Below are 115,343 nucleotides of genomic sequence, written 5' to 3' on the forward strand. Positions count from 1 at the left end.
GAATTCAAATCCGTTTCATTCTAAAGGACTGCTTAAAAGACTGTATTTCAATAATTTCAAAGACCGATTAGCTAACTTTTATTGGACAGTAGTGAATTATAAAAGAAAATAAATGTCATAATATGTATTTGATAAGAATAAAATTAAATACAATAATGAAGATTAGGAATATCACATTAACAGAACTTTCGGAGAAAACAGGGCTAACTATCTCTAATCTTTCCAATATAAAGAATAATCGTATAGCCTCTATCAGATTTTCTACACTTGAAAAATTATGTAAGGTTTTAGACTGCCAACCTTGTGATATTTTAGTATATGAAGTAAAGATAACGTATTGATAACATAAACTCTTTCACTTTGCGCATACCTTTGCAGCATAAGTATAATGTAATATTTATAGCCTATGAAGAAAAGTTCTTATAAATATGGTCGTATATTTTATTATGGATTAGTGGTGGGTGCTGTAATTGGAATACTTATAATGTCGTATTTCCTTATATGCTATAATACATCATTATAAAGATTCACGATGGTTATGAAAATGAAGTTTATAATTTCAGGCATTCTGATTGTCGCTATCGGACTGGTACTGTCGCACACATATCGTCCGTATGTATATGAGAACCATATCAATGATTATCATCTGGCAGATGTGATAGGCAGTATCGTTTGCGTACCGGCTGCGGTATTATGCGTCTATGGCATTGAGAACAGATATTCGATAAAGCAATATACAATAGGGACTGCAATAGTCTATATTACATACGAGTTTCTCGGACTTTTCCATATACATAGCACTTTTGATATATATGATATTATTGCCATAATAATAAGCAGCCTTGTTTTTTACCGATTGTGTCTGTTATTTGGAGTTTCAAGCGGCAGATAGATGGTAAATTCTGTAAATTCTCCTTCTGTGCTGTTTACGAATATTCTTCCCTCATGCGCCTTTATCACCTGGTCAACAAAGTTCAGACCGAGTCCGAAGCCTGAAGCTCCGTTTCTGCGGCTGCGCTTTGCCGCCGCTGCACGTTCGTATTTCTGGAAAATGATTCTCTGGTCGGCTTCGGATATGCCCAGCCCATTGTCACGTACTTTCAGGATGGTGTAGCGTTCGCTCTCTTCAGTCGTGATGTGTATTTCCACACTCTCCTTTGAGTACTTGATGGCATTGTCAATCAGATTGCTTAATGCTTCATCCAGATAATCTTTGTCGGCATAAGCTGTTTTGGCCTGTAAGCTGATGGTAAAGTTTACAGGCTTCTGAGCCTTGGCTTTGAATTTATCAGTCAATGTCTCTATTATAGGAGTAAGCTCGACTTCTGTCTTGTTCATCTCCAGTTTATGGTTCTCCAGTTTGGAGATGGTCAGTATCTTGTTGGTGAGTGTTAACAGATGGTCAGTTTCGCTTTTTGCTATGTTCATGAATTTTTTCTTTATCTCCGGCTTAGAATCAATCCTTCCGCTTTCCAGCATATCTTGTACCATCATAATTGTGCTGAGGGGTGTTTTCATATCGTGTATCATAGCGTATGAGAAGTCTTCACGGATTTGGGAGATCTTATTTAATTTGAAGATAAGTTTAATTTGATAGACAGTGCAAACTATTGTTAGAGAAGTCATTATGATTGTTGTTATGAATATAATCCACATTTTATTAAATATATTCCAATATGGATTTGTCAAAACTAACTGCATGCCAATGGATTTATCTAATTTTATGGGAATAACTTCAGTCTTGATGATTCCTATTTGAGGGATTGTTATTCTTTTACTCGTTTGTATAACTTTATTAGAATCAACAATGCAGACAATAAATTCAGACTTAATATTTTTTTTACTTAGTTGCAAATTGGTAAGGGAATCTATTTCAGATAAAGAATATTTATAGCCTAATTTACTGATTCCGTCATATATATAAGTAGTTATTGAGATAGAATCGTTTGGTGCTCCTCCGCCTATGACAGTTCCATCTGGGACACTCTTCGATATTATATTAGCCTCTTTATACAATGCTTGGTCAAATAAATCTGTACATTCTTTTTTAATTTCTTCTTTTATAAAAAGATATGTATTGCAAAGCCATAAGCTTTGCAGTGAGAAGATGGAAATTAACCCTATAATTGTGATTAAGTGAATGTATTTTTGCTTAGACATTTTTATTGCAAAGTTAATAAGATTAAGCATATATGTCACTAAAGCTTTTGTAGAAAGCTTCTTAACCTAAAGATAACGTAGCGATAACATAAACTCTTGTGCTTTGCGCCTACCTTTGCCGCATAAGAAACAACGAAATAACATTAAAATATCAATTATGAGAAGAATAATGAGACTGGCTTTTGTAGCCATTGCAGGATTTGCCTGCTTGCCGGTTGCTGTCAGGGCACAGCAGATGCCTCCGGTACCGGTTGATAAGGAAGTGAGAATAGGTAAACTGGATAACGGACTTACATACTATATCCGTCATAATGAATATCCGAAGAATCAGGTGGACTTCTATATAGCCCAGAAGGTGGGTAGTATCCTGGAAGAGGACGACCAGCGCGGATTGGCGCATTTCCTTGAACACATGTGTTTCAACGGAACAAAAAACTTTCCGGGCAGCTCTATGATCAAATGGCTTGAGTCAGTAGGTGTGAAGTTCGGTTATAACCTGAATGCCTATACGAGTATTGATGAAACTGTATATCGTATCTCCAGCGTACCTACAGAACGTATCGGGGTGCAGGACTCCTGTCTGATGATTCTGTCCGACTGGGCTGACGGCCTGTTGCTGAATGGCAAGGACATTGACGAGGAAAGGGCTGTTATCCATGAGGAATGGAGAAGCCAGCTGCCTCCAAATATGAGAATCTTGGAGAAACTGCTTCCGGAGCTTTATCCGGACAGCAGATACGGACACCGTCTTCCTATAGGAACCATGGAAGTGGTGGACCATTTTCCGCATCAGGCTTTGCGCGACTATTATGAAAAGTGGTACCGCCCGGACCTTCAGGGAATAGTCGTAGTGGGTGACATTGATGTGGACCGCATAGAAGGCAAGATCAAGGAACTGTTCTCAAAGATTGAGAAGCCTGTCAATCCGGCAGAGAGGGTTTACTATCCTGTGGCCGACAATGAAAAGCCGATTGTAGCTTTCGGCTCGGATAAGGAGCAGGATAAATATGTGGCTCAGATTATGTTCAAGTATGATGCCTTGCCCGATTCATTGAAGGGCACAATGGCGGATGTTACAACCGCTTATCTGCTCGATATGGCCCAGATGATGCTTCAGATAAGACTGAACGAACTGGGACAGAAAGCTGATGCTCCGTTTGCGGCGGCTTCTGCATTTTACGGTGAGTTTATTATGGCAAAGACGAAACAGGCTTTCCAATTTGCTATGCTTCCAAAAGGTAACAGTTTCGACGAAGGACTGAAAGCGGTCTATCGTGAGGCTCTCCGTGCCAAAAGGGGAGGATTTACCGCCACTGAATATGCGCGTTGCCGCACGGAATATCTGTCTCAGCTTGAAAAGGCATACAATAACCGCAACCAGCAGGAAAACAAGACGCTGGCAGAATCGTATGTGCGTAATTTCATCGACAAGAAGCCGATACCGGGTATTGAGACGGAATATCAGATGATGAGCATGATTGTGAACCAGATTCCTGTGGAAGCTGTCAATCAGGTGTTTTCGCAGATTGTTTCGGACAAGAATCTGGTGGTTCTCGGTATGATGCCTGCACGCGAAGGTGAGGCCTGTCCTAAGGATGAAGATATCCTCGCATTGCTTTCTCAGGTGGAAGCCGAAAACATTGCTCCTTACGTGGACAATGTGAAGGATGAACCTCTGGTAAGCGAGTTGCCGGCAGCCGGGAAGGTGGTGAAGGAAAACATGCTTTCTGATTTCGGGGCCAAGGAATGGATTCTTTCAAACGGTGCCAAGGTGATATTGAAGAAGACCGACTTCAAGGCGGATGAAATCAGTATGATGGCCGTGGCAAAAGGCGGTACTTCGGTTTATGGGAACGACAAGGCTGCGGACTTGATGTTTATGCCTGCTGTATTGGAACAGCACGGTCTGGGCAGTTTCACCAATTCGGAGCTGACCAAGCTGATGGCCGGCAAGCAGGTTTCGCTCAAAGTAAGTCTGGATGATTATGTACGCAGACTGTCGGGAAATACGACTCCTAAGGACCTGAAGACTTACATGGAGATGATTTACATGACTTTCACCGGACTGACAGTAACACCGGATGAATTTATCGCCATGCAGAATCTTTATAAAGGAGTTATTCAGAATCAGGCACAGAATCCGAACTTCGTATTCCAGAAGAAGGTGCAGGAATTCCTTTATTCTTCGCCCACCAAGCAGGTGTTTGGTGTGAGTGACATTGAGAAGGCAAACCGTGAGGATATCCTTTCCATCATCCGTGAGCAGCTTGCCAACGCAGCCGAGTTTACCTTCGTATTCAGTGGAAACTTTGATGAAGCGGAATTAAAGGCACTGGTTGAGCAGTACATTGCCACCTTGCCGTCGGTGAAGGGAAAGAAACAGGAATTGAAGCATAACCCTGCGGTTGAAATCAAGTCGGGCAACGAGGAAAAGGAATTTTCCCTGAAGATGGAAGTGCCTCAGGGTAGTGCGGCGGTTATCATTAGCGGAAAGATGCCTTACTCGTTCAAGAACAGGCTAATGGCTTCCATGTCGGCACAGATTATCTCTGCCCGTCTTTTGAGTGAAGTCCGTGAGAAAGAGGGAGCTGTTTACAGTATATATACGCAGGGCTCTCAGGATCGGTTGTCTGAAGTGTCTGTTGTCTATCAGACCATATTCCAGGTGAAGCCTGAAAAGAAAGACCGTGCGCTTGAAATCATTCGCAGCGAGTTTGAGAATTTGGCAAAGGAAACGCCCGTGGAAGAACTTGACAAGGTGAAGGAGTTTATGGTGAAGCAAATTACTGGAGACGAACAAACCAACAGCTACTGGTGCTCCATGATGGCCGGCAACGAGCTTCTGCCTTCTGAAGTCTGTGTGAAGGCGGAACAGGTCATCCAGTCCATCGCCCCGAAAGAAATCTCCGGCTATGTGAATGAAGTAATGAAGCAGAATAACTATAGGGTTCTGGTAATGGTGCCTGAGAGTAAGTAGGATATTTTTTCAAAGGAAGCACATATTCTATTTTTATTCTGCCTAAAACAAAACCGTCTGCATGCCTTGAAGGAAATCTTCACGATGCATGCAGACGGTTGTTATTTGTAGACCGGGGAGAATCAGTCTCTATAATCTCCGTTTGCCTTAATCAGTTCAATCAGTTTTTCCACGGCCTGTTCTTCCGGAATGTTCTTTTCAATGCATTCCTTCTTTTTGTACAGGCTGATTTTGCCTCTTCCGGCACCTACATAGCCATAGTCGGCATCGGCCATTTCACCCGGGCCGTTGACGATACAGCCCATGATACCGATTTTCAGTCCCTTGAAATGGGAAGTGGCTGCCTTGATACGGGCGATGGTCGATTCCAGGTCGTACAGGGTACGTCCGCAGCCCGGACAAGAGATGTATTCGGTCTTGGAAGTACGGATACGTCCTGCCTGCAGGATACCGAAGGCGGTTTCGTCCACTTTCAGGTTGCTGATTTGGTTGCCGTGGTTGTAGAGCAGGATACCGTCGCACAGCCCGTCGATAATCAGGGCGCCCATGTCGGCGGCCGACTTGATTTGCAGGTCTTCCGTTTCACTTTCCTGATAAAGCTGGAAGAATACCAGCGGGTTTTTCAGTCCTTGGTTCATCAGCTGATGGGCCAATGCACGGAACTCACCGAGACGGTTGTAATGGTTGCTTTGGGCCACGATAACTACTTCCGGATGCAGGCGCAGACACGCCATCACTTCTTCGTTCAATCCGAGGTAGGAAGTGAAGAGGAATTTCATCTTGGCCGGATGGTGATGCAGTTCGATGAGCTGCTGGTAGTTGAAAGCCGGATAGGTATGTTCGCTGCCGTCCCAGGCACAGGCATCCACGATGTAGCCGATGTCGGCTCTCCGGTTTTCCGGCAAGCGCTGTCCGCAGTATAGGTAGTCGGGTTTGAACTGTTCGCTCACTTCCAGGTCGTTGTTCAGACGGGCGGAGATGACCACGGGAAGCTGGTCGCCTCCGATGTTACCTACGGCTACGGTTTGTCTGCGGCTGGGATGCGTGTAGTTGAACTCCGGAGCTTCGGTGGCCGGAATGTAAGGGTGTCCTTCGCGTTTCAATACGTAATCCACCAGCTTGCGGGCCACCGGAATTTCGGCTTCGGGGGCTTCACTCAGGGATACGCGGATGGTGTCGCCCAGTCCGTCGCACAGCAGGGCGCCGATGCCCAGGGCCGATTTGATGCGTCCGTCTTCTCCGTCACCGGCTTCTGTTACTCCCAGGTGGAGCGGGAAGGCCATGCCCTCTTTTTCCATCTGTTCCACCAGCAGGCGGACGGTACGTACCATGATGACCGTGTTCGAGGCCTTGATGGAGATGACCACGTTCGTGAAATTCTGTTCCACGCAGATGCGCAGGAACTCCATGCACGATTCTACCATGCCTTCCGGGGTGTCTCCGTAGCGCGACATGATGCGGTCGGACAACGAACCGTGGTTCACACCGATACGGATGGCCGTGTGGTTCTCCTTGCAGATGTTCAGGAAGGGAATGAAGCGGTCGCGTATCTTCTGGATTTCTTTTGCATACTCTTCGTCCGTATATTCCAGTTGCTTGAAGGTGCGGGCAGCATCTACATAGTTACCCGGATTGATGCGTACCTTTTCGGCATACAGGGCCGCTACCTCAGCCACTTTCGGGTTGAAATGCACGTCGGCAATCAGCGGGGTCTGGTATCCCTGGGCACGCAGGGCGGCGTTGATGTTCTTCAGGTTTTCCGCCTCACGCACGCCTTGTGTGGTGAGTCGCACGTATTCACCTCCCGCCTCGATGATACGCTTGGCCTGCTCCACGCATGCTTCGGTATCCATGGTGACGGTGTTCGTCATACTCTGTATACGGATAGGATAAGCGCCACCCATAGGAGTGGCGCCCACATATACCTCGTTCGCCTGTCGGCGAGAATAGTTGAAGTAATTCATTCAGTTAGTTGGTCTTATAAGCGTATTTGACTTCTTTCAGCTCTTCGTTGGCTTTTACGATTTTGTTTTTCAAACCTTCCTTGTAAGCTGCAAACTTCTGGGCCAGTTCCGCATCGCTCAGGGCCAGCATCTGTACGGCCAGGATAGCCGCATTCATGGCACCGTTGATGGCGACTGTAGCCACGGGGATTCCGGGAGGCATCTGGATGATGGAGTAGAGTGCGTCTACGCCGTCGAGTACAGAACCTTTTACGGGAACTCCGATGACCGGAAGGGTGGTGTTGGCTGCAATGACTCCCGGCAGTGCGGCAGCCATTCCGGCAGCTGCAATGATGACTTTGAGGCCGCGTCCGGCAGCTTCTTTCGCAAATTTCTCCACTTCAGCCGGAGTGCGGTGAGCCGACAGGGCGTTCATTTCAAACGGGACTTGCATTTCATCGAGCAGTTTGGCGGCCTTTTCCATGACGGGAAGGTCGGAAGTACTGCCCATAATGATACTTACAATTGGTTTCATTCGTTGTTTTTATTTTAGTTATTCGTTAATAATCTCTTTGTAGGCTGCGGCATCCAGCAGTTCGTCCATTTCGCCGGCATCCGTCGGTTTCAGTTTGATAATCCAGCCTTCGCCGTAGGGGTCCTGATTCACCAGTTCCGGGTGTTCTTCCAGCTGTGGGTTGACTTCCAGAATCTCGCCTCCGATGGGGAGGAACAAATCGGAAACAGTCTTTACCACTTCGACCGTACCGAACACTTCACCTTTGTCCAAAGTCTCACCTTCGGTGGTCACGTCGATGAATACGATGTCGCCCAGCTGCTGCTGTGCATAGTCTGTGATACCTACGTAGGCAGTGTCGCCTTCCAATCGAATCCATTCGTGTTCGTTGGTGTACTTGATGTTAGTTGGGAATTCCATATTGAATAAATTTAAAGTTTAAGATAATCAGTCTTCAAATAAACAAAATTCCGATGATACCACAAAATAAACCGACCAAAAACCCGCCGCCCACTTCTTTTAAAGTATGTTGTTTGACGATAATCCGTGCCGAACCGAGCATGCCGGACAGCAGGATGAACACGCAGAGCCATTCCACCGCATTGAACTGGAAGATGAAGCTGTAGGACAGCAGGCCGCCTACCATCAGTCCTCCGCTGGCCATGTGGGTGCTGATTTTGACCCGGGTGTTGATGACGGTGCAGATGACCATGCAAATCAGGGTGGCCACGATGATGCCGCTCATGTAGCGGGGCAGGTGGATGTGGTACATGGTGAGCAGGCAGGCCATGTAGCTCAGGATGGTCATGCCATAGGGGATGAAGCGTTTTTCCCGGTGCCCCAGTTCGCGGAGGGTCCATCCGTTGATTTTCTGGAACAGGTAAATGCCGAGCATAGGCATCAGGATGGTAAAGCAATACACGAGCCCCAGTATGGTGAGCTTGTATTGGAGTGGCATGATGCTCAGGTAAGTAAAGAAAAAGAGCAGACAGAATGCCACAAAGGGTACCATGAACGGAGTAAAGACCATCGAAATGATGCGGGCTGTGGTGAACAGGGCATCCTTCGGCTTTTCTGGGCTACGGGGAACCGGGTCATGGTAAGTCAGTTCATCAGGGATGCTGGTTTCTTCCATATAAATCAGTTATCTTCTTAATCGTGCTACGGGAATGTTCAGTTGCTGACGGTACTTGGCTACGGTACGCCGGGCAATGGGGTAGCCTTTTTCTTTCAGCATGTCGGCCAGTTCGTCGTCGGTGTAGGGCTTTTCCTTGTTTTCGCTGTCCACACATTCTTTCAGGATGCGCTTGATTTCGCGGACGGAAAGCTCTTCCCCGTTCTCGGTGGTATAGCCGTCGCTGAAGAAGAATTTCAGCGGATAGATGCCGTAGTTGGTCTGCACGTACTTGCTGTTGCTCACACGTGAAATTGTGGAGATGTCCAGCTTGGTACGTTCGGCCACGTCTTTCAGAATCATCGGGCGGAGCAAGGATTCGTCGCCTTCCTCAAAGAATGGACGTTGCAGGTCGATGATGGCTTGCATGGTGCTGAGTAAGGTTTGCTGGCGTTGCTTCACCGCGTTGATGAATCCCTGTGCGGCGTCTACTTTCTGCTTGAGGAACATCAGAGCATCTTTCGATTCCTTGCTCTGGTTCTGCTTGTTGCGGGTATGTTCGTCGAGCAGTTCCGTAAATTCCCGGCTCAGCCGCAGTTCCGGCACGTTCCGGTTGTTGAGGCTCAGGTGGATGGTGCCGTCGTCTTCCGTCTCCACCAGGAAGTCGGGGATAATCTGTTGCAGGTTTTTCCCGATGGCTTCTCCCATGGAGCTGCCCGGACGCGGGTTCAGCTTGGTTAGTTCAGCCGTAGCCGCATTATATTGTTCTTCAGTAATATTCAGTTTCTGAATGATTTTCTCTTTGTTCTTGCGTGTGAAGTCGTCACAGCATTTTCCGATGATGTCCAGCTCAATCTGTTTCAGGGGGGAGTCTTCTTTCCGGCGAATCTGGATGAGCAGGCATTCCTGCAGGCTTCTGGCGCCGATGCCGGCGGGGTCGAAGTCTTGGATGATGGAAAGCACGTGCTCCAGTTGCTCGGCAGTGGTGTAGATGCCCTGGTAGATGGCCAGTTCATCGAGCAAGGTGTCGGTCGATTTGCGGAGCAGACCATCGTCATCGAGCGAGCCGATGAGGTATTCTCCCAGCTGTTTCTCTTCCGGCGTGAGGTGCTGCATGTCGAGCTGCTCTTTCAACGTTTCGTAGAAAGACACGTTGTCCGAAAACGGAATGTCTTCTGCCTGGTCTTCTTTCGAGCGGTTGTTTTCCTGCAGTTTATAGTCAGGGATATCGTCTTCCGTGCGGTAATCGCCCAGCGAGATATCCTCTCCCGTGTCGGTATTCGGTTCTCCGTCCTCGTCGGTGGTGTTGTAATCCTCGTTGAGGTCATCGGAAGTGTCGGGCGTTTCTTTCCCTTCTTCCAGTGCCGGATTGTCCAGCAACTCTGCGTGAATCCGTTCTTCCAACTCCAGCGTAGGGAGTTCCAACAACTTGACAGCCAGTATCTGTTGCGGAGACAGGGTCTGTACCTGCTGTTGCGCTTGTGTTTGTACTTGACGTGAACTTTGTACCATTTTTCTATTTAAATCTAATGAACTGCGTGCAAAAATAATAATTTAAATGAACAACACAGCAAAAGGAAAATTTTTTAATACTGGAAGCTGCTGCCTCCCAGGAACTCTCTCAACAGGGAAGTGGGCGGAAGTTCCTTATCCTGTACCGATACGAAATAGTTCAGGAACCGTAGCAGGCGGTAGGCTTCGGAGTATTCCGGACAGCGGTTAGGCACCTTCCGTAAGACAGGTTCCACATAGTCTTTCAGTACGGCCAGTTCGAAAAGCAGGGCCGAGTTGAACATGGCGTCGGCATTTTCCTGATAGGGGAATATCCATTTCTCTTCTCCGGCTCTTACACTTGGCCAGCGGGCGATGGTCTCTTCTGCCGAGTAGTTACGGTACTTGTAGTCGCGGATGATGCGCCGCAGCAACCGGTTGTCGGTGGTCGGAATGTAGTTGTGGTTGTCGAGCAGGATGGTGGTCAGGGCCGATACGTAGATTTTGTATTTATTCTCTGCCGGAATGTGCGAGGTCAGGGCCGGGTTCAAGGCATGAATACCTTCAATCACCAGAATGGTATGTTCGTCTATCCGGAGCTTCTTGCCGCTCATCTCCCGTTTGCCGGTCGTGAAGTTGTAACGGGGCAATTCCACCTCCTCTTCGTGGAGCAAGGCGGTGAGCTGTTTCTCAAAGAAAGGCAGGTCTACGGCATGGAGGGATTCAAAGTCGTGCTTCCCGTTCTCGTCCAGCGGAGTATCTTCACGGTTCACAAAATAGTCGTCCAGTGAGATGGGGTAGGGCTTGAGGCTGTTGGTCATGAGCTGAATGCTCAACCGCTTACTGAAGGTAGTCTTCCCGGAAGAGGATGGTCCGGAAATCAATACCAGTTTCACCCGTTTGCCGTCTTGGTTGCGGTGGGTGATTTCATCGGCTATCTGTGCGATTTTCTTTTCCTGCAAAGCTTCCGACACGTTAATCAGGTCGGTGGCATGCCCCTCGTTGCAAGCCACGTTTAAATCACCTACCGTACTGATGCCTAAAATCTGGTTCCAGCGGTGATATTCCTGAAAGACTTCCAGCATCTTTTCCTGTTTCACCACCTCTTCCAGCTTGGTCGGGTTGGCACGATTGGGAATTCGCAGCAGCAGTCCGTCATAGTATTTCACGATGTCGAACAGCCGGATGTATCCGGTGCTGGGGACCAGACTGCTGTAGTAACAATCCACGGTATCCCCCAGACGGTAGTAGTAAGAGTAGAGCTGCCCGTAGGTGTCGAGCAGACGGGCTTTGTCTCCCATGCCCCGTTCTTCAAACAGGCGGACCACTTCGTCGGTGTGACTTTCCGTACGTACGTAGGGAATGTCGGCCGCAATGATTTCCTGCATCTTCTGCTTGATGCGCTGCACGTCGTCCAGTCCGATGGTGCGGTCGATGTGGAGCTTGCAGAAATAGCCTTTCGAAATGGGGTGCTCCAAGGAAATACTTCCCTGAGGATAAAGTTCTTCCACTGCTTTGACCAGGATGAAAAACAGCGAACGGACGTAGGTCCGCATGCCCGACGGATTGGTGATGTCCAGAAATTCCACGTCTTTGTTGTAGTACACCCGGAAGTCGAGACTTTCTACTTTGTTGTTGACTTTGGCACTGACCGGACCGTAAGGCATGGACAGATTAAAACCGTTATAAATATCCAAAAGTGAGCATCCCTCAGGGAAATCTTTTGTTAAATTATTATTTTTGCAATATATTTGTAGCATAAATGTAATATGTGTTACTAACCTTGTGAATAGGCAGTTAATTTACTCATTAAACAATTAAAAGCCTCTTTCCTATTTAACTAATTACAAATGGAATATTCTTTTTATGATTTTTTAGCGCTTCTCGGCTCGTTGGCGCTCTTCCTTTATGGAATGAAAATCATGAGTGAGGGACTTCAGAAGTTTGCGGGCGACCGACTTCGTAGTATTTTAACCGCAATGACTACGAACCGTGTCACTGGAGTTCTGACCGGAATGCTGATCACTGCCTTGATTCAGTCGTCGTCTGCCACTACCGTGATGGTGGTCAGTTTCGTAAACGCCGGTTTGTTGACACTCTCTCAGTCTATCGGGGTGATTATGGGAGCCAATATCGGAACCACCGTGACAGCGTGGATTATTTCGGCTCTCGGCTTTAAGGTAGACATTTCCGCTTTCTCCCTGCCGCTTCTGGCCATCGGTATTCCTTTACTTTTTTCGCAGAAAAGTACCCGCAAATCTATCGGGGAATTTATCTTCGGTTTCGCTTTCTTGTTCATGGGCTTGAACTTGCTGAAGACCAATGCACCCGACTTGAGTCAGAATCCGGACATGCTGGCCTTTGTGCAGAACTATACGGATATGGGATTCCTTTCCGTGCTGTTGTTTGTCTTCATCGGTACGATATTGACCATGATTGTGCAGGCTTCGGCGGCTACGATGGCGATTACGTTGATTATGTGTGCCAACGGCTGGATTAGTTTTGAGCTGGGAGCGGCCTTGGTGCTGGGTGAAAACATCGGAACCACGATTACGGCCAACCTGGCGGCCCTGACGGCCAATACGCAGGCGCGGCGGGCGGCTATGGCGCACTTGATGTTCAACGTGTTTGGGGTTATCTGGGTATTGATTTTGTTCAAGCCTTTCCTGGCGATGGTAGACTGGATTATTTCCGATTTCATGAATGTGAGTGAGGCGGACGGAGTGGCTGTTTCCTTCAAACTCTCGGCTTTCCATACTTGTTTCAATGTGTGCAACGTCTTGATTCTGATATGGTTCGTACACTTCATTGAAAAGACGGTGTGCAAGATTATCCCGCAGAAGGAACAGGAGGAAGAATATCGCTTGCAGTTCATCACCGGCGGTATGCTTTCTACGGCAGAATTGTCCATCTTGCAGGCCCGGAAAGAAATCAACTTGTTTGCCGAACGTATCCAGCGCATGTTCCGCATGGTGCGCGATTTGCTTCATACCGAGAATGAGAATGATTTCAACAAGCTGTTCAGCCGGGTGGAGAAATACGAAAACATCAGTGACAACATGGAACTGGAGATAGCCAACTACCTGACACAAGTGTCCGAAGGCCGTTTGAGTTCGGAAAGTAAACTGCAAATCCGGGGAATGCTCCGTGAGGTGACAGAGATAGAAAGCATCGGTGACAGCTGTTACAACTTGGCCCGCACGATTAACCGGAAGCGCCGGGGGAACGAAGATTTCACGAAAGCACAATATGAGCACATCGCGCAGATGTTCCAGCTGACGGACAATGCCTTGATACAGATGCTGGATTTGGTGAGAGATACCCATCAGCAGGTGGATGTGAACAAGTCGTTCAACATTGAGACGGAAATCAATAACTATCGGAACCAGTTGAAGAACCAGAATGTGATTGATGTCAACGAAAAGAAATACGATTACCAGATGGGGGTACACTATATGGATATTATTGCCGAATGTGAGAAACTGGGCGACTATGTGGTGAATGTGGTAGAGGCCCATCGGGACGTGAAGGAAAAGAAGGCTTGAGAAAGAAGCCCGGATATATAAGAATCTCATCCCCGCTACAGACGGTATACGTCGGTGGCGGGGATGAGGCTTTTTAGGGGGTTATTCGGCAATTTCCACCCGGTTTACTTTCTCCAACAGGAAGCGGTTCTGGTTCCAGTGGAAAGGCTTGTAGTCGGTATTGGTGTGGATACGGTTGCGTTTGAAGACCAGTCCGTCTACCGACTTGGCATAGAGAATGGGCAGGTCGAAGGTCTCAAATTCGTTGTCCGTAATCTGGATGGCTCCCGGTTTTCCTCCGTGGAAATACTTCACCTGATGTGCCAAATCGGGGATTTCCGGATAAATGGAAATCACGGCATTGGTAAACTGGAACATGTTGGTCAGGGCGTTCACAAACCGGTTGTGACGGATAATTACTTCGCGGCAGGCTCCTGTCTCATACCAGCCGTTGCAATCGCCGCACAGCAGGATCGCGGTTCCAGAGCTATGGTCAAATAGATTGTGTTCCACCACAGTCTTTCGGGGCGTGCTGAACAGAGAACCTCTGGCACGGTTGTTCCGGATGGTGTTGTGGGCAAAATACACTTCGGGTGTCCAGGTCAGGTTCTCAATGCCAAAGGCTTCCTGGTCGTTCAGTTCCTCGGGCAATGGTTGCTGGAAACGGATACGGAACTCCTTGGCGCCATGAGCGGTCGGCTGGTCCTGCGCCGTGATACTTTCGATGCGGTTGGTTCCGTCCAGCAGTTCCATGGTTTGTGAACGGATGAACTGTACTTCGTCGCCGGCAAATCCCCAGTCGAATCCCCAGGCTTGTTCGTGCATATAGCGTGCCAGAAGCGTGTGGTCGTCCACTCGTTTTGTCACTTTCAGGTAAGTGCCATGCACGTTGATGGCATCGTCCATCATCCCTTCATATACTCCGTTCACCGATACGATTTCGCCTTTGCATTGCGAGAAATGAGTAGCGTCGGCCTGTGTCGTAAAATAGCGCGGGTCATTGTCCCCTTTCAGACAGACACTGAAACCGTCCATGTAGATACTGTCGCAAAGCTGTGCCAGCAGCCCCATGCCCTGTGCGTAGTGCACCTGGATATTTTTCAGGGTGGTGTGCGTGTTATGCGACAAGAAGATGCCCGGAGTAGGGCGGTCCCAGGAACGCATGGCTACCACCGTACCTTCGGGAAGTCGCTTGTCCTTCCATCGGGGCGCATACACCAGTCCCTCGCCCGCCTTGACGCAACCTTTGGTGGGGCAGCCTATGTCGCTGGTATTATATACAATGTGGTGGTTTTTCGCTTCAAAGGCGATGCCCGACATCGGGCGCAAGGTCCATCCGTCACCGTAAGTCTCAAAGATGGAGTCTTTGGTTAGGCGGTATTTCACCCACGAAGCGGGGCGGAAGGTGATGCCTTTGTCGCCTTCATTTTTCACAATCTGTACCTGGGCAATGTGCGGGTTTTCAAAATCGATGCTGAAGTCTTTCAACGTACAGTTTGTGCTGCGTAGCAAGGAAAGCGGAATCATCTGTCCGTGGAAGATAAATTTTGCTCCGTTTCCTTCCAGTGTGACGGATTGCAGGTCTTCCAGTGCCAGGCCCACCTTCTTGGGGTTGGTTTGGTCGTGGTTGGAAATATAATATGTGCGTTCTGCCGCTTCTTCTGGATAGAAGTGATACGTTCCACTTTGGAAGCGTAATATCAGTGTCTCGCCTTTCTTGGCCTCTTTTTTGATTTTTGCCAACGCTCTTTCCATGCGGGCCGCCATGTTGCTTTTCTTCCCGGGAGTAATGCCGAACCGGGCCATGTTATACACTTGCTGGGCAGATAGGGGCAGGCAGAGGGCCGTGGCCAGCAGCAGGCATCCTAGTTTTATTCTCATAGTCGTAATGATTTTAAGGTAAGATTTGTTTTTATAGGAAGTCTTTTATAAGAAATCCCCCGCTTCATCTCATTGTAAGACAAAGCGAGGGATTCAGATTCAGTATATCTTTTTGAGATTATTTCTCGATGTCTACCAGTTCAACTTCGAAAATCAGGGTAGAGAACGGTTTGATCTTGCCAGCTTCCTGTGCACCGTATCCCAGTTCCTGCGGAATGTACAATTCCCATTTAGAACCTACCGGCATCATTTTCAGTGCTTCTGTCCATCCTGGAATGACACGGTTAACAGCCAATGTGATAGGTTCTTTAGAACTATCGAACTCAGTACCGTCAATCATGGTTCCTTTGTAATTCACTTTTACGCGTGAAGTATCGGCTGGAATGGCACCTGTACCTTTGGTGATAATTTTATACTGCAAACCGCTGGCTGTAGTCTGAATACCTTCTTTTGTTTTGTTCTTAGCCAGGAATTCTTCGTTCTGTTTTTTGTAGTCTGCATATTTAGCTTCCAAAGCTTTTGATTTGATCAATTCAGCTTTCAGACGTACGTATGTAGCAGCAGAATCTACAGGAACCAAGCCTTGTTTCTTTACGGTAGCAATAAATCCAGCCAGGAAATTTTCCTTGCTCAGTGACTGGGTAGAGTCCTGTCCGAAAATCTGACGGTTATTGTAGTCAAACATGTCACCGCTGATTTGCTGGCCAATCTGCATACCTGCCAGGTAAGCTTTCTGTTTGGCATCAGTTTCCTTGCAGCCTTGTTCCAGACCTTTGATGAAGTCGGCTACGTATGCTGAGTCAACACCCAGACGACCTTGTACATATTCCATTAAACCCTGAGTGTTGGTTACACCCATCATATAAGACAAAGAATCTACGTCGCTCTTCAGGTTTGCTTTCGGGCCCTGTGCTGTACATGATGCCAGGCTGGCTGCAGCGGCAAGCATCATAAAAAATGTACCTTTTTTCATTTGCTTCGTTATTTATAATACTTCAATTAATTCTACTTCAAAAATCAGGGTGCTGTGAGGCGGAATCATTTCGCCGGCTCCTTGTGCACCGTAAGCCAGTTCCGACGGGATATAGAGTTTCCACTTGGCACCTTCCGACATTAGCTGCAATGCTTCTACCCAACCTTTGATGACCTGGTTTACACCGAATACGGCCGGTTCACCACGTTTGATGGAGCTGTCGAACAGCGTTCCGTCAATCAGCGTACCTTCGTAGTGACAGCGTACGCGGTCGGTAGCTTTCGGCTTCTTGCCGTTGCCTTCCTTGATTACTTCATACTGCAATCCGCTAGGCAGGGTGACTACATTCGGGTTTTTCTTGTTTTCTTCCAGGAATGCTTTTCCTTTTGCTATGTTTTCTGCGTTGGTCTTCTCTTCCAGTTCCATGAAGAATTTGTTCACGATTTCACGTGCTTCTGTATGAGAGATAGCAGTCTGATTTCCTTCCAATACGTCTTTGATAGCCTGTGCGAAGTCATTTACATCGATGGAGCGAGCGCCCATGCTGAACAGGTTTTGGCCAATCCCCAGACCAATGGCGTAACTAAATTTATCCATAAATAAATCTTGTATTAAAATGTGAATTAACGGGGAGCAAAGGTATCTTTTTTCTGTGAATATGAGGAATTTTGATTGATAAATTTTCTTATTTTTGGCGAGTGAACACGTTTCTAAATCATGTATCTAAAAAAGGAGGAGAAGAATATGAAGAATCTGGTTGTATTGACAGGGGCCGGCATGAGTGCGGAAAGCGGCATCAGTACGTTCCGCGATGCAGGAGGATTGTGGGACCAGTATCCAGTGGAACAGGTAGCCACTCCAGAAGGGTATGCGGCTAATCCGGAACTGGTTATCAATTTCTATAATGAACGCCGTAAGCAGTTGCTGGAAGTGAAGCCGAACCGAGGTCATGAATTACTGGCTGAACTGGAGAAAAATTTTCATGTGACCATCATTACGCAGAATGTGGACAATTTGCACGAGCGGGCCGGTAGTCATGAGGTGATTCACCTGCACGGCGAGCTGACTAAGGTGACTTCCAGTTACCAGCCCAACAATCCGCGTTATATCAAGGAACTTCGTCCGGAAGAATACGAAGTGAAGATGGGCGATAAGGCAGCCGACGGTTCTCAGTTACGGCCTTTCATCGTTTGGTTCGGTGAGGCAGTACCTATGATTGAAACGGCTGTTGAGTATGTGGAAAAGGCTGATATCTTTGTCATTATCGGGACTTCCCTGAATGTATATCCAGCGGCAGGTCTGCTGAATTACGTGCGCGATGGAGTGCCGGTTTATTTGATTGATCCCAAAGAAGTGCGCATCGTTTCCGGACGTCCGGTACATGTCATCCGCAAGGGAGCTTCCGAAGGAATGGAAGAATTAAAAAAAATGTTATTGAAAGAAGCGGAGTAAACAAATTCTTTCTATATTTGTTATCATTTTAAACTAAGAACAAATACTAACTAATTAAGAATTGACAGATTATGAAAAAGTACATTTGCACAGTATGTGATTGGGTTTACGATCCGGAAGTGGGTGATCCAGACGGAGGTATTGCTCCGGGTACTGCTTTTGAAGATCTTCCAGAAGACTGGGTTTGCCCGGTTTGTGGAGTAGGAAAAGAAGATTTCCAGGTAGTAGAAGATTAATAAACTTTTCTTGATAAGGACGGCCTTCTAAAAAGTATGCCATATACTTTTGGAAGGCCGTTTTCTTTTTGCCTCATTCCGGCAGGGTAATGCCCATCTTCCGCATCAGGAAGCAGGCATTCATGTTTTGTGCCACTCCTTCCCGCAGTTGGTAGGAGAAGGTGAGCTCGTTGTCCTTGATGTCGGCTTCGAAGCAGTAGTTCCGGATTTCATCGGGGAACTGCTCAATGAGGTTGCCCAGCAGGAGGTCGTGAGTGGCGATGATACCGTTGGCTTTCAGGCGCATGAACTGGCGAATCAGTTCGAAGGAACCTTTCTGCTTGTCCAGCGAGTTGGTACCTTTTAGAATCTCATCCAGGATGATAAAGAGCCGTTGCCCTTCGTTTAGCAGGTCGATGATGCGTTTCAGCCGTTTCAGTTCGGCAAAGAAATACGACTCGTTGTCGGACAGCGAGTCGGACGTGCGGAGGCTGGTAATCAGTTGATGAGGGTAGAGTACCAGCTTGTCGCAACACACAGGAGCGCCGATACAGGCCAGCAGGTAGTTTACTCCGATAGTACGTAAGTAGGTGCTCTTTCCAGCCATGTTGGCACCGGTGATGATGAGGAAGAAGGGGCGCGACGGGAGAGTGGCGTCGTTTTTCACACATTGGGCAGGGGGCATGAGCGGATGTCCCATCCGGGTAGCCAGGAAACAGAACGATTTCTCGGCCAGTTCGGGATAGGTATAAGCGGGATGATTATAGGCAAAGGTGCCCAGTGAGCAGAGGGCATCCAGCTCTCCGATGGCTTCCAGCCAGCCGGTGATGTGCTGTCCGTAGCGGGCTTTCCAGCGTTCAATGCGGACAATTTCCTGTAGCTGGAAGAAAAGGCTTCCCTCCAGCAATACATATAAAAACTGGTTGTTGCGTAAGTCAAGCCGGTCGAGTTCCTTGGAGAGCTGTTGCAAGGCGTCAACGGGTGATTTGCCGTCCATGTCCAACCGGTTCATCAGTTGTTGCAGGGCGGGGGCTTCCCACTGTTCCTTCTTGGCCAGTGCGATGAGTTGTGCATATCCGTTCAGGCTTTTCAATTGTTTGCCGTAGGTTTCCTGTACGTAGGTGGCCCGTTTGACAATGCCGAAACTGAGAATCAGAAAAAGCCCGAACGAGAGTCCCAGCCAGGTGAAGGAGGTCCATCCGGCCAGCGAAGTTATTAGGAGTAGTCCGTTGATAAGAGGAACTCCCCGCGTAAAGGCTTTTACCCATCCGGCGTGCAGGTATTGTGATGGGCTTTGACTCCACGCACGTAGTTTTTCTCCATCGGACGCCGTGCCCTGATGTACAAGGCCCGTTACCCGAAACTGTTCCCGGAACAAGGGGCGTTGGCTCAGGTCCTGTACCATTTGCTGGCGTGCCCGGATGGCAGCAGGCTCACAAAGATGGTGTTGCAGCCAGTGAGCCAGACAATCTTTTCCGAAAATGGTGCAGGTGCGGTTCATGGCCTGAAACAGAGAGTGGTGTCCGAACACGTCGAGGTCAAAGGTATAAGGATGTGACGGATTGATGTAGGCCTTTCCGTCATCGAAGCTGCTGTAGTCGCCGGAAAGAGCCTGTAACTCTTCTTCTTGGACACATATTTGTGTTTCCAGCCATTTCTTGCGGTGAAACAGTCGACCGTGCAGTTTCACGAGGATGAAAAACGGAAGGAAGGTAAGACAGATACTGACTGTCAGTAGCACGTGTTGATGGAAAAAATAGTAGATTCCGACAAGTCCGGTCAGAAACAGTAGTACGCGTAGGACACTGATGCGCGAGATTTGCCGTTTGACCGTGTTTAACAGGTTTTCTGCCAAAAGAAGTTTTTCTGTGTAGTAGTTTTCTGGTTTCATACATCTGTATTTGCGTAAATGGCACAAAGGAACGAAAAAGTGTAAATTTTGGTCTAAAAAATCTGTTAAAAGGTTGAATCTGTTTGTGCTTTTCATGAATAAATCCCTTCTTTGCAAACAAATCAAGATGTTTTTTATAGAAGTGTGCGCGGTAACGCGTTTTCTTTTTATGTAAATGCGTGCTCGCACACACTATTTGGGGGAGAACCTTTTTAAGTCTATGCAGAAGAACAAAAACATACGACTGACTGACATCGCGCGTCTGGCGAATGTGTCGGTAGGTACAGTCGATCGGGTCATCCATAACCGAGGGCGTGTATCGGAAGAGAATGTCCGTAGGGTCAAGGAAATCATGAAACAGGTGAATTACAAGCCTAATCTGATTGCTCGTTCACTGGCTGTAAAGAAACCTTGCCATTTGATAGCTTTAATACCGGAATTTTGTACAGGAAATTACTGGAGTGCCATGGAATACGGCATTCGTCGCGCGGAAGAGGAACTGGAAAGTTTTGGAGTGAAGGTTACAATACTGACTTTTGATCAGTATAGCAGAACCAGTTTCGAACAAACGGCATCCCATCTGCTGGATATGCCAGATACCATAGACGGGGTGATTGTTGGCACACTCTTTAAAGAATCTGTCATTCGTCTTTCCAGTGCATTGGATGAACGCGCACTTCCGTATGTATATGTTGATTCGGATATTGAGGAACAAGGTCGGTTGGCTTATTATGGTACAGATTCCGTAGCTGGAGGTGAAATCGGAGCTCGGATGTTGTTGGCTTCCATGGCTTTCAAAGGTGACATTCTGGTGGCGCGTATTCAACATGAAAAAGGATGTTTGTCTACACAAGGAGAGAAACGTCATTCCGGTTTCCGTCGGTATCTGGAACAGCAGAACTGTGACATGCAGCTGGTGGAAATAGAGTTATGGATAGGTGATGAGGCGCACAACGAACAGGTGCTCGACGAGGTTTTCCGGAATTATCCGGGTATTCGTGGGGCTGTGGCATTTAATTCTTCCTGCTACATTCTGGGTGAATACTTGGAAAAGCATCATAGAAAAGATATTCGGCTGGTGGGTTATGACTTGATAGAGCCCAATGTACGGTTACTGAATGAAGGATATGTACAGGCTCTGATAGCTCAGCGTCCCGAATTGCAGGGATATAATGGTGTGAAGGCTTTGAGCCGTTTTCTGTTGTTTGATGAAAGGCCGCCAGTGGTAAATCTGCTGCCAATAGACATTTTGTTGAAAGAGAATTATCAATTTTATAATAAAGTATCGAATTTATTGCTAATCTAATTATTATGGCAAACGAATTATTTAATGTAGACGGCAAGGTAGTCGTCATGACCGGGGGAGCCGGTGTGTTGGGAAAAGGTATTTCCAAGTATTTGGCTGCACAAGGTGCAAAGATGGTCATTCTTGACCGTAGTGAAGAAGCGGGAAAAGCGTTGGTTGCAGAAATTGTGGCACAGGGTCACGAAGCTACTTTCTGGTATACCGATGTAATGCAGAAGGAAGTGCTGGAACAGAACAAGAAAGACATCCTGGAAAAATATGGCCGCATTGATGTGTTGTTGAATGCAGCCGGTGGAAACATGGCAGGTGCCACCATCGCTCCGGACAAGACTTTCTTCGACTTGCAGATTGATGCGTTCAAGAAGGTAGTCGACCTGAACCTCTTCGGTACGGTATTGCCGACCATGGTTTTTGCCGATGTTATGGTAAAACAGAAAAAAGGAGCTATCGTAAACTTCTGTTCTGAATCTGCCCTCCGTCCGTTGACTCGTGTGGTAGGTTACGGGGCTGCCAAGGCTGCCATTGCCAACTTCACGAAATACATGGCCGGTGAATTGGCCATCAAGTTCGGCGACGGCTTGCGCGTGAACGCCATTGCTCCGGGCTTCTTCCTGACCGAACAGAACCGTACGTTGTTGACCAATCCGGACGGTTCACTGACCGATCGTTCCAGAACAATTCTGGCTCACACTCCGTTCGGACGTTTCGGTGAACCGGAAGACCTGTATGGTACCATCCACTACCTCATCAGCGATGCATCCAGCTTTGTGACGGGTACGGTAGCCGTCATCGATGGTGGTTTTGATGCTTTCTCTATTTAATCGAGTACGAACCTTAAAAAAAGAAACGTTATGTATTTATGTGAACAAACCTGGCGCTGGTATGGTCCGAACGACCCGGTGTCTTTGTGGGACATCAAGCAGGCCGGTGCCACGGGTATCGTCAATGCATTGCATCACATTCCGAACGGTGAAGTGTGGACGGTAGAGGAAATCATGAAACGCAAGCAGATGATTGAGGAAGTCGGCTTGAAGTGGAGTGTGGTAGAAAGTGTGCCGGTACACGAACATATCAAGACGCAGACCGGCGATTTCATGAAATATATCGAGAACTACAAGGAAAGTCTGCGCAATCTGGCGAAGTGTGGCATTTACATTGTGACCTACAACTTCATGCCGGTACTCGACTGGACTCGCACGGATTTGGCTTATACCATGCCCGACGGTTCCAAGGCTTTGCGCTTTGAACGGGCGGCCTTCGTGGCTTTCGACCTCTTTATCCTGAAACGTCCGGGAGCAGAGAAGGATTATACGGAAGAAGAAAAGGCCAAGGCCAAGGCGCGTTATGAGCAGATGGATGAAGAAGAAATCCACCGCTTGACCCGCAACATGATTGCCGGACTGCCGGGGTCGGAAGAGAGCTTCACACTGGAACAGTTCCAGCATGAACTGGACCGCTACAAGGACATCGACGCCGAAAAGCTGCGCTCCAACCTGATTTTCTTCTTGAAACAAATCTGTCCGGTGGCCGATGAGGTAGGGGTGAAACTGGTCATCCATCCGGACGACCCGCCACAGACGATTCTGGGCTTGCCGCGTATTATGAGTACGGAAGAGGATTTCCGCAAGTTGGTGGAAGCTGTACCAAACGAATCCAACGGCTTGTGCCTTTGCACGGGTTCGCTGGGCGTCAGTGCCAAGAACGACCTGGCAGGCATGATGGAGCGCTGGGGCGACCGCATCAATTTCGTACACTTGCGCAGCACACAGCGTGATGCCGAAGGCAACTTCTTCGAAGCCAACCACCTGGAGGGTGATGTGGACATGTATCACGTGATGAAGAACTTCCTGCTCATGCAACAGCGTCGCAAGGTCTCAATCCCGATGCGTCCGGACCACGGCCATCAGATGATCGACGACCTGAAGAAGAAAACCAATCCGGGCTACTCTTGCCTGGGTCGTCTGAGAGGACTGGCTGAGTTGAGAGGTCTGGAAATGGGTATTGCCAAGTCGATGGAAGAACAGAAGTGAACGGTCAGTTGATTAACTGATGTGTTTATACGAAAAAATGGTTCATGAAGGAGGAAATCCATTCATGGACCATTTTGTTTTGAGGTATATATCCCCAAATTACTTCTCTTAAGTGCATGTAAAGACTATGTAATCTGCATTTATGTACATTATGCTTATAGTAATTGTTGTTAGCCTACCAGAGTTCAATTACAGGTTGTATTTGCAGATAGTCCGGCATACACATTCCTATCGTAGCTCCAATATAGGTTGGGTCTGAAATATAATATTTTTTCCCTTTATATGAATAGTTGACACCTTTTATGGGATATGAAAATTCAACGGCTGTACATTCATGTCCCGGGAAGTTTATCAAGTGGCAGTCAATGTTCAATACATTCCTTACTAAATACGCAAAGAATATGGAACGGTCTTCACAATCACATGCTGGATAATATAAAATTTCTTCAAGAAAGAAGGGCTTTTCATAACCAAATTGCTGTTTATCGGTTGCATAGCGGAAAGCATATTGAACGAAATGGAGTAATGCATTTAATGCTTCCAATTTTTCGAGTCCGGCTAATTGTGTTTTTAGTTGTTCTACGATGTGTTGTCGTACATCATCTAGTAATGTGGACGTTGCATAAGTAGGTATCGGCATTTGAGGATAATGTGTTAACATGCTGATTAAGGCTTTTGATATTGTTCCGTTAACAGATAAATTGCCGTCTGTCAATTGGAATTCGATGGGTTGAATATTGGGAAGAGCAAGAGGAGTCTGAAATGACAAATCTATGCTTTTCCTGGTAGAAAATCGTTCTGGAAGATTACAAGTAGAGATGGAAGGAAGTTTTTTTTCTTCTGCTTTTGAATCGTAAAATATATAATATTTATTTCCTCCTAATTGAAGATATGTTCGTGCATATACAGTTTGTTCAAAAGGTATCATTAGCACGAGTTGTTTTTCTTTTGTAAGTCCTAATCTGATGTTATATCCCATGTATGTGAGTATAAAATGACGAAAAATGATGCGTGTATTCGGAGTGGAAGAAGCTAACCATTGATCTATATAACAGCGAATCAGTTCAGTTCTCAACCAGTCATTTAAGACAAGCTGGTCAGCTATGTATTTCAGTTCTGAAATTAAATATTTGTAGTCGTTTTCTTTTAGAAGTTTATCCCAGTAATCACTGATTGCTTCTGGTGTATAGGAGGTAAGTGAAAAAGGTTTGTTGGGTTCTGGCAATTGAAGGGGAATCCCATAGAAGGATAATTCGAAATATTTCTGAGAATCATCATGCTTAGGTTTCCTTGGTTGGGATATAGGAAGTGTAGGTTGCTTGTCTGGATTGGGTATTTGAAAGGAGACAGGATCCAATTGTATTGGAACGGATGGTTGTGCTTTGGGGGAGAACTGGGGCTGTCTGTTAGGCTTGGGACAAGAATCCGAGGTGATACCACGAAAACTTTGATATTCCTGCCATACTCCTTTCAAGTATTTAGCATATTCGTTGAGAACGTGGGTGCGGTGGGCTGAATAACGTCCTAATACACCTTCGCGAAATTCCTGAAATGAGTTATTGGGGGTTTGTGCAAAGAGTTCTCCTATAAAACATAACATGATAAATATCCCTATATATTTCTTCTGCTTCATTTTTATGATATTAAAAAAGCGTCGAGATGTATGATTGTTCTAAGAAAAACGTTTCAATACCTCCCGACGCATAAATTAAATTTATAACCTGTAGGATTATTCCCCGTTTACTCCTTCTTTTATAAATTCACTGATTTTTCCTGCATATTTCTGTGCTGCGGCCGATTCTTTCATTGCATTTTCGTAAGCGCGGATACGGGCTTTAGTAGCGGCGCTTTCGCTTGCAATAAAATAGCTTTGCATTTCAAATGTACCATTTCCATTGTCACGTATGACAGAAAAACTGGGTTCAAGTTCTCCTTTGATTTCTTTCTCTACTTCCCGTTCGTAGGCAGCATAAAAATGTTCAAATTCGCTTTCTGCATTGGTTCCGTCTCCTGAGATGTCGGATACCACACGTCCTTTTACCTGGCTGCCCGCACGTTGTGCATACGTTACGACTGCATTATTGTATGCCATCTGTATACCTACATTTTTTGATTTAAAATTGGAGGCTACTCCTACAACCTCCACCGCATCCTCTCCCATGTTGGAAAGTTTGTCAAAATGCTTTAGTAAAATAACGTCCTCACTGCGTGATGTACCGTAGATTTTCCATCCACCTTTTTTGAATTCTTTTTGTTTGGCTTTGAACTCTTTTTTCAACGCTTTCTCCAGTGCCTTGTTCTGAGCCTGAACCTCAGCTGCTGGTACCATTAATAACAATGCCAGCAGAAATGTAATCAGATTTTTCATATTTTTATTATTTATCTTGTACTGGACGGATAATTGTTTCCTTGTTTTTTGTAGAATAAGAACTTACTAACGAAACATCTTTTTCATTAAAACCTAATGCATACATGGCTCCACTACCATCATGAATAGCATGGCACATACCAGACATGTAAGCTGTATCCTCAAAATCACGGAATTGCCAGTTTCCCGATGAATAATCGAATTGGGGAAAGAAAATACTATTTCCATTGGGCCCTATTGCCTGAAATCCATCAATATTTTTATAGATTATACGTTGCCATATACATTTGGTAATTAGTTCTGTAATTTCATCACGTGTAGGAAGACGCCAGTCTCCTCCGAGTTTTGCATGTGCTAAATCATACTTAGTGTTGCAGATATTTTCAGTTAATGGATCTTCATTGAACATTTCATCCCATCTAGTCTCGGCCCCTTGTTCTTCTGGATATTGAGCTCCTAAATTATATCCTCGCCATAATACTTTTAGTCCTAAGTCTACAATTTCTTCCGTTGAAATTTTTGCTTCAGCGGAGGTAGTAAATTTATTTACTTTTCCGAAATAGACTTGATTGCCAGCTTTTGCATAAGTACAGAAATAATAGGTAGTATTAATCAAGAGTCCTTGTAGCTCTACATCTATTTGGTCTTGATTATCAGATGTACACATAGCTCCTTCTCTTCTTATATTGGGATACTCTTTTGTGCCATACCATACTCCCCATTCTGTGAGGTTGACATTTGAGGATTTTACATAGCCTTGTCGAATAGAAGCGGATGTGGCTGTGATATTGGTACTTCCTCCAGTAATACAAGACACCCGACTATCATATACTGGGCGAATTGAGCAACCCCACTCACGAGGGGAAGTATTGCTATAATATTCATCTTCAGTTAAAAGGAAGTGTCTGACGTAGTCACCCACTTGGGTTTGTGTGCCAATGCGGTAAAACCCTTGTGCTCCTACATATCCTATACCTCCGTCGGACATCAAACGGCATCCGGCGGCAGGAAGGAAAATACTGTTTCCATTAGGACCTGTCACTTTGTATCCATGTACATTCTTATAAACGACCCATTCCCATGAGCATTTAGATTTTAATGTATTCCATTCGTCTGCTGTTGGTATACGATAGTATTCACCTAACTGATACCAGGCTGCATCATATCCACTTCCGCTAATGCTGTCTAATTTTGGGTAATCATCTCTATTCATGGACGAAATGCCATGAGGGTCTCCCCATCCATAATACTTTCCTGCTTCTTCAGGTGTATTACTGCCTAGATTACAGCTGGCCCATTTTACATCGAGGCCTAAATCAATAATATCTCCTTCCGTGATTTCTATGTCTTGTGTACGGAAAGTGTTAATTTCGCTTAGATATCGTTTCCCTGCATAGACAAAACAAGCTGCATAGTAATAATTGGTCCCAGGTTTCAGCCCGTCTACAACTGTAGAGAAAGAACCGTCTGAGTTTATTTCTAGACAAGGGTATAAGTCGATAGTTTCTAGGTTTGCATCTGTTTCTGATACGACAAAACCCAGCATATCTTGAGTGGCTTTAATTTCCTCTGAACGGAAGCTCCCGTATAAATCCACGACATACTGATTGCGTGCTACTGCATTTTCGGTTGTTAGGGTGAATTCTGCTGATGCTGTAGTTACATTCAGTTCTTGCTCTATGATTGGATCTTCGGAACCATTGGCCCATATACGGATTGCCACTTTATATTGTGTATTTGCTGTTAATCCACCGAATTCGAGGAGATATGTATCAGAGGTACCATCTACTAAAGACGGAGCTCTTTCATCTTCAACTTTCCAGTTACCTCCTTCGTTTTTATACAAGACAAAATAGATGTTATCTATTTGGGCTCCTCTAATATCTAATTTCGCTTGTACTCGAATCATGTCATATCTTACTATAGGAGATGAAATTTCTTTGATGGCTACGGTCGTTTTTCCTCCGCTCCAGTCATAAGGGTCTTGAGAGCACCCGTAATACAACGTTGATACTAGAATCAACATTAATAATTTAAAATAGGCTTTCATAAGTTTTATTTTTATTCGTTTTTCCATAATTGCATGAACAAATCCTTTTGGAAACTATTTTGGGTCGATTCACTTTCTGATAAAGTGTGGCATAATGTATTGAGACATTCGTCTTTTCTAAGTTGTAAGGTTATACAGACCGTGTATTTCCCTTTTTGTTCACTTATGACAGACTCATCAGTTATCTTGGCTCCTTTTAATAGCATTTTGACTGCCATTTGAGTTTCTGTAATAAATTCATCTGCCGACTCACCTGTGTTGGTTTGGTTTCTGATATAACTTTCTGATACATTTTTAATTTTTCCATTAATCATTGTAGCCAAAAGATTTCGGGCATGAAGCATTGCTTTTTGCCTGGCTACAGTTACAGAAGATGCACTTGCAGTCTGAGTAGCTACAAAATAATTCTTGTCATTATCGGCTCCCCATACTGTAAAACTTTGCAGGAGGTATAACAGTAGAAAGATCAGGCTACTTTTTTTCATGTGCTATTTCTTTTAAGTTATCAATAATCAAATCGACAATACTCATCTGTAAGTCTGTTTTACGTACTCGGTTTTGTTGTAACCAACGGGCAAATTCAGCAGAAGTCACTGAAGGAAGTTCACTATAACCTTCCGGTAGTTTCTGATTTTCTCCTTTTATGTTAAAGAAGAAATCTTTTGTAAAAGGAGTTTCCGAGAAAAGGTAATAAATACGTATGACATCGTATTTTTGGTCGGTCATCAGTTCCAGCTCATCTACAGTTTGTCGGTCTTTATAGGGAACAGCAGAAAGGTCGAAAAATGAATACCATTGATTGGCTTCAATTTTTACATCATCATCTTTCTCAAAAGCAGCATAAGGCAACATTCGAAAAGCATTCTCTCCATTATCCATAAATAAGACAAGGTGCCCAGATTTTGTACTCCGAAAGCGGGTAATGAATAAATCTCCTTGATGGAAGACCGAATCATTCCCCACCGTCAGATGAGTTTCAGAGTCCTGAATTTTTTGTTCTGCAATGATTTGCTTATGTCCATTCAGTATCTGAAACTCAAATTGAGGTAGTATCTGATTAAGAGGTTGCGCATATCCTTTAACTCGGCAGGTCCATTCCGTTGCGGAAACTTTCTTTTTTAAACGTCCCCAACGATTCATTCGAAGAATTTCTGTTTCATGGGAAGTTAAACTGGGTTCTGCCAGATTTGCCTTCCAGATACCTTGTGGAAACTGGGAGGTTAAATCCAGATAATGTTCATAACTATCTAACTCACCTTCATAACTTTTCATAAAGTTTCCGTATGTGATAGAGGTACCGAATTTTTTCTCAATGGCTTCCTGTTGGGCCATATTGATTAAATCTGATTGCTTGAAATCTTCTCCGTCGGGAACTTTAATAGAAGTGGTACCTTCTACTACTACCCAGTCGGATGGAGGAGTACCTTGAAATACTTGGGCTTGTGTGTAATTGCTCCATACTGTTACACACACTGCCCAAAGTATTATTTTATTAGCTAATTGCCGCATATATATTGATTAGAAGGCATTTAAACTAGAATGTTTTTTTAAGAAACGACTTCCGTTGAACCAAAAGCCAATTGAAAGGCAGTGAGCGGATTTCAATCTATTACCATAATCACCATCCGTTAATGTCTTAGCTAAACTTAAGTTCTTATAACCGATACGGAAAAAACCAAATTCGAATCCAGCTCCAAATTGATAGCCTAAATGAGTGGATTTTATGAGGGAATCGCTGCTAAAGAAGTTGAATGAATCTTCACGTCCACTGTGTATTGCATAAAAAAATGTTCCACCTCCATTTAGATAAAAACGGATTTTGTTAGAAAGAAGATATTTAAATTCAATTTCAAAAGGTATGTCAATTCCATATGCTCTAGTGAAGGTATTTCCTGTTTCTGTATTAAAACTACTACAATCTTCTGCCCACATAAATCCAGCACCAGTGCGCAGCGAAAGTGTTAGCCAATTGGGAGTCCATTGGCGTGGCAATAAATAATCTCCCATGATGTTAGCTTGATGTACCCAACGTCCTGTGTTATCTTTTCCCATAAAGAAACCCTCCGGATCATATAAATATGCGGGATGTACTCCACTTCCTCCTTCAATTCCAAAACGCCATTGTGCATTGGCATTCAAAGAAAAAGCCCATATCATACACAATATACATACGATTTTTATATATATTTTCTTCATTGTTTTCAAACTTATTTTTGTTGAACTTAATATTTTACAAATACATCATTTTTACGTGCACTGACTTGAATGACAGGATCTTGACGAACTTGATCACCTTCCAGTTCTTTTACTAGATAAGGTACGCCAGAACTTTGAGTATCAGATAAGTATTTATATAGCTCATCGAAAGAAAGCACTCCATCACCATTTAAGTCTGATTTTGCTTTATCTTGCATTGCTTTGAACAAGACGTAAGAGAACAAACCATGTTTCTTTTCCTTGTACCAATTGGCATATTGGTCTTCACCTGACGCTGAAAGTATCACGAATTTAGCCAATTTATCAGGTTTGGGACGGCGTACGAATTCAGTGGCAGATGCTTCCATGGAAATTTCCTGTCCAGAGAAACAAGCATCTGTAATGACATTTACTTTATCTATTGGTAGTGCACTCAATATACGGTAGATGCTCTGTAATGAGGTGGCTTGTTCTTTACAACTTTTCGGATTGGAACGAACTCCCAATAAATAGGGTTCTCCCATGAAAGGATATCCATGTCCGGAATAATAGAAATATACTTCTTTACTTCCTGTGGATGCAACTAATTTAGCCAATTCACCTTCTTGATTGTCTGTTCCGAAAATATCATCAAAATCTTTTTTATCAGCATTGGTTTTAAATAGAATATTTTTCTCGTCTAATCCGAGGGTTTTAACCAAATAATCTCGCATGGTAGTCGCATCATTCACTGCATATTTTACAGGACCAACTTTCGTGCTGCCTTGCTTTCCTGTTGCTACCTGATAATCGGTATTACCGATTACTACAGCTACTGCGTTTGATTTAGCTGTTGTTTCAGGAATGTTTGTATCTACCTCTGATGTTCGTTCATATACATTTTCTTTATATGATGCGATTTCCGGATAGTCTTTTTGGAATGCATTATGGATGGTTACTTCTACAGCTACACGGCGATATTTAGCTCCTACTTTGTCTGCTACTTCTGCGAAATGCTCATAATGTACATTTGCTACACGGAATGCACCAATATGTTTTTGCATAAAATTCTTGATATCCAGTGTACGTAGATAAGCTAATTGTTCATTACTGCTGATTCCGTCTTTGGTATTGACTGATACATAGCCGAATGAACCGTTTACAAAATACTCAGCATCTTGAATATCTCCAAATGCTCCGTCATAAGCAACTGCGTTACGGAATGGGCTGGCATCTGTACTTCCAATAATCTTTACTGTTACTTCTGTTCCAGGTGCGATATATTGTTCCAGTTTGGATTCAATTGTACTCTTAATAATACCTGCTGTTTGAAGGGCTGCTTGGGAATCTTTCAGCCGATATTTCCCTGATGGCCAGTCTTCTGTGCCTTCATCGATTCTCAGTTTCTTTAAATGTTCAGAAAGGACCTGAACATCATAACGAACCTTCATGTTATATTCTACCTGTCCATCTTTTTTTACTTCAGGCATTACTTCCGCATTGACATCTACTTGTGTGTTTTCTGTCAATTTCTTCTGTGCACGTAACTCTGAAATCATGGTTGCTAAAAGCTCTTTTAAGTCTCCTTTGATTTCATTGGTTACATCTTCTGCTTTCTTGACAGCTTTTTCAACAATTGCTATTTCTTTCTTTGGCTCTTCTTTCTTCTTGACGTCCATCCATAAAGGATAATAGGGAACCAAAGCTAATTCTTGGGTACGTCCGTAGGCACGTCCACCTAATTCGAAACGATGTTTGTCATTTCCAATTGTGACATAAAGAGTGGCTGTGCGATTCTTTTTTAATGATTTCCTGAGTGGTATATTGATTTCTCCTTTCAGAATGCCATCTTTTGTTAAGGTTAAAGTTTTTGATGGTAGGGCTTTATAGGTTTTTCCTTTAATTTCCAATACGATGTTCTGTTCTGCATTGAATGTGATGTTATTTCCTTTTTGTAGTTTTACCTCAAGTAAGAATGTCATCATTCCTCGATTGGGTTTTCTTCCAAAATCAGAAATCACACAGTAACTTTCCGGTAAAACGGAAATTAAATCTTTTTGTTTCAGATTGGCAGTGACTTTGGGCCAGCTAGGATTGTTCATATCAAAGGAGGTTTCTTTGTCTGACTGGATATCCCGCCAACCTACATTGGGAAGGACTGAGGTTTTTATCGGATTTATGGAAGAAGATTTCTGTCCATATACAGTCATTCCACACATGAGCATAGAAGCGCAACATATCGTTGGAATCATGCTAGTTTTTTTCTTACCTTTACATTTCATTATTTAATATATTTAGCTTGTTGGAAGAATTGAATTAGCGCAGATTTAATTTTTCCATTAGGGTTCATTCCTGTTTGTTTATTATAGAATTTCAGTGCGCTTATTTTTTATTCTGAATTCTGTTTTCATATTTCACCTTTGTATACCAATAAACTTGATTATGCAATAACAGGATAGGGACTCTATTCATGATAGGAAAAGAATGGAGTTCTGCCTTATTGTATTCACAAAAGTAAACAACAGAAAATAAATGTAAAATAGTGAAAAATAAAGAAACCGATTAAATGCGTAATTGAGGCATTCAATCGGTTGAAAAAGGAGTTTAACTGGTTATAATTTTACAGCAATTTTAAGGCTTCTTTTATTTTGCTGTAATGACGTCGGCTGGCAATTAATTCCAGATTATTGAAAGGAGCATATAAGATGCATCGCAGCGTGCTGTTTTCAATGGAAGACAGATAGTCAATGTTAAGGATGCAATCTGTGTTGATGCGGATGAAGGAAGGATGTAAATTTAGGATGTCGCGTGCTTTGGTACTTAGTCGCAGGCGATGCTGTTTCATGTTTGTGAGTGTCATGTTCCAGCAACGGTTTTCGTTGGAGTACTGGAAATAGAGTATTTCGGAATCACGGAGCAGCAGCAGATTGTTGACCGTTTGCACGGCGAATTTGCAATCTTTATTGAGTAGCTGGTGCATGGCCTGTTCAAAATTAATCGGATTGTTGCCTTTTTCATGCTTTACGCGTTCTACAATCTGGAGCAGTTCTTCCGATTGGTAAGGTTTTAACAGATAGTCAAAGGCAGAGGCACGCAATGCGTCAATCATGTATTTGTCGAATGCGGTATAGAATACCACATGCATATTGTTGTACATATAAGGTCTGATTTCCTGCAATAATTCGATTCCGTTGGTTGTGGGAAACTCAATGTCGAGAAATAATAAATCGGGTTGATATTGGATGATACTCTTTTTGGCCTTTTGTGGAGAAGTCTGAGTGTCCAGAATATTTATTTCTGGATAAACGGCCAGGTCATCCGCCAAATTACGGATGGAATTGGGTTCATCGTCAACGATAATAGTCGTAATGCTTGTAGTCATTTGTTTAAAGTTTGAATTGATAGTTGAATGGAACGTAAAGGCTTACCAGTGTGCCTTTTTGGCCTTGGTTGGAAAGATTTTCGATATGGAATTCCATAGCTTCCGTATTTTTTCCGTTGAGCAGCTCTATGGTGCGGAATAACATTTTTAGTCCATTGCCTGTTCCTCTTTCTGAGTGGTCGCCGTGTCCGGGGTCGTATCCGCAGCCGTTATCGCGGATGTGGATTAATATTCCTTTTTCGGTTACGTCAATTTGTACCAGCAGGCAAGCATCTGCTGAGGGCTCACCGTCGAATGCGTATTTGAGTGCATTTTCTACGGGTATCTGTATACTCATTGAAGGTATGAGCATTTGCATGGGGACTGCAGGATTTATTTCCCATTTGGTAGTCGGCGTGTGGGGAGTGGTTTCCTGGCGTAGGGCGACATAGTTCTTTACCAGTTCTATTTCATCCTGTAAGGTGACAGTGATTTGGTCGAAGACCAACAGATTTCCGCGTAGTACCTGGATAAAAAGCTTTAGTAAGTGAGACAGGTCGGGATATTGTTTGAAAATCGGCATCACGGTGTTGAGTACGTTAAACACATAGTGTGGGGATATGCGGTTCTTTACGTTCTCCATACGTAGTCTTGACACAAGTGCCAGTTGCTGGTTGAATTTACGCTCGTTTTTACGGTTGATATGCACAATGATGAGTGCTGCACCCAAGATGGAGATAACCAGTAATGACAACACGAGTATCAGTGTGTTGCGTTGGGCAGAGAGCTGTTCACGGTTGTGGGCTATCATTACATCGCGTTTTAACAGGGTGGTATCCTGGCGGTAGCGGTAGTCTATTTCTGTGATGTTGTTGATATGGCGCAGGTTACGCATGGAATCATCATATTGGTTCATGGCTGCCCGATAATGGTAAGCATGGGCAAAATCACCTTTCCGGGCATAATATTCCATAAAGCGTTTATTGTGCAGATACATGTAAAGCGGACCTATTTTCAAGGCGTCGTATGGCTTGGACAGATAGTAGTTCACGCTGTCCAGTCGGTTTTCGTTTAATGCCAGTGCGGCTTGCAGACTATTGAGATAAAACATGACTTCTTCACTGGTAGTGGAATCGTTTTGAAAGTAGGCATAGGATTTATTCAAATAATAGTGTGCAGAATCGTTGCGGTTCATGAGTGTATAGATTTCTCCAATGTTGGCTTCAATCAGCGCATCATACGAGGGTTGGTTAAATTGCCGACACACTTCATAAGCTCGTTTGAAACATTGCAAGGCTTCGGGGTATTTCTCTTCAAAGTAATAACAGTTTCCTTTTGAATTGTAATAGATGTAGTTCTCGTAGCTGAGGCGTGGTTCCGGATTTTGTTCAGCCATGTCAAAATAGTGATGGGCTTGTCGGAAGTTATGCAAGTCGGCATACACTTGTGCCAGTCCTGTATAAATACTGAACCGGATACGTTCTGATCCCAATGAATCAACCAGCCATAAGGCGCGTCGATAATAGCGGGAGGCATTGGCTAATTCTCCCTTTTGTCTGTATTGGTCTGCCAGGTTGATGCAGATGTTTTCCAGTTCTGAACGGTCGTCCGATAACATCAGGGCGTCATACGCGTGATGCAGGCAGGCGATAGCCGAATCTCTTTGGGATAGTGCCTGAAGGATAGCGAAGCGATGGTTCCAGCATTGGGCAGCTAGCGCATTGCTATGAGGATGTGTCAGACAATAGTTTTCCACTCGCCGGTTCATCCATAAAGCACTGTCTGCATAACCTTGGAGAAAAAGGCAGTAGCTGGAGAATAATTCCAACTTGTAATAGGATGTGCTATCCGTTAACCCTGTTTGAGCTGTACGGAAGCGTTGTTCCATGAGTGTTGGATATGTATAAATGGAATCGTAGCGATTGATAAGGAAGGTGTCTATTGCATTCCGCTGTGTGTGGTAGGTGTTCTGTTTGGGTGTGCATGAGATAAACATGTATAGCAGCAGACCACATAAAATATACGCAGGGTGGTTATAGAAATGTTTGATATTCTTTTTCATATATCGATATATTTTACATAGAATAAATTCTTTATGATATAGATTATAACATGCCTTTTCTTATGCAAATATAAAATTTTTCAGAATCCTTAACAATGGCAGAGAACCGTTTTCCTATATAAATTAAGCTTACTTGGTAAAAAAATAAGTGTATATGGTCATTTATTAGGTTTAGAGTAGGATGTAAAATTTGATTGAGGTAAAACAAGTCTGCCATGGCTTAAATGGGTGATATTGAGATTTGTAGAAACGATGAAGACCTTTGTCGCAAACGGTTGTCTATTTTTTAGGGTTTCCTTGTGCAAAACGTAGGTTTCCCTTTGCGGAGATATATGGCTTCCGACACGTAGACGTATGTTTCCGCGTAGGAAGACATAAACAGTGACAAGAGGTTCTTCCTTTATCTTTTGGGCGTTTTTATGTTTGGAATAAGGAAACTGTTGTGAGGGAGCAGTTGGCAGATAAAACGAACGCCCCGGCTTGTGGAGGCCGAGGCGTTGCAGTTATTCGTATGTATGCTTTTATTTTATTCGCATGCAATGTAGCCTTTCACCGGAGTCATGATGAAAGTAAATTCATAGTCTCCGTAAGGCAACATGTATTGGGCTTCCGGCAGGGCACCCCAGCTGTTGACACAACCCAGACCCATCTGTGCCTTGTCAATCAGCAGGTTGGTCAGGTCGGCTTCTTCTACTTCGAAGGAGTGGCTCTGTTTCTTTTCCGTGCCGTCGTCCAAAGAAGCGATGGTGTAGTGGAGGGCAGAAGCGGAGAACGGTGCTTCAGCCACGAACATCAGTCCGTTGCCAGCCATGTTCAACTGTCTCCACCAGCGGATATCGGTCTTGGTTCCGGTTTCCTGCGGACGGATGTACGGATAGAACTGGTCGCTTACGTTCTGGTTGTAGATGCCCAGGTCGGTGCAGTGGTTGCGGTCGCTGTAGTTTTCTATCGGGCCGCGGCCATAGTAGGAAATCTTTTCAAAGGATTTCGGCATGACCATCTGCATACCGAAGCGGAACATCGGCGATACCTTGGCGTTCTTGTCGGCCACCATCTTCTGAGTTACCTTCACGGCACCTTCGTTGTTAATCTGGTAGGTGAGATACAGTTTGGCCGATACCTCTGTGAGGTCGTAAGTGGAATTTACCACTGCCAGTCCGTTTTCTACCTTGTAGTTGAAGTCGGTGAGCTTGATGCCCGGGTTCTTCCAAGCCGCATACTTGTTTTGCAGGCCGGCACCGAAGTCGTTGTCGGTCGGGGCACGCCAGAAGTTCGGTGTCAGGGCTTCCCCTTCTTTGAGCATGCTTACTCCATTTACATCATATTTGTCCAGATATCCGTTGCGTTTGCTGAATTCCATGTAGAATCCGTCGCCTTTCACGGCGATGTAGTCCGGATAGTTCGGGTTGATTTGCGGTTCAACCACCTGCTGGTTGGTAGCTGTTACGTTCTTCAGGTCCATGGCCGGAGCTTTGTACGGATTGAGTACCAGCTGGTCTTTAGCCACTACGGAGCCTGCCGGAAGCAAGCCTTCGCGGTTCTTCTGGATGTATTTCACATTGAGCAGCCATTCGCCGCACTGGCAGGTCTTGCCCAGGTCAAGTTTCACGGTGGCAGTCTGGTGAGGAGCCACGTTCAGGTTGTCCACACGTCCGCTACGGATGGCTTTTCCATCTTTCAGCACTTCCCATTCCAGTGCGTAGGCCGACAGGTCGCGGAAGAAGTTCTCGTTGTACACCTTGATTTCTCCCTTGGACAGATCACCCGCAGTGGTCCAGATGTTCTGGTAGAAGTATTGTACTTCGTAGGCGTGCGGGTTCGGTTTGCGGTCGGGGCTGATGAGGCCGTTGTCGCAGAAGTTCTTGTCGCCGGAATCGTCCATACGGTTGAAGTCGCCGGCATAGGCATAAATCATCTTACCGTTCTTGCCGGTCCAGCGGATAGACTGGTCGACGAAGTCCCAGATGAATCCTCCCTGGTATTTCGGATACTTGCGAATCAAATCCCAGTATTCCTTGAAGCCGCCTTCGGAGTTACCCATGGCATGTGCATATTCACACTGAATCAGCGGTTTCTGGTATTTGTCGTTCTTGCTATATTCTTCGCACCACTTGTAGTCGGCATACATCGGGCAGTAGATATCTGTCTTTCCGTCGATGCGGGCCTGTTCGTACTGTACGGCACGGCTTGGGTCTTCAGCCTTGACCCAGTCGTAAGCGGCTTCGAAGTTCGGACCGTAGCCGGCTTCGTTACCCAGTGACCAAAAGATGATGCTCGGGTGGTTGAAGCCACGCTGCACGTTGCGCTGGTTGCGCTCCAGGTGGGCTTTCTTGTAGCTGGGTTCTTTGGCCAGTGTCTCTTCGCCGTAACCCATTCCGTGGGATTCGATGTTGGCTTCGGCTACGACATAAATACCGTATTTGTCGCAGAGGTCATACCAGAAATTGTCGTCCGGATAGTGGCAGGTTCTCACCGCGTTGATGTTGAGCTGCTTCATAATCTGGATGTCCTGAATCATGCGGGCCCGTGAAACCACGTATCCGCCGTCGGGGTCCATTTCGTGGCGGTCGGCTCCTTTGAAGAGTACCGGCTGGCCGTTGACCAGAATCTGTGCGTTCTTGAGTTCAATTTTACGGAAACCGACTTTCACCGGTACCACTTCACTGGTCTTGCTGCCGTCTTTCAGGGTTGCACGCAAGGTGTACAGGTAAGGTGTTTCCGCACTCCATTTCTGCGGGTTTTCCACTTGCAGGGTGGCAGCCACCTTGCCGGAACCTTTCACTTCGGTAGAAGCCACGGTCTGGTTCTTTGCATCCAGCAGTTCCAGGCTGACATTGCCGTTTCCTTTCAGGTTCAGGGTGATGGCCAGTGAGCCGTTCTTGTATTCGCTGTCCAGGTCGGGAGTGACGCGGATGTCATCGATGCGTTTCTTGTTGCGGGTATAGAGGTAGCAGTCGCGTGCCACGCCGGTATAGCGGAAGAAGTCCTGGTCTTCCAGATACGAGCCGTCACACCAGCGGAACACCTGGAAGGCAATCAGGTTCTTCTGTCCCGGTTTCAGGTACGGGGTCAGGTTAAATTCTGCTTCCAGTTTGCTGTCTTCACTGTAGCCCACAAACTTGCCGTTCACCCACAGGTACATGTTGGAGCTGACAGCTCCGAAGTGAGCGATGATGTCTTTGCCGCTCCAGTCGGCCGGCACCATAATTTCCCGGCGGTAAGAGCCTACATGGTTTTGTTCGGTCGGTACGTAGGGAGGATTGTTTGCGAAGCGGCCACGCCATCCATAACCTACATTGACGTAGATTGGGTCGCCATATCCCTGCGTCTCCCATACGCCCGGTACTTGCAGGTTATCCCATCCCTTGTCGTTGAAGCCGACTTTCCAGAAGTCCGTGGGGCGGGCATCGGCGTTTCGTACCCAGAAGAACTTCCAAGTGCCGTTCAGGCTCATGAAGTTCTTGGAGTCTTCCTTGACTGCCTTGGCGGCCATTTCTGCGTTTTCATACGCAAAGAAGTTTGCGTGCATCGGTGCCCGGTTGATGGCATTAACCTCGGGGTCCTGCCATTCTTTGAACGTCTGTGCGCTGCCCGAGAGCACACAAGCACCTAAGATTCCTAACACTAATTGTTTTTTCATGGATTAATTATTTAATAAATAAATGATTGCTATGTGTTTTATTCAACCACCCAGGCTGGGTTATGTGGATAGATAACTCTTGGGTTGTAGTACATTTCTTCTTTATCGGGAATTCGAATGAGGTATTCCTTTCCGCTGTGGTTGGGAAGAGAACTCCCCCTTAACCACGGATTCATGCTCTTCAACAGACTGAAATTAATGCCTTGACTTTTGGCAAAGCGGGCAAGGTCGTCAATATCGTTGGTAACTTTGATTGTACGGTAAGGAATGGGGGGATACAAGTCGCTGGCTCGCAGACGGAATCCAAAGCGTTTGGGGTCGGTGAGCAGAAGTTTGGCTGCCAGGATGCGATATACATAGCGTGAAGTTTCCTCTACCAGATAGAGGTCAAGAGCATTGTCGGTATATTGTTTTTCCTGTTGCTGGCTGATTCTTCCCTGACCGGCATTGTAGGAGGCTGCCACGGTTTCCCAGTTGCCGAACTTGCGATAGGCTTGCTTCAGGTATTTGCAAGCCGCTACGGTTGATTTCTCCACATCGTAGCGTTCGTCTACGTGGTGGTTTACTTCCAGGTCGAAGTCGCGGGCGGTGCCGCTCATGAACTGCCACAGTCCGGCTGCTCCGGCTCCCGAACGAGCCAGCGGATTGACGTTGCTTTCGATGACCATCAGGTATTTGAAATCGTCGGGGACACCCTGTTCCCTTAAGATGGGTTCAACGATTGGAAAATAACGGTTGGCCCGCTTGATGATTTGCAGCGAAGTGCTGTGCATGTAAGTGAACGCCATCAACTCCCGATCCATCCGTTCCCGTCGGTCATAGCGCGTCAGGTCAATGTCGATGCCACAGAAATTAATGCTTTTGGGAACTTCTACGCAACTGTAGGTAGTGGATGAGGCTGTTTCTGTCTGTGCAGTGCAGGAGGTGGAAAACCCGGGTAACAAAAAACCGGTTACAAATAGAGCGGTTGTAAGTGATAAAGTGTATAAGCGTTTTGTCAATTTCATATTCAAGGTTTTCTTGTAACTGTCGGTCTTTTGTGAATCTGTGGCAAAAATAAGGATTTATTTATGTAAGTCAGGGGTATAATTTAGGCAAAAGTCAAGTAAAAATCGTTCAAAACAGGTTCGAGTTTACTTAATTCCCCGTTTGGCTATGCATATGTTGTGCTATTTTGAGCCTTTAAGGCACAAAAAAATCAACAGCTCTTTGTTTAAAAATCGCTCTAAAATACGAAATAAACTTTTGGGAAACGCTACCTTTTTAATTTATTTCACAAAATTGCAGTTCTCTGAAAGTTCATTCTTCCATGCTGAAACTTTTCAGGATAGTCTCTGGAATTTTGTCATTATCTTGGCGGTATACAATGGAAATATAGAAGCCGCAGCTTCCGTCTTTGGCCAGCAGGTAGCAATAGACGCATTTCTCTTCTTCGCAATTCCCTTTGAGCTGCACGCCGTGAAACTGTGGCAGCTCAAAAGGTTGCACGTCGCTTTGTGAGGTCACTTCATCGTCTGTGGCGATGGCTTTCAGTTCTTGTCCCAATTCTTCTTTTTTCATGCCTTCTCCTTCCAGCAATTGGATGGTGAGGTAGTAAGTATCGTTCCCGGCCAGATAGCCTTCGGAAGAATCATCTTCTACGGTAAGGTCGGACGGAGCCTTGAAGGATACTCCATACGAATCCCATCGGGTGGTTTTCAACTGTTGTGCGACTGCCGGAACGGCTACGGTAAAGAATGCAATCAGGATAAAGAATAACTGTTTCATGCTTTTCGTTCTGCTACTACTTTTCGTGCGTAAACTTCTTCTTCCTTATTAACCAGTACACAGACGTGTCCTCCCATATTGGCATAAGGAGAAGTGACAGCTGACAATGTTTCGTCTTTTAGCATGGCTTCTACACCGGCTGATCTCAACAAGCCCTTTACCAATTCAGCTTCCCAGAGGTCTCCTCTGAAAACTTCAATCAATGAATCGTAATCTTTCGCTTCCATAGTCTTTTGTTTTAAGGGTTAATAATTAGAAGTTCATTTCTCTTATATTCTATGTCAAAGATAACAAACTTTCGGAAATAAACATGCTTTCGGGCATATATTTCTTTGGCAGGGACGATTATTTCCTTTCGAAAGTTTTGAATGTCTGCCTGAAATTGTATTTTTGCGATAAACTGTAATCTGAAAATGGTGAAAATGAATCTGAATGAAATATTTCAATCCGTTCGGGCAGCATCCCGTAAACTGGCAATGTGGGATGTGGAAACGGTGAATGCACTTTTGTGTGCGGTGGCTGACAGGATAGAGGAGAAAACAGACAGTCTGCTGGAGGCCAATCGGGAGGACTTGCTGCGGATGGAAGTTTCCAATCCGAAGTATGACCGTTTGAAGTTGACAAAGGAACGGTTGTCGGGGATTGCGGCCGACATGCGTCAGGTGGCTGTGCTTCCTTCCCCGCTGGGGCGTGTCCTGGAGAGTTATACGGTGCCGAGCGGGCTGCGACTGAAAAAAGTGAGTGTGCCTTTCGGCGTAATTGGGGTGATTTATGAAGCCCGTCCGAATGTGAGTTTCGATGTGTTTGCGCTGTGCCTGAAAAGTGGGAACGCCGCTATCCTGAAAGGAGGGAGTGATGCGGATGCTTCCAACCGGGCTATCGTGCAGCTCATTCAGGAGGTGCTGGAGGAGTTCGGGGCCGACCCGCACGTGGTGGAGCTGCTTCCTTCGAGCCGGGAGGCTACGGCGGCGTTGTTGCATGCCGAAGGATGGGTGGACTTGATTATTCCCCGTGGAAGCAGTAACCTGATTCGCTATGTGCGTGAGGAAGCTACTGTGCCGGTCATTGAAACGGGGGCCGGTATCTGTCATACGTATTTTGACAAGGCGGGCGATCTGGTCAAGGGAGCGGCTATTGTCCACAATGCCAAGACGCGCCGGGTAAGTGTCTGCAATGCCCTCGACTGTCTGCTCGTACATCGGGCACGGCTGGCCGATTTGCCGGGCCTGTGCGCACCGTTGCAGGAAAGCCGGGTGGTATTCTATGCCGATGAGCCGGCTTATGAGGCCTTGTCGGGACGGTATCCGGTGGAACTGCTTCGTCCTGCCACGCCGGAGAGTTACGGTACAGAGTTCCTGGACTACAAGATGGCCATCAAGACGGTGGAGGATATTGCGGAAGCTGTATCGCATATTTATGCATACGGGTCCGGACACAGTGAATGCATTGTGACGGAGGATGCGGAAACGGCCAACTTCTTTACAAAGGCGGTGGATGCGGCCTGTGTGTATGTCAATGCACCCACTTCGTTTACCGATGGAGCTCAGTTTGGTCTGGGAGCAGAAATAGGAATCAGTACCCAGAAACTGCATGCCCGTGGCCCGATGGGATTACGGGAGATGACTACCTATAAATGGATTGTAGAAGGCGATGGGCAGGTTCGAAAAAAATGAATAAAAGAGAGATAGTATTGTATTTTTATAGTATATTTGCGAGGAAAAATAAATTTATATACACTTTTACGTATGAAGACTTATACCAATGTATTCGATTTGGGCGACTTGAAGACCGCCTTGGATGAAGCGTTCGAGATTAAGAAAGACCGTTATAAATACGAAGCGTTGGGCAAGCATAAAACTTGTCTGCTGATATTCTTTAATAATAGTTTGCGTACGCGATTGAGTACGCAGAAGGCAGCCCGCAACCTGGGCATGGATGTCATCGTGCTGGATGTGAATCAGGGTGCCTGGAAGCTGGAAACCGAGCGTGGCGTGGTGATGGATGGCGACAAGAGTGAGCATCTGCTGGAGGCAATTCCGGTGATGGCTTCTTATTGCGATATTATCGGCGTACGTTCGTTTGCTCGCTTTGAGAGTCGGGAGGACGACTATACCGAGAAGATTCTGAACCAGTTTATCCAGTATTCCGGCAAGCCGGTATTTTCCATGGAAGCGGCTACGGGACATCCCTTGCAGGCTTTTGCCGATTTGATCACGATTGAGGAATACAAGCGGACCGAACGTCCGAAGGTGGTACTGACATGGGCACCGCATCCGCGGGCTCTTCCGCAGGCTGTACCGAACTCTTTTGCGGACTTTATGAATGAGGCCAATGTGGATTTCGTGATTACACATCCTCACGGTTATGAACTCGACCCGAAGTTTGTGCGGGGCGCGAAGGTGGAATATGACCAAAAGAAGGCGTTCGAAGGAGCGGAGTTCATCTATGCGAAGAACTGGGCTTGTCCGGGGGTAACTTGTCCGGAGGATTACGGAAAGATTTTGAGTAAGGATATGAGCTGGACGGTAGATACGGAGCACATGTCGTGGACCAACAATGCATTCTTCATGCACTGTCTTCCGGTACGCCGTAACATGATTGTGTCGGATGACGTGATTGAGGCTCCGACTTCACTGGTCATTCCGGAAGCTGCCAACCGGGAGATTTCGGCTACGGTAGTGTTGAAGCGTATGCTCCAGAGTTTGTAATAATCAGCACTAAAATAAATGCCGTGACGGGCGGAGGGATATTCCCTCTTGTCGGTCACGGCATTCTTTTATCTTATCTGCTTTTTATCAGTGTGAATTGCTTGGGGTCTGTCTTATTGCTCAATATCCTTGCCCAGTTCTTTCCAGCCTTCAAACCCTTTGTCAAGATTATACACCTTGAAACCTTTCTTGACCAGTAGTTTGGCGGCATTCCGGCTGCGGCGGCCACTCTTGCAATAGACGGCTACCGGTTGTTCCGGATCCAGCAGTTCATCGGCGTTGGCCGAGAATTTCTCATCCAGCACGTTGATATTGATACTGCCCGGAATGTGACCTTCACTGTATTCAGCCACGGTCCGTACGTCTACCAGCTGCACTTGGTCGTCGCTGATGAAACGTTCAAACTCGTCGGTGGACAGGTTCTTGAAGTCATCGCCTGATTTTCCTTTGCATGCCACCATGGCTACGGCGAACATGCATATAAAGAACATGAAATAAATCGTCTTAATCATAAAGTTGAGTGTTAGTAAGTGAATTCGTAGCTTACAAAGCCTTTCTCGTATGTGTTGATGCGGAGAATCACCCGGTCTCCTTGTGCAAGCCGTCCTTCATAAGCCCATAAGGGTATGGAAAGATAACTCTTGCGGGTAAACGCTTCATAGTCACCGTTCTGGTTGTGATAGAGTGTCAGGTGAAGTGTCCGGCTGCCGTCCTCGTTGTCGGTGATTCCGTCTTCCATGAAATGGAAGATATGGCTCTTTTCTTTGGCCATAGGCAGCAGAATCAGGTTGAGGTAGTTACCTGATTTCCATACGCTCTGTATGTCTAGTGGATCGGTCTTGGCGATGCCGTCCGGTAGCTTGTCGACTGTTACCGGCTTTACAGCGATAATCAGTTGGCAGGAATACAGCAAAGCCGTCGCATTTCCCTGCGCATTCATTTCCTTGGGCTCATAGATGGATACCGTCCGGTAGGTTGAATCAGGCGTCAGTCCGTCTAAACCGTCCCGGTTGAGAATCTGCAACGTCTCTCCCTTATCGGTGATAAGGTCTTGAAGTGTTCCGTCCGCGTCTGTCGTTACGTCGATAAAGGTACTTATCACGTTGGGATAGACGTATTCATCCTCTTTGCATGCACCTAAAAAAAACAGGCAGAAGAACGCGCTTAAAAGGATACGGACCCGTTTCATGCTTCGGTGGCTTTCAGATAATTGATAGCCGGGTTGGCATACATTTGCAGGATACACCGACGGAGGAAAGCTTCGTCCTTATTGGGCAACTGAATCAAATCCAGTTTCTGTTGCAGATAAGTTTCGAAACGTTGCTTTTCTTCCAGTGTATATTTACCGGCGAAGGTATCGGTGTCGTTCAACAAATCACAGGCTACGTAGTTTCCCGGATACATCCGGTAGCTGCGATGGATGTGCCGATCGATCAGCGTAGCCAAGCGGTTGAAGATTTCCGTCTTAGGTAGTCCCCGCAGCGTTTCCAGTTCCTCGTTGAGGCACGGAGCCGTTTGGAAATGTACGCGTCCCTTGTAACCGAAAATACCTGTCTGCATGTTGGTCAGGTCATCGGCCTGGCTTTTCTTGAAATTCTCCGAGTCCCGTTTCTGCTGCATTTCCTTTGCCTTCAAGAAGTCACACGGGTCATACTCGTACGACAGGGCCACAGGCACGAGGTTTAGTTCTTTCAGTCGATCTACGATGTCGCCTTCTCCTCCCATGGCCAGCATTTTCAACACACTTTCCTGGGTACGGTCGTTGGAGTCCTTGGCTCTTCCTTCACGCTGGGCAATCCACACGTTTTCCTTTTTCTGGGTCACGGCAAAATGGATGTAGCGCGACATGCGGGCCGACGATTCCAGCATCTGCCGCATGCTTAGGGTACGTTGCACGATGAAGGCCTTGTTCACCCGGACCAGTTTCTTGATCCACGGATAAATCAGCAGGTTGTCGCCGATGGCAATTTCCACGGTATTGGGAAAACCGTTATCCAGCAGGCCGACAGATAGAAATCCCGGGTCGAGCACGATATCCCGATGATTGGAGATAAACGTATAACTCTTCTGTTTGTCGGGCAGGGAAGAGGCATCCAGGTCGAATCCGTCGCTATACTGCTGCATGATATCGTGGAGCAGTTTGTGAAAGAAAGCTTTCTGCACGTCCAGATTGGTCTTGCACTGACGTAGCTGTGCTGCAATCATCTCCATGGGGACACCCGGCATAACGGACTGAATAACAGTCTGAAAATCCTTGTCGGCCAGCAGCTCCTCACAGATTTGCGGTAACTCTTCAGGGGTGTACGGACGAATGTCGTTAAATTCAGCAGGTATGTTCATGATTTTGAATGTCTTGTTCTTTCCAAAGATACAAAATTAATTGAAATGGTCTTCAATAATGTCGGTCATTACGTCTTTTATATCCAGTCCGGCTGCACGCACTTGTTGGGGAATGAAACTGGTAGCCGTCATGCCCGGAGTGGTATTGATTTCGAGCATGTTGATTTTCTCACCTTCCGTGATGATGTAATCCACGCGGACGATACCCTTGCAACCCAGGATGTCATAGATGGCGGAAGTGAGCTGCTGTACGCGGCTGGTTAGTTCCGGACTGAGGCGTGCCGGGGTGATTTCTGTCACTTCTCCTTTGTATTTGGCGTTGTAGTCAAAGAATTCATTCTTGCTGACTACTTCGGTAATCGGGAAGACTACAGAGCTCTTCTTCGTCTTGTAGCATCCGTTGGCCAGTTCGATCCCGTCCATAAAGGCCTCAATCATCACATCGTCCGATTCCTTGAAGGCTTCTTGCAAGGCCGGTTGGATTTGCTCTTTGGTTTTTACCTTAGTCACTCCGAAGCTGGAACCGCTGGCATTGGGCTTGATGAAGCAAGGCAGGCCGATTTTGCTGATGACCTCCTCGTCGCTGATACCGTGGCGTTTGTTCACCAGCATGGATTCAGCTACTCGTACGCCGAAACCTTTCAGATACTGGTTCAGGGTGAACTTACTGAACGTCATGGCCGATACCAGCACGTCGCAGGTAGAGTAAGGGATGCCGATCAGTTCGAAATACCCCTGCAGGATACCGTTTTCTCCCGGTGTTCCGTGAATGGTAATATAGGCAAAGTCGGGGATGATTTTCTTTCCGTGGTCCATAAAGCTGAAGTCGTTCTTGTCCACCTTGGCACGGCTTCCGTCGGAAAGGATGGCTTCCCAGTGTGCTTTGGTCAGTTCCACAATATAAAGGGTATATTTTTCCTGGTCGATAAAAGAGTAGATACCCTCTGCACTTTTCATGGAGACTTCGTGTTCGGAAGAGTCTCCTCCTGCTACAATCGCAATTGTACGTTTCATAATTATTCTCTGTTACTGATATATGTTCTCCATCGTTCCAGCAGACAGGTCATGTCTTCAGGCAGTTCGGAAGTGAAAAACATTTCCTCTCCCGTGCGGGGATGTACAAACCCCAGTGTCTTGGCATGCAAGGCCTGACGGGGACAGATTTCGAAACAGTTGTTTACAAATTGTTTGTATTTGCTGAAATGAGTTCCTTTCAAGATTTCATGACCGCCATAGCGTTCGTCGTTGAACAGCGTGTGCCCGATATATTTCATGTGTACGCGAATCTGATGGGTGCGTCCGGTCTCAAGCACACATTTCACCAGCGTGACGTAGCCCAGCCGTTCCAGCACCTGATAGTGAGTGACGGCATGTTTTCCCTGAGTCGGGTCGGCCATGACGGCCATCTGCATCCGGTCGCGCGGGTTGCGTCCAATGTTGCCCACGATGGTGCCTTCATCCTGTTCCACGATGCCCCACACCAAGGCATTGTATTCACGCTTGGTGGTTTTGTGGTAGAACTGTAATCCCAGGCTGGTTTTGGCGTCCGGTGTCTTGGCTACGACGAGCAAGCCTGACGTATCCTTGTCGATGCGGTGCACCAGTCCCACTTGCGGGTCGTTCGGATTATAGGTCGGCACGTCGCGCAGATGCCAGGCGATGGCATTAACCAAGGTGCCGTGGTAATTGCCGCAGCCCGGATGCACCACCAATCCTGCTGGTTTGTTCACTACCATCAGGTCGTCGTCTTCATACACGATGTCCAAGGGAATATCTTCCGGAATGATGTCGTTCTCGTAGCGCGGACGGTCCATCATCACGGTCAGTACATCCAGCGGCTTTACTTTGTAACTGCTCTTCACCGGTTTTCCGTTGGCCATGACAAAACCGTTGTCGGCCGCTGTTTGAATACGGTTGCGTGACGCATTGACGATGCGTTCGAATAAATATTTGTCGATGCGGACAGGAGCCTGTCCTTTGTCTACCACCGTACGGAAATGTTCGTACAGTTCCGGTTCGCCTCCAATCGGCTCAATGTCGTCTGGCGTTTCGTCTTCCAGTTCGTAATCAATCAAATCTTCTGCCATTTTTAATTAGGGAGGTTAGAACCAAGAGTCATCCACCTCAGCCTCGCTGCTTTCAGATGCTCCTTCACTTATCATTACTTGTGTAGAATCCATGGCCAGTGAATCGCGGATGGCCGTGTTGCCCACGCACAAGGTCAGTATGGCCTCGTGTGGAATCTTGTCGCCGCTCATCAGGCTTCTGCCTCGGTATTTGATGCCGTAAATCCAGTCTTGTTCTCCTGAAACGTATTCTGGTTCCGTCAACCGGAAGCCCATGGCTTTCAGTTTGGCTTCCGCCTGTCGGAGGGAACTGTTGTCAATCAGGTCGGGCAACTTCACCAAGGGCACCTTCGAAGTGGTGACGGTCAAGTAAATCGTACGACCTTCCTTTACACGGGCTCCTCCTGCCGGGTTCTGGTCCAGTATCATGCCGTCGGGAAGTCCTTTCACATAGCTGGAATCCACCACCAGTCCCTCTAACTTTTGGTTATGAAGTGCCAGTTGGGCTTCTGCCAGTGACTTGTTCTTGACATTGGGTACCACATAGGCTTCTCCGTGGTGTGTATAGTGGTCAAGCCAGAGCAGGGTGCCCCAGCATGCACCGATAACGACCACAATCATGGCTATCAGGTTCAGCCAGAAAAAACGGTTCTGTTTGAATGAAAAGAATTCTTTCAGGGTTATCATGTTACGTCAAAGTCTATAATTGGGACAAAGATATAACATTTTGTTGGAATACGGGGGAGTAATCGGTGAAACCTATGTCTTTTTAACATGAAAACAGGCACTTGCCATAGAAAGGGTACGGGTGAAGGGCGTGAAAGATGTGGAGAGAAAATGCATGAGGAAGGAGGGCTTTTTCTTAATGCCTTTTAAAGCGGAGGTTGAAGTTCTTAATCTATGTTATAAAACATGTGTAAACGCACACAATACTTGCATAATCTCAGAAAGTCCGTACCTTTGCATCGTGTTTTTCATAGTATTAGATTTAAGGTTAACAAAGGTTGGAGTTCAGCGGAACTCCTTTTTTTTTGGAATGCTTTCATAATACACGTAGGATGTCCATCTTCGGTAAAGGCCCCAAGCGCATAAGTAGAAGGTTTGCATTCCGGTTCCCAATAGAATACCCCCTTGCAATATCCTTGGGTATTGTTTTGGGCTTCAGACAGGATGCGCCGGAGCAGTTTCTCTCCTTCTTCTGGTTGGGCCGATTCCATACCTGTTTCCACAATCATGACATCGCAGTTATATTTTTTGCCGACTCGCCGAATGTTTTCCATACATCCGTTGATAGCTTCGTCTGCGTTTGCTACTTTTTTGTATAAGACAGACCAGTAGGGGTAAAGCGACATGCCAATCATATCCCATTTCCCTCCGTATTGTTTCAAGCCATCGAAAATATAGTTATACAGGTTGTTGTCGAAACCGTTATCCAGATGTACGATGACAGTAGCTTCTGGAAAAATGGATTTTACAGCGTCGTATCCCGCTGTGGTGAGACCTGCGTATTGGGCCATCTGCGTACTGGCCCGGCCCATTTCCCATAAAAAGCCATCGCTGGTTTCATTGCCTACCTGTACCCATTTGGGAGTGATGTTGTGATTTTTCAGCAGTTGAAGTACTTCTTTGGTATGGGCAGCCAAGGCTTTTTTCATTTCCTCATACGACAAGCCTTTCCACGCTTGAGGTACATTTTGTTTGCCTGGGTCGGCCCACCAGTCGCTGTAATGGAAGTCTACCATCAACTCCATGTGGTTGGCCTTTACCCGCTTGGCCAGTTCCAGCATGTCTTCTTTGCTGCTCCATTTGTTTTTGGGGTTGACCCAGACACGCAACCGAATGGCGTTCATCCCCAGTTTTTTCATGAGTGAAGTACATTCTTGTTCATTGCCTTGGAAGTCATAGAAATGATGTCCTTCTGCTTCCAACTCTGTCGTCCAACTGATATCAGCTCCTTTGTAGAAAGTGGAAGTAGCAGTAGCTGTCTGTCCGTACAAGTGAATTATATTTCCCCATAAGAGGAGCATAAGTATGTTTCTTATTTTCATGGCTAATTATTTTTTTTGTACAGTGATAGATATCTTTCCACTTTTCAGGCCTTTTCCGTGTACCGACAGTTCAATTTGTCCAGGTTGCTCTCCTGATTCCAGAATGACGGTCAACATTCCTCCAAAGGCATGCATCTGAGGGAGATGAAAAGCATCCAGACAAGTGGGGTCTCCATTGGCTGAGGCTAGGAATCTTCCGGCTCCTTTTACCTTGAACTGGAGGAGACGGTTGTCGTTCGGACATAAATTTCCTTCTTTGTCTACCACCCGGAGTGTGACATAAGTCAAGTCTTTTCCATCCGCGTTTAATGTGGACCGAGATGCGGATAATTCAATGTGATGCGCTTTCCCTGCAGTATGTATTGTTTTTTCTGCTACTGCCTTCCCAGATTCGTTGTAAGCAACCACTTTGACTTCTCCAGGCTCATAGATGGCATGAGGCCACATCAAACGGAAACGGTTCTCCGGAGTTTCTCCGTGTTTGGTCTGTTTGCCGAAACTTTTCCCGTTTATGAATAACTCGGCAGAAGGATAGCTGGTGTATACAAACACAGGCACTTCGGTTCCTTCATGTCCTTCCCAGTTCCAATGGGGGAGAATATGTAAGGTCTCCGCGTTTTTGTTCCATACACTGCGATACAGATAATAGCGGTCTTTGGGAATAGATGCCAGGTCGATGATGCCGAACATGGAACTGTGGTTGGGCCATGCGTCAGTATCATACGGACTAGGTTCTCCCAGGTAATCAAATCCGGTCCATACAAATTGTCCCAGTGTCCAGTCGTGGTCTTCTGCCAGTGCCAGGTCAATATCGGGAATATTGGACCATGCACAATATTCCAAGTCGTAAGAAGAAGATTGATGGTCTTCATAGAGAGCATCGGCCTTGCGTACGGCCGGTAATTTGTAGACACCTCTGGAACTGACGGTGGAGGAGGTTTCGGAACCCAGTATCAGGTTCTGCGGAAGACGGTCGTAGGCTTCTTGATAGCGATGGGCACGGTAGTTCAATCCCGGGATGTCAATCATGGCGGCGAATCCGTTGTCCAGCACACAGCTCACTTGGTCCATTCCGCAGGTGACCGGCCGGGTAGGATCTTCTCTGTGGCATATATCCTGCAGGAACTTAGCCACCTGATACCCCTCAGGACTACATTGGGTGGGGACTTCGTTACCGATGCTCCACATGATCACGCTGGGATTGTTGCGGTAGTGCCGGAGCATATTGACCATGTCTTTTTCGGCCCATTCTTGGAAATAGCGGTGATAGCCGTTTTCACATTTGGCTATATCCCATTCGTCAAAAGGTTCAATCATCATCATGAAACCCATTTCATCGCACAGTTCCACCAGTTCCGGAGCAGGCATGTTATGGGCAGTCCGGATAGCGTCGCATCCCATATCCTTCAGGAGTGAAAGCTGGTGGCGGAGAGCTGATTTGTTGACTGCAGCTCCCAAGGGGCCCAGGTCATGATGATTGCATACTCCTTGAAACTTCCGGTGCTGTCCGTTCAGGTAAAAACCTTTATCGGCCACAAACTCGATGGAACGGATACCGAAGCGGGTTGTATAGGTATCCGTCAGTTTCCCTTCACAATAGATTTTGGATACGGCCTGATACAATGCCGGAGATTCAGGCGACCATAAAGACGGATTTGATACAAGGAAATTTTGTGTGAAAGGCTGCCCGTGGTTGATGTAGCCTTTATTTTCCTTGGATGCGACCACTTTCCCTTCCGGAGAAAGAATGTCTGTAACTACGGTCAGTTCTTTTGTGCCGGCTCCTTCAATCTGAGTGCGCAAGCATACAGAGGCAAAATCTTTGCCTACGTGGGGAGTCGTAATCTGCGTACCCCAAACAGGCACATGTATCTTGTCGGTGGATAGGACGTGCACGTTCCGGTACAGTCCGGCTCCCGGATACCAGCGTGAAGACTGGGGCTTGTTCTCCAGTCTTACGGCCAGCATGTTTTCCTTACCGTCTGCATAGACCACATCGGTCACATCACAGTAAAATGAGTTGTAACCGTAAGGCCAGAAGCAGACTTCTTTTCCATTGACATATACACGTGCTTCACTCATAGCCCCGTCGAAGACCAAGGTGGTATGCTTTCCTTGGGGAGTCTTGAATGTGGTCCGATACCAGCCGGTTCCCACATAAGGCAGCCCTCCGGTACGTCCGGTTTTTACGGAAGCTTCCGTCTCCAGGTTTTGTGTGACAGCTACGCGCTGCAGGTCATTGTTTCGGTCGAACGGTCCGTAAATAGCCCAGTCATGAGGTACTCTGACCTTCTCCCATTGGGTATCGTTGAATGTAGCCGATTGTGCATCGGCTACATCTCCTTTCATAAACTTCCAGTTCTTTTCCAACGTTTGTTCGCTACGTTGTCCGTAAGCCGATAGGAACGTCAGGAAGCATAAGCTGAAAGATAATAAGCTGTTCTTCATATATTTATGGTTTTGTGAATCAATCTCTTTTGAATGCATTGAATGAACTGGTGGGACGACCTTCATCGGTGAACATACCTTTGTGGTAACCTTCCCATCCTCCATAGCATTGAGGTTCCCAGGCAAAGACTCCCAGGCATCCTTCCACTTCTTTTGCTTTGGTGATGAAGTCTGTGTAGAACGCTTCGGCTTCTGCATAGTTCCAGTTGATACCGATTTCGCACATCATGACTTTTTTGTGATAACGTTCCACCAAATTTTTCATGTTGGCGATACAGTCGTTGTTCATAGTTCTCCAGTCTTTTTTGGTATCATCGTCTCCATCAGGTTCCGGATACAATGACATTCCGATTACATCCCATTTAGCTCCATCATTCTGCAATCCGTCGAACAGCCAGATATACCGGTTGGGATTGTTGCCTTCATCGATGTGAATGATGGTCAATGCGTCGGGATAGACACTTTTGGTTGCCTCATATCCGGCATTGATGAGCTCTGCAAAATTGCGAGTGTTTCCGCTGGAAGCTTTTCCGTCATCCCACAGCATGCCGGTACGCGTTTCATTGCCTATTTGTACCCATTCTACGTCGATGTTCAGCTCCTTGAGGGCATTGAGCACTTCAGTCGTATGGCTTGCCACGGCTGCTTTCAATTCTTCGAAGTTGTATCCGGCCCATGCGGCAGGCTTCTCCTGATGGGCTGGGTCTGCCCAAGTGTCACTGTAATGGAAGTCAATCATCAGCCGGTAGCCTAAGTTCTTGGCACGCCAGGCTTTTATCAATACATCGTCTTTATTGCACCAGCCGTCGGTAGGGTTTACCCATACGCGCAGGCGAATGGCATTCATGCCGAGTGTGCGGAGCAACTCCATACATTCGTGTGATTTTCCGTTTGCATCGTAAAACTTGCGCCCGAAACTTTCCATCTCGGTAAGCCAGCTTACATCTGCTCCACGGGCAAATCCAGTCATATCATAGGTCTCTGTCTGTTCCTCTGTGTCAGGGAAGGTGGGGGTATCATTGTCTGTGCAGGAAACAAAGGAAGTTCCTACGAACAGCATCAGGCCAATCCACCAGTTTTTTATTGTTTTCATAAAGGTTTATTCTTTTAGGGTTGATAGTAATTAATTGATTGGTTCAAAGCTCCAGGTCATGGTAGTTAAATCAACGATGATTTGTAGTTTTAGCACAGTTTCCTCGCTCCAGCTATAGCCTTGCAGCCAGAGTGTACCAGCCGAAGAGTCTTTGCTTAATTGGAATCCGCTTGTATTCTCTTCGCTCCAGTTGGTGCCGTAGGTAACAGAGTTGTTGTCAACAAATTTGAAATCATAATTGTATATGCCTTCAAAGATTCCTTGATAAATACCTTCACTTTTCTTCTCGAGGTCTAAAACTTTCTCTCCTAACGTCCAATTATTTTTATCAAAGATATACATGCTCATGGAAGTCGGGTATTCATCGGCATTGCTGTATTGCCAAGTTAATTCACTTAAGTTGACGGTAATAGTGACATTTACCGTATTTCCTCCGTCAAACCATAAGTTCCATTTATCGCCTGCGGTTGAAAGTTTGCTGTTGTCGTTCGGGTCGCAGCCATACCATTTCTGATTAGTCTGGTCGATAATCTGGAAGTTGTAGTTATCGCCGGTATATTGTCCGCTGTAGATACCTTTCTCACGGTCAATTAGAGTGAGAGTAGTCATCGTTACTTCTGATCCATCATCATTATAATGTACTACTTCCAGTTGGTCGGGATAAACCGTTGGCAGACTGCTTCCTCCGGCTGTGATGGAAATGCTGGCTGGCTTTTGTGGGTCATCCAGTGAAACCGTCACTGTACATGTACCTGTCTGTGGAATGGAAACGGTGATTTCTTCCGGTGTCTGTGCATCAGACAATTCGATGTTTTCACCATTGCTCCGGAAGTAAATCGGAGTACTGATACCGGCTCCGGAGTTTGTACCGGTAGACACATTCCATTGCTCTCCGTTACCACTCAGTGTGACAGTCGTATTTCCGGTTTGCTCTGCGTTAAAGGTACCTACCCAGCATTTGTTTTCTTTGTCGAATGTCAGTGAAATCGGTGAACTGCCTAGTCCTTCTACCGACAAGGTGGAGATGTGCAGCGCACTCCATTCTGTTGATATGGTATTCACAATTACATAATAGCATCCGTCATTTTCAGGGAACCACATGTTCTGGCGGTTGTTGGTTGCATCGTTGGTCAAATGGAAGGCTCCTTCATCGCCTGCTGTCCCCCACAGGTTGCCGTTTGCTTCTTTCAGGAAAATATGATACCATCCGTATGGAATGGATACGAATCCTTTGTAGACGCCGTCTGCGTCCGGAGAATAAAGTGTCATGTCCGTATCGCCGATGACTTGGTTACTGTTGTCTGATTCTACGACGATTCCCGTGTGCATGTCAATCTCATAAGGGGTGACCTGGATACGGATGACGTTGCTATAGGCTGCAGGAATATTGGTACCTGCGGCACTTGCCAGACGGAAATATAACGTGCTGGCAGTGCCTACTTGGGCACCCAGATTGACAGCAATTGTATTTAATTCAGCCCCTGTGAAGGCTTTGGACAATGAAGAGGTTTCTGTGCGGGAAATCGTACCGCTGAAGTCTTCTGTCAGTGCCGCTTCCAGATACGTGCTGACTGAAATGGCTGCGCCGGCATCGGGTACACTGGATGTGAGGGTCTGTTCGGTCCAGGCAAAGGAAAGTACAATTTCCTGAGAGTGTGCTGAAGAAAGAACGATTTCCTGGGTAGAGGCTATCAGCTCATTTCCCTCCAGGCTTTTCAGGTAGATTTTATCTCCATCCTTTTCACATGCGGTGAACGACAGCAGTGAAAAAAGAATGATAAAAGTATAGGTAATGAATTTCATGATTGTCTTAGGTTTATGAAGATTAATAGTTCTCGTTATATAGATTCGGGTTAGCCGACAGTTCGGTTGCAGGAATCGGATAGATGTTGTACTTGCTGTCTACAGAAGTACCTGCTTGACTGCCTCCTTTCCATTCCCACAGTTTGTCGGCGGTGGTAAAGCAATTGAAGCGTATCAGGTCGGTGCGGCGGCTGCATTCCCAGTACAATTCCCGCAGGCGTTCGTCCAGGAAGAAGATGCAGTTGTCTTTGGTCAGTTCAGTTTGGGGTACGTTGAAAGAGGTATTTCCAAAAGCTCTTTCCCGCAATGCGTTGACGTATCCTAAAGCTCGGTTCATGTCTCCCTTTCCACCTCGTGCAGTAGCTTCTGCATACATCAGGTATACATCGGCCAGTCGGAACAGTGGATAATCTGTGCTAACTCCGTTGAGGTCGGTGTTGGAGGCTTGCTGTCCGTCGTCTGTCAGGTTCGTCCATTTGGTAACCAGGTAACCCGTACTTTGGTCATCCATGGATGTGACGTCCTGTGTCTGTCCCTCTGTGAAAAAGCCTGCTCGTGTATCACTCTGCTGGAACAGGGAAGAGGCTGCTTGGCGGATTCGCATGGAACCCCATCCTTTGGTTGCTCCATAGTCTGCAGGTACCTGGAATTCTGAGGTCTGGCTGATGGCCCCACATACCATATACGTAGAGCTTCCCCATGAAACAGTAGTGTTGCCGTCTACCGGAAGGGTAAAGATGATTTCATTGGTACGCTTGTCGTTGTCGGCGTTAAACAGTTTCTTGTACTCGGGTTCGAGGGTGTAGCCTTCTTCGATAACGGCTTCACATGCCTGAATACATTCATCGTATTTGGTGGTGCCGATGTAGGTTGCGGCATTCAGGTACATTTTGGCAAGCAACGTATAGGCGGCTCCTTTGGAAGCTCTTCCGTACGGGCAAGAATTCTTGTCGAGCAAGTCACTGTCTTCTCCGGTCAGTTCTTTAAGCTCACTTTCAATGAAATTGAAAATCTGTTCTGCAGTGTAGCGGGGTGGGATGAAACTTCCTACCGGGTCGTTCTCCGTCACGAAAGGAATGTCGTGAAACAAGTCCATGGCATGATAGTAGAACAAGGCCCGCATGAAACGTGCTTCTGCGCGATACTGACGGATGACAGTTTGTTCGTCTTCATTGAAACCGCTGATTTTTTCGTCTGAAGCGTTCCGCAGGAATTCATTGCAAAGCGCGATGTTGTAATAAATACGGTAGTACATATCTGACACCCAAGAGTTGTTGGCATCCCATGACAGATTGCTGATATCCGTCAGGTTTTCTCCGCTCAGCCAGGTGTAGGCTACTTCATCTGTTCCGATTTCCTGCAGGTTGAAGTAACACAGCATGTAGTCTTGGCCGTTGTTGCTGGAGAGGTCGGCATTGCCTCCTCCTTTCTCCTGTCCGGTGGTGACCATGGCGGTGTAGATTTTGGCAAGCACTTTATAATAATTCTCCGCTGATGTATAGACATTTTCGGAGGTGGTTTCTAGATGTGGATATTGATTCAGGTCGTCCACACAGGAAGGAGTAAGTAATGAGGTGCAGCAGAATAAAGCTGCATATAGTATTTTCTTCATGATAGTATGCGGTTAGTGTTAGAAATTGAGTCCAAGATTCAGTGAATAAGTACGCGGGCGCGGATAGAATGAATTATCCATTCCATTGGGAACCTCCGGATCTGCTCCACTGTATTTGGTGATGCAGAATACGTTCTGTACCATAATGCTGGCATTCAGGCTGCAGCCTTTGAATATTTCACCGAAGTTGTACCCCAAATTCAGGTTGTCCATTTTCAGGAAAGAAGCATTCTCTACATAGTAATCCGACAGATACTGGCGTTGCTGGAAGCCTGTTTCCAGGTAGCTGGTCGACAGGTTGTTCAATTGGGAGGCGTTGTAGCTCATGGTTTCCAGGGCGCCTGTATTCATGGCCATTCCATTGTACACATAGTTGCCGATGTTGGCACGGAAGCTCATTCCCAGGGTCCATTGTTTCCAGCGGAGCGAAGTGCTTAATCCCATGATGTAATCTGGAGCAGGGGAGTGATAGCGGTAAAGGTCGCCGGAATCAATGACTCCGTCGTGGTTCAAATCGGCATAGGCTCCTTCTATCGGCTTGCCGGTTTTCTCGTCGTACAACTGTTTGTAGACATAGAACATATACGGTTCATATCCTTCGGTCAAGGTCTGGAACTGATAGCCGTCAATAGAGGGGCCCACAGGCATGTTGGTGGCTTCACTTCCCGGCACGATGGACAAGTTCTTGACTTTCATGGATTGCCAGGTCATGTTGAAACTGATGTCCCAGTTAAAATCCTTGGTTTGAATCGGTGTGGCGTTGAGTGAGAACTCAATACCTTTACTGTCTACATTGCCCACGTTGGTGGTGATGTTCTTATCGAAAGTAGAACCTGCAGCGGCCGGAACGGTGGCAATCAAATCTTTTGTTTTACGGGTATAATAATCCAGACTACCGGTCAGACGGTCTTTTAAAAAGCCGAAATCGAAACCGAAGTTCCAAGAGGTGGTAGTTTCCCATTTCAAGTCAGACACATAAGCTTCCGGGCGATACGTGTAGATAGGAGTGCCTCCTACTATACCTTGTGCGCCATCCTGGCTCAGTGTATAGACCGGTAGATAATTATAGTTGCCAATTCCATCCTGCTGTCCGGTAACTCCGTAGCTTGCTCTCAGCTTGAGGTTGCTGAGCACCTTCTGGTTTTTCATGAATCCTTCTTCGGTCAGACGCCATCCCAATGCAATAGAAGGGAAGGTTCCCCATCGCTGGTTGGCTGCAAAGCGGGATGTTGCATCCCGGCGTACAGTTGCGGTCAGCATGTAACGTGAGCCGTATGAATAATTTAAACGTCCATAATAAGAGAGTAATGTATGGCGTTCATCAGAAGCCTTGAATACCGTTTGAGTCTCTCCTGCCGCATTGCGTGAATAAGTTTCCGGGGTAGTCGATTTCCAATATTGGTAGTCATATCCTACTGTCACATCGAAATTGCTGTTCAGACTTTCCACCATTTTATTGTAGTTGGCATACAGGGTCAGTAGGCGGTTCTCGTTTTTCTGTGGACCGTAGGGATAGTAATATCCTCCGGTTGTGTAATATTCTGCGGCTTCCGAGCTGACATATTCAGAACCTTTTCCTTCTGCATAGTCATAACCGAATGTGGCATGTATCTTCAAATCTGGGAAGAAATGCAGACGATAATCTACGTCGAAGTTTCCGATGAAACGCGTCACCTTGCTGTGTGCATCTTTTTGTTCCAGCAATCCCAGTGGGTTTAATACGCCGCCGGTAACGGGGTTACCGTCGCTGCCGATAGCTTCGGTATATCCGCCGAATGCATCGCTGCCGGAGTAGACCGGAATGGTCGGATTCATGGTAGCGCCTCCCCAGATGGCGCTGGTGTTGGCAAACTGGTTTTTGTTCAGAGAACCTTTCAGGTTCAATGTCAGTTTCAAGTGGTCATCCAGTAAAGAGGGAGACAGTGACACGCTCCCTGTAAAACGTTCTGCATTGTCGGTTTTCAACAAACCGTCCTGGTTGTAATACCCCAAAGAAACACGCAAAGGCCAGTTCTTGGCAATTTTCCCAGACATGCTCAGGTTGTTGTCGGTTCCGAAGGCATTGTGGTAGATATAGTCGTTCCAGTTGGTGCGTGTAGTTCCCAGTAATGCTTTTTGTGCGTCACTTCCTTGTGTATTTACCACTTGGATAAACTGGTCACAATCCAGCATGTCGGCCAGTCTTGTGTGGGTCTGTATGGAGTTGGTCGTACTGAAGGTAAATTTCAGTTTGTCAGAGTTTCCTTTTTTGGTTGTAATGATGATGACGCCATTGGAGGCACGTGAACCATAGATGGCAGTAGAGGAAGCATCCTTCAGGATGGTCATGCTTTCAATATCGTTCGGGTTGATGAGGCTCAGGAAATTTCCGCTGTTTCCACTGATACCTCCTTGTTCCAAGGGCACTCCATCCAATACGATAAGCGGGTCGTTGCTGGCGTTCAGTGAGGCACCTCCACGGACACGAATGGTGCTTCCAGCCGTAGGAGAACCACTGTTGGACATAATCTGTACACCTGAAATCTTACCATTGATTAATTGTTCCGGAGAACTGACCAGACCGGTGTTGAAGTCTTCGCTGGACACATTTGTCACCGAGCCGGTTAAATCGCTTTTCCGTTGCGTTCCGTATCCGATGACCACGACGTCGCTCAGCATCTGCGTATCCGACTGAAGTTGTACGTTCAATGTCTTTCCGTGGATGGTCAGGGTTTGTGACAAATAGCCGATATAAGAAAATTGCAGTTGGTTTTTTCCGGAGGGTACTTCCAGTGAATAATTTCCGTCGAAATCGGTGATGGTTCCGATGGTTGTTCCCGTCACCACCACATTGACACCAATAAGTGGTTCCTTGTTTTCATCAATTACCTGTCCGGTTACAATTTTGCTTCCGCCTTGCCAGGCGAGCACAGGACTTGTATTCCCGATGCATGTGATACACAGCAATATGAGGAATACTTTCAATAGATTTAAGATTTTGTCTTTCATAAAAGTATTCTTTAAAGATTTGTTTGCTGCAAATGTACATAAGGCTCCCTGAGGGCAGGGAAACATATTGGACATATCAGGACAAAATTTGGACAGGTGCTGTAAAATGTTGATTTATAGCACTTAATCATATTGCTTTGGAGTGCATCCAAAGGTTGCTTGGAAACATTTGGAGAAGTAAGATGGGTTGGAATACCCCACCATATACATGACTTCAGCAATGGTAAATTTCTTTTGTTTAAGCAACATGGCGGCCTTTTTCATCCGGATGGACTTGATATATTCTACAGGGCTCATACCGGTAAGCTGTTTTACTTTTCGGTAGATTTGTTTGCTGCCACTGCCCGACAGGTTGCATAGGGTATTGACATTTAAGTCTGAATCTGAAATATGGTCTTCTATTAGTTGGGTGATGGTCATCAGGAACTTCTCGTCCTGTGACACCAGATTCTCTTCTTCTTTAGGAGTGGTGATGTGGCTGATTCGGGCCTGGCTCTCATAGAACGTCTTGCTGCGTAGCATTTGGGCGACCTTGTTGCGCAGCAATTCCGCTTCAAACGGTTTGGAGATAAAAGCGTCGATGTTCGATTTCAGGCTGCGGTTCTTGGTTTGCGGGTCGTCTTTTGCGGTAAGCATCAGGATGGGAATGGCAAAAGTAGACGCTTGTTTCTTTAAGAGCTTACTCATCTCCATACCGTCCATTACGGGCATCATGTAGTCAGAGATAATCAGGCTGGGACTGTATTTTTCGGCCAGATTCAAACCTTCCTTTCCGTTTGAAGCGGTCAGGAAACGGTAGCTTTCTCCTAGTATCTGCGGAATCAGTTCGTGCATGTCCAGGTTGTCGTCTACCACAAGGATAAGCGGGTGGTCTGTTCCCGGGGTGACGGAACTCGGAGAGGATGGTACATTTTGTATGTGTGTTTCATGCTGCAAGTTCTCATCTATCGGGAAAGTGAGGACAAACCGGGTACCTTTTCCTTCTTGTGAGGTCACATTGATGGTGCCATGGTGTACCTCCGTATAGTTTTTTACGAGGTAAAGTCCGATGCCGGTTCCTTCGTGTGTCTTTTGTGTACGTGGAGACTGGAAAAAACGTTGGAAAATGTAGGGCAATTCATTCGAGGGAATACCGATACCTGTATCTTCGAAAGTGATGCATACCTCTTTCGTAGAGGAGGAATAAGTAAGATCGAGCTGGATTTTTCCTCCTTCTGGCGTATATTTGACTGCGTTGGACAGTAAATTCCGAAAAATGGAATCCATCTTTATGGCGTCTACGTCCATATATAATGATTCCATATTGCTGTGGAATTCCCATTGATGGGTATGTGCCAGGTCTGCGTCCTGAAAGTAAGAATAGATTTTGCGCAGCAAGGATACCAGTTCCACTCGTGATAAGATGAAGAGAGTGTTCTGTGCGTTGTCTATTCGGTTGAACTCAAGCAACTTGTGAATCATCTCGTTCAGTAGGAGGGCATTCCGGTAGGCGATGTCTATCATGGACTTTTGGGGGCCTTCGTGTGTATCTATCCGCAGTTTGCTCAGAGGAGACACAATCATGCTGACAGGCGTTTTCAGGTCGTGCGAAATGTTGGACAGGAAATTCATCTTCTGCTGCGACTGTTTCAAAATCTGTTCCTTTTCCATTTTTTCCAACCGTAAACGGCTTTTGACGCGGAAGAAGTTGATAATCCACAGAATAAGGGCAAGCGTGAGGATGAGGTAACAGAGTTTGGCGTAGATGGTATAGTACCATGGCGGAAGAATGGTCAGTGTGAACAAAGGCTGTGCATTGTTCGTATCTTCTGCTTTGCAGATGAAAAGCTGGTAAGTGCCGTGCTCCAGGTTGTTGTAGGTAATTTGGTTACTGTGAGCGGGCAGGTTGTGCCATGTCTCATCTACCCCTTCCAGTTTGTAGACAAAAGAAGTTTGTCCGCTCCGGGTATAGGGGAAATCGGAAAAGGAGAATACAAAGTTGTTTTGTGTGTGCGTAACCTCCGCTTTCTTGCAGTAGCGCACGCTTTGGTCACAGGTGAAAGGTTTTCCATTGACGGTGATACGAGTCAGTAGGATTTGGACAGGCTGTTCTTTCTCATGGATGATGGCAGGCTGACATTCACCGATTCCGTCATTCCCTCCCAGCAGGATGGTGTGATGCTGTGAATCATAGTACACGTGAGTGAAGAGCTGTTCAGCAAGTTGTAAGTGATGAATGTCGTGGGTTGATTTTTCTACCGTCCATATTCCTTGTGTAGTGGAAATCCATATATAGCCTTCAGCTTCTGCCATGGACAGAATCTGCAGATTGGACGAGTCTGTGAGCTTGATGGCTTGATGTCGTTCCAACCGAGGGTCAATGCAGTACACCATGTTGTGGCTCCCGGCCCAGATGAATCCGGCTTGGTCACACAGAATGAAACTGGGAATCACCTGTTGGTCCGTAGAAAGGGTGTACGAGGTGATATGTCCGTTATTGATGTGCAGTTTTTGTATCTCGTGATTGTATGGCAATATCCAGATATTCCCTACACTGTCGGGCACAATCTGGCTGACGAACATACTTTTGAGTCCGTCTTTGGTCGTGTAGTTTTCGTCAGCAAGGTACAAGTCTCCTTTGCTGTGTATCAGTTTTTGCTTGTCCACCCTGAATATACCTCCCAGGCAGGTACCTATCCATAATTGTCCTTTGGTATCTTCCTGTATGGAATAAGCCCAGTTGGCATTGTAGGTATGCGTACTGTCGGTGATGTGGTAATGAATAAACTGCTGGTTCTGTGGATTGTAGCGTTCGATGCTTCCGTCTGTTGCAATCCATACGTCGTGTTCTCTGTCTTCATAAATGTGGCGGATACGATTGTGTGAAATGGGAAAATCTTTCTTTCCCATTTTATACCACCGGGCTGCAGTGGGGCGGGGAGGTACCAGAATCAGTCCGTCGCTGCCTCCTAACCATCGGTTGCCTTTTGAATCGTTCAGGATAGAATAAAATTGGTTGCCCTCCCGGCTATCACAGATTTGCCATACCGACGTGAATTTGTGCAGCTTGTTGCTTTGGGCGATGGAAACGCCGTTGTCACTGCCAATCCATACGTTGTGGTTTTTGTCGGTGAAGATACACCATACAATGTTATTGGTCAATGAATGAGAGTCTCTGGAGTCATGCAGAATGTGAGTGGTATGCGATTGTGGGTAGTTGTACACGAAGAGTCCGTTGTCTGTACCGATAAGAAGATGATGGTCGGAATCAAAGTTAAGTGATTTTACGGAGTTGTGTTGAAAGGTGTCAATGGTACGCCCCTTTTCGTTGGTTAAGTCATAACGGATGAGATTGCCTTCCATACCAATCCATACGCAGTGGGTCAATGTATCTTCCAGAAGTGCATTGATGAACTGGTTTTTATGGGTCTGGTCGTGTGGAAGCTCGATGCGCCGAAAAAACTTCTCCCCTTTGGATAGAGAACAGAGACCATCGTAGGTACCTACCAAAAGTCGTCCGTCTGTGAGTTGTAACAGAGAGTAGATGGCGGCATGAGGCAACCCGTGTGTCTCAGGAGTATAGGCTCGTTGCGTATGTTGGTCTAGATGAAAACTGTATAAGCCATGCAGGGTTCCTATCCACAGGGTCCTTCCGGTAAGCAGCAGGCAACGGGTGTCGTTGGGAAACCGGATGGGAAGTGGGGTATAACGGTCCGTTTGGTAATCATAGCATAAAATGCCGTTGTCAGTAGCCAGATAGAAAAAATGGCCGTCTTGCACCTCGTCGTATATGCGTACGTTGCTTTCCTGACCGTACACGTAATGGGTTTGGAAAGTATATCCGTCAAAGCTGAGTAGTCCGGAATTGGTCCCCATCCAGATAAGACCGCTCGAATCTTGCCAAATGGCGTTGACTACAGAAGCATCCGTATTGGTATGCAATTGCGTCAATTGCGAATAAGATATGGTTTGTGCCTGGAAAATCTCGGACAAAAATAAGGTCAGCAATAGGAGGATAAAACGCATATTTTTATATAATTGTTTTCAGGGATGTGACTACAAAGATAGTTCCTTTATCTATAAATACAAACTTTATGGGTAAAGAAACATATTGTGAATTGTTGTTTTTCTTAATGCCTTTTAAAGCAGAGATTGAAATTCTTAATCTATGTTATAAAACATGTGTAAGCGCACACAATACTTGCATAATTTCAGAAAGTCCGTACCTTTGCATCGTGTTTTTCATAGTATTAGATTTAAGGTTAACAAAGGTTGGAGTTCAGCGGAACTCCTTTTTTTATGCCTTTATCTGAACAAAGGGAAACACCGCAGCTTGAACAGATTAGTTAAAGAACAGAAGAATGGCCGAACTTTCACCCGAAACGCTACAGTTTATCCGTGCACATCGTACAGAGGATGTGCGTACCTTGGCCTTGCAGGCCCGTAAATATCCGCAGGTAGATATGGCGGCGGCTGTGGTGCAGATTGCCGGCTGGAAGATTGCCGAGAAGAAAGTGCCCCTTTGGGCGCAGACCGAGGGCATCCGGTATCCGGCCCACCTGTCTATGGAACAGTGTTCTTCGGAAATCACGGCCCGATACAAGGCTTCGTGGCTGAAAGGCGATACGATGGTCGATTTGACGGGCGGACTGGGGGTAGACTGTTCTTTCCTGGCACGAAACTTCCGGAAAGTGGATTATGTGGAGCGGCAGGAAGTGCTTTGTGAACTGGCCCGCCATAATTTTCCGTTGCTCGGTTTGCCGCAAGTCACGGTGCATGAGGCGGATGGCGTGGACTATCTGCAGCAGATGGAACCGGTGGACTGCCTGTTTCTGGACCCGGCCCGTCGTGACAGTCAGGGAGGAAAGACTGTGGCCATTGCCGACTGTGAACCGGATGTGCAGAAACTGGAACCGTTGTTGGTAGAGAAAGGACGCACGGTGGTGGTGAAACTTTCACCCATGCTCGATATCTTTTCTTCGCTGCGAGAGTTGAAATACATCCGTCAGATTCACGTAGTAGCTGTGAATAACGAGTGCAAAGAGTTGCTCGTAGTACTCCAAAAACCGGAAAAATCGGCTTCAGAAGCCTCAGGAGAGCTGTGGATAAGTTGTGAACAGGCTGTTAATAACTTTTTGACGGAACCGTTTGTCTTCACTTATGCACAGGAGAAAGAAGCCCGTTGTCCGCTGGCGGAAGAAGTGGGGAATTACCTTTATGAACCGGGGGCAGCCTTGTTGAAAGCAGGACCTTACCGCCTGTTGGGAGCGCGTTTCGGTCTCCAGAAACTGCATGTGAACAGTCATTTGTATACGTCGGAGGCGTTGGTCGACTTTCCGGGACGCCGTTTCCGGGTGCTGGAAGTGTCTGGTTTCGGGAAGAAGAAACTGAAACAGATGCTGCAAGGAGTGGACAAGGCCAACCTGACGGTACGTAATTTCCCGGCGTCGGTGGCGGAACTCCGGAAAAAATGGAAATTGAAGGAAGGCGGCGACGTGTATCTGTTTGCCACTACCTTGGAAGGCGACCGACACGTGGTCATCAAATGTGTCAAGGCATAGGCCTCTACTCGAAAATTGTCAAAAAATCATACAGCGGGTGTCTAATTTTTAGACACCCGTTTTTTATAGGCGTTTTATTACTTGTTGATAATCAGCTATTTAAAAGATTGGCACGGACTTTGTATAGGATTTAGTGGAAAATAAAATTCCAAAATGAAAATATGAATCCTATAAAACGATAAAATTATGATTAAGATTGAAAACCTGACAAAAACGTTCCGTACCACGGAAGTAGAGACACTGGCACTGAATAAAGTAAGTTTGGAGGTAAGAGACAAGGAATTTGTAGCTATCATGGGACCTTCCGGATGCGGAAAGTCTACCTTATTGAATATTATGGGGCTGCTGGACAATCCGACTTCGGGAAGCTATTTCCTCGACGGAAAGGAAGTGGGCAGCCTGAAAGAAAAAGACCGTACCAACGTGCGCAAGGGAAACATCGGTTTCGTGTTCCAGAGCTTCAACCTGATTGACGAGTTGAACGTGTTTGAGAACATCGAACTTCCGCTGACGTACCTGAAGGTGCCTTCTGAAGAACGGAAACGCCGGGTGAATGAAATCATGCAGCGGATGAACATCAGCCACCGTGCAAAGCACTATCCGCAACAGCTCTCCGGTGGTCAGCAACAGCGTGTGGCCATTGCCCGTGCCGTGGTTTCCGGACCGAAGATTATCCTGGCCGACGAGCCGACCGGTAACCTGGACTCCAAGAACGGACAGGAAGTGATGGAATTGCTGACCGAACTGAATAAGGAAGGAACCACCATTGTGATGGTGACACACAGCCAGCGTGACGCAGGTTTTGCCGGACGTGTCATCAACCTGTTCGATGGCCAGATTGTGGCTTCTATTGCGGAAATGTAAAAACGGTGCTTTATGAAACGTGCATTGAAAGGACTGTTTCGAAAAGGTGAGGCCAATGTGGTCAAGATTGTCTGCCTGAGCGTGGGACTGGCCATCGGGCTGGTTATGCTGGCAGAGGTCATTTTCGAACGGTCGTATGATAACTTCTTGCCGGGGTTGAAAGAAACTTACCGGGTGGAAGAACGCTACAAACAGAAAGACACCGACTGGAGAGAGCATGAGCAGACTCCTGGTGCCATCGGACCGGGGTTGCAGCGCTATTGTCCGGCGGTGGAAGTGGCCACCCGTTTCACGGGAATTGGGTCGATGACGCTGACGACGGAAGACCATAAAGAATTGGAGGGGCAGGCTTGGTTTTGCGACAGTACTTTCTTTCGGGTCTTCCCGCGGAAACTGCTGATGGGCGAGGAGCCTTATACGGGGTTGGAAAAGGCCAACAATGCCTATATCTCTTCCAAACTGCTGGAGGTGGCAGGCGAACAGATTATCGGGAAAACATTGTCGTGGAAACAATACCCTGAGTTCCATGTGACCGTGGTCGGGGTGTTCGAGGCTTTTCCCGAGAATACCCATCTGCCACAGATGGATGTGCTCATTGCCCTGCCGACCATCGGGCAGGTGTCTTACGATGGAACGAACAACTGGTTGGGAAATGACCGTTACAAGACCTATGTCCGCTTGCGGAAAGGGAGCACTCCGGATGACTTGAAGGAAGGCATGGACCGCATGCTGGAAGCGAATCATGTGACGGAGGCAATGGAGCGTGCGGGAAATGAGTATGATCTTACTCTCCGCCCCGTAGCCGAAATATTCACTTCGTCCGATTACAACCGCATCATGAACATCGTGTTTCTGAGTTTTGCGATTATCATGTTGCTGGTGGCTGTACTGAACTATATCCTGCTGGTGGTTTCGTCCATGGTGAGCCGTGCCAAGGCCATTGCCACTTACCGTTGCTACGGGGCCGGGAGCGGCGACATTTACCGGATGATTCTTTCCGAGTCGTTGCTGCACGGACTGATCAGTCTGGCTCTGGCCGTATTGATTATTTTCGGCTTGCAGGATTTCCTGCAAGAACAGGTCGGACACAGTCTGGAGTCACTTTTCCCCTTGTCTACCGTATGGGTCTGTCTGGCAGTAACGGCCGGAGTGATTCTGCTTTGTGGAGTGATGCCGGGCTATCTTTATACCCGTATACCGGTGACCTACGCTTATCGTCGTTACACGGAAAACAAACGGAGGTGGAAACTGGGATTGCTGTGCTTGCAGTTTGCGTTGACCACATTCTTTGTCTGCCTGCTGACGGTCATAGGCTTGGAGTATAACACTTTGATGAATTTCAACCCCGGATTTGAATACCGGAACACTTTGTATACCAAATTGTCGGGCACCGAGATGGTGGAACGGGAACGCTGTGTGCAGGAGTTGAAAAAACTGCCAGAGGTAAAGGCGGTTACCTGGGGTTACCAGCTCCTGTCGGATCATTGCAGTGGAAACAATGTGTACAATCCCGAAACAGAAGAAGAATACATGAACATTGCTGATATGTATTATGTAGGTCCCGATTATCACAAGGCTTTCCAGATTCCGGTTATCGAAGGAAATGTGTTTACCCCTACGCTGACAGATTCCTTGTCGCAGCAGGTGATGGTGAGTCGTCGGTTCGTGGAGCGTATGAAAACACTGGCCGGATGGACAGGCTCTCCCATTGGGAAGACGGTATGTATTACTGAACACGCGGATCACGGAACCATTGCTATTGTTTGTGGGGTGTATGAGGATATTCACTTAGGCTCTCAAGTGATGGAAGAGCATGACGAGCGTCCTACTGTGATGTTCTATAGGAGTAAACCTTGGGGCTATTTGTATGTAGCCTTGAATCGGATGTCGCCTGAAGCGATGAAAGAAGTACAGCAAGTAATCGACCGAACGGTTGCTTCTCAGCAGTTGAAGGTGTACAGCCTGTCGCTAGAGATGGGCAACTTGTACAATGGAGTGTTGCACGTGCGTAACAGTGTACTTTTTGCGGGCCTGTGTATCCTGATTATTGCTCTGACGGGACTGGTGGCATATGTGCGCGATGAAGTGTCACGCCGCCGGGCGGAAATCGCCATCCGCATCATCCACGGGGCTTCGATGGCCGACGTGCAGAAAATCTTCCTGCTCGATTTATTGAAGATAGCTCTTCCGGCTGTAGTGATAGGTGCTTTGTGCGCCTGGAAGGTAGGCGAACAGCTTTTGCAATTGTTTGCTGTCAAGATAGACCTCACGTGGTACCTGTTTGCCGGATGTATCCTTATCGTATGTCTGGTAGTGTGGCTGGTAGCCTTCGGGCTGGTATGGAAAGCGGCACGGGCCAATCCAACTGAAAATCTGAAAACAGAATAAATAGAATGTATAACTATAAAAATAAAGGAGATAGAATAATGAAAACCAGAATGAACATACTCACATTGGCTTGTGCCTTGACCTGTTTCAGCTGTATAGGAACTGCTCATACTATTCAGCCGAGTAAAAACTACCAGACGGAAAAACGTTCTTTGGGTGATATACGGGAAGTGTCTACACTTTCTTCCATTGATGTGGTGTATCATCAGACTTCCGGCAGTCCGTATGCAGAAATCTATGCTTCAGACAATGTCATGCCCTATGTGGTACTGAAGGAGTCAAAAGGTGAACTGAGGGTTTATTATCAGGACGGTACCAGCATCCAGGGTGAGAACCGTTGCCGGGTAGATGTATATGCGCCCTCTGTCAGTCGCTTTACCACGATGGCTTCCGGTGATATATCTATTCCCAAAGGATTGAAAACACAGGGAGACATACGTCTCCAGACGAATGCCAGCGGTGATATTGAATGCCCTACGGTACAGTGCAATAGCTTGCAGGCTGAAATCAATGCCAGTGGTGACATTGATGTACAGCAGGTCAACTGCCAGAAGTTACAGGCCAGTATCAATGCCAGCGGAGATATGACAGTTCACAAAGCTGTGTGTCAGCATGCGTCTTTGACCATCAATGCATCCGGCGATTTGGTGGTGCCTAATCTGCAATGTCAGGACATCGTGAAGGCTACGGTCAATGCCAGTGGCGATATGGTTATAAAAGGCAGCTGCCAGGAAGCCGTACTTCGTGACAATGCCTCCGGTGATTTGGCGGCAGATAACCTGAAAGCCGTTAAAGTCGATGCGGCTGTATATGGTTCGGGTGATTTGTCTTGTCGTGCTTCCCGTTCTATTACGGCAAGGACGTATGGCAGCGGAAGTATCAGCTATGCCGGTAACCCCTCTCAGGTAGTAACCGAAGGAAAACACATCTATAAAAAATAAAATCTCTCTTTTTAATGGGCAGGGTGAAAAGGCTGTGAAGTTTTTTCACCCTTTTTTGTGTAAGGTAAAATCAGAATGGCTACCTGATTTGTAGATGTGTAGGCTTTGTTTGAGACAATGTAAGGGAAGTAATTGAACAACGTTTTTGTATGTTTTAGGTTTCTCCTTGCAGAACCGTATGTTTCCCTGACGTGAAACGTACGGTTCTACCGAGAGAAACATACGTTTCACGTAAGGGAAACATAAAAAAGAAAAGTATATGTAACTTTCTTTGTAGGCACGTTCTTGACTTTTGTCCAGAAGATGATTTATTCTCCCACTTCCTCAATTCCCATTACTTCCATTACGCCTGCATACTCAGCTGCAAAACCCTCGGAAGAAGGGCCCTGGATGCGGACTTTTAGTTTGGCAGGTATGGCTGTATAGGGTTTTGCATCGGAAGGAAGAGTTGCTTCATAGCGCTTCTTCAGCTCGCCCAACTTGTCAACAACCCAATAGGCTGTAGTGTCTGCATCGGGAGTGAAGCTGTAGGCTTCGTGTCCCATGATAAGTTGTCCGTGGAGTACCTGAATGGAGTCGAATAGCTGGATGCTCTGCTCATCAAACAAAGGCATATCTTGTCCCACCTCAACGAAGACTGCTTTCTGGGGATGGGTGTGGAATACCTCGAAATAACGTGCTCCGCTGTTGCCTACTCCCCAGCCATGGCAAGTAAAGGGCACGGGTTCGTGCTGGCCGCGGTCTGCCAGTTTTTTCGCTGACTTCCCGGTAGGCTCCAGAATGTAGCGAGTTACTCCAGCACGGTTGGATTTTACTTCACGGAAATCGCAGGTCAGGCTGTCCGTCCAGTTCTTATCCATGAGAATACGTGGGTGAGACTGCAGGAACGGGATAAGTGAATGGATGTCCTTGCCCGGTATATCCAATATCTGAATAACCGGGTCCGAAGTTTGTTTGTGGCCATTTTCCATGCGTTCTATGCGTGCACCCGGAATAGAAGCGTCGGTGAGGATACGTAGGTTTTCGTTGCATTGTGCCCATAGCCGTAAACCGGCTCCCGTGACAGTCTGCCACTGGAAGCCTTCGTAGCCTTCTCTGGAGGGGCTTTCGGGGAACACTTCACTTTGTTCCGTCTGAATGCCGGAGTTTCCGGCTTGTTTTTTAGACGACGGATTGCAGGCTGTCAATAGGCAAAGACCTGCCAAAGGGATAAGAATTCTTTTCATGATTAATATTTATAACAAGGTTCTTTATTGTTGTGAAATAAGGAAGGCCGTGTAAGCGATGTAACATGCGACTAACAGTCCTCCTTCTATGCGGGTGATGGTCCGTTTCTTAAAGAACCAGCCCACCAGCCAGAACAGAATGGAAGAGCCTACCAGAACAGCCATGTCGATGTTGTTGATATTTCCCATAGGGAGAGGAGACAGGCTTGCACTACATCCTAGTACAAAGAATACATTGAACAGGTTGCTGCCGATGACATTTCCAATGGCAATGCCCGGATTCTTTTTCAAGGCCGCCGTGACGGAAGTTGCCAGTTCCGGCAAGGAGGTACCTCCGGCTACCAGTGTAAGTCCGATGATGGAGTCGCTGACACCTAATGAACGGGCAATACCGCTGGCACCGTCTACAAAAAATTGTCCGCCAAAGATCAATCCGGCCAGTCCTCCTATAATATATAGGGCTGATTTCCATGCCGGCAGTTCCTTCACCTTCTGTTCTTCGCCACCATCTTCGTTCCCATTGCGGGCGATGGCAAAAGTATAACGCATAAAAATAAGGAAGAAACCTAATAGTACCAGTCCGTCTATCCGGCTGATGATGTCCCGGCTTCCTCCGTCGAGTATGCAGTCGTTGGCAAAGCAGGTAAGTACCAGTGCAGAAAGAATGACCAGCGGAATTTCCTTGTTCATAGTGCCCTGTCCCACTTGTATGGGGAGAACCAGAGCGGTGCATCCGATAATCATCAATACATTGAAGATATTACTTCCCACCACGTTACCGATAGCCATTTCAGCACTTCCCTGTAATGAGGAGAATACGCTGATAACCAGTTCAGGAGTAGAGGTCCCGAAGGCTACGATGGTTAATCCGATAACCAGGTCGGAGATACGAAAACGTTTGGCTACAGAGGCTGCTCCGTCGGTCAGTCCGTTGGCTCCTATTAAAATTAAAGCTAATCCGCCGATTAATAAAAGTAGATTCATCCACATACGATACTGTTTTTAGTTTTTTTCTGTTAGCTGGAACGTTTTTCCGTCTGTACTACGTGTCAGTGTAGCTTCTTTTCCTTTGCCACGCAAATCGAGAATGGTATTCTTGTAACCGTAACCTGAGGCTGTGCGGTACTGAGAGAGCAACATGTATTGTCCGTCCAAGCAAACTTCAGCGAGGGCTTCATGCGGATAGAATGCCACAGGGATTTCTGTGTTTTCTGCAGTAAGGAAGGACGTTTCTATTTTTTTGTCGGTTCCGTGTGTGCTATAAAGCAGTCGCCCTCTTCTGGATACAATCCAGGAGTCTGCACAGGCTTGCACCTGATAGGTGTCGTCGTCTTCTACGTTCCAGACTGCAATGCCGTCAGGGCGTACACGGCGGTTGAGTATGACTTTGGTGTCAGGCAAGAAGACTTCTACCTTTGAAGAATCAGTTGCAAACACTAAAAAGCCGGCTTGGGTTGCCAGGCTGTCGGTGGAAGAGAGTACTTTTTGTCCTGTCTCAAAAATCCGGATGTCTTTTTGTAATACGTCCGACCAGGTGTATCCCGTAGAAGCCTTGTCTGTTCCGACTAAAGGCGCTGATTCCGGCTGGCGTACATACTTTATTTGATAATCGGCCCCTTTGCGGAGGGTGAGAGTATCTTGTTGCAAAGACAGAATGGCCAGTGTATCTGAGAATGAGATTGTCTGTCCGTTACCGATACTTTTTCCGCTCAGTACAAGCTGTCTGTCCGACAGAAGCTGCCAGCTTTCATATTGCAGAGTGGCCATGCCGATGGAGGAGGCTTTTCCTTCCTTGGCCAGTGTCATTCCTTGTACGAAGTTGGATGAAGGAGGAAGTATTTCTGTCCAGTTACCCAACAAGTCTGTTTCATTTACAGCAGTTTTCGGACTGCATGCTATCAAACCTCCCAGAAAGAGAGGTAAGGCGATTTGTTTCATTTGTTTTTTCATGGTGATATGTTTTTGTTTATAATGCAGTGATATAGGCTTATACTGCATGTATCACAACTCTTTTTATGGTTACAATAAGTGCAAATATACAAATTACTTTAAGTTTCCAAGGTAATAACGGTTTATAGGTTATAAAAATGCACGATTCTCCTCCTTTTTTGCATGATTAATAGTTGTATGTGATACACTAATTCCCTATCTTTGCATCAAACGTTAACATATAAAGTATATGAGAAACAGAATCCTGTCTTTATTGTTTTTACTTCCGTTTATTTCGGAATCGTTGTCTGCCGCACTGGTGGACGAAAAAGATTATGTAGCTTATTTGTTCACTTATTTTACGGGAAACCACATCAGTGAAGAAGCTGTGTACTATGGAGTAAGTATGGATGGTTATACTTACTATGCGTTGAACAACAACAAACCGGTGATTGATTCAAAGGTCATCAGCTCTACGGGTGGTGTGCGCGACCCTCACATTCTGAGAGGGGAAGACGGCCAGACGTTCTACATGGTAGTAACCGACATGGTTTCCGACAACGGATGGGATTCCAACCGGGCCATGGTGCTGTTGAAATCGACAGACTTGGTTAACTGGTCACATTCTGTTGTAAATATACAGAAGCGCTATCCGGGACAGGAAAAGCTGAAACGGGTATGGGCTCCCCAGACTATCTTTGACAAGGAAGCCGGGAAATACATGGTCTATTTCTCCATGCAGTATGCCGGTGGTCCGGATGTCATCTATTATGCTTATGCCAACGACGATTTTACCGATTTGGAAGGAGAGCCGAAACCGCTTTTCATCCCGTCGAACAAGACTTCTTGCATTGATGGAGACATTGTGTATAAAGATGGAGTATATCACCTTTTTTATAAGACTGAAGGAAACGGCAACGGCATCAAGGTAGCGACGACCCGTGCGTTGACTTCCGGAAAGTGGGAAGAACAGCCGGATTACAAGCAGCAGACCAAAGAAGCTGTGGAAGGTGCTGGTACGTTCAAGTTGATTGGACAGGATAAATACATTCTGATGTATGATGTCTATATGAAAGGGGCTTACCAGTTTACGGAAACCACCGACCTGAAGCATTTTAAGGTGATAGACCATGCAGTGAAGATGAATTTTCATCCGCGTCACGGAACCATCATCCCGATTACCCGTGCCGAACTGAAACGTATCACGGACGAGTGGGGCAAGCCTGCCGAGCTGGGCGAATTGCCGGTCAATCCTGCATTGCCGGGATTCCATGCCGACCCCGAAGTGCTGTATTCTCATCAGACACAGCGTTATTACATCTATTCTACCACCGACGGACAGCCCGGATGGGGAGGATGGTATTTCACCGTATTCTCTTCTGCCGACCTGAAGGACTGGCAGTATGAAGGAGTGATGCTGGATTTGCGTTCGCCGCAGGTACCATGGGCCAACGGAAATGCCTGGGCACCGGCCATTGAGGAAAAACTGATTGACGGAAAATACAAATATTTCTTCTATTACAGTGGCAATCCGAACGACGATTCTGGTAAGAAAATCGGAGTTGCTGTAGCCGATTCACCGGTAGGTCCTTTCAAGGATATGGGCAAACCCATTGTGACGGATTCTCCGGTAGGACATGGACAGCAAATTGATGTGGATGTGTTCACTGATCCGGTATCAGGTAAGTCTTATCTGTACTGGGGCAACGGATACATGGCCGGTGCGGAACTGAACGACGACATGGTATCCATCAAGAAGGAAACCCTGAAGGTGCTGACTCCGAAGGGAGGGACACTGAAAGATTATGCGTACCGTGAAGCTCCCTATGTGTTCTATCGTCAGGGTACTTACTACTTCATGTGGTCGGTCGACGATACGGGTTCAGCCAACTATCATGTGGCTTACGGTACGTCGGATTCTCCGCTGGGACCGATTAAGGTGGCCAAAGACCCGGTGGTGCTGATACAAGATCCATCACAGGAAATCTATGGGACAGCACACAACTCTGTAGTACGTAAACCTGGGACCGATGAATGGTATATCGTGTACCATCGCATCAACAAGAATTACCTGAATCCGGACAAAGGGCCGGGGGTACACCGCGAAGTATGTATCGACCGGATGGAATTCAACGCCGACGGTACGATTCAGCGCGTGAAAGTCTCCAAATAAAATTTTTATTAAATCTGCTTACTTATGAAACACCTGACACACTTGGCAGCTTTGTGCGTCTGCCTTACCAGCCTTCCTGTATCGGCCCACGTGCAGGAAGTGATGAATGAACCGGATTCAGTCTACTTGTTCTCGTATGCCACCGTGAAAGATGCGGGGCGCAGCGGGTTGAAACTGGCGTGGAGCCCGGATGCCGACCGTTGGTTCAGTATCGGCAATGGATATGGGTATGTGAGATGCGATTACGGAACCTGGGGAGCCGAGAAGCGTATGCTGAATCCTCATCTGACGCGGGATGCAAAAGGCGTGTGGCATTGCGCCTGGCAGTTGAACGAAAGCGGAAAGGAGTGGGGACAGGCCACTTCGCCCGACTTGATGAAATGGAATCCGCAGACGTATTACCTGCAGACGCCGGGAGAAGGAACTGGAATCCGGGGAAGTGAAACCCGCAAGAAAGCGGTTGTGGACGGTGTAGTAGAACAAGGATATATGCAGAAAGTGGCCTGGGAGGAAGTGGACCGACTGTTGAAGTTCGTGGACTACCGGGCTTACAGAGACCAGTTGCACAATGAACGGACGGAACAGGATGGCCAGCGTTTTGCCGGGTTGGCTCCTGTATCCTTGCAGCTGACAATCCGTCCGGAAGAAGCCAAGCCTATCAGTGACAAACTGATGGGGATTTTCTTTGAAGACATCAATTATGGAGCTGATGGCGGACTTTATGCCGAATTGGTGCAGAACCGTGATTTTGAATATTCTTCGAAAGACGGGGCCCCTCAAGGATTTGACAGTGGTTATGCCTGGAGTATATGGGAGAACGGGCAGTCGTCGGCTGTACAGGTAGCCACGGAGCATCCTTTGCATGCCAACAATCCGCATTATGTGGTATTGCAGGCCAAACCGGGAATTTCTCTCCGCAATACAGGCTTCGACGGGATTACGTTGAAGAAAGGCGAAAAGTATGACTTCTCTCTCTTTGCTTCTATGCCCGAGGGCAGTAAGGGTGGAAAGATAGTGGTGCGTTTGCTGAATGCCCAAGGCAAGGAAGTGGCACAGTCTTCCGTAAAGGTAAAGGCGGGCGACTGGAAGAAGCAGACTGCGGTATTGACGGCACAGGCAGATGTGGATGCGGCTGTACTTTCACTGGAACCGGAGTTGACCGGGGAGTTACATCTGGATATGATTTCACTCTTCCCGCAAAAGACCTTCAAAGGACGCAAGAACGGGTTGAGAGCTGATTTGGCTCAGACATTGGCCGACTTACATCCTCGTTTTATGCGTTTTCCGGGCGGTTGTGTGGCCCATGGAAATGGCATTGACAATATTTACCGTTGGAAAAATTCTGTCGGTCCGCTGGAAGCCCGCAAGCCGATGCGGAACTTGTGGGGATATCATCAGACACTGGGACTAGGCTATTTTGAATATTTCCAGTTCTGTGAAGACATCGGGGCTGAACCGTTGCCAGTCCTGGCGGCTGGAGTGCCCTGCCAGAATTCAGCCTGCATTCCGGGCAAGCCTTTGAGCGGTGGACAGCAGGGAGGCATCCCCATGGAAGAAATGGGTGCCTACGTGCAGGACATCCTGGACTTGATTGAATATGCCAACGGCGACCCAAAGACCAACAAATGGGCCAAGATGCGTGCCGAAGCCGGACATCCGAAGCCGTTCAACCTGAAATACATCGGCATCGGCAATGAAGATTTGATTACCCCGATTTTTGAAGAACGCTTTGAGATGATTTTCAAGGCCATCAAGGAAAAATATCCGGAGATTACTGTGATTGGTACGGTAGGTCCTTTCTATGAAGGTTCAGACTACGAAGCGGGATGGAAATTTGCCTCTCGTCTGCAGGTACCGATGGTGGACGAACACTATTATAATACACCGGGTTGGTTTATCAACAACCAGGATTTTTATGACTGTTACGACCGTTCCAAACCCAAAGTATACCTGGGAGAATATGCCGCTCACTTGCCCGGTCGTCCGAACAACATCGAGACAGCCTTGGCTGAGGCCTTGTACCTGACGTCCGTTGAACGGAACGGCGATGTGGTATCCATGACTTCGTATGCACCGTTGCTGGCCAAGGAAGGGCATACGCAGTGGAATCCGGATTTGATTTATTTCAACAACAAGGAAGTGAAACCGACTGTGGGTTATTACACCCAGCAACTTTACGGTCAGAATGCCGGTGATACGTATCTGCCGGCCGACCGGAAGATAGATAACTCCCGTCAGGATGTACAGCGTAGAATCGGTACGTCGGTGGTGCGCGATAGCAAGACGGGCGATGTGATTGTGAAGCTGGTCAACCTGCTGCCGGTTCCGGTCAAGACTCAACTGAACGGGCTGACATTGCAGGATGGACAGGCTACGCTGCATGTGCTCTCCGGAGTTCCGACCGACCAGCAGGCTCGTCCTGTGAAGAAAGAAATCGCGGTGGCAGATTTGTCTCAATATGAAATGCCTGCCTATTCGTTGAGCGTGATTCGAATCCATGCTGCAAAATGAGGGAAGTGATTGATTCTTATCTTGCTTTTGACAGATTTTTGGTAGTTTAATATAGAAGGAAAGGTCTATATTTGCCTCAAACATTAATGACGTATATCATGAAATACAAACACACGTTATGGGGCGTAGGCCTTTCTTTATTGTTCTCTTTGGGGATACTTTCGGCTTCAGCAGCTTCTCCGGCAGGAGAGGAAACTGTCGCAAAAGAAGCATTTGCCGTAGGTAAGGGAACATTTCTGTTAAACGGAAAGCCTTTTGTGGTAAAGGCAGCGGAAGTGCATTATCCGCGTATTCCGGAACCTTATTGGGAACAGCGTATTCTTTCTTGTAAAGCATTGGGCATGAATACGCTTTGTCTGTATGTCTTTTGGAACTTGCATGAACAGCATCCGGGAGAGTTCGATTTCTCAGGCAACAAGGACATTGCCAAGTTCTGCCGTCTGGCACAAAAACACGGAATGTATGTCATCGTACGTCCGGGACCTTACGTTTGTGCGGAATGGGAAATGGGCGGACTGCCTTGGTGGTTGCTGAAGAAGAAAGATGTACAGCTGCGTACACTCGACCCTTATTATATGGAGCGGGTCGGTATCTTTATGAATGAGGTGGGCAAACAGCTGGCCGATTTACAGATTTCCCGCGGGGGAAACATCATCATGGTACAGGTGGAAAATGAATACGGTTCGTATGGCATCAACAAGCCTTACGTATCGGCCATCCGTGATATCGTGAAGAAGGCGGGTTTCACCGACGTGCCTCTTTTCCAGTGTGATTGGAGTTCTAACTTCACCAACAATGCCTTGGATGATTTGCTGTGGACGGTCAACTTTGGTACGGGTGCCAACATTGACGAGCAGTTCAAGAAACTGAAATCGTTGCGTCCGGAAACACCGATGATGTGCAGCGAGTTCTGGAGCGGTTGGTTCGATCACTGGGGACGGAAACATGAAACCCGTGATGCGGCTACCATGGTGAGTGGCATCAAGGACATGCTGGACCGGAACATCTCGTTCAGTTTGTATATGACCCACGGAGGTACAACCTTCGGCTGGTGGGGTGGTGCCAACAACCCGGCTTATTCAGCCATGTGCAGTTCATACGATTACGACGCGCCGATCAGTGAGGCCGGATGGACTACTCCGAAATATTTCCAGTTGCGCGACTTGTTGAAGCAATATCTTCCGGAAGGAGAAACTCTGCCTGAACCTCCGGCTGCGTATCCGGTGATTTCCGTACCGGCCATTACAGACTGGAAGGTGGCTCCGTTGTTCAATAATCTGCCGCAGCCTAAGCAGTCGGAAGATATTCAGCCGATGGAAATGTTCGATCAGGGCTGGGGAACGATTTTGTATCGTACGACCTTGAAAGAAGATGTGAAAGGTATCCTGCACATCGACGAAGTACACGACTGGGCACAGGTATTTGCCAATGGTAAACTGTTGGGACGGCTGGACCGTCGTCACGGAGAATTTACCTTGCCGCTGACGGAAACCTTGAAAAAAGGTACTCAACTGGATATCCTGGTAGAAGCCATGGGACGTGTGAACTTCGACAAATCTATCCACGACCGGAAAGGTATTACCAAGAAGGTAGAGGTGGTTAATGGTGACCAGGTACAGGAACTGAAAGGCTGGACAGTATATAACCTTCCTCCTTTCTATGAATTTGTGAGTCAGAAAAACTATCAGGCTGGAAAACCGGTAGACGGTCCGGCTTACTATAAAGCGACTTTCCATTTGGACAAGACAGGCGATACCTTCCTGGACATGCAGACCTGGGGAAAAGGTATGGTTTGGGTCAACGGCCATGCCATGGGACGTTTCTGGGAAATCGGTCCGCAGCAGACACTATATATGCCGGGATGCTGGCTGAAGGAAGGCGACAATGAAATCATCGTGCTCGATTTGAAGGGCCCGGCCGAAGCCAAAGTGGTCGGCGTGGAAAAACCGATTTTGGATATGTTGCGTGAAAAGGCTCCGGAAACCCACCGTAAAGACGGTCAGAATCTGAACCTGAAAGCCGAAAAGCCGGTGATGACGGGTACGTTCAAGGCAGGCAACGGCTGGCAGGAAGTTCGTTTTGAAAAACCGGCAGCCGGACGCTATTTCTGCCTGGAAGGCGTTTCCAACTATGACGGTACCAACATTGCCGCTGTGGCCGAAATGGATGTGCTGGGTGAGGACGGAAAACCGGTTTCTCGTGAAAACTGGAAGATTGTTTATGCCGACAGCGAAGAAACCCGCAGCGGAAACCGTACCGCCGACAAGGTGTTCGACCTGCAGGAAAGTACCTTCTGGCAGACAGTAGACAATACCGCTTATCCGCATCAGATTGTCATTGATTTAGGAAAAGAATACAAGGTGACAGGTTTTCGTATGTTACCTCGCGCGGAAGCCGGTACACCAGGTTTGATAAAGGATTACAGAGTATATGTAAAGAAAACAGACTTTACATATTGATTTCAATTTGTATTGAACTTAAGGTAATTCAGGAGGGATATCCCGCGGACGGTAAATCTGCGGGATATTTTTTTGCCTGGAGAAATAAAAACAGGCTTGTTTCGTGTCTTTATGCCGTTTTTTTACGAACTTTGCCGCCCAATGTGAAATAGGGATGCAAGAAGAGTTTGCATCGGATAACAGATGAAAGAATGAACGACTCAAAACCTACATTTAAGGAAATCAACGAAAGCTATACATTGAAAGAGGCCATTGCGGAAGCAAAGCGCTGCTTGAATTGTAAGCATCCTTCTTGTAAAAAGGGATGTCCGATTGAAAATGATATCCCGGAATTCATCCATGAACTGTCGAAGGGAAACATGGGGAATGCCATGGCAATTATCAATGAGAAAAGTAATCTGCCGGCTATCTGCGGGCGTGTTTGTCCGCATGAGAAACAGTGTCAGGGCCATTGTGTGCTTTATCCGAAAGGGAAAGGTATTGAAATCGGGAAGTTGGAACGCTTCATTGCCGATTTTGATACGGAGATGAACTTGATTCGCGAAAAGCTTCCACAGAAAACCCGTGGCAAGGTGGCCGTTATCGGTTCGGGTCCTGCCGGACTGACTGTGGCGGGTGACTTGGCTCGCCAGGGTTTCAATGTGACTATTTTTGAAAGTCAGGCGGAAGCCGGTGGAGTCTTGATGTACGGTATTCCGGAATACCGCTTGCCCAAACAGGTGGTACGTCAGGAAATCCAGAAGATTGAAGCGCTGGGAGTTACTTTCATACTGAATTGTGTGGTGGGGAAACAATTGAACATCGATGACATTTTTGCACAGGGCTATGATGCCATTTTTATCGGTTCGGGTACGGCGTTGCCGAAGTCACTGGATATTCCGGGGGCCGGACTGCGTGGTGTCATTCAAGCCACGTACCTGTTGCACATGGCCAATATTTATAACGAAGGTACGGTGGGACGTGACAAGGTGCCGGTCATTGAAGGCGAGCATGTGGCCGTGATGGGATGCGGCAACGTAGCCATGGATGCAGCCCGTACGGCAGTACGTATGGGGGCAGCCAGTGTGACCATCGTGTACCGTCGCACGGAAGCCGACATGCCGGCTATCCAGGCAGAATATCAGGCGGCCTTGCAGGAAGGAGTAAAGTTTCTTTGGCAGACTTCTACCACGGAATTCTTTGGAAATGAAGAAGGTAAAGTGGTCGGACTGCGGGCCAACACCCCGGAGGGCGTCAAGGAATATGCGTTCGACCGAATCTGTCTGGCGGTAGGTTCTCGTCCGGCCAGCCGGATTGTATCTACGACCGAAGGCATTGACACCGATGATAATGGCTATGTACTGGTGAAGGAACGTCCGTTTGGCATGACCAGTCGAAAGGGCGTCTTTGCCGGAGGTGACGTGGTGCACCGGCCACAGACTGTGGTGATGGCCATGAAGGCGGCCAAGAGTGTGGCGGTGGGTATCGCGCAGTATGTGGATGCCATAAAATTATTGAGTGAATGACCTAATTATAAAATAAATACTAAAGTTTAAGCGGTATCTCCTGATAACTCGGGAAAAAGCATTAATTTCGCGAATTCAAATGAATGTGCAGAATTTTAGATACCAAAAATAATTTACGACAATGATGGAGCTTGATTTACTCACAGCTGTATCGCCGATTGACGGCCGATATAGAAGCAAAGCGGGAGCTTTGGCTGCTTATTTTTCTGAATATGCCCTCATGAGATATCGTGTACGGGTGGAAATAGAATATTTCATTACCTTGTGTGAGTTGCCGTTGCCGCAGTTGAGTTCATTCGACGCAGGCCGTTTTGAGTCTCTCCGTGATATTTACCGCAACTTCTCAGAAACTGATGCGGCACGTATCAAGGAAATCGAAAGTGTGACTAACCACGATGTGAAGGCTGTAGAGTATTTCATCAAGGAGCAGTTTGACAAACTGGGTGGGCTGGAACCTTACAAGGAATTTATCCATTTCGGACTGACCTCTCAGGATATCAACAACACTTCTGTTCCCTTGTCGATTAAAGATGCATTGGAAGAAGTCTATTATCCGCAGATTCAGAAGCTGATTGATCAGCTGACGACGTATGCGGAAGAATGGAAGGATATTCCGATGTTGGCAAAAACACACGGACAGCCGGCTTCACCTACACGTTTGGGGAAAGAAATCATGGTCTTTGTGTATCGTCTGAACCGTCAGCTGGCAGTGTTGAAGGCTTGTCCGTTGACTGCGAAGTTCGGTGGAGCTACGGGTAATTACAACGCGCACCACGTGGCTTATCCGGATTTTGACTGGAAGGCATTCGGCAACAAGTTCGTATCGGAAAAACTGGGACTGGAACGGGAAGAATATACCACACAGATTTCCAACTACGACGGACTGGGAGCCATCTTTGATGCCATGAAGCGGATCAATACCATCATGATTGACATGAACCGTGACTTCTGGCAATATATCTCCATGGAGTACTTCAAGCAGAAAATCAAAGCAGGTGAAGTGGGCTCCAGCGCCATGCCGCATAAGGTGAACCCGATTGACTTTGAAAATGCGGAAGGCAACCTGGGAATGGCCAACGCCATTTTTGCCCATCTGTCTGCCAAGTTGCCGATTTCTCGTCTGCAGCGTGACTTGACCGACTCTACGGTATTGCGTAACATCGGTGTGCCGTTCGGACATACTATCATTGCCATTCAGAGTTCGTTGAAGGGTCTCGGCAAATTGCTGCTGAACGAGCATAAGATTTATGAAGATTTGGATAACTGCTGGAGCGTAGTGGCTGAAGCTATTCAGACGATTCTGCGTCGCGAAGCTTATCCGCATCCGTATGAAGCCCTGAAGGCCTTGACGCGTACGAACCAGGCTATTACGGAAGTATCCATCAAGGACTTTATCGAGACACTGAACGTGAGTGAGGACATCAAAAAAGAATTGCGTGCGATTACTCCGCACAACTATACTGGAGTATAACTTAAAACAATAAATATCGCCCGAGAGGGTGTTAGAGTATTAATTAGCATTAAACAGAAAAATTATGGCAGAAAAAGAATTCAGACAGGAAGGCGAAAACAGCCAGTCTGGCCGCGATGGTTACAAGTCTTATAACAGAGAAGGGTATAATAAGTACGGTAGAGGCGAGAAAAGCAACAGCTACGGTCGCCGTCCGTATAACAACAATAGAGAAGGGGGAGAGGGGTATCGCTCTTCTTATAATCCCCGTTTCAATAACAACAACGGAGAGGACCGTCCGCAGAGAGGAAGTTATGGCAATCGTCCGCAGCGTCCTTACGGCAACCGTCCGTACAACAATGAAGGAGGCGAACAGCGTTCTTCTTACAACCCCCGTTTCAATAACAACGGTGGACGTCCGCAGCGTCCGTATGGAAACCGCCCGTATAATAACAACAACGAGGGTGGTGAACAGCGTCCGTATCGTCCGCGTTTCAACAACGGCGGGCAGCAGGGTGGTGAACAACAGCGTTCATTCCGTCCGCGCTTCAACAACGGAGGTCAGCAAGGTGGTTACGGTCGTCCGCAAGGTGGATACCGTCCGCGTACAGCCGACTACAATCCGAATGCGAAATACAGCATGAAGAAGCAGATTGAGTATAAGGAAGTGTTGGCTGATCCGGATGAACCGATTCGTTTGAACAAGTTCCTGGCCAATGCCGGAATCTGCTCTCGCCGTGAAGCGGATGAATTCATCACTGCCGGAGTAGTATCAGTGAACGGTGAAATCGTGACGGAACTGGGTACGAAGGTGAAACGTTCGGATGAAGTGAAGTTCCACGACCAGCCGGTGAGCATCGAACGCAAGGTGTATGTGTTGCTCAACAAACCGAAAGATTGTGTGACGACTTCCGACGACCCTCAGGAACGCAAGACGGTGATGGATTTCGTGAAAGGGGCCTGCAAGGAACGTATTTATCCGGTGGGACGTCTGGACCGCAATACTACAGGTGTACTTCTGTTGACGAACGACGGAGACTTGGCTTCCAAGTTGACACATCCGAAGTTCCTGAAGAAGAAAATCTATCATGTATATTGCGACAAGAACGTGACCAAAGCAGATTTGGATCAGATAGTACAGGGTATCACACTCGATGACGGTGAAATCCATGCCGATGCCATCAGTTATGCATCGGATACGGACAAGTCGCAGGTGGGCATTGAAATCCACTCCGGAAAGAACCGTATCGTGCGTCGTATTTTCGAATCGCTGGGATACCGGGTAGTGAAACTGGACCGTGTGTATTTCGCCGGACTGACCAAGAAGGGACTTCGTCGGGGTGACTGGCGCTACCTGACAGAACAGGAAGTAGCCATGTTGCGTATGGGGTCTTTTGAATAACGAGAAATAAATGGAACACAGGGATAGGCGGATACCAAATATCTCTGTGTTTTTTAGATTAATTGATAAAACAGAGAATCAAAATGGAAACAATTCGTAGAACAAAAATTGTTGACCTGCTGAAGCGTGAAGATTTTGGAGCGATGGTCAATGTGAAAGGTTGGGTGCGTACTCGCCGTGGTAGCAAGCAAGTAAACTTTATTGCGTTGAATGATGGTTCTACTATAAATAATGTACAGATTGTGGTTGATCTGGCTAATTTCGACGAGGAATTGCTGAAACTGATTACCACTGGTGCATGTCTGAGCGTGAACGGAGAACTGGTGAAGTCAGTCGGTGCCGGTCAGGCTGCCGAAATCCAGGCGCGTGAAATTGAGGTACTGGGTACTTGCGACAATACTTATCCGTTGCAGAAGAAAGGACACTCCATGGAATTCTTACGTGAAATCGCTCATCTGCGTCCGCGTACGAATACGTTTGGTGCCGTATTCCGTATCCGTCATAACATGGCAATCGCCATTCATAAGTTCTTCCATGAAAGAGGTTTCTTCTATTTCCATACTCCGTTGATTACCGCATCCGACTGCGAAGGAGCAGGACAGATGTTTCAGGTAACTACCATGAACCTTTATGACTTGAAGAAGGATGAGAACGGTTCTATCATTTATGACAATGACTTCTTTGGAAGACAGACCAGTCTGACAGTTTCCGGACAGCTGGAAGGTGAGCTGGCAGCTACTGCCTTGGGAGCTATCTATACGTTCGGACCGACTTTCCGTGCCGAAAACTCCAATACACCGCGTCACTTGGCTGAGTTTTGGATGATTGAACCGGAAGTGGCTTTCAATGACATCAACGACAACATGGATTTGGCAGAGGAATTTATTAAATATTGCGTACAGTGGGCTTTGGACAACTGTTACGACGATGTGAAGTTCCTGAATGACATGTTTGATAAGGGCTTGATTGAACGTCTGCAAGGAGTTTTGAAAGAGTCTTTCGTGCGTTTGCCTTATACGGAAGGTATCAAGATTCTGGAAGAAGCAGTTGCCAACGGCCACAAGTTTGAATTCCCGGTTTACTGGGGCGTGGATTTGGCTTCAGAACATGAACGTTTCTTGGTGGAAGAGCACTTCAAACGTCCGGTTATCTTGACCGACTATCCGAAGGAAATCAAGGCTTTCTACATGAAGCAGAACGAAGACGGAAAGACTGTGCGTGCCATGGACGTGTTGTTCCCGAAGATTGGCGAAATTATCGGTGGTTCAGAGCGTGAAGCAGACTACGACAAGCTGCTGACTCGTATCCAGGAGTTGCATATTCCGATGAAGGACATGTGGTGGTATCTGGATACCCGTAAGTACGGTTCATGTCCTCATTCAGGTTTTGGATTGGGCTTTGAACGTCTGTTGCTGTTCGTCACAGGTATGTCGAACATCCGCGACGTGATTCCGTTCCCACGTACTCCGCGTAATGCCGAATTCTAAGCGTAAATAATATTTTTGTAAGGAGAAAAAAAGTCATTCCAAACGGAATGACTTTTTTTTATGTGTTTGGGCTAGAAAAAAGTGCATAAAATGCGTGATTTTCAAATTATTTTATAATTTTGTAGGTAACCTAACGGGTAATTCTAATACTTTAAATTATGAAAATACGTTATTTCTTTCTGATGGCATTGCTAATGCTTTTGGCTGTCGGCAATTCGGTGGCCCAGGATGTACAAGAGAAGACTCCAATCACTTTGCATGGGGTTTGGCAGATGTGTTTCTATCGTTCTAATTCTCCGGATATTCCAGGGGAGCTTAAGACAAGTAATTCATTGAAGATTCTTTCAGATGACGGACACTTTACGAATCTGCTGATGATGCAGACGGGGGCCGTGATTCTGGGGTATGGTACCTACGAAATCAACAATGAGGGCCTTTATACAGAATATGTAGAGAAAAACGTACATCTTCCACAATTGAACGGGGGAAAGAATGAAATGCATTTCGAGCTGAAGGAAAACGGCACGTTGATGTATGTGAAATATTTCCTGAAAAATGATGCCAATGGAAATGAAATTGATTCGTGGTGTCATGAAATATGGAAGAAAGTCGAAATGTCACCGGTTTATCCGGGTGATGAACTGCGATGAGGAAATTCGAACATAAAGAAGGTATAAGAAAGGCGGTTCCGGTATGAAGTCCGGGTACCGCCTTTCCTGTTTTCAGGCATAAAGTCGCGGTTAATAATCAACCGTTTATCCCACGAAAAAAAAACTTAAAATCTTTGTTGGTTAAAAGAAAAGCCGTACCTTTGCAAGCCGATTATTATCAACTAGTGATAAATTTTTAATTCTGAGTGCTTTATTCTTCTTTGTCCGGGAAGAGTAGGGCGGGAGGAATTTGTTTTTTAGTAGTTAACATTTTAAAAAAGATTTAAGAGTGGATACTTTAAGTTACAAGACCATTTCTGCAAACAAGGAAACAGCAACGAAAGAATGGGTTGTTGTGGATGCTACCGATCAGGTTGTAGGCCGTCTCGGTGCGAAAGTTGCAAAGTTGTTGAGAGGTAAGTACAAACCTAACTTCACCCCTCATGTAGACTGCGGTGATAACGTAATCATCATCAACGCAGACAAAGTGAAATTTACAGGTAAGAAAATGACTGACAAGATTTACCTGAGCTATACAGGTTATCCTGGTGGTCAGCGTGAAATTACTCCGGCTCGTCTGATGGCAAAACCGAATGGCGCTGAAAAATTGATGAAGAGAGTAGTTAAAGGTATGCTTCCTAAGAATCGTCTGGGAGCTAAGTTGCTGGGCAACTTGTATGTTTACGAAGGAAGTGAACACAAACACGAAGCTCAGACTCCGAAAGTAATCGATATTAATTCACTTAAATAATAAAGAATGGAAGTAGTAAATGCATTAGGCAGACGTAAAAGCGCAGTTGCTCGCGTTTTCGTAAGCGAAGGTACAGGAAAGATTACTATTAACAAGAGAGACCTTGCACAGTACTTTCCATCAACTATTCTGCAGTATGTAGTTAAACAGCCGTTGAACAAATTGGAAGTGGCTGAAAAATATGATATCAAAGTTAACTTGTGTGGTGGTGGTTTCACTGGTCAGTCTCAAGCTTTGCGTCTGGCTATCGCTCGTGCACTGGTTAAAATCAACCCTGAAGACAAGAAAGCTCTTCGTGCGGAAGGCTTCATGACTCGCGATTCTCGTTCTGTTGAACGTAAGAAACCGGGACGTCCGAAAGCACGTCGTAGATTCCAGTTCAGTAAACGTTAACGAGGGGACAAGTTGGATAAGGGACAAGTTGGCAAGGATACTCTCTTATGGATTATTTCCTTGTTGCCTCGTCAACTGATACCTCGTCACCTAAAGAAGCGTTTAGTATCTAAACTGCCAGGATTCTTCCTGCAAGCATTTGTCGGAAAGACTACCGGACAGTTGGTTCAATAAACAAAAAAGAAAGTAAACGATTAAAATTAAAGACAATGTCAAGAGTAAATTTTGATACATTATTGGAGGCTGGTTGCCACTTCGGACACCTTAAAAGAAAGTGGAACCCTGCAATGGCTCCTTATATTTTCATGGAACGCAACGGTATTCATATCATCGATTTGAACAAAACTGTTGCTAAAGTTGATGAAGCTGCTGAAGCTTTGAAACAAATCGCAAAATCAGGAAAGAAAGTCCTGTTCGTTGCTACTAAGAAACAAGCTAAACAGGTAGTAGCTGAGAAAGCTGCTTCTGTAAACATGCCGTACGTTATCGAACGTTGGCCGGGTGGTATGTTGACTAACTTCCCGACAATCCGTAAGGCTGTGAAGAAAATGGCTACTATCGATAAATTGACTAACGATGGTACTTATTCTAACCTGTCAAAGAGAGAAATCCTGCAGATTTCTCGTCAGCGCGCTAAATTGGAAAAGAACCTCGGTTCTATCGCTGATTTGACTCGTCTGCCGTCTGCATTGTTCGTAGTCGATGTAATGAAAGAAAACATCGCTGTTCGCGAAGCTAACCGTCTGGGTATTCCTGTATTTGCTATCGTAGATACAAACTCTGACCCGACAAACGTGGATTTCGTTATTCCGGCAAACGATGACGCTACTAAGTCAGTAGAAGTTATCTTGGATGCTTGCTGCGCTGCAATGGCAGAAGGTCTGGAAGAAAGAAAAGCTGAAAAGGTAGATATGGAAGCTGCTGGTGAAAACGCACCGAAAGCTGCAAAGAAAAAATCTACTAAGGCTCGCATGGACAAGGCTGAAGAAGAAGCCATCAACGCTTCTAAAGCAGCTGCCTTCATGAACAAGGACGAAGAAGAAGCTTAATATAAAGTAAGTTGAGAATTGAAAATTGAAAATTGGGAAGACTGTATTCTCGATTCTCAATTCTCAATTCTCAACTTTGTTTTTATGCATATTATTAACTCAAAATAAAGATATTATTATGGCTGTAAGTATGGCTGATATCACCAAGCTTCGTAAAATGACGGGAGCTGGTATGATGGACTGTAAAAATGCTTTGACAGAAGCTGAAGGCGATTTCGACAAAGCAGTAGAAATTATCCGTAAAAAAGGACAGGCTGTAGCTGCAAAACGTTCTGACCGTGAAACTTCAGAAGGTTGCGTGCTGGCTAAATCAACTGGCGACTATGCGGCAATGATTGCTTTGAAGTGTGAAACTGACTTCGTGGCTAAGAATGCTGATTTCGTAGCGCTGACTCAGGCTATTCTGGATGCGGCTATCGCTAACAAATGCAAGACTTTGGATGAGGTAAAAGCTCTGCCGATGGGTAGCGGTACAATTGCTGACGCAATCGTAGAACGCAGCGGTATCACAGGTGAAAAAACTGAATTGGATGGCTATAACTTTGTATCTGGCGCTTGTACAGCTGTTTACAACCACATGAACAAGAACCAGCTTTGCACTATCGTAGCTTTCAACAAGGTTTGTGACGAAAAAATCGCTCACGAAATCTGTATGCAGATTGCAGCTATGAACCCGATTGCTATCGATGAAGCCGGTGTACCTGAAGCTGTAAAACAGGAAGAAATCAACGTGGCTATTGAAAAGACGAAAGCTGAACAGATTCAGAAGGCTGTAGAAGCTGCTTTGAAGAAAGCGGGTATCAACCCGGCTCACGTAGACAGCGAAGAGCACATGGAAAGTAACATGGCTAAGGGCTGGATTTCTGCTGAAGACGTAGCTAAGGCTAAGGAAATCAAAGAAACTGTAGCTGCTGAAAAGGCTGCCAACCTGCCGCAGGCTATGATTGAAAACATTGCGAAAGGTCGTCTGGGCAAATTCTTGAAAGAAGTTTGTCTGTTGAACCAGGAAAGCATCATGGAACCGAAGAAGACTGTAGCCGATGTATTGAAGGAAGCTGATCCTGAATTGGCTATTACAGAATTCAAGCGTTTCACTTTACGTGCTGAATAATCATTATTCGATATTCTTTTTCGGGCATGCAAAACTGCATGCCCGATTTGTTTTACGGCTGTTTGTTCCAAGCAGTCGTTTTTTATTGATTATTATCAGGAAAGGTAATCTTTCAAGCTGGATATTTTGTATTTTTGCTGTCGGAAAACATAGAATGAAATTCTAACTTTTAAACAAAATAGATTATGGCAAAGAAAGCGCTTTTAATGATTCTGGATGGTTGGGGATGTGGCGACCATCAGAAAGATGATGTAATCTTCAATACTCCGACTCCTTATTGGGACAGTCTGCTGGCTACCTATCCTCACTCACAGTTGCAGGCTAGTGGTGAAAATGTAGGTCTTCCCGACGGACAGATGGGTAACTCTGAAGTAGGCCACTTGAATATCGGTGCCGGACGTATCGTATATCAGGACTTGGTGAAGATTAACCGTGCTTGTGCCGACAACAGTATCCTGAAGAACAAAGAAATTGTGTCTGCTTTCTCATACGCAAAAGAGCATGGAAAGAATATGCACTTCATGGGACTGACTTCTAACGGAGGTGTTCACTCTTCTTTGGATCACTTGTTCAAATTGTGTGACATTGCAAAAGAATACGGACTGGAAAATACATTCATTCACTGCTTCATGGACGGTCGTGACACTGACCCGAAGAGCGGTAAGGGATTCATCGAACAGCTGACTGCGCATTGTGAGAAATCAGCCGGAAAAGTTGCTTCTATCGTAGGTCGTTTCTATGCGATGGACCGTGACAAACGCTGGGCTCGTGTGAAAGAAGCATACGACTTGCTGGTAAGCGGAATCGGTAAGAAGGCTACTGACATGGTACAGGCTATGCAGGAATCATACGACGAAGGTGTGACCGACGAATTCATCAAACCGATTGTCAATGCCAACTTCGACGGTACCATCAAGGAAGGCGATGTAGTGATTTTCTTCAACTACCGTAACGACCGTGCGAAAGAGTTGACTATCGTGTTGACTCAGCAGGATATGCCGGAAGAAGGCATGAAGACTATCCCGGGCTTGCAGTACTACTGTATGACTCCGTACGATGCTTCTTTCAAGGGCGTACACATTCTCTTCGACAAGGAAAACGTACAGAACACATTGGGTGAATACCTGGCCAACAACGGTAAGACACAGCTGCACATTGCAGAAACAGAAAAATATGCACACGTTACTTTCTTCTTCAACGGTGGACGTGAAACTCCATATACCAATGAAGACCGTATCCTGGTTCCGTCTCCAAAAGTAGCTACTTACGACCTGAAGCCGGAAATGAGTGCTTACGAAGTAAAAGACAAACTGGTAGAAGCCATCGGTACACAGAAATATGATTTCATCGTAGTAAATTATGCCAACGGTGATATGGTAGGTCACACAGGTATCTACGAAGCCATCGAAAAAGCAGTAGTTGCTATCGACAACTGTGTGAAAGATACAGTAGAAGCTGCCAAGGCAAACGGTTATGAAGTCATCATCATTGCCGACCACGGAAATGCCGACCATGCTTTGAACGCTGACGGTACACCGAACACAGCTCACTCTTTGAACCCGGTTCCGTTTGTGTACGTAACTGAAAACAAGAATGCCAAGGTAGAAAACGGTGTATTGGCCGATGTAGCTCCTTCTATCCTGCACATTCTGGGTATGGCCCAGCCGGCAGAAATGACAGGTCATGACCTGATTAAATAAGCTGTCTGAGAATCTTCAAGAGAACCAGATAAAAAGTCGGGCTTCACTGCTGAAAAGTGGTGAAGTCCGTTTTTTTATACCTTGTGGTCACACCGTATGCCTGATGAGATTTTGTGAATGGGAAGGGATAGCGGAAGCAGTGGATGTCTCGCCGTTCTGGAGGCGATGTGCGGTTCTGGTGAGTGTGAGAGGCGTGTGGGCGATGCGGCTTTCTCGTGGAAATTGGATAGAAGAGGATGAAATTGCAAACATACCGTCTTTCAGACTATCCTGTTTTTTTGCCGAAATCTTATAGGAAAGAAAATAAAAAGCCGCAAAGTAAAAAAGAGGATTACTTTGCGGCTTTTCTGTCAAACAGAGCGCTTGATTAAGCTTTAACTCCGTTGTATTCGTCAGATACAGTTAATTTCTTGCGGCCTTTAGCGCGACGTGCTGCCAATACTCGGCGACCGTTAGCGGTAGCCATTCTTTCACGGAAACCGTGTTTGTTTCTTCTCTTTCTGTTAGAGGGTTGGAATGTTCTTTTCATTTTCGTATATACTATTTATGTTATTATTCCATGCGTTCGGGCTGCAAAATTAGTGACTTTTTTTTAATAATCAAAGTGCTAAATCATTTTTAGACAAATCTTTTTGCGTTTTTTCGTGATTTAGATTAATTTTGCAACCGTATTCAGAGAATAAATCAACTATAACATAATAATAAAAGGATTTAAGTTATGATTAATGCTCAAGACATTAAAATCGGAACCGCTATCCGTATGGATGGCAAATTGTATTTCTGCATTGACTTCCTGCATGTAAAACCGGGTAAAGGAAACACTTTCATGCGTACAAAGCTGAAAGATGTGGTAGACGGATACGTATTGGAACGTCGTTTCAACATCGGTGAAAAACTGGAAGATGTACGTGTAGAACGCCGTCCTTACCAGTATCTGTATAAAGAAGGTGAAGACTATATCTTCATGAACCAGGAAACTTTCGAACAGGTGCCCATCGCTCACGACCTGATTGAAGGTGTGGATTTCCTGAAAGAAGAAATGGTGGTGGAAGTGGTTTCTGATGCTTCTACTGAAACTATTTTGTTCGCTGAACTGCCGGTAAAAGTACAGTTGAAGGTGACTTACACTGAACCGGGTCTGAAAGGTGATACAGCAACCAACGCTACCAAACCGGCTACTGTAGAAACAGGTGCTACTGTACGTGTGCCGTTGTTCATCAACCAGGACGAAATTATCGAAGTAGATACTCGTGACGGTTCATACGTAGGTCGTGTAAAAGCTTGATAAGATATATCTGTCAGAGAAATCATTCTCAAAAGATAAAAAGAAAGCCGCATTGGATATTCCAGTGCGGCTTTCTTTTTATCTTTTGTTCTTACAAGAGCTGGATACCTTTGTTCGCTTTCAGGTTGACGGTTTTGGTCTTGCCGTTGAAGCTGACTTTTGTCTTTCCTCCTTTTCGGGCCTGGATGTGCAGGGAAGTCACCTTGCCGTCTTTCCATTCCATGTCAATCACGAAACCTCCACGGGCACAGATTCCTTTCACGCTGCCGTCTTTCCATTCATCCGGAAGAGCCGGAAGCAGGGTGATGCTGTTTTCGGACGACTGCATCAGCATCTCAATCACGCCGGCACAACCTCCGAAGTTGCCGTCAATCTGGAACGGAGAGTGGGCGTCGAGCAGGTTCGGATAAGTTCCTCCTCCGCGGCGGGCATCTTTCCCTTTGTAACCGTCCGGGCTGACGTAACGCAACAGACGGCGGTAGATGTGGTAGGCATTCTTACCGTCTTTCAGTCGGGCATAAAGATTGACACGCCAGCCGGTGCTCCAGCCGGTGGTGTTGTCGCCTTTGATTTCCAGCGTACGGGCGCAAGCCTTGGCCAGGTCGGGGGTGTTTTCTACCGACAGGTGTCGGCCCGGATACAAACCGAACAAGTGCGACTGGTGACGGTGTTGCGGGTCTTCGTCGCTCCAGTCGTGGAACCATTCCTGCAGGTTGCCGTTCTTTCCTATCCGATAGGGCAGCAGACGGGCCAGGGTCTTGTCAATCTGTTTCCGGAAGTCCTTGTCCGTACCGAGCACTTCGGCAGCCTTGGCGGCATCAATCAGGCATTCGCGGGTCATGGCCAGATCGGCCGTACAGCCGTAGGATGTGGCACCGACATACCCGTCGGGTGTCACGAACTTGTTCTCCGGCGAAGTGCCCGGTGAGGTGAGCTGTTTGCCGTCCTTCTCAATCAGCCAGTTCAGGCAGAATTCAGCCGCCCCTTTCAGCGCCGGATAATATTGTTGCAGGAACGCCTTGTCTTGTGTGAAGGCATAACGTTCCCAGATGTGAGTCGACAGCCAGGCGCCTCCCATGGTCCAGCAGGCCCACGACGGGTCGCCCACGTTCAGTCCCACCGGGCAGGTCATGGCCCAGATGTCCGTGTTCTGTCCCAGGCACCATCCCTTCTGTACACCGTAATACGCCTTGGCCGTGGCTTCTCCCGTATGTTGCAGGTTGGCAATGAATTCCATCAGCGGACGGTGCATCTCACTCAGGTTGGCCGTTTCGGCAGCCCAGTAGTTTTCCTCTAAGTTGATGTTGCTGGTATAGTTGCAGCTCCAGGGCGGAAGGAGTCGTTCGTTCCACAATCCCTGCAGGTTGGCCGGCACACCCGGTGTGCGCGAGCTGGAGATGAGCAGGTAGCGGCCATACTGGAAATACAAGGCTTCCAGTTCCGGATTCTTCTGCGACTGGTCCGTGTATTGCAGGAGTTGTATGTCGGTGGGCAGGTTGGCGATGGCTTTGTCCGTGCTTCCGAGGTTCAGCTCTACGCGGTTGAAGAACGACTGGTAGTCGGCCACATGCGCTTTTTCGAGTGTCTCGAACGATTTCCGTGCGGCTCGGTTCATTCGCTGTGCCACTAGGTTCCGGTAGTCACGTCCTTCTTTCATCGGATCCTTGTCGAAGCCGTTGAAGCTGGTCACGTTGGCCACCAGAATCAGGGCCTCTTTTCCGCCCGCTATCTTCAGTTCCCCCGACGGGAAGCTCTTTACCTGGCTTTCCGGGGCGATGACCCGAATCAGCGTGCGGAAATGCGTACCCCGTTCCGGGTCGTACAGGTGCTTGTTTTTCACGTCATCGAAATATACCGGATACGAATGGTAGGCTGCGTAGCCTTCGGCCGAGATTTCATTGCCGGAAGCCGTGGTGGCATGGGGCAGGAGTGAGGTGAAAGAAAGAAGTGCCTGAATGCCTTTTTCGCTTTCTGTCTGCAGGCGGAGCACAATCACGGAGTCGGGAGCCGAGGCGAAATAGTCGCAGGAGAAAGCTTTGCCGTTCCGCTGGTAGCTGGTCCGTGCGAGGGCTTGCCGGATGTCCAGGCTCCGCTGGTAGCCGGTCACCTGTGCCGGTTCGTCCAGATACGTGAGGGAGAGTTGCCCCAAGGGCTGGTAGTTTTCGCTGTAATGTCCCTGCACCTTTCGTTGGGCAAGGTCGGCGCCGCGGTAGTCTTCCTTGTCGAGCAAGGCCCGTATTTCGGGAATTGCCTTGTGGGCATCGGGAGTAGTGATTTTCCGGTCGGGTTCGCCGGTCCATAGTGTCAAGTCGTTCAGGGAGAGGACATCCTTGTCCGTTCCTCCATAAAGAATAGCTCCCATCGTGCCGTTTCCGATGACCAGAGCCTCTTCAAAATATTCCGCGGGTCGGTCATAGTGCAGCACCAGCCGGTTTTGTGCGGAAAGTGAGAATGTGTGTAATGAAATGGTGCAGGCCATTACCGCAACGCCCTTCCATTTACGAATAAAAATACTTTTCATAGTGTATGTGTGAATAAAGAAAATTAACAACTGCAAGTTATTAAGAAAATCCCGTACGGGCAAAAACTTGGCCTGAAACATGGAAAAAAGGGGTGAAAAAAACGCCTTTGCGTTTGACTTGAAACGCAAGTGCGTTTGAAGGAAAACACAAGTGCGTTTTGACCGAAACGTAAAGGCGTTTTGGCGGGATGTCAAAAGTCTTCAGAGGTAGACTAAAGTCTACAAAAAAAGCCTTCCCATCGTCGCGATGGAAAGGCTTTTCTTTATTTTTCCCGAAAAATAATCAATTATTTTTTCTTGTGGTTTGCATAACGGCTCATGAACTTGTCCACACGTCCTGCAGTATCCACCAGTTTAGACTTACCAGTGTAGAACGGGTGAGATGAGCTAGAGATTTCCAGCTTAACCAACGGATAAGTTTCTCCTTCGAATTCAATTGTGTCTTTAGTAGCACAAGTTGAACGAGACAGGAACATGTCGCCGTTTGACATGTCTTTAAATACTACCGGACGGTAGTTTTCAGGATGAATGCCTTTTTTCATTTTAGTATATACTTTTTGTTGTTATTATTGACAAATAAATATGTGGTAACACCGATAAAGTGTGTAATGGTCTATTTCGGGTTGCAAAGATACGCTATTTCTTCGAAACTAAAAAGAAATAGCTGAAAAAAATATTCTGTCAACCAAAGGCTTGTAGAGGAAAATCTGTTTGTTTTTGCCATATCTACTTTGCATCCTTGTGACAAGTTTATCAAAATTATGTGCTTTGAATTGATTTGCCTCAAGAAAAGACAGAAAATCTCCGATTCAGGATATTGCTAATTCTTTTTATATTGTTACTTTTGCAGGTGGAATTAATTACTAACAATTATAAAACTTACAAAAATGGTTAATTACAAAGAGTTAGGCTTGGTGAACACAAGAGATATGTTTGCCAGAGCAATCAAAGGTGGATATGCTATCCCTGCTTTCAATTTCAATAATATGGAACAGTTGCAGGCCATCATCAAGGCTGCTGTAGAAACAAAATCTCCGGTAATTCTCCAGGTTTCTAAAGGTGCTCGTAACTATGCAAACCAGACTCTGTTGCGTTATATGGCAGAAGGTGCTGTAGAATATGCAAAGGAACTGGGTTGTGCACATCCTGAAATCGTGCTTCACCTTGACCACGGAGATTCATTCGAACTGTGCAAGTCTTGCATCGACATGGGATTCTCTTCAGTAATGATCGACGGTTCTCATCTGCCATACGAAGAAAACGTAGCTTTGACTAAGAAAGTAGTTGACTATGCACATCAGTTCGACGTAACAGTTGAAGGTGAGCTGGGTGTATTGGCCGGTGTAGAAGATGAAGTTTCTGCAGAACACCACACTTATACTAACCCTGAAGAAGTAATCGACTTCGCTACTCGTACAGGTTGCGACTCATTGGCTATCTCAATCGGTACTTCTCACGGTGCTTACAAGTTCAAACCTGAACAGTGCCACGTAGATCCGGCTACTGGTCGTCTGGTTCCTCCTCCATTGGAATTCGCTGTACTGGACGCTGTAATGGAAAAACTTCCGGGATTCCCTATCGTTCTTCACGGATCTTCATCAGTTCCTCAGGAAGAAGTGGACACTATCAACAAATATGGTGGCAAGCTGGAAGCTGCTATCGGTATTCCTGAAGACCAGTTGCGTAAGGCTGCTAAATCTGCAGTTTGCAAGATCAACATCGACTCAGACTCTCGTCTGGCTATGACTGCTGCTATCCGTAAAGTATTCGCTGAAAAACCGGCTGAATTCGACCCGCGTAAATACCTGGGCCCGGCTCGTGACAACATGGAAAAACTTTACAAGCACAAAATCATCAACGTATTGGGTTCTGACAACAAGTTGGCTCAGTGCTAATCGTGTTTGATACTTATCACACCTGATAAAATGAATAAAGGCTGCTTTCCTTTCGGGAGGCAGCCTTTTCATTTGTTTGCGTTCTTTTTTACCAGAACTTGTTCTGCGAGGGGTTGTATTCGAACCCCACCGCTTTCAGACGGTTCACGATATCTTCCTTGCTCACGTTCAAATCGGCACAGAGTGCGTCGAGTGAAGGATAATAGTCTCTCAATTTCATGTTGATGAAGCTGAACAGCATCATCGGGTCTTTGGGTAATTCCATATTCTGAACTTGTTTTTACGGATTCTTCTTTTTTCGGGGTGCAAAGTTACGGCTTTTATTGTTTCCTTGTACTTATTCTATTGATAATTTATTTGTTATCTTTGCAAGGCTATGTCAACTAAACGAGTGATAGAAGATAAAGATTTCCGTCGCATTGTGATTGCCACCCGCCGCGGGGCAAGAAACATCACGATGCGGGTCAAGCCCGACGGCCTGTATCTCACGGTGCCGCCTTATAGCAAGACCGATAAAGTGCTGGCCACGCTGGAACAGTTCCGGACAGATTTACTGGAGCGTTTCCGCCGGGTGGCCCAGCAGACCTTGGACTTTAATTTCCGGATAGAAGCCGATTGTTTCCGACTGTCGCTGGAACCCAGCCAGTTGAAATGTTTTACCGTACGGCTACGGCCCTCGGGCGAGGTGACCGTATTTTGCCCGGCACACACCGATTTTTCGGATGAGGCCGTGCAGAAGCTGGTACGGGCAGCCATTGTGCGGGCCCTGAAGAAAGTGGCCTCGGAATTTCTGCCTCCCTTGCTGAAAGTATGGGCCGAACGTTTTGGCTTGACTTACAGGAAGGTGCGGATTACGGGTGCCCGTTCGCGGTGGGGCAGTTGCACGTCGGCCCGCACCATCAGTCTCTCTTGCTATCTGATGCTGGTACCTTCCCACCTGATTGATTATGTCATCCTGCACGAACTGGTCCACACGAGGGAGATGAACCATGGTCCCCGCTTTTGGGAATTGCTGAACGATATGACGGCGGGACAGGCCTTGCGCCTGCGTGCGGAACTCCGTCGGTTTCATCCTTCTTTCTGAGACATTTAAAAAGAAGGGATATTGTGTTTTTTATACACTTTTTTGATGTAAATTTGCATCAGAAAAGGTTAGGTAAAAAAGATTGTTTGAATGAAAAAGAGTTTGCTGGCGTTGGCTTCCGGCACATTGGGGCTGGGCATCGCCGAATTTGTCATGATGGGAATCCTTCCCCATGTAGCTCGTGATTTAGGTATTAGTATTCCCCAGGCGGGACATTTTATTTCGGCCTATGCCATCGGCGTGTGTGTGGGTGCTCCGTTGACGGTGTTGATTGCCCGTACACGGCCCCTGAAGCAGATATTGCTGGGACTGGCGGCCATCTATGTGATAGGAAATCTCTGTGCGGCACTTTCGCCGGGTTATTGGATGCTGTTGCTGATGCGTTTCGTGTCGGGACTTCCCCATGGAGCCTTCTTTGGAGTGGGGTCCATTGTAGCTGAGAAAGTGGCCGATAAGGGAAAGACTTCGCAGGCCGTGGCACTGATGATTGCGGGTATGACCATAGCCAATTTGTTCGGTGTGCCTTTCGGCACGTTGCTGAGCACATTGTTCTCCTGGCGTTTCCCCTTCCTGTTCAACACGTGTTGGGGACTGCTGGTGTTCTATCTGGTGTGGAAGTGGATTCCTTCGCTGCCGGCTTTGCCCGACACGGGACTGAAAGGACAGTTCCGCTTTCTCCGTAATCTGGCTCCGTGGCTGATCATTCTGACCACGATGTTCGGCAACGGAGGGGTGTTCTGCTGGTTCAGCTATGTCACTCCGCAGATGCTGCACGAAGCTGGGTTCCAGCCGGAAAGTCTGACGTGGATCATGATGCTGGCCGGACTGGGAATGACCCTCGGCAACCTGATTGGCGGACGTTGCGGTGATTTGTACGGGCTGGCCCCGGTGGTACAGTTCACGCAGGTGTTCATGATGCTGGCTTTGCTGGGTACTTTCCTCTTTGCGGGAGTGCCGTGGCTTTCCGTCTTGCTGATGTTCGTTTGTGCGGCCGCCTTGTTTGCCGTGTCACCTCCCCAGCAGTTGTTGCTGTTGCAGAATTCCCGGGGGAGTGAGATGATGGGAGCTGCCTGCGTGCAGATTGCGTTCAATCTGGGAAATGCGGTAGGAGCATACGCCGGAGGACTGCCGATTGACGCCGGACTGGGTTACCGGTATCCGGCACTGGTGGGAGTCTTTGTGGTAGCCTTGGGATGGATTTGCGTCACCTGGTATATCAGGCGGGAGCGCAGGTGCCTTCTGAAAAGAAAAACAACAGATACGGTTGTATCATAAAATAATATACTATGAGATTGCTTTTGTTGACTTTGATGATATGGGTGGGAGGATATTCTTTTTGTCTGGAGGCAAAGGATACCTTTTTCTCTCGATATAACTTTTATCACCTCACCGAGGAAGTAGGTTTGCCAAACAACTCGGTGACTTCGGTGATGAAGGACTCGTATGGTTACATCTGGATTGCTACTCAGGACGGACTGGCACGTTATGACGGATACCGTTTTTTGACCTATGGGACAGAAAAAGCCTTGTATCGCCTGAAAGGAGATTATGTGTATACCGTGTGTGAGGACCGTCACAAGAGGCTCTGGGTGGGTTCGGATGCCGGGTTGGACTTGATTGACCTGCAGACGGGGCTGCCATTATCCTTGTCACGGTTGGGTGGAGAGAAGTTTCCGGGACTTTCTTCACTGTTTGCTTCTTTTGTACGTTCCGTTGTGCAGGCGTCGAATGGAGATATCTGGGTGGTGACCGACAAGATGCTGTGGTGCCTGGAACTGGGTGACGACGGGAAGGTTACGGGATGTTATCGGATGCAGGGACAGACGGATAATTCCATTACCGCCATTGCAGAACTGGAAGGAGGGCTTTGTGCCGGTATCGGGAATCAGCTTTACTGGATTATGAAAAAAGGAGGCAATGTGCTCGACAAGCAGTTGCTCTCGGATGACATTGTGCCTTTCAGCGACGACTGGCGTATTTCTTGCTTGCAGGTGGATGGCGATTACTTGTGGATAGGAAGTAACCGTGGACTTTTTCGCTACGGACGGGTGACAAAGAGCCTGAAGCGTTACCGGTATTCGTCACACCGGGAAGGTATGCTCAGTCAGGCTTATATTACAGACATCAAACGGACGTCGGACGGGTATCTGATTGTCGCTACCTTTAACGGGCTGAACGTATACAACCGGGCTTCTGATACGTTTTCTTTTATCCGTCGTCTGGAAGCTCCGGATGAGGGTGGATTGAATTCCAATATCATTGGTTGCCTGTTTATCGACGGACAGGATATCTGGGCCGGCACACAGGACGGAGGCGTGAATCTTTTGTATCGTTCGCGCAGGGTAGAGGTGTCTCGGCTGGGGGATATTCCTTGGAAACTGTCGGAAGGGCGTACACCCCAGATTAGTGCCATTACAGAGGACAAGACGGGGAACTTGTGGGTTGGAACGATTGAAGGAGGGCTTTATCAAATGAATCCGGTGACGGAGGCTGTAAAGCATTATGCTTTCATACCGCAGAATCCGGTATCTATTCTTTCGAACAATGTGAACGGTCTGTTGATTGACAGAGACAACCACTTGTGGGTATATACGTGGGGAGCAGGCATCAGTGAGCTGGACTTGAATAAACCGCAGCCAACGTTCCGTCAGCATTCCAATGGAAAGGTGCCTGGTCTGGAGGACGATTTTATCATGAGTGCAGCCGAAGATTCCATCAACCGGGGTATCTGGTTTGGTACCACGCACGGGTTGGTTTTTTATGACAAGGGGCAGGAGCGGTTCCGTCGGGTGGATTTTCATGCAATGGTGTCGGAGTTCAAGTCAATCGGCTCACTGTGTGTAGATTGTAAGGGACGCCTGTGGGTCGGTACTTCCGAGGGATTGTTTATCGTAGACTTATTTTCTTTTGCACGTTCTCGTCAACATTTCAATTATATTTATTTGCGCTATAAGCTCGATGATGCCAAATCCACGCAAGTGGAGCAAATCAACGTGGTTTTTCAGGACAGTCAGGGAAGAATCTGGCTGGGAGGAAAGGGCACGGGACTGTATCGTTTGGTTTCGGATGAAGGAAACCGTTTCCAGTTCAAACATTATGGCAAAGAAGAGGGCTTTGCGGAGAATTCAGTGTATGGATTGTCGGAAGACGGTAAAGGGGACTTGTGGATTGCGACGGAAAACGGTCTGTCTCGGTTACGGATAGCAGGAGGCACGTTTGTCTCCTATGGCAAGTCCGATGGCATTTTGGATAGTGATTACGATGTGAACACCTTGCATTTCTCGTTGAAACACAATCGTTTGTATTGTGGAAAAGATCATGGGCTGTATGAGGTAGCTCTTAAAAGAATTCCCCCACATGCCAACGAACGTTCAATTGCCATTTCTTCATGCCGTATCAATGACGGAGAATGGGAGTATTGGACCCGGAAATGCGTAGACGACCTGGAGGAGGGAGACAAGCTGGAACTGGCTCTGACGACGCATGAGTATGGCTACAATGAGGCGGTTCGTATCCGTTACAGGGTGGAAGGAGATGGTGGAAAATGGAAGGAACTTTCGGTGCGGAATCCGATAGTCGTGTTGTCTTCGCTTCCGTCGAGAAACTGTCGGCTGGAAATACAGACTACCAATCCGGAGGGAGAATGGCAGCAGGAGATGCTGAGGCTGGACTTGCAGGTGCGTCCGTATTATTATAAGTCCTGGTGGTTCTGGTCGCTGATTCTTCTGGTGGCGGGTTCCCTTTCCATTCTCTTCTATCGTTACAAAGTGCGTCGGCTGAAACGCCGGCAGGTTGTCTTGGAACAGTTGGTGGCACAGCGTACACACGAACTGGAAGTGCAGAATCACAGCCTGGAGGTCATGGCACATCATGTGGAAGAAATGGCCGAGGAAAAAATCCGTTTCTTTACGCACATTACCCATGAGTTCCGTACGCCGGTCACGCTCATCCACGGCCCTATTGAGCAGGCTTTGTCGCTCACTTCCGATGAGGAGGTGAAAGAGCAGCTGCAAATCGCCGAACGGAATGTGGAGGATTTACTTTCTTTGGTGAATGAACTGATGGATTTCCGGAAACTCGATACGGAAAAGGTGAAGTTGAATGTGCATCCGTTCGACTTGGTGGCCATGATAGAAGATTTGCTGCTGCCTTTCATTGCTTTTGTGAAAGACCGCCATATTACCTTGCAGACTTACTATCACTTGCAGGGACTTTCTGTCAGTGCCGACCCTCAGTATCTTCACCGGGTATTGACGAATCTTCTGGCCAATGCGGTGAAGTTTACGCCCGACGGCGGAACCATCCGCCTGTATGCGGCCCGACTGGTGGACGAGGAAGGGAAAGTTCAGCTTTATCTGTCCGTGTCCGATACTGGGTGTGGTATTCCGGAAAAAGACCTTCCTCAGATTTTCGACAGCTTTTTCCAGGCACAAAACAAAGTGGTCTATCCGGTATTCGGCCAGAGTGGGACGGGCATCGGCTTGAACGTATGCAAGCGTATTGTTGCCCTTCATGGTGGAGTGATTTATGCCCGTAACAATCGTGCCGGAGGCTCTTCTTTCCGTATTCAGCTGCCTATGAAGGACATGCCGGCAGATGAACTATCCGCTTCAGCAACGGAGGCTGCCGATAAAAATGCTTCTTCGGCTGAGGCTGTTTCGTCGGCACAGGCTACCGTATTGATTGTGGACGACAACCGCGATATGCGTCGTTACATCCGTTCGCTTCTGAAGAAAGACTATAAGCTGCTGGAAGCCGAAAATGGAGTGAAGGCCTTGGAGGTGATAAAGAAACATTCCGTAGACTTGATTATCAGCGACCTGCTCATGCCAGAGATGGACGGACTGGAGTTGTCGAAGCGGGTGAAGGAAAACCTGGAAACCAGTCACATTCCTTTCCTGATTCTGACAGCTGTCCGTTCGGAAGAGAATGAAAAGATTTGTTACTCGGTAGGGGTGGATGAATATTTGTGCAAGCCTTTCGATGCGGAGGTGCTCAAGTATCGTATCCGTAACATTCTAGCTTTGCGTCGGGGGTATCGGGAAAGATTCTCCAAACCCGCTGCACTGGCAGATGTGAGTGAGTTGGGATTGATTGAAGACTCCAGAGACAAGACTTTCATGGACAAAGCGATGGAGTTGATGAAGCAGCATTATGCCGATTCTGAGTATGGATTGGATGCGTTTATCCGCGATATGGGATATAGCAAGACGTTGGTGAACCAGAAGATGCAGAATCTGGCCGGGATGCCGATTGGGCAGTTCATGAAGAATTTCCGTTTGGATATGGGATATCAGTTGCTGGAACAAGGCAAAGGAGAGTCCAATGTATCGGAGGTAGCTTATGCGGTAGGCTTCAATGATCCAAAGTATTTCACGAAATGTTTCAAGCAGCGTTTCGGTTGCCTGCCAAGTTCTATTGGACATTCCTAAATTTGAAAAAAAACCGGAACCCGCAAGGAAATTGCGCGGTTCCGGCCTAAAAAAAGAAATTTAGAAATGTACCGTTTCACAACGGGTGGGTTTATGAGCACTAAGCTAGTGTCATTTTTGTATGATTCTGGCTGCATTTTCCAGGTGTACGTCTTCTGCGGCATAGTCGGGCCGTGTGTCTCCCCAGTTTACCATGCAGTCTTCCATCTGAATGTCAGAGGCCGTATGGATGAAGAATCCGTAGGTCTTACCTTTCAGGAAACCTTCTCCATCGCACGGACGTTTGTCGTAGATTCCTCCTTCGAAGGTAGTCCGCTTGTGGAGGTTCACTTCTACCTGGTCGAAGTAAATCCGGTTGATTTTGTCGGGGGTATCGCCACCCACAAAGACTCCGTTTTCACTCGTACACTTGATGTTGTGGAAATAAATGCGGCTTACTTCCCCACAGGCACCTTTCACGGCTCCTTTCGGGAAACGCCATCCCGCATCTTTATGGTTGCCTACAGCCCGCGGATAAGAGGTGACATAAATGGGTTCAGCCTTCCCCCACCATACGTCGGAGAAGAAACGGCAATCGACAATCATGTTCGAGAAGATTACGTTGGTTACCGTACCTTCGTCACGGTTCTGTATGCCGATTCCCCGGTTGCTGTCCTTGATGATGCAGTTGGTGAACAAAACGTTGTTGATTTTGTCCATGTTCTCCGAACCGATCTTTACGGCGCAGGAACGTGAAGTCATGGTGCAGTTGGTCACTACCACATCCTCGCAGCTTCCATACTCCTCAAACTCTCTTCGGTTTTTCAGACAGATGCAGTCATCGCCCGATTCAATGAAACAGTTGGAGATGCGCACATCCTTGGAATGGTCTACGTCGATGCCGTCGCCGTTCCGGATTTTGAGGTTGTTGAGGATACTGATGCCGTCAATCATGACGTTGCGGCAGCCTATCAGATGGACTGTCCAGTAGGCACTGTTGCAGATGTTCACATCGCGTATCACCAACTTCTCGATATTGGTCAGGGTGAGCACATGCGGACGCGGGTCAAAGTCCGTGACCGGCTTCAGTTCGTAAGAATCGTCCAGTTCCTTTCCCATGAAGGCTACTCCGTTGCCGTCGATACTTCCCGTACCAGTGATGGACACGTTTTTCAGGTCTTTTCCGCTGATCCACATCATTCCCTCTCCGCGGTTGGCACCGAAGGCACTTTCGGTATAGATGCTTTCATCCGGATTCGCCAGCAGCCGGGAATTGGGGGCCAGCTGTAACTCTACGTAAGAAGCCAGTTTGAACGGTCCGCAAAGGAAGGTATGTCCCGAAGGTACGAGAACCGTACCGCCTCCGGCTTCCGAACAGGCATTAATAGCTTTCTGGATAGCTGAGGCATCATCCGTTTCCCCGTCACCGGTAGCCCCGTAGTCCATAATGTTGTAAATCCCCGTTTGTGGCGAGTGGCATGCTCCGAGAAGGAAGATGCTGAGTAGTGCAAGTAGAATATTTTTTGTTTTCATAATATAATATGGGATTTATGTTTTTATTCAGAATTTTTCAATCAGTGAAGGGGGACAGTCTTCCGGAGCACTGCCCCATGTCTTATTGGGCATATTTCCCATGACAAATACCATTTCGCCTCCTTCCGTAATATCTTTATGCGTAATGTAGTTTCGGGTATAAGGTTTCCCGTTCAAGGTTACTTGTTGTATGTAAATGTTCTCCTTGGAAGTGTTTTCAGCTTGCAGGGTAAAAGTCTTGCCGTTTTCCAAGTGTAGTGTAGCCTTGGAGAAAGACGGACTGGCCAGTACATAATAGGGGGAGCCCGGGCAAACCGGATAGAAGCCTAAAGAGGCAAAAATATACCAGGCCGACATCTGTCCCGCATCGTCGTTGCCCGACAAGCCTCCGGGGGCATTCAGGTATTCCGTTGCCATGATGTGACGTACGGCCTGCTGGGTTTTCCATGGCTGCCCTGCATAGTTGAATATAAAGGCCACCTGATGGCAGGGTTCGTTGCCGTGCCAGTATCTTTGTGCGCTGAACATGGAGTCCAGTTTCTCCACATAGTGCTGACGTCCGCCCATACATTCCATCAGTCCATACGGGTCTTGTGGCGCGTACCAGGTATAATGGCAGGGTGCCCCTTCGGTGATGAACTTGGCAAACTGGAAGGCGTTCGCTTCTTTCAGGAAGGTGCCGTCGGCATGCCGTCCCTGTGCATATCCTGTAGCAGGGTCGATGACGTTACGGTAGTTCAGAGCACGGGCGGCCAATAATTTGTAATCCTCATCTTTTTGAAGCAGTTTGGCTACTTGGGAAAGGACAAAATCATCGTAAGCATATTCCAAAGTACGCGACACCTGTTCTTTGGTGTGGAAGGCATCGGGTACACTGTCCTCCAGCGGAATGTAGCCGTATTTCAGGTACGACTGTAAGGCCCGGCGTCCCATCCCGTTCCGGTAATCTGCTTCCTGGACGGGCAATTCGAACGCATTCTGCCGCATGGCCTTGTAAGCCGTTTCGATGTCAAAGTTGCGGATGCCTTTCACGTAAGCATCTCCTATGGCTGCTATGCAATGGTCGCCAATCATGGCTGCCGTATAGCTGTTCCAGCACGGGAAGATGGGCAACCAGCCACCCTGTTCATATTTGTGGACGAGTGACTGCATCATCTGTCCTCCTCGTGTGGGGTATAATAGGTTGATGAGCGGATGCAAGGCACGGTAGGTATCCCACATGCTGAAGTCATCATAATAGGTTTCGTTTTGGGCTAGCTGGAGAATGGAATCTTTCTGTGCAAAAGCCGGGTATCTTCCATCCACGTCGTTGAATGTGCGGGGAAGGAAAGAAGCCCGATAAAAGGCTCCATAGAATTTCTCCTTGGCTTCCTGGTCAGGTGTTTCTACTTTGATGGCCGAGAGATGCTTTTCCCAGATTGCGGTAAGTTCCTTCCGCGTCTGGTCGAAATTCCAGTGCGGAATTTCCTGTTGCAGATTTTGTTCGGCTCCTTTTCTATCGGTGAAGGAAGAAGCCACTTTGACTAATACTTGTTCATGGCTTTTTACGTGAAAGCCTATATAGATTCCGATATTTTTTTCATGACCGATTTTGGTCTGTCCAGGGAACAGACTGTCTTCCCGGAAAGTTCCGAAGTCGCAGAGGTCTTTCTGGTAGTCTATAATAAAATGTCCGCTGTATCCGGCGGGTTCTCCCCAGCCTTGATAAATGCGATGTACGGGATTGTAGCCGTAAATACGTTTCTGAAGGGTATCAATTTCGATATATCCTTCTCCTTCGTCACTGTTAGGATTGACGATGAGATAAGCCTTTCCTTCCTTCTGGTAGGAAAAGCGGAAAATGGCTGACCGCGAGCGGCCTGTCATTTCAGCCTGAAGATGTTCATCAGGTAAAGTTACAGAATAATAAGCTGGAGTAGCAGTTTCCTGCTCGTGTGAGAATCGGGTGGCTCTTTTTTCCGGCAGGCATCGTAAGGAATCGAAGGAAGCCGTCAAGGTCATGGAACCATAATCTTGTGTACATCCTCCCACAATCCAATGGGAATTGCGGAATCCTTGAAACAAGGAATCACGATAATAATATGGTGCGATGCATTTCAGTTCGGTGTCTTGTGTCTGTGGGGTCCAGAAATTCATGCCGTTGGGTTCCAGTACGGCAGGTAAGGTTTGTCCGTATTCTTCGGTATGTTTACCAAACATCCCTGCAGTGTGGGTCGTGCTGGCTGCAGTACCCACTCTTGTGTCAATGTATGATAATAAGTTTCCGTGGGAATGTTCCCCCGCACACGAAATCATCAATGGAACCATCGTTCCATAAGTCAGTGATTTGAGTAATGTAGTGAGATGTGTTTTCATAAATCTTAAATCTACGTGATTGCTATGTGTATTCCCCACAAAAATAAGAAATTGTCATTATGATGCTTCGCAGGTTTAAGACTATTCAACTCATAATCTGTATCTTCTATTATAGAATTAACCTTTGAAAACTTTATAGAGAAAAAAGAATTACAAATATCGGTGAGGGAAGTCCCTCACCGATATTTTATATAAAGAGATTAATAACCCGGGTTCTGTTTCCAGTTCGCATTTGCATTCAGCACGTCACGAGCCAGCGGTAACAAACGATATTGCGGGTTAGCTGCATCGGGATTGTAGTCGTATTTGAAGCCCCAGTCTCGTTCGAAATCACCGAAACGAATCAGGTCGTTACGACGCCAGTGTTCATCCAGGAATTCACGTCCACGCTCGTCTAAGATTTCCTGAAGATCTGGATCATGATCCAATAAAGGAGCGTGTACATATTCACGAATCTGATTGAATAGACTCATAGGAGTTTCATTTAATGTAGCAGTACCTCCACGGACAATTGCCTCACATTTCATCAGGATTATGTCTGCATAGCGGAAGATAGGTACATCGTTGTCCTGGTTACGGCTATATACGTTGTAGTCGTTGATGTCCGGGAAGAACTTGATGGAGCGGTAGCCCTGTGTCCACCCGGTCAAAGTTGCACCACAGTTGAGGTCTGCATCCGGTACACGCTGAACAATGACCCCATCTTTTTCGTAAGTACCGGTAGCTAAAGAGATGGATTTGCTAAAGGTGACCAAGTCTCCTTTATAGGTGTTACGTACACCGGTTGGCATACCTGTAGCATTATCATATTGATATACATCGAAAGATGTTTTATTAATATCTTCTCCCGTACTTCCAGCAATTACACTATTACGATCATCTCCTGGTAAGCAGAAAAGTTCTACAAATTCCGGGGTAAGGGTCATGTTTCCACCCACGGAGTTGGTCATTTCTATACTATAAAAACCATTGTCATTCTGTCCACGGCGCCAAGTGCGGAAACGGGCATAAGTCATACCTTGTGCGGTAACTGCATCATACGGCATGGCGTAGATAAAGTCTTTAATCTGTGGACCATTCGTATACATGAACTTTGTCTTATAGTCATCGGTCAGGTCGAAAAGATGTGACTCGATGACACGGTCGCAGGCTGCGATACAGTCTTTCAGTTTGCCATTATTTGCATTGGGATCCCAGCTTGCACTAGTTACATCTTGAGTATATACATTCCAATTAATGTATAGCTTGGCAAGTAATGCGTCTACCATCCAGCAGGTCGGTGTTCCGTAGGTTGCTGCGGAAACTTCACTCGGACAATCGTCACGTACGGCCAGCAGTTCTGATTCAATCCACTTAGCTACTTCTGCACGTGGAGAGCGTTCAATGGCTGAATTGTTATCCAATACCTTGTAGTCAATGATAGGAGTATCTCCCCAGTTGTCCATCAGTAGGAAGGTATAGAACGCACGCACAGCTCGTAAAGGGGCAGTATAGCGAACCTGGTCTTCACCTTCTCCCAGATCCATCAGTAACTGGTTACAGTTTACGATACCTGCCTGAATGTCGTTGTAGACCGCCAGCTGGCTGTTGCTGGCATCCGCATTAACCATGTGGAGGGAGATGTTGGACATATCGCGTCCGTTCAGGTAGTCGGTATCGAAACTGACTGCTGTATATTCATCCGAGTTGCAGGATACGAGCTCATCGTAGCGACGTCCCAAGGCACCGCGAAAAGCGTAATAAACATTGTTCATACGTGCGCTTAATGCAATCTCTGATTCAGGATATTCGGTGTACTGTGATTTGATGTCCACATCCAAGTCTGTACAGCCGACTGATGTAAGTGCCAATAAAGCGGCAGAAATAAAATCTCTTGTTTTCATATTTTTATATCTCCTGTTTTTAAGGTTAGAAGTTTACATTTACACCTACCATGAATGTACGTGTACGTGGATATTGAGTTTGACGCCAGTCTACGCCCGGAGTCAGGCCGCCCAGATAGACCTCCGGATCCAGACCTTTGTAACCGGTGATGGTAAATACGTTGTTGCAGGTAGCGTAAATGCGCAGGTTGTTCACCCAGTTGCCCAGCCTACCAAAGTTGTAACCCAGCGTCAGTGTAGCCAGACGGAAGTAGGAACCGTTTTCCAGATAGCGGTCGGAAGGACGATGTGCGTTGGAATCAGCGAATCGCTGTTCAGTGGCTACTTCGCTCAGCACATTTTTTCCAGCAGCAACCAGGCCTACGTTATTGTAATAGTTACGGGTAGCATTGTAAATCTTGTTTCCGACTACTCCTTGGAAGAAGGCGGTGAGAGTCCAGTTCTTCCATGTAAAGTCGTTGTTCCATCCGTAAGTTAGTTTCGGCTGTGCGCTGCCTGTCTTGCGGCGGTCTTCATCTGTCGGGGCATCGGTTGTCCCTATCAGGTTTCCGTCTGTATCATAGTTATTAAATACGGATACTCCGTTTTCATTGTATCCGGCCCATTCGTAGGTGTAGAATTGTCCGATGGGTGAACCTTCCATGATACGTTGTACTTCTTCGCCTGGGAATCCACCTACGTCAGGGTCAGCCATGTTGAAGTATGCAACTGAATAGGATGCGTTAGTCAGTTTGTCTACCATGTTTTTATTATGTGACAGATTCAATGTCGTGCTCCATGTAAAGTTATGAGTCTGTACTGGTATTGCATTAATAGTCAATTCAATACCCTTGTTGCTGATACTACCTACATTGGCTGTCATGGTACCATAAGGATAACGGTTGGTAGAAACCTGATAATCATAAATCAAATCTTTAGTACGCTTGTCGTAATATTCGATGGTACCACTTAGACGGTTATGGAGGAAACCGAAGTCAATACCAATGTTAAACATGCTGGTACTTTCCCATTTCAGGTCCGGGTTGGCGTTACGGGTAGCTCCCAGTGTTCTGTAGTCGGATGTACTGCCGTCTGGATTTACATAGGTGAACCATCCGGTAGCACCATACAACGGGTGTGCGATAAAGGCATCGAATCCCAGGGAGTTACCGCTGACACCGTAGCCAACTCTCAGTTTCAAGTCATCAAATACGTGCTGGTTCTTCATGAAATTCTCTTCCGTGATGCGCCATGCGGCTGATACAGACGGGAAGGTAGCCCAGCGGTTGTTTTCACCGAAAGCGGAAGAACCGTCCCGACGGACAGTAGCCTGCAACAGATATCTGCTCTTGTAGCTGTAGTTCACACGTCCGTAGAAGGAAATCATTCGCAAAGTAGAAAGGGGATTGCTGATGATATCGCTGATATCCATGTTGTTGGCCATACCCATGTTGTGGTAGGTCAAGTCATCGTTGTAGAAATTGTAAGTCCTCAGTCCGAAACCGTCGTTGTTGTCAGCCTGTTCCCAAGAGTAACCCAGCATGATACCTACCTTATGAGCATCGGCAAAAGTATGGTTCCAGTTCAGATAGGTTTCCATTTGTTTGCGGATGTTTTCTGTGGTACTGCGGTCTGCTTGACCGTGTTTGGAAACAACGGAGGGCAGCTGGGTCTGTGACGTATTGTAGATGTTATAAATGTACTGCTGGTTCTGATAAGAGAGATTCAAGTTCCAATCCAGGCCATCAATAATGTGTAGGGTAGCCTGTGCTGTACCTTGCAGCAATTTTTCCTTCGTATCGTAACGGTCCTCATTAATCATGGACAGCGGGTTGTAGTTTTGGGAAATATTTAAGTTACGATACCATGTGCCGTCTGCATTTTTCGTCGGAACCAATGGGTTGTAATAATACATAGCATCCAGTACGCTACGTCCCTGTATGTCAGTCGGACCAGTAGAACTGTTGCGTATGCTAGCATTCAGGCTGAGGGCTAGTTCTAGACGGTTATTTAGGGCCTTTGTCTGCACGAAGGTACGTGCGTTCAGACGGTCCATACTGGTGCCTCTTACTACACCTTCACGATCTTGGAAGTTCAATGAGGCACTGTAATTAGTCTTTTCATTACCACCATTGATAGATACATTATGATTGTGGCTGAAACCAGTACGCAATACTTCGTCCTGCCAGTTGGTGTGAGCTGGATTGTTTACGTCATAGTAGTCTTTTAGCTGGACAATGTTATTTGCTTCGGCATAGTCTAAAAGTTCGTCTGCTGTCATCATGTCCAGGGTTTTCAGGGTGCGGTCCCAAGCCACATAGCCGCTGTAGCTTACACTAGTACGTCCGTCCTTCTTACCTTTTTTAGTAGTAATGATAATTACACCGTTGGCGGCTTTAGAACCGTAGATGGCAGTGGCAGAAGCATCACGCAGCACGTCGATGCTTTCGATGTCTTCCGGGGCTACTAGAGAAATGCTGACACCCGGCACACCGTCCACTACATAATAGGGTTCCATAGCTTCGCCGGTACGCAAGGAAGACGCACCACGCAAAGAAATAGAAGCTGAACCGTTCGGGTCACTGGTATTGGCGATTGTCAACCCCGGAACTTTACCTTGCAGCATTTGGGCTGGAGTTGTAACGACACCCACATTCAAGTCTTCAGCTTTTACCGTAGTGATGGAGCTGGTCACATCTTTGCGCTGCATGCTACCGTAGCCGATAACTACCACTTCATCCAAAGTTTCCGTATCTTCCAAAAGTGTTACGTTTATTTTGGCACCTTTTACTACATTTTCTTGTGTCAGGAAACCAATATAAGAGAATACAAGTGTTTTACCTTTCTCTGTCCGAAGAGAGTAATTACCATCCAGGTCGGTAACCGTGCCGTTGGTGGTACCTTTTTCCACAACGTTTACACCAATCAGGGGTTCGCCTGATTTACTCTGTACACGTCCTGTAACTGTGAGTTGCGCGAATGCCCATGAGACATTCATCAGAAAAAGAGCCATAAATAAAACGAATGGCCTTAGTCTTGCATTTTTCATTTGTACTTTACACATAAACTTAGATTTTTAAAAGGTTAGTTTTCAAAATCATATCTTGATATAGATTTTTTTTCGATGTAGGATATAGCCTGTGATGCACATGAGGGAACAGAAAAGCAACGCATAGATGAGGGAAGCGAAATATGGGTCCGTGAATACGACCAGAATGCCTTCGTAAATTGCTTTTCGAATGCCCCATTGAGAAAAGGCAATGGCTACCACTTCACTGAGTACGTAAAGGAAGAGCGGATTCATGCCGAAAACCAGGAAGAAAGTCCAGCCTTTGTTCACTTCCTTTACGTCGATTACATACATGAGCAAGGCAAGCAGCAAGGAGCCCCATCCACAGGTTACGAAAACAAAGCTTGTAGACCAGATTCGTTTGTTGAGAGGCATCCAGATGGAAAGGATATAACCGACTGCCAGCATCATCGCTGCCACTGTGATGAGTTTGACAACCCGTTGGCTTACGGGAATCTTTTCCAATAACAGCTTGCCGCACAAAAAGCCGATGAGGGTGTGGGCTACTGCGGATAAGGTGGCCATCAGTCCTTCCGGATCGATCGGACTCTTTTTATAAAGATGGGCTTCCCCGAAAATGCTTCTGTCGACAACGGCCAAGATGTTGGTGTCGTCGCAGGCATAGCCGTTCCCCACCAGCAGGAGAATGGAATAGACTACCAGCAAACCACCCGCAATCCAAGGAAGGTATTTGTGGCGGATGTAGATGACCATCAGCGACACAATGCCGTAGCACAAACCGATGCGTTGCAGTACACCGGGGATGCGAAGCGTGTCTATCGGGAAAAATTCTCCTTTGCAGGCATAGCCGAACCATTCGATGCCGAGTCCGATGAGAATGATAAGGAAAGTCCGCCGGAAAATCTTTTTGACGACCTCGTGCGAGGACCTGAAGTCGAATTTCCGAAGAGAAATGTAAGTGGAAATACCTACCATGAACAGGAAGAACGGGAAGACCAGGTCACACGGAGTCAGGCCATTCCATACGGAGTGGCGCAACGGGGCATACGAAATGGAGCCTCCGGCATTGTTTACCAGAATCATGCCGCATACCGTAATGCCGCGTAATACATCGAGTGACAAGAGTCGTTTCATGGTGTTTTTCTGTTTTAAGGTTACTTCCCGATTCTTTATTTATCTTTAAATACCTCGTTGAAAACTTCTTTCGCTACACTGATGCAATCACCTTCTCCTTTTGCCGGATACGGGTTGTGAGCCACTGTCCACGGTTCCTCCATGGCATAATAATCCAGCTCTACCATCGGTTTTCCGTCCAATACATCCTGAAGTGTCTGCCAGTAGGCTGCCCAGCGTTTGTAGTAGAAATCCTTCAGTATCCCGTTCCATTCTTTGTGGGCATAGTCGCGGAGACCTCCGTCGTTGGCACATACACGGTCGCCCCAGGTGGTGATTTGTACGCGGGCGTTCCATTCGTACAGGTCTTTTTCTTCCGGTGTGGTTCCGAGGTTACGGGCCTGCTCAATCCAGCGTCCTACGCGGAATTCGCTTCTTGTAGCCAGCAGACGGTCCTGCGCCAGCAGGATATTCAGGAATTCCTGAGAGTGAGCCGCGAAACTTTTCTTGTCGAAGCTCTTGAAGTCGGCTACCGTCTGGTTGTAGACGATGCGTCCTCTGTCGGACAAGGACTGGCGGACGATGTCTACCAGGTCATATTCGAAGTTGTTGTTGCCTTTGTATTTGTCGGCCACTTCCAGCATCAGGCGGGCAGCGTCTTCCGTGGTAGTCGGGTCATAATAGTTTTCCATTTTTGACCAGCTGGAAGCTTGGAAGTTGTTCAGGCTCGGACGGCCGCAGAAGATGGATTCGTGAGTACCCTGCTGGTTGTTGCCGAACGGGCAGTTATAGATGCCGTTTGCCAGGATGTCCCATGCTTTGGCCACCGTTTCATCGTACGTGCCGTAGCGGGCCTTGATGTAGCCTTTCAGCCATTCTTCCTTGGTGAATTTCTCCGGGCGCCAGGGAAGTTCGCACATCAGTTCGAACATCACCGGATTGTTTTCACTGCCTTCCATGGTCAGGCCGATACCTTTGAGGTGGGCCGCCAGCGGATTGTTTTTGGTAAGATAGAAATTGTTCAGCAGCTGGTCCATACGTCCGTGCAAGCCTATGTTGCCTCCGAAGTTTTCTAGCATACAGAACAGCCAGTCGTGCTGTTCATAACCTTTTTCACGTTTCCAGATGGAAGGGATACCCCACATCGGGCGGCATTCGCTGAACAAATCCAGAATCAGGATGTCGCCGTTGTTCAGGTTCTTGATCATTTCCGGACGCGGATTTTCTGTCCATCCCTGAATGACCCATGTGGCCTTCGGATTGACTGCCTTCATGGCGTGAAGCACGGCTTTTCCGGCAGCATCGAAATCTACGCTTCCTGCATCTTCAAGTTCATGGAACGGGTCCATGGAGTAGTAGTTGGCTTTGCCGAACAGTTTTTCCTGTTCCTTATAGTATAATGCGGCAATTTCCTTGAAGCGGGAGTCGGTGGGCAGCAAGAACGCCGGGCGGGTAAATCCGTTCCATAACTTCGGTTCTGTCACGTTCAGTCCCAGTTTTTGGTTGGCATCGTGGGGAACCATTCCGGAATAACCGGGGAATACCGGTTCGATGCCGTACTCACGCATGCGTTTCAGAATTTTTTTCTGCAAGGCTTCCTGCTGTGTATACCAGCTGTCCGGATTGGGACCGCCCCATCCTTCCAGGTTGTTCATGGCCCACCAGGCGAGGAAGGCCGGCCCTGCGATGAACTTGTTGATTTCTTCTTTCGTATAACCTAATTT

The 115,343-nt window shown here is 46.8% G+C and carries 82 protein-coding genes (1 of these 82 running past the window's edge); 32 read left to right on the forward strand and 50 right to left on the reverse strand.

Annotated features, from left to right (window positions below; translation table 11 throughout):
- The first annotated feature begins 122 nt into the window (after positions 1–122).
- Entirely contained in the window at positions 123–341 is a 219-nt protein-coding gene (locus tag OCV81_RS00005; RefSeq protein ID WP_262639805.1) for a helix-turn-helix domain-containing protein, read from the forward strand.
- Positions 342–849: 508 nt separating this feature from the next.
- On the opposite strand, the gene OCV81_RS17745 is transcribed toward OCV81_RS00005, so the two are convergent.
- Positions 850–2,190, reverse strand: coding sequence for a sensor histidine kinase (locus OCV81_RS17745; RefSeq protein WP_317259220.1), 1,341 nt, complete (start codon positions 2,188–2,190; stop codon positions 850–852).
- A gap of 127 nt (positions 2,191–2,317) precedes the next feature.
- On the opposite strand from OCV81_RS17745, the gene OCV81_RS00015 reads away from it, so the two are divergent.
- Entirely contained in the window at positions 2,318–5,137 is a 2,820-nt protein-coding gene (locus OCV81_RS00015; RefSeq protein ID WP_148327645.1) for a M16 family metallopeptidase, read from the forward strand.
- Positions 5,138–5,259: 122 nt separating this feature from the next.
- Here OCV81_RS00015 and OCV81_RS00020 read toward each other — a convergent pair whose 3' ends face one another.
- The 6 genes from OCV81_RS00020 to OCV81_RS00045 form a co-directional block, all read right to left on the reverse strand.
- Positions 5,260–7,101, reverse strand: a complete 1,842-nt coding sequence (locus OCV81_RS00020; RefSeq protein WP_148327646.1) for a 4-hydroxy-3-methylbut-2-en-1-yl diphosphate synthase — start codon at positions 7,099–7,101, stop codon at positions 5,260–5,262.
- Between the two features lie 4 nt (positions 7,102–7,105).
- Entirely contained in the window at positions 7,106–7,615 is a 510-nt protein-coding gene (purE, locus tag OCV81_RS00025; RefSeq protein WP_022354982.1) for a 5-(carboxyamino)imidazole ribonucleotide mutase, read from the reverse strand.
- Positions 7,616–7,633: 18 nt separating this feature from the next.
- Positions 7,634–8,014 carry a glycine cleavage system protein GcvH gene (gene gcvH / locus OCV81_RS00030; protein ID WP_022354983.1) on the reverse strand — a complete coding sequence of 127 codons (381 nt, stop codon included), beginning with the start codon at positions 8,012–8,014 and terminating at the stop codon, positions 7,634–7,636.
- A 34-nt stretch (positions 8,015–8,048) separates the two neighbouring features.
- Positions 8,049–8,729, reverse strand: a complete 681-nt coding sequence (locus OCV81_RS00035; RefSeq protein ID WP_148327647.1) for a hypothetical protein — start codon at positions 8,727–8,729, stop codon at positions 8,049–8,051.
- 9 nt (positions 8,730–8,738) lie between these two features.
- Positions 8,739–10,220, reverse strand: coding sequence for an RNA polymerase factor sigma-54 (gene rpoN, locus OCV81_RS00040; RefSeq protein ID WP_148327648.1), 1,482 nt, complete (start codon positions 10,218–10,220; stop codon positions 8,739–8,741).
- A 74-nt stretch (positions 10,221–10,294) separates the two neighbouring features.
- Positions 10,295–11,968: a nucleoside kinase gene (locus OCV81_RS00045; protein ID WP_262639858.1), complete on the reverse strand. Its 1,674-nt coding sequence runs from the start codon at positions 11,966–11,968 to the stop codon at positions 10,295–10,297.
- An 81-nt stretch (positions 11,969–12,049) separates the two neighbouring features.
- Between OCV81_RS00045 and OCV81_RS00050 the strand changes: the two genes are divergently transcribed.
- Complete coding sequence (locus OCV81_RS00050; RefSeq protein ID WP_148327650.1) at positions 12,050–13,744, forward strand: Na/Pi cotransporter family protein; 1,695 nt, start codon at positions 12,050–12,052, stop codon at positions 13,742–13,744.
- 81 nt (positions 13,745–13,825) lie between these two features.
- Here OCV81_RS00050 and OCV81_RS00055 read toward each other — a convergent pair whose 3' ends face one another.
- The 3 genes from OCV81_RS00055 to OCV81_RS00065 form a co-directional block, all read right to left on the reverse strand.
- Complete coding sequence (locus tag OCV81_RS00055; protein ID WP_148327651.1) at positions 13,826–15,604, reverse strand: alpha-1,3-galactosidase-related protein; 1,779 nt, start codon at positions 15,602–15,604, stop codon at positions 13,826–13,828.
- Between the two features lie 118 nt (positions 15,605–15,722).
- On the reverse strand, positions 15,723–16,577 hold the full coding sequence (locus OCV81_RS00060) for an FKBP-type peptidyl-prolyl cis-trans isomerase (RefSeq protein ID WP_148327652.1): 855 nt from the start codon (positions 16,575–16,577) through the stop codon (positions 15,723–15,725).
- 12 nt (positions 16,578–16,589) lie between these two features.
- A complete protein-coding gene (locus tag OCV81_RS00065) occupies positions 16,590–17,174 on the reverse strand; it encodes an FKBP-type peptidyl-prolyl cis-trans isomerase (protein ID WP_022353354.1) in 585 nt (194 codons plus the stop codon).
- 147 nt (positions 17,175–17,321) lie between these two features.
- On the opposite strand from OCV81_RS00065, the gene OCV81_RS00070 reads away from it, so the two are divergent.
- Complete coding sequence (locus OCV81_RS00070) at positions 17,322–18,029, forward strand: SIR2 family NAD-dependent protein deacylase (RefSeq protein ID WP_148327653.1); 708 nt, start codon at positions 17,322–17,324, stop codon at positions 18,027–18,029.
- A 71-nt stretch (positions 18,030–18,100) separates the two neighbouring features.
- The gene (gene rd / locus OCV81_RS00075) at positions 18,101–18,265 is read left to right on the forward strand and encodes a rubredoxin (protein WP_022353352.1); all 165 of its coding nucleotides are present in this window, start codon (positions 18,101–18,103) and stop codon (positions 18,263–18,265) included.
- A 73-nt stretch (positions 18,266–18,338) separates the two neighbouring features.
- On the opposite strand, the gene OCV81_RS00080 is transcribed toward rd, so the two are convergent.
- A complete protein-coding gene (locus tag OCV81_RS00080; protein ID WP_148327654.1) occupies positions 18,339–20,135 on the reverse strand; it encodes a MutS family DNA mismatch repair protein in 1,797 nt (598 codons plus the stop codon).
- A 220-nt stretch (positions 20,136–20,355) separates the two neighbouring features.
- On the opposite strand from OCV81_RS00080, the gene OCV81_RS00085 reads away from it, so the two are divergent.
- The 3 genes from OCV81_RS00085 to uxuA are packed head-to-tail and all read left to right on the forward strand — an operon-like array spanning position 20,356 to position 23,471.
- The gene (locus OCV81_RS00085) at positions 20,356–21,441 is read left to right on the forward strand and encodes a LacI family DNA-binding transcriptional regulator (RefSeq protein WP_022353350.1); all 1,086 of its coding nucleotides are present in this window, start codon (positions 20,356–20,358) and stop codon (positions 21,439–21,441) included.
- A 5-nt stretch (positions 21,442–21,446) separates the two neighbouring features.
- Positions 21,447–22,262, forward strand: coding sequence for an SDR family oxidoreductase (locus OCV81_RS00090; RefSeq protein WP_022353349.1), 816 nt, complete (start codon positions 21,447–21,449; stop codon positions 22,260–22,262).
- Positions 22,263–22,292: 30 nt separating this feature from the next.
- Entirely contained in the window at positions 22,293–23,471 is a 1,179-nt protein-coding gene (gene uxuA, locus OCV81_RS00095) for a mannonate dehydratase (protein ID WP_148327655.1), read from the forward strand.
- A gap of 175 nt (positions 23,472–23,646) precedes the next feature.
- On the opposite strand, the gene OCV81_RS00100 is transcribed toward uxuA, so the two are convergent.
- The 13 genes from OCV81_RS00100 to OCV81_RS00160 form a co-directional block, all read right to left on the reverse strand.
- Positions 23,647–25,104, reverse strand: a complete 1,458-nt coding sequence (locus OCV81_RS00100) for a hypothetical protein (RefSeq protein ID WP_148327656.1) — start codon at positions 25,102–25,104, stop codon at positions 23,647–23,649.
- 96 nt (positions 25,105–25,200) lie between these two features.
- Positions 25,201–25,839: a hypothetical protein gene (locus tag OCV81_RS00105; RefSeq protein ID WP_148327657.1), complete on the reverse strand. Its 639-nt coding sequence runs from the start codon at positions 25,837–25,839 to the stop codon at positions 25,201–25,203.
- A 7-nt stretch (positions 25,840–25,846) separates the two neighbouring features.
- Positions 25,847–27,889, reverse strand: coding sequence for a fibronectin type III domain-containing protein (locus tag OCV81_RS00110; protein WP_148327658.1), 2,043 nt, complete (start codon positions 27,887–27,889; stop codon positions 25,847–25,849).
- Between the two features lie 11 nt (positions 27,890–27,900).
- Positions 27,901–28,374 (reverse strand): hypothetical protein, encoded by a 474-nt coding sequence (locus tag OCV81_RS00115; RefSeq protein ID WP_262639812.1) that lies wholly within the window; start codon positions 28,372–28,374, stop codon positions 27,901–27,903.
- Positions 28,361–29,398: a hypothetical protein gene (locus tag OCV81_RS00120; RefSeq protein ID WP_262639814.1), complete on the reverse strand. Its 1,038-nt coding sequence runs from the start codon at positions 29,396–29,398 to the stop codon at positions 28,361–28,363. Before OCV81_RS00120 ends, OCV81_RS00115 begins: the two co-directional genes overlap by 14 nt.
- 9 nt (positions 29,399–29,407) lie before the next feature.
- The gene (locus OCV81_RS00125; protein ID WP_148327659.1) at positions 29,408–30,085 is read right to left on the reverse strand and encodes an outer membrane beta-barrel protein; all 678 of its coding nucleotides are present in this window, start codon (positions 30,083–30,085) and stop codon (positions 29,408–29,410) included.
- A gap of 26 nt (positions 30,086–30,111) precedes the next feature.
- Entirely contained in the window at positions 30,112–32,316 is a 2,205-nt protein-coding gene (locus OCV81_RS00130; protein WP_262639816.1) for a caspase family protein, read from the reverse strand.
- Between the two features lie 368 nt (positions 32,317–32,684).
- Positions 32,685–33,446 (reverse strand): LytR/AlgR family response regulator transcription factor, encoded by a 762-nt coding sequence (locus tag OCV81_RS00135; RefSeq protein WP_148327661.1) that lies wholly within the window; start codon positions 33,444–33,446, stop codon positions 32,685–32,687.
- Between the two features lie 4 nt (positions 33,447–33,450).
- A complete protein-coding gene (locus OCV81_RS00140; RefSeq protein ID WP_148327662.1) occupies positions 33,451–35,487 on the reverse strand; it encodes a tetratricopeptide repeat protein in 2,037 nt (678 codons plus the stop codon).
- 526 nt (positions 35,488–36,013) lie between these two features.
- Positions 36,014–39,127: a glycoside hydrolase family 2 TIM barrel-domain containing protein gene (locus tag OCV81_RS00145; protein ID WP_148327663.1), complete on the reverse strand. Its 3,114-nt coding sequence runs from the start codon at positions 39,125–39,127 to the stop codon at positions 36,014–36,016.
- Positions 39,128–39,165: 38 nt separating this feature from the next.
- Positions 39,166–40,134, reverse strand: a complete 969-nt coding sequence (locus tag OCV81_RS00150; protein WP_148327664.1) for a lytic transglycosylase domain-containing protein — start codon at positions 40,132–40,134, stop codon at positions 39,166–39,168.
- 292 nt (positions 40,135–40,426) lie between these two features.
- Positions 40,427–40,894 (reverse strand): amidohydrolase family protein, encoded by a 468-nt coding sequence (locus OCV81_RS00155; protein WP_148327665.1) that lies wholly within the window; start codon positions 40,892–40,894, stop codon positions 40,427–40,429.
- Positions 40,891–41,121 carry a DUF2007-related protein gene (locus OCV81_RS00160; RefSeq protein ID WP_022054545.1) on the reverse strand — a complete coding sequence of 77 codons (231 nt, stop codon included), beginning with the start codon at positions 41,119–41,121 and terminating at the stop codon, positions 40,891–40,893. The genes OCV81_RS00155 and OCV81_RS00160 overlap by 4 nt, the downstream gene beginning before the upstream one ends.
- A 195-nt stretch (positions 41,122–41,316) precedes the next feature.
- Between OCV81_RS00160 and OCV81_RS00165 the strand changes: the two genes are divergently transcribed.
- Positions 41,317–42,567, forward strand: coding sequence for a glutamate-5-semialdehyde dehydrogenase (locus OCV81_RS00165; protein WP_148327666.1), 1,251 nt, complete (start codon positions 41,317–41,319; stop codon positions 42,565–42,567).
- 72 nt (positions 42,568–42,639) lie between these two features.
- On the forward strand, positions 42,640–43,602 hold the full coding sequence (locus OCV81_RS00170) for a Rossmann-fold NAD(P)-binding domain-containing protein (protein WP_072541519.1): 963 nt from the start codon (positions 42,640–42,642) through the stop codon (positions 43,600–43,602).
- Positions 43,603–43,715: 113 nt separating this feature from the next.
- On the opposite strand, the gene OCV81_RS00175 is transcribed toward OCV81_RS00170, so the two are convergent.
- From OCV81_RS00175 to OCV81_RS00235, 13 genes are all read right to left on the reverse strand, one after another.
- Positions 43,716–44,114 carry a rhodanese-like domain-containing protein gene (locus tag OCV81_RS00175; protein ID WP_148327667.1) on the reverse strand — a complete coding sequence of 133 codons (399 nt, stop codon included), beginning with the start codon at positions 44,112–44,114 and terminating at the stop codon, positions 43,716–43,718.
- 11 nt (positions 44,115–44,125) lie between these two features.
- Positions 44,126–44,791, reverse strand: a complete 666-nt coding sequence (locus tag OCV81_RS00180) for a NigD1/NigD2 family lipoprotein (RefSeq protein WP_148327668.1) — start codon at positions 44,789–44,791, stop codon at positions 44,126–44,128.
- Positions 44,788–45,942 (reverse strand): 1-acyl-sn-glycerol-3-phosphate acyltransferase, encoded by a 1,155-nt coding sequence (locus OCV81_RS00185; protein ID WP_148327669.1) that lies wholly within the window; start codon positions 45,940–45,942, stop codon positions 44,788–44,790. The genes OCV81_RS00180 and OCV81_RS00185 overlap by 4 nt, the downstream gene beginning before the upstream one ends.
- Positions 45,943–45,978: 36 nt before the next feature.
- Positions 45,979–46,956, reverse strand: a complete 978-nt coding sequence (locus tag OCV81_RS00190; protein WP_148327670.1) for a D-alanine--D-alanine ligase — start codon at positions 46,954–46,956, stop codon at positions 45,979–45,981.
- Positions 46,957–46,958: 2 nt separating this feature from the next.
- Positions 46,959–48,029 (reverse strand): RluA family pseudouridine synthase, encoded by a 1,071-nt coding sequence (locus OCV81_RS00195; RefSeq protein ID WP_148327671.1) that lies wholly within the window; start codon positions 48,027–48,029, stop codon positions 46,959–46,961.
- A gap of 15 nt (positions 48,030–48,044) precedes the next feature.
- On the reverse strand, positions 48,045–48,695 hold the full coding sequence (locus tag OCV81_RS00200) for a PASTA domain-containing protein (RefSeq protein ID WP_148327672.1): 651 nt from the start codon (positions 48,693–48,695) through the stop codon (positions 48,045–48,047).
- 287 nt (positions 48,696–48,982) lie between these two features.
- Positions 48,983–50,056, reverse strand: a complete 1,074-nt coding sequence (locus OCV81_RS00205; RefSeq protein WP_148327673.1) for a glycoside hydrolase family 53 protein — start codon at positions 50,054–50,056, stop codon at positions 48,983–48,985.
- A 6-nt stretch (positions 50,057–50,062) separates the two neighbouring features.
- Positions 50,063–52,504, reverse strand: a complete 2,442-nt coding sequence (locus tag OCV81_RS00210) for a glycoside hydrolase family 2 TIM barrel-domain containing protein (RefSeq protein WP_148327674.1) — start codon at positions 52,502–52,504, stop codon at positions 50,063–50,065.
- 19 nt (positions 52,505–52,523) lie between these two features.
- Positions 52,524–53,597 carry a glycoside hydrolase family 53 protein gene (locus OCV81_RS00215; protein WP_148327675.1) on the reverse strand — a complete coding sequence of 358 codons (1,074 nt, stop codon included), beginning with the start codon at positions 53,595–53,597 and terminating at the stop codon, positions 52,524–52,526.
- Between the two features lie 30 nt (positions 53,598–53,627).
- Positions 53,628–55,400 carry a DUF5114 domain-containing protein gene (locus OCV81_RS00220; protein WP_148327676.1) on the reverse strand — a complete coding sequence of 591 codons (1,773 nt, stop codon included), beginning with the start codon at positions 55,398–55,400 and terminating at the stop codon, positions 53,628–53,630.
- Between the two features lie 22 nt (positions 55,401–55,422).
- The gene (locus OCV81_RS00225) at positions 55,423–57,012 is read right to left on the reverse strand and encodes a RagB/SusD family nutrient uptake outer membrane protein (protein WP_148327677.1); all 1,590 of its coding nucleotides are present in this window, start codon (positions 57,010–57,012) and stop codon (positions 55,423–55,425) included.
- Positions 57,013–57,030: 18 nt separating this feature from the next.
- Positions 57,031–60,000: a SusC/RagA family TonB-linked outer membrane protein gene (locus OCV81_RS00230; protein ID WP_148327678.1), complete on the reverse strand. Its 2,970-nt coding sequence runs from the start codon at positions 59,998–60,000 to the stop codon at positions 57,031–57,033.
- A gap of 123 nt (positions 60,001–60,123) precedes the next feature.
- Positions 60,124–64,005 carry a hybrid sensor histidine kinase/response regulator transcription factor gene (locus OCV81_RS00235; protein ID WP_262639824.1) on the reverse strand — a complete coding sequence of 1,294 codons (3,882 nt, stop codon included), beginning with the start codon at positions 64,003–64,005 and terminating at the stop codon, positions 60,124–60,126.
- 335 nt (positions 64,006–64,340) lie between these two features.
- Between OCV81_RS00235 and OCV81_RS00240 the strand changes: the two genes are divergently transcribed.
- The 4 genes from OCV81_RS00240 to OCV81_RS00255 all read left to right on the forward strand — a co-directional run bounded on the left by OCV81_RS00240 (position 64,341) and on the right by OCV81_RS00255 (position 69,733).
- Entirely contained in the window at positions 64,341–65,540 is a 1,200-nt protein-coding gene (locus OCV81_RS00240; RefSeq protein WP_148327680.1) for a THUMP-like domain-containing protein, read from the forward strand.
- 186 nt (positions 65,541–65,726) lie between these two features.
- Positions 65,727–66,404 carry an ABC transporter ATP-binding protein gene (locus OCV81_RS00245; protein WP_022352824.1) on the forward strand — a complete coding sequence of 226 codons (678 nt, stop codon included), beginning with the start codon at positions 65,727–65,729 and terminating at the stop codon, positions 66,402–66,404.
- 12 nt (positions 66,405–66,416) lie between these two features.
- The gene (locus tag OCV81_RS00250) at positions 66,417–68,792 is read left to right on the forward strand and encodes an ABC transporter permease (RefSeq protein ID WP_148327681.1); all 2,376 of its coding nucleotides are present in this window, start codon (positions 66,417–66,419) and stop codon (positions 68,790–68,792) included.
- A 50-nt stretch (positions 68,793–68,842) separates the two neighbouring features.
- Positions 68,843–69,733 (forward strand): DUF2807 domain-containing protein, encoded by an 891-nt coding sequence (locus tag OCV81_RS00255; RefSeq protein ID WP_262639825.1) that lies wholly within the window; start codon positions 68,843–68,845, stop codon positions 69,731–69,733.
- A 308-nt stretch (positions 69,734–70,041) separates the two neighbouring features.
- Here the strand turns inward: OCV81_RS00255 and OCV81_RS00260 are convergent, their stop codons facing one another.
- From OCV81_RS00260 to OCV81_RS00270, 3 genes are read right to left on the reverse strand one after another with little or no spacing between them, the layout of a single operon-like run.
- Entirely contained in the window at positions 70,042–70,959 is a 918-nt protein-coding gene (locus tag OCV81_RS00260; protein WP_148327683.1) for a hypothetical protein, read from the reverse strand.
- A gap of 24 nt (positions 70,960–70,983) precedes the next feature.
- On the reverse strand, positions 70,984–71,943 hold the full coding sequence (locus OCV81_RS00265; RefSeq protein WP_262639862.1) for a calcium/sodium antiporter: 960 nt from the start codon (positions 71,941–71,943) through the stop codon (positions 70,984–70,986).
- 18 nt (positions 71,944–71,961) lie between these two features.
- Positions 71,962–72,909, reverse strand: a complete 948-nt coding sequence (locus OCV81_RS00270) for a lipocalin family protein (RefSeq protein WP_239464755.1) — start codon at positions 72,907–72,909, stop codon at positions 71,962–71,964.
- 229 nt (positions 72,910–73,138) lie between these two features.
- Between OCV81_RS00270 and OCV81_RS00275 the strand changes: the two genes are divergently transcribed.
- The 13 genes from OCV81_RS00275 to gpmI all read left to right on the forward strand — a co-directional run bounded on the left by OCV81_RS00275 (position 73,139) and on the right by gpmI (position 91,529).
- Positions 73,139–75,061 carry a family 43 glycosylhydrolase gene (locus OCV81_RS00275; RefSeq protein WP_022352830.1) on the forward strand — a complete coding sequence of 641 codons (1,923 nt, stop codon included), beginning with the start codon at positions 73,139–73,141 and terminating at the stop codon, positions 75,059–75,061.
- A 24-nt stretch (positions 75,062–75,085) separates the two neighbouring features.
- Entirely contained in the window at positions 75,086–77,572 is a 2,487-nt protein-coding gene (locus OCV81_RS00280) for an alpha-L-arabinofuranosidase C-terminal domain-containing protein (protein WP_148327685.1), read from the forward strand.
- 98 nt (positions 77,573–77,670) lie between these two features.
- On the forward strand, positions 77,671–80,031 hold the full coding sequence (locus tag OCV81_RS00285) for a beta-galactosidase (protein ID WP_148327686.1): 2,361 nt from the start codon (positions 77,671–77,673) through the stop codon (positions 80,029–80,031).
- Positions 80,032–80,222: 191 nt separating this feature from the next.
- Positions 80,223–81,536, forward strand: a complete 1,314-nt coding sequence (locus OCV81_RS00290; RefSeq protein ID WP_148327687.1) for an NAD(P)-dependent oxidoreductase — start codon at positions 80,223–80,225, stop codon at positions 81,534–81,536.
- Positions 81,537–81,660: 124 nt separating this feature from the next.
- Positions 81,661–83,007 carry an adenylosuccinate lyase gene (gene purB / locus OCV81_RS00295; RefSeq protein WP_148327746.1) on the forward strand — a complete coding sequence of 449 codons (1,347 nt, stop codon included), beginning with the start codon at positions 81,661–81,663 and terminating at the stop codon, positions 83,005–83,007.
- A gap of 64 nt (positions 83,008–83,071) precedes the next feature.
- Positions 83,072–84,388 (forward strand): pseudouridine synthase, encoded by a 1,317-nt coding sequence (locus OCV81_RS00300; protein ID WP_148327688.1) that lies wholly within the window; start codon positions 83,072–83,074, stop codon positions 84,386–84,388.
- A gap of 83 nt (positions 84,389–84,471) precedes the next feature.
- Positions 84,472–85,875, forward strand: coding sequence for an asparagine--tRNA ligase (gene asnS / locus OCV81_RS00305; protein WP_022352836.1), 1,404 nt, complete (start codon positions 84,472–84,474; stop codon positions 85,873–85,875).
- Positions 85,876–86,033: 158 nt separating this feature from the next.
- Entirely contained in the window at positions 86,034–86,525 is a 492-nt protein-coding gene (locus OCV81_RS00310; protein WP_022352837.1) for a DUF4488 domain-containing protein, read from the forward strand.
- Positions 86,526–86,814: 289 nt separating this feature from the next.
- Positions 86,815–87,276, forward strand: coding sequence for a 50S ribosomal protein L13 (rplM, locus tag OCV81_RS00315; RefSeq protein WP_072541547.1), 462 nt, complete (start codon positions 86,815–86,817; stop codon positions 87,274–87,276).
- Positions 87,277–87,282: 6 nt separating this feature from the next.
- Complete coding sequence (rpsI, locus tag OCV81_RS00320; protein ID WP_072541548.1) at positions 87,283–87,669, forward strand: 30S ribosomal protein S9; 387 nt, start codon at positions 87,283–87,285, stop codon at positions 87,667–87,669.
- Positions 87,670–87,878: 209 nt separating this feature from the next.
- Entirely contained in the window at positions 87,879–88,718 is an 840-nt protein-coding gene (rpsB, locus tag OCV81_RS00325) for a 30S ribosomal protein S2 (RefSeq protein ID WP_072541549.1), read from the forward strand.
- Positions 88,719–88,836: 118 nt separating this feature from the next.
- Positions 88,837–89,829 (forward strand): translation elongation factor Ts, encoded by a 993-nt coding sequence (tsf, locus tag OCV81_RS00330; protein WP_072541550.1) that lies wholly within the window; start codon positions 88,837–88,839, stop codon positions 89,827–89,829.
- Positions 89,830–90,014: 185 nt separating this feature from the next.
- The gene (gene gpmI / locus OCV81_RS00335) at positions 90,015–91,529 is read left to right on the forward strand and encodes a 2,3-bisphosphoglycerate-independent phosphoglycerate mutase (RefSeq protein WP_148327689.1); all 1,515 of its coding nucleotides are present in this window, start codon (positions 90,015–90,017) and stop codon (positions 91,527–91,529) included.
- A gap of 367 nt (positions 91,530–91,896) precedes the next feature.
- Here the strand turns inward: gpmI and rpmH are convergent, their stop codons facing one another.
- Positions 91,897–92,058, reverse strand: a complete 162-nt coding sequence (rpmH, locus tag OCV81_RS00340) for a 50S ribosomal protein L34 (protein WP_007564314.1) — start codon at positions 92,056–92,058, stop codon at positions 91,897–91,899.
- Between the two features lie 189 nt (positions 92,059–92,247).
- Between rpmH and efp the strand changes: the two genes are divergently transcribed.
- On the forward strand, positions 92,248–92,814 hold the full coding sequence (gene efp / locus OCV81_RS00345; RefSeq protein ID WP_072541553.1) for an elongation factor P: 567 nt from the start codon (positions 92,248–92,250) through the stop codon (positions 92,812–92,814).
- Positions 92,815–92,905: 91 nt separating this feature from the next.
- Here the strand turns inward: efp and OCV81_RS00350 are convergent, their stop codons facing one another.
- Entirely contained in the window at positions 92,906–95,335 is a 2,430-nt protein-coding gene (locus tag OCV81_RS00350) for a glycosyl hydrolase family 95 catalytic domain-containing protein (protein ID WP_148327690.1), read from the reverse strand.
- 287 nt (positions 95,336–95,622) lie between these two features.
- The gene (locus OCV81_RS00355; RefSeq protein WP_007564320.1) at positions 95,623–95,877 is read right to left on the reverse strand and encodes a type B 50S ribosomal protein L31; all 255 of its coding nucleotides are present in this window, start codon (positions 95,875–95,877) and stop codon (positions 95,623–95,625) included.
- Between the two features lie 345 nt (positions 95,878–96,222).
- On the opposite strand from OCV81_RS00355, the gene OCV81_RS00360 reads away from it, so the two are divergent.
- Positions 96,223–97,230, forward strand: a complete 1,008-nt coding sequence (locus OCV81_RS00360) for a class II fructose-bisphosphate aldolase (protein ID WP_022353505.1) — start codon at positions 96,223–96,225, stop codon at positions 97,228–97,230.
- Positions 97,231–97,318: 88 nt separating this feature from the next.
- On the opposite strand, the gene OCV81_RS00365 is transcribed toward OCV81_RS00360, so the two are convergent.
- Positions 97,319–97,495: a DUF4250 domain-containing protein gene (locus OCV81_RS00365; RefSeq protein ID WP_022353504.1), complete on the reverse strand. Its 177-nt coding sequence runs from the start codon at positions 97,493–97,495 to the stop codon at positions 97,319–97,321.
- A 111-nt stretch (positions 97,496–97,606) separates the two neighbouring features.
- Between OCV81_RS00365 and OCV81_RS00370 the strand changes: the two genes are divergently transcribed.
- The 3 genes from OCV81_RS00370 (at position 97,607) to OCV81_RS00380 (ending at position 103,746) form a co-directional block, all read left to right on the forward strand.
- Positions 97,607–98,314 (forward strand): M48 family metallopeptidase, encoded by a 708-nt coding sequence (locus OCV81_RS00370; protein ID WP_148327691.1) that lies wholly within the window; start codon positions 97,607–97,609, stop codon positions 98,312–98,314.
- A gap of 90 nt (positions 98,315–98,404) precedes the next feature.
- Positions 98,405–99,589, forward strand: a complete 1,185-nt coding sequence (gene araJ, locus OCV81_RS00375; RefSeq protein ID WP_022353502.1) for an MFS transporter AraJ — start codon at positions 98,405–98,407, stop codon at positions 99,587–99,589.
- Between the two features lie 11 nt (positions 99,590–99,600).
- On the forward strand, positions 99,601–103,746 hold the full coding sequence (locus OCV81_RS00380; RefSeq protein WP_148327692.1) for a hybrid sensor histidine kinase/response regulator transcription factor: 4,146 nt from the start codon (positions 99,601–99,603) through the stop codon (positions 103,744–103,746).
- 111 nt (positions 103,747–103,857) lie between these two features.
- On the opposite strand, the gene OCV81_RS00385 is transcribed toward OCV81_RS00380, so the two are convergent.
- The 6 genes from OCV81_RS00385 to OCV81_RS00410 all read right to left on the reverse strand — a co-directional run.
- Entirely contained in the window at positions 103,858–105,258 is a 1,401-nt protein-coding gene (locus tag OCV81_RS00385) for a glycoside hydrolase family 28 protein (protein ID WP_022353500.1), read from the reverse strand.
- 27 nt (positions 105,259–105,285) lie between these two features.
- Entirely contained in the window at positions 105,286–107,613 is a 2,328-nt protein-coding gene (locus OCV81_RS00390) for a GH92 family glycosyl hydrolase (protein ID WP_148327693.1), read from the reverse strand.
- Positions 107,614–107,813: 200 nt separating this feature from the next.
- On the reverse strand, positions 107,814–109,496 hold the full coding sequence (locus OCV81_RS00395; RefSeq protein ID WP_148327694.1) for a RagB/SusD family nutrient uptake outer membrane protein: 1,683 nt from the start codon (positions 109,494–109,496) through the stop codon (positions 107,814–107,816).
- Between the two features lie 25 nt (positions 109,497–109,521).
- Positions 109,522–112,539 carry a SusC/RagA family TonB-linked outer membrane protein gene (locus OCV81_RS00400; RefSeq protein WP_148327695.1) on the reverse strand — a complete coding sequence of 1,006 codons (3,018 nt, stop codon included), beginning with the start codon at positions 112,537–112,539 and terminating at the stop codon, positions 109,522–109,524.
- 33 nt (positions 112,540–112,572) lie between these two features.
- Positions 112,573–113,640, reverse strand: a complete 1,068-nt coding sequence (locus OCV81_RS00405; RefSeq protein ID WP_148327696.1) for an acyltransferase family protein — start codon at positions 113,638–113,640, stop codon at positions 112,573–112,575.
- A gap of 35 nt (positions 113,641–113,675) precedes the next feature.
- A protein-coding gene (locus OCV81_RS00410; protein ID WP_148327697.1) for an alpha-N-acetylglucosaminidase crosses the window boundary here: on the reverse strand, positions 113,676–115,343 show its 3' portion. 498 nt of this gene lie beyond the right edge of the window; only the last 1,668 of its 2,166 coding nucleotides appear in the window; its start codon lies off the right edge, out of view; its stop codon occupies positions 113,676–113,678.

The sequence above is a fragment of the Phocaeicola fibrisolvens genome, from assembly GCF_025567125.1.
GTDB lineage: Bacteria > Bacteroidota > Bacteroidia > Bacteroidales > Bacteroidaceae > Phocaeicola > Phocaeicola fibrisolvens.

What these genes read in the sequence shown, in the direction of transcription:
- OCV81_RS00005 (WP_262639805.1), top strand. Translation starts at nt 123, where the DNA reads ATGTATTTGATAAGAATAAAATTAAATACAATAATGAAGATTAGGAAT.
- OCV81_RS17745 (WP_317259220.1), bottom strand. Translation starts at nt 2,190, where the DNA reads ATGCTTAATCTTATTAACTTTGCAATAAAAATGTCTAAGCAAAAATAC.
- OCV81_RS00015 (WP_148327645.1), top strand. Translation starts at nt 2,318, where the DNA reads ATGAGAAGAATAATGAGACTGGCTTTTGTAGCCATTGCAGGATTTGCC.
- OCV81_RS00020 (WP_148327646.1), bottom strand. Translation starts at nt 7,101, where the DNA reads ATGAATTACTTCAACTATTCTCGCCGACAGGCGAACGAGGTATATGTG.
- purE (WP_022354982.1), bottom strand. Translation starts at nt 7,615, where the DNA reads ATGAAACCAATTGTAAGTATCATTATGGGCAGTACTTCCGACCTTCCC.
- gcvH (WP_022354983.1), bottom strand. Translation starts at nt 8,014, where the DNA reads ATGGAATTCCCAACTAACATCAAGTACACCAACGAACACGAATGGATT.
- OCV81_RS00035 (WP_148327647.1), bottom strand. Translation starts at nt 8,729, where the DNA reads ATGGAAGAAACCAGCATCCCTGATGAACTGACTTACCATGACCCGGTT.
- rpoN (WP_148327648.1), bottom strand. Translation starts at nt 10,220, where the DNA reads ATGGTACAAAGTTCACGTCAAGTACAAACACAAGCGCAACAGCAGGTA.
- OCV81_RS00050 (WP_148327650.1), top strand. Translation starts at nt 12,050, where the DNA reads ATGGAATATTCTTTTTATGATTTTTTAGCGCTTCTCGGCTCGTTGGCG.
- OCV81_RS00055 (WP_148327651.1), bottom strand. Translation starts at nt 15,604, where the DNA reads ATGAGAATAAAACTAGGATGCCTGCTGCTGGCCACGGCCCTCTGCCTG.
- OCV81_RS00060 (WP_148327652.1), bottom strand. Translation starts at nt 16,577, where the DNA reads ATGAAAAAAGGTACATTTTTTATGATGCTTGCCGCTGCAGCCAGCCTG.
- OCV81_RS00065 (WP_022353354.1), bottom strand. Translation starts at nt 17,174, where the DNA reads ATGGATAAATTTAGTTACGCCATTGGTCTGGGGATTGGCCAAAACCTG.
- OCV81_RS00070 (WP_148327653.1), top strand. Translation starts at nt 17,322, where the DNA reads ATGAAGAATCTGGTTGTATTGACAGGGGCCGGCATGAGTGCGGAAAGC.
- rd (WP_022353352.1), top strand. Translation starts at nt 18,101, where the DNA reads ATGAAAAAGTACATTTGCACAGTATGTGATTGGGTTTACGATCCGGAA.
- OCV81_RS00080 (WP_148327654.1), bottom strand. Translation starts at nt 20,135, where the DNA reads ATGAAACCAGAAAACTACTACACAGAAAAACTTCTTTTGGCAGAAAAC.
- OCV81_RS00085 (WP_022353350.1), top strand. Translation starts at nt 20,356, where the DNA reads ATGCAGAAGAACAAAAACATACGACTGACTGACATCGCGCGTCTGGCG.
- OCV81_RS00090 (WP_022353349.1), top strand. Translation starts at nt 21,447, where the DNA reads ATGGCAAACGAATTATTTAATGTAGACGGCAAGGTAGTCGTCATGACC.
- uxuA (WP_148327655.1), top strand. Translation starts at nt 22,293, where the DNA reads ATGTATTTATGTGAACAAACCTGGCGCTGGTATGGTCCGAACGACCCG.
- OCV81_RS00100 (WP_148327656.1), bottom strand. Translation starts at nt 25,104, where the DNA reads ATGAAGCAGAAGAAATATATAGGGATATTTATCATGTTATGTTTTATA.
- OCV81_RS00105 (WP_148327657.1), bottom strand. Translation starts at nt 25,839, where the DNA reads ATGAAAAATCTGATTACATTTCTGCTGGCATTGTTATTAATGGTACCA.
- OCV81_RS00110 (WP_148327658.1), bottom strand. Translation starts at nt 27,889, where the DNA reads ATGAAAGCCTATTTTAAATTATTAATGTTGATTCTAGTATCAACGTTG.
- OCV81_RS00115 (WP_262639812.1), bottom strand. Translation starts at nt 28,374, where the DNA reads ATGAAAAAAAGTAGCCTGATCTTTCTACTGTTATACCTCCTGCAAAGT.
- OCV81_RS00120 (WP_262639814.1), bottom strand. Translation starts at nt 29,398, where the DNA reads ATGCGGCAATTAGCTAATAAAATAATACTTTGGGCAGTGTGTGTAACA.
- OCV81_RS00125 (WP_148327659.1), bottom strand. Translation starts at nt 30,085, where the DNA reads ATGAAGAAAATATATATAAAAATCGTATGTATATTGTGTATGATATGG.
- OCV81_RS00130 (WP_262639816.1), bottom strand. Translation starts at nt 32,316, where the DNA reads ATGATTCCAACGATATGTTGCGCTTCTATGCTCATGTGTGGAATGACT.
- OCV81_RS00135 (WP_148327661.1), bottom strand. Translation starts at nt 33,446, where the DNA reads ATGACTACAAGCATTACGACTATTATCGTTGACGATGAACCCAATTCC.
- OCV81_RS00140 (WP_148327662.1), bottom strand. Translation starts at nt 35,487, where the DNA reads ATGAAAAAGAATATCAAACATTTCTATAACCACCCTGCGTATATTTTA.
- OCV81_RS00145 (WP_148327663.1), bottom strand. Translation starts at nt 39,127, where the DNA reads ATGAAAAAACAATTAGTGTTAGGAATCTTAGGTGCTTGTGTGCTCTCG.
- OCV81_RS00150 (WP_148327664.1), bottom strand. Translation starts at nt 40,134, where the DNA reads ATGAAATTGACAAAACGCTTATACACTTTATCACTTACAACCGCTCTA.
- OCV81_RS00155 (WP_148327665.1), bottom strand. Translation starts at nt 40,894, where the DNA reads ATGAAACAGTTATTCTTTATCCTGATTGCATTCTTTACCGTAGCCGTT.
- OCV81_RS00160 (WP_022054545.1), bottom strand. Translation starts at nt 41,121, where the DNA reads ATGGAAGCGAAAGATTACGATTCATTGATTGAAGTTTTCAGAGGAGAC.
- OCV81_RS00165 (WP_148327666.1), top strand. Translation starts at nt 41,317, where the DNA reads ATGAATCTGAATGAAATATTTCAATCCGTTCGGGCAGCATCCCGTAAA.
- OCV81_RS00170 (WP_072541519.1), top strand. Translation starts at nt 42,640, where the DNA reads ATGAAGACTTATACCAATGTATTCGATTTGGGCGACTTGAAGACCGCC.
- OCV81_RS00175 (WP_148327667.1), bottom strand. Translation starts at nt 44,114, where the DNA reads ATGATTAAGACGATTTATTTCATGTTCTTTATATGCATGTTCGCCGTA.
- OCV81_RS00180 (WP_148327668.1), bottom strand. Translation starts at nt 44,791, where the DNA reads ATGAAACGGGTCCGTATCCTTTTAAGCGCGTTCTTCTGCCTGTTTTTT.
- OCV81_RS00185 (WP_148327669.1), bottom strand. Translation starts at nt 45,942, where the DNA reads ATGAACATACCTGCTGAATTTAACGACATTCGTCCGTACACCCCTGAA.
- OCV81_RS00190 (WP_148327670.1), bottom strand. Translation starts at nt 46,956, where the DNA reads ATGAAACGTACAATTGCGATTGTAGCAGGAGGAGACTCTTCCGAACAC.
- OCV81_RS00195 (WP_148327671.1), bottom strand. Translation starts at nt 48,029, where the DNA reads ATGGCAGAAGATTTGATTGATTACGAACTGGAAGACGAAACGCCAGAC.
- OCV81_RS00200 (WP_148327672.1), bottom strand. Translation starts at nt 48,695, where the DNA reads ATGATAACCCTGAAAGAATTCTTTTCATTCAAACAGAACCGTTTTTTC.
- OCV81_RS00205 (WP_148327673.1), bottom strand. Translation starts at nt 50,056, where the DNA reads ATGAAAATAAGAAACATACTTATGCTCCTCTTATGGGGAAATATAATT.
- OCV81_RS00210 (WP_148327674.1), bottom strand. Translation starts at nt 52,504, where the DNA reads ATGAAGAACAGCTTATTATCTTTCAGCTTATGCTTCCTGACGTTCCTA.
- OCV81_RS00215 (WP_148327675.1), bottom strand. Translation starts at nt 53,597, where the DNA reads ATGAAAACAATAAAAAACTGGTGGATTGGCCTGATGCTGTTCGTAGGA.
- OCV81_RS00220 (WP_148327676.1), bottom strand. Translation starts at nt 55,400, where the DNA reads ATGAAATTCATTACCTATACTTTTATCATTCTTTTTTCACTGCTGTCG.
- OCV81_RS00225 (WP_148327677.1), bottom strand. Translation starts at nt 57,012, where the DNA reads ATGAAGAAAATACTATATGCAGCTTTATTCTGCTGCACCTCATTACTT.
- OCV81_RS00230 (WP_148327678.1), bottom strand. Translation starts at nt 60,000, where the DNA reads ATGAAAGACAAAATCTTAAATCTATTGAAAGTATTCCTCATATTGCTG.
- OCV81_RS00235 (WP_262639824.1), bottom strand. Translation starts at nt 64,005, where the DNA reads ATGCGTTTTATCCTCCTATTGCTGACCTTATTTTTGTCCGAGATTTTC.
- OCV81_RS00240 (WP_148327680.1), top strand. Translation starts at nt 64,341, where the DNA reads ATGGCCGAACTTTCACCCGAAACGCTACAGTTTATCCGTGCACATCGT.
- OCV81_RS00245 (WP_022352824.1), top strand. Translation starts at nt 65,727, where the DNA reads ATGATTAAGATTGAAAACCTGACAAAAACGTTCCGTACCACGGAAGTA.
- OCV81_RS00250 (WP_148327681.1), top strand. Translation starts at nt 66,417, where the DNA reads ATGAAACGTGCATTGAAAGGACTGTTTCGAAAAGGTGAGGCCAATGTG.
- OCV81_RS00255 (WP_262639825.1), top strand. Translation starts at nt 68,843, where the DNA reads ATGAACATACTCACATTGGCTTGTGCCTTGACCTGTTTCAGCTGTATA.
- OCV81_RS00260 (WP_148327683.1), bottom strand. Translation starts at nt 70,959, where the DNA reads ATGAAAAGAATTCTTATCCCTTTGGCAGGTCTTTGCCTATTGACAGCC.
- OCV81_RS00265 (WP_262639862.1), bottom strand. Translation starts at nt 71,943, where the DNA reads ATGAATCTACTTTTATTAATCGGCGGATTAGCTTTAATTTTAATAGGA.
- OCV81_RS00270 (WP_239464755.1), bottom strand. Translation starts at nt 72,909, where the DNA reads ATGAAAAAACAAATGAAACAAATCGCCTTACCTCTCTTTCTGGGAGGT.
- OCV81_RS00275 (WP_022352830.1), top strand. Translation starts at nt 73,139, where the DNA reads ATGAGAAACAGAATCCTGTCTTTATTGTTTTTACTTCCGTTTATTTCG.
- OCV81_RS00280 (WP_148327685.1), top strand. Translation starts at nt 75,086, where the DNA reads ATGAAACACCTGACACACTTGGCAGCTTTGTGCGTCTGCCTTACCAGC.
- OCV81_RS00285 (WP_148327686.1), top strand. Translation starts at nt 77,671, where the DNA reads ATGAAATACAAACACACGTTATGGGGCGTAGGCCTTTCTTTATTGTTC.
- OCV81_RS00290 (WP_148327687.1), top strand. Translation starts at nt 80,223, where the DNA reads ATGAACGACTCAAAACCTACATTTAAGGAAATCAACGAAAGCTATACA.
- purB (WP_148327746.1), top strand. Translation starts at nt 81,661, where the DNA reads ATGGAGCTTGATTTACTCACAGCTGTATCGCCGATTGACGGCCGATAT.
- OCV81_RS00300 (WP_148327688.1), top strand. Translation starts at nt 83,072, where the DNA reads ATGGCAGAAAAAGAATTCAGACAGGAAGGCGAAAACAGCCAGTCTGGC.
- asnS (WP_022352836.1), top strand. Translation starts at nt 84,472, where the DNA reads ATGGAAACAATTCGTAGAACAAAAATTGTTGACCTGCTGAAGCGTGAA.
- OCV81_RS00310 (WP_022352837.1), top strand. Translation starts at nt 86,034, where the DNA reads ATGAAAATACGTTATTTCTTTCTGATGGCATTGCTAATGCTTTTGGCT.
- rpsI (WP_072541548.1), top strand. Translation starts at nt 87,283, where the DNA reads ATGGAAGTAGTAAATGCATTAGGCAGACGTAAAAGCGCAGTTGCTCGC.
- rpsB (WP_072541549.1), top strand. Translation starts at nt 87,879, where the DNA reads ATGTCAAGAGTAAATTTTGATACATTATTGGAGGCTGGTTGCCACTTC.
- tsf (WP_072541550.1), top strand. Translation starts at nt 88,837, where the DNA reads ATGGCTGTAAGTATGGCTGATATCACCAAGCTTCGTAAAATGACGGGA.
- gpmI (WP_148327689.1), top strand. Translation starts at nt 90,015, where the DNA reads ATGGCAAAGAAAGCGCTTTTAATGATTCTGGATGGTTGGGGATGTGGC.
- rpmH (WP_007564314.1), bottom strand. Translation starts at nt 92,058, where the DNA reads ATGAAAAGAACATTCCAACCCTCTAACAGAAAGAGAAGAAACAAACAC.
- efp (WP_072541553.1), top strand. Translation starts at nt 92,248, where the DNA reads ATGATTAATGCTCAAGACATTAAAATCGGAACCGCTATCCGTATGGAT.
- OCV81_RS00350 (WP_148327690.1), bottom strand. Translation starts at nt 95,335, where the DNA reads ATGAAAAGTATTTTTATTCGTAAATGGAAGGGCGTTGCGGTAATGGCC.
- OCV81_RS00355 (WP_007564320.1), bottom strand. Translation starts at nt 95,877, where the DNA reads ATGAAAAAAGGCATTCATCCTGAAAACTACCGTCCGGTAGTATTTAAA.
- OCV81_RS00360 (WP_022353505.1), top strand. Translation starts at nt 96,223, where the DNA reads ATGGTTAATTACAAAGAGTTAGGCTTGGTGAACACAAGAGATATGTTT.
- OCV81_RS00365 (WP_022353504.1), bottom strand. Translation starts at nt 97,495, where the DNA reads ATGGAATTACCCAAAGACCCGATGATGCTGTTCAGCTTCATCAACATG.
- OCV81_RS00370 (WP_148327691.1), top strand. Translation starts at nt 97,607, where the DNA reads ATGTCAACTAAACGAGTGATAGAAGATAAAGATTTCCGTCGCATTGTG.
- araJ (WP_022353502.1), top strand. Translation starts at nt 98,405, where the DNA reads ATGAAAAAGAGTTTGCTGGCGTTGGCTTCCGGCACATTGGGGCTGGGC.
- OCV81_RS00380 (WP_148327692.1), top strand. Translation starts at nt 99,601, where the DNA reads ATGAGATTGCTTTTGTTGACTTTGATGATATGGGTGGGAGGATATTCT.
- OCV81_RS00385 (WP_022353500.1), bottom strand. Translation starts at nt 105,258, where the DNA reads ATGAAAACAAAAAATATTCTACTTGCACTACTCAGCATCTTCCTTCTC.
- OCV81_RS00390 (WP_148327693.1), bottom strand. Translation starts at nt 107,613, where the DNA reads ATGAAAACACATCTCACTACATTACTCAAATCACTGACTTATGGAACG.
- OCV81_RS00395 (WP_148327694.1), bottom strand. Translation starts at nt 109,496, where the DNA reads ATGAAAACAAGAGATTTTATTTCTGCCGCTTTATTGGCACTTACATCA.
- OCV81_RS00400 (WP_148327695.1), bottom strand. Translation starts at nt 112,539, where the DNA reads ATGTGTAAAGTACAAATGAAAAATGCAAGACTAAGGCCATTCGTTTTA.
- OCV81_RS00405 (WP_148327696.1), bottom strand. Translation starts at nt 113,640, where the DNA reads ATGAAACGACTCTTGTCACTCGATGTATTACGCGGCATTACGGTATGC.